This is a genomic window from Streptomyces sp. NPDC038135, assembly GCF_055601245.1.
Genome location: NZ_JBVJXS010000001.1, coordinates 691625 through 803347, shown reverse-complemented (window position 1 = coordinate 803347; position 111723 = coordinate 691625). Strand labels below are relative to the sequence as shown.

The window sequence follows — 111723 nt, the reverse complement described above, 5'->3', positions numbered from 1 at the left end:
CCGCTGCTCGGCGGCCTGCGCTCCTGCGCCCAGATGATCTCCTACGAGATCGCCATGGGCGCCGCGTTCGCCTCCGTGTTCCTCTACTCGGGATCGATGTCGACGTCGACCATCGTCGAGCAGCAGCACGACCGCTGGTACATCCTGCTGCTGCCGGTCTCCTTCATCCTCTACATCGTCACGATGGTCGGCGAGACGAACCGCGCCCCCTTCGACATGCCGGAGTCGGAGGGCGACCTGGTCGGCGGCTTCAACACCGAGTACTCGTCCATCAAGTTCGCGATGTTCATGCTCGCCGAGTACGTGAACATGGTGACGGTGTCGGCCGTCTCGACCACCCTGTTCCTCGGCGGCTGGCGCGCCCCCTGGCCGATCAGCGGCTTCTGGGAGGGCGCGAACCACGGCTGGTGGCCGCTGCTCTGGTTCGTCGTCAAGGTCCAGCTGCTGCTGTTCTTCTTCATCTGGCTGCGCGGCACCCTCCCCCGGGTCCGCTACGACCAGCTCATGAAGCTCGGCTGGAAGGTCCTCATCCCGGTCTCGGTGACCTGGCTGATGCTCGTCGCGACCGTGCGGGCGCTGCGCAACGAGAACTACGACTTCGCCGACATCGCCCTCTACGTCGGCGGCGGCGTCCTCGCCCTGCTGCTGCTCTCCTTCGTCGCGGACATGTTCCGCGAGAAGGCGAGGCCGGACGAGCAGGCCGCCGGCCCGCAGCCCGGATTCGACCCGATGGCGGGCGGATTCCCCGTGCCGCCACTGCCCGGTCAGGAACTGCCGCCGACGCCGAGGCGCCGCCCGCGCCGCGAGCGGGAGCTGATTGTCAGTGGCGGACCGGACACTGTCAGTGACGGATCTTCGGATGGAAAGGAGGCGTCCGATGGCTGAGGAGCCGACGGAGTCCGGGCAGATCAAGCCCGGCTTCCAGAACCCCGTGGCCGGCTTCGGCGTGACCTTCAAGGCCATGTTCAAGAAGCGGCTCACCGAGCAGTACCCCGAGCAGCAGAAGACCACGGCTCCGCGGTTCCACGGACGGCACCAGCTCAACCGCCATCCGGACGGCCTGGAGAAGTGCGTCGGCTGCGAGCTGTGCGCCTGGGCCTGTCCCGCCGACGCCATCTACGTGGAGGGCGCCGACAACACCGACGAGGAGCGCTACTCGCCGGGTGAGCGGTACGGCCGCGTCTACCAGATCAACTACGCCCGCTGCATCCTGTGCGGGCTGTGCATCGAGGCGTGCCCCACGCGCGCGCTGACGATGACCAACGAGTTCGAACTGGCCGACTCCAGCCGCGCCAACCTCATCTACACCAAGGAGCAGCTCCTCGCCGGGCTCGAGGACGGCATGGTCGACACGCCGCACGCGATCTTCCCGGGGACGGACGAACAGGACTACTACCGCGGCCTGGTGACAGAGGCCGCGCCGGGCACGGTGCGGCAGCCCGCCGTCTCCAAGGGCGAGGTGGTGCAGGAGGGCGACAGCACCTTCGGCGAGACCGAACCGGCGTCGGAGAAGGTGATCGGCCGATGAGCGCGCTGCAGCTTGCCGCCTACACCACCTCCACCGGTGAGGCCTTCCAGTTCTGGGTCCTCGGCACGTTCGCGGTGATCGGCGCCCTGTGCACCGTGCTCATGAGGAAGGCCGTGCACAGCGCCCTCTGCCTCGCCGGGACCATGATCATCCTGGCGGTGTTCTACCTCGCCAACGGCGCCTACTTCCTGGGCATCGTGCAGATCGTCGTCTACACCGGCGCGATCATGATGCTGTTCCTGTTCGTGGTGATGCTCGTCGGCGTGACGGCCGCGGACTCGCTGAAGGAGACCATCAAGGGCCAGCGCTGGCTGGCCCTTCTGTGCGGCGTCGGCTTCGGGATCCTGCTGTTCGCCGGCATCGGCAACGCCTCCCTGACGGTGTTCAACGGCACCGGCCGGGCGAACGCGAACGGCAACGTGGAGGGCCTCGCGGCCCTCATCTTCACCAAGTACGTCTTCGCCTTCGAGATCACCGGCGCACTGCTGATCACGGCCGCCGTCGGCGCGATGGTGCTCACCCACCGGGAGCGCACCGAGCGCGCCAGGACCCAGCGCGAGCTGGCCGAGCAGCGCGTCCGGGAAGGCCGGCACGTCCCGCCGCTGCCCGCCCCGGGTGTCTACGCCCGGCACAACGCCGTGGACATCGCGGGTCTGCTGCCCGACGGCACGCCCTCCGAGCTGACCGTCAGCAAGACGCTGCGCGAACGCGGCCAGATCCGGGACGTGTCGGCGGAGGCGCTCAACGACCTGCGCGCCCTGGAGCAGCGCGCCGCGGAGCGACTGGAGCGCACCGGGATCGAGCCGGCGACGTTCAAGCGGCCCGAGGAGGCGTCGAAGTGAACCCCGTCAACTACCTCTACCTCGCGGCGCTGCTGTTCACCATCGGCGCGACCGGGGTGCTGATCCGGCGCAACGCGATCGTCGTGTTCATGTGCGTCGAGCTGATGCTCAACGCCTGCAACCTCGCGTTCGTCGTCTTCTCCCGGATGCACGGCAACCTCGACGGCCAGATCATCGCCTTCTTCACGATGGTCGTCGCCGCCGCGGAGGTCGTGGTGGGCCTCGCGATCATCGTGTCGCTGTTCCGTACCCGCCACTCGGCCTCGGTCGACGACGCCAGCCTGATGAAGCTGTAAGGGGTCGGAAGAATCGTGGACAACCTGATCGCGCTGCTCATCGCGGCGCCCCTGCTCGGAGCGGCCGTGCTCCTGGTCGGCGGCCGGCGGCTGGACGCCGTGGGCCACTGGATCGGCACGCTCCTGTCGGCCACCTCCTTCGTGCTCGGCCTGGTCCTCTTCGCCGGCCTGCTCGGCAAGGGGGCCGAGAACCGCACCCTGACCCAGCACCTGTGGACGTGGATCTCGGTCGGCGACTTCCAGGCGGACGTCACCTTCCGCCTGGACCAGCTGTCGATGACGTTCGTGCTGCTGATCACGGGCGTCGGCTCGCTGATCCACCTCTACTCGGTCGGGTACATGGAGCACGACGAGCGGCGCCGCCGCTTCTTCGGCTACCTGAACCTGTTCCTCGCGGCGATGCTGCTGCTGGTCCTCGCCGACAACTACCTGCTGCTGTATGTCGGCTGGGAGGGCGTCGGCCTCGCCTCGTACCTGCTCATCGGCTTCTGGCAGCACAAGCCCAGCGCCGCGACGGCCGCGAAGAAGGCCTTCCTGGTCAACCGGGTCGGCGACATGGGCCTGTCGATCGCGATCATGCTGATGTTCACCACCTTCGGCAGCTTCGCCTTCGGCCCGGTCCTCAGCCACACCGGCGACACCTCCGAGGGCAGGCTCACCGCGATCGGCCTGATGCTGCTGCTCGCCGCGTGCGGCAAGTCGGCCCAGGTCCCGCTGCAGTCCTGGCTCGGGGACGCGATGGAGGGCCCGACCCCGGTCTCGGCCCTGATCCACGCCGCGACGATGGTGACGGCGGGCGTCTACCTGATCGTCCGGTCCGGCGCCATCTTCAACGCGGCGCCCGACGCCCAGCTCGCCGTCACCGTGGTCGGCGCCGTCACGCTCCTCTTCGGTGCGATCGTCGGTTGCGCCAAGGACGACATCAAGAAGGCGCTGGCCGGCTCGACCATGTCGCAGATCGGCTACATGGTGCTGGCGGCGGGCCTCGGCCCCATCGGCTACGTCTTCGCGATCATGCACCTGGTCACCCACGGCTTCTTCAAGGCCGGGCTGTTCCTGGGCGCCGGTTCGGTCATGCACGGCATGAACGACGAGGTCGACATGCGCAAGTACGGCGGCCTGCGCAAGTACATGCCGGTCACCTTCGTCACCTTCGGCCTCGGCTACCTGGCGATCATCGGCTTCCCGTTCCTGTCCGGCTTCTACTCCAAGGACGCGATCATCGAGGCGGCCTTCGCCAAGGGCGGCACCCAGGGCTGGATCCTCGGCGGCGTGGCCCTGCTCGGCGCGGCGATCACCGCCTTCTACATGACGCGCGTGATGCTGATGACGTTCTTCGGCGAGGAGCGGTGGCGGCACCAGCCCACCCGGTCCCCCGAGGCGCCCAGCGCGGAGCCCGCGGCCGAGCACCACGGCGAGCACGCCGAGCCGCACCCGCACGAGTCCCCGAAGATCATGACGATCCCCATGGTCGTGCTGGCCTTCGGCTCGGTCTTCGCCGGCTTCTTCTTCCACCTCGGCGACCGCTTCCTCAACTGGCTGGAGCCGGTCACCGGCCACAGCGAGGGCCACTCGCCGGTCAGTGCCGCGACGGTCACCGGTGCGACCCTGGTCTGCCTGGTCGTCGGCGTCGGCATCGCCTGGGCGCAGTACGGCCGCAAGCCCGTCCCGGCGGTCGCCCCGCGCGGCTCGCTGCTCACCCGGGCCGCCCGGCGCGACCTGCTGCAGGACGACTTCAACCACGTCGTCCTGGTGCGCGGCGGCGAACACCTCACGCGCTCCCTGGTGTACGTCGACCACACCCTGGTCGACGGCGTCGTCAACGGCACGGCGGCCGGCTTCGGCGGCCTGTCCGCACGGCTGCGCCGGGTCCAGAACGGCTTCGCCCGCTCCTACGCGGTCTCGATGTTCGGCGGCGCGGCACTCCTGGTCGCCGCGACCCTGCTGATGAGGGCGGTCTGATACCGATGTCCTTTCCCCTGCTGACAGCGACGGCGGCGCTCCCGGCCCTCGGGGCGGTCGCCACGGCCGCCGTGCCGGCCGCGAAGCGCACCGCCGCGAAATGGCTGGCGCTGGTCGTCTCGCTCGCCACACTCGCCCTGGCGATCACCGTCCTGGTCCGCTTCGACCCCGGCGGCGACCGCTACCAGCTCACCGAGTCCCACGCCTGGATCGCGGACTTCGGGGTCAGGTACGAGCTGGGCGTGGACGGCATCGCGGTGGCGCTGCTCGCCCTGACCGCCCTGCTGATCCCGTTCATCATCCTGGCCGGCTGGCACGACGCCGATCCGCTGGAGACCGGCAGCCGCCGCTGGCGGCCCACCCAGGGCTTCTTCGCGCTGATCCTCGCCGTCGAGGCGATGGTGGTCATCTCCTTCGAGGCCACCGACGTCTTCCTCTTCTACATCTTCTTCGAAGCCATGCTCATCCCGATGTACTTCCTCATCGGCGGCTTCGGGGACCGTGCCCACGAGCACGGTGAGGAGGCGGCCTCCACCCAGCGTTCGTACGCGGCCGTGAAGTTCCTGCTCTACAACCTGGTCGGCGGTCTGATCATGCTGGCCGCGGTGATCGGCCTCTACGTGGTCGCCGGGAACTTCAGCCTCCAGGAGATCGTGCAGGCCCGGGCCAACGGCTCGCTGCACATGGCGACCAGCACCGAACGCTGGCTGTTCCTCGGCTTCTTCTTCGCCTTCGCGGTGAAGGCGCCGCTGTGGCCGCTGCACACCTGGCTGCCCAACGCCATGCAGGAGTCCACCGCCCCCGTCGCCGTGCTCATCACCGCGGTCGTCGACAAGGTGGGCACCTTCGCGATGCTCCGCTTCTGCCTCCAGCTCTTCCCGGAGGCCAGCAAGTGGGCGACGCCCGTCATCCTCGTACTGGCGCTCATCAGCATCGTCTACGGCGCGCTGCTCGCCGTCGGCCAGCGGGACATCAAGCGCCTGGTGGCCTACGCGTCGATCTCGCACTTCGGCTTCATCGTGATGGGCATCTTCGCGATGACCAGCCAGGGCCAGTCCGGGGCCACGCTCTACATGGTCAACCACGGCATCTCCACGGCCGCGCTGATGCTGGTCGCCGGGTTCCTGATCTCCCGGCGCGGCTCCCGGCTCATCGCGGACTACGGGGGTGTGCAGAAGGTCGCCCCGGTGCTCGCCGGCACCTTCCTGATCGGCGGTCTCGCCACCCTCTCGCTGCCCGGCCTCGCGCCGTTCGTGAGCGAGTTCCTGGTCCTGGTCGGCACATTCACGCGCTATCCGGTGATCGGCGTCATCGCCACCTTCGGCATCGTCCTCGCCGCGCTCTACACCCTCGTCCTGTACCAGCGGACGATGACGGGCCCGGTGAAGCCCGCGGTGTCGGCCATGCCCGACCTGCGCGCACGTGAACTGCTGGTCGTCGCCCCGCTGATCGTGCTGCTGATCTTCCTCGGCGTCTACCCGAAGCCCGTCACGGACATCGTCAACCCGGCGGTCAAACAGACCATGTCGGACGTACACAAGACCGACCCCAAGCCCGAGGTGGAGGCGGCCAAGTGAGCGCAACAGCCGTCCACAGCCTGTGGACAACCGCGGCCGACCCGATCTCGAAGATCGACACGCCGAAGATCGAATACGCCCAGCTCTCGCCGACCCTGATCGTGGTCGGTGCGGCCCTGGTCGGGGTGCTCGTCGAGGCGTTCGTCCCGCGCAGGTCCCGTTACTACGCGCAGGTGTTCGTGTCCGTCGTGGCGCTGTGCGCCGCGTTCGCCGCGGTCGTCGCGCTCGCGTCGAACGGGTACGGCACCACGAAGGCGCACATCGCGGCGATGGGGGCGATCGCGGTCGACGGACCGGCCCTGTTCCTGCAGGGCACGATCCTGCTGGCCGGCCTGGTCGGCCTGTTCACCTTCGCCGAGCGGCGCCTGGACCCGGAGGCGCACGGCAACCGGGTGGACTCCTTCGCCGCGCAGGCCGCGTCCGTGCCCGGCAGCGACAGCGAGAAGGCCGCGGTCCGGGCCGGGTTCACCACCACCGAGGTCTTCCCGCTGCTGCTCTTCGCGATCGCGGGCATGCTGGTCTTCCCCTCGGCCAACGACCTGCTGACGCTGTTCGTGGCCCTGGAGGTCTTCTCCCTGCCGCTGTACCTGCTGTGCGCGCTGGCCCGCCGCAAGCGGCTGATGTCGCAGGAGGCCGCGGTCAAGTACTTCCTGCTCGGCGCGTTCGCCTCCGCGTTCACCCTGTTCGGCATCGCCCTGCTGTACGGCTACGCGGGCTCGGTGTCCTACGGGCGCATCACCCAGGTCGTCGACGGCACGGTCACCGACGTCGACCCGGCGCTGGCCGGCACCATGGGCAACGACGCGCTGCTGCTGATCGGCAGCGCCATGATCGTGATGGGTCTGCTGTTCAAGGTGGGCGCCGTCCCGTTCCACATGTGGACGCCCGACGTCTACCAGGGCGCACCCACCCCGGTGACCGGGTTCATGGCAGCGGCGACGAAGGTCGCGGCGTTCGGCGCGCTGCTGCGCCTGCTGTACGTCGTCCTGCCGGGCCTGCGCTGGGACTGGCGGCCGGTCATGTGGGCGGTGGCCGTCATCACCATGCTGGGCGGCGCGATCGTCGCGATCACGCAGACCGACATCAAGCGGCTGCTGGCGTACTCGTCCATCGCGCACGCCGGATTCATCCTCGCCGGTGTCATCGCGACCTCGAAGGACGGCGTGTCGTCCGTGCTGTTCTACCTGGCCGGGTACTCGTTCGTGACGATCGGCGCCTTCGCGGTGGTGACCCTGGTGCGCGACGCCGGGGGCGAGGCCACCCACCTGTCCAAGTGGGCCGGGCTCGGCCGCCGCTCCCCGCTGGTGGCCGCCGTGTTCGCGGTGTTCCTGCTGGCCTTCGCGGGCATCCCGCTGACCTCTGGTTTCGCCGGTAAGTTCGCCGTGTTCAAGGCGGCGGCGGACGGCGGCGCGGCCCCGCTGGTCGTGATCGGTGTGATCTCCTCGGCGATCGCCGCGTTCTTCTACATCCGGGTGATCGTGCTGATGTTCTTCAGCGAGCCCAGGCCCGAGGGACCGACCGTGGCCGTTCCGTCGCCGCTGACCATGACGGCGATCGGGGTGGGCGTGGCGGTCACGCTGGTGCTCGGTGTGGCGCCCCAGTACTTCCTGGACCTGGCGAACCAGGCGAGCGTGTTCGTGCGCTGACCCGGCCCGCGGCCGTCGTCCGGGGCCCGGTCCTCCCAAGGAGGGCCGGGCCCCGGTGTGTGCGGCGGCACAGCCGGACGGCGAGGCCGCCTGTGGAAAACTCCGGGGCTGTCGGTGCGGCCGCCTATCGTGGACGCAGTGGTCGAAGGACCGCGCACGGGGGACAGGACACGGACCAGGCGATGGGCGCGACGGGCGGGATCAGGGAGATGCCACACATGACCGAGGGGCCGGGCACGGCCGACAGCGAGGCGCTGGCCACACTGCACCGGGTCTTCGGGTACGAGGCCTTCCGGGGCGAGCAGGAAGCGGTCATCGAGCATGTGGTCGCGGGCGGCGACGCCGTCGTGCTCATGCCGACCGGCGGCGGCAAGTCGCTGTGCTACCAGATCCCGTCCCTGGTCAGACCGGGTACGGGCGTGGTCGTGTCGCCACTGATCGCGCTGATGCAGGACCAGGTGGACGCCCTGCGCGCGCTCGGCGTGCGCGCGGGCTTCATCAACTCCACCCAGGACTTCGACGAGCGGCGCGTGGTCGAGGCCGAGTTCCTCGCGGGCGAGCTGGACCTGCTGTACCTGGCCCCGGAGCGGCTGCGCGTGGCGGCCACGCTCGACCTGCTCTCCCGCGGCAAGATCTCGGTCTTCGCGATCGACGAGGCGCACTGCGTCTCGCAGTGGGGCCACGACTTCCGCCCCGACTACCTGTCCCTGTCCCTGCTCGGCGAGCGCTGGCCGGACGTCCCGCGGATCGCCCTCACCGCCACGGCCACCCACGCCACGCACCAGGAGATCACCCAGCGGCTGGGCATGCCGGAGGCCCGCCACTTCGTGGCCAGCTTCGACCGGCCCAACATCCAGTACCGGATCGTGTCCAAGGCCGACCCCAGGAAGCAGCTCCTCGCCTTCCTGCGGGAGGAGCACCCCGGCGACGCCGGCATCGTCTACTGCCTCTCCCGCAACTCGGTCGAGCGCACCGCCGAGTTCCTGAGCGCCAACGGCATCGAGGCGGTCCCGTACCACGCGGGCCTGGACGCGGGCACGCGCGCGGCCCACCAGTCCCGGTTCCTGCGTGAGGAGGGCCTGGTCGTGGTCGCCACCATCGCCTTCGGCATGGGCATCGACAAGCCGGACGTGCGCTTCGTCGCCCACCTCGACCTGCCCAAGTCCGTCGAGGGCTACTACCAGGAGACGGGGCGCGCGGGCCGTGACGGACTGCCCTCCACCGCCTGGATGGCCTACGGCCTCAACGACGTCATCCAGCAGCGCAAGCTGATCCAGTCCGGCGAGGGCGACGAGGCGTTCCGCCGCCGGGCCGCCGCCCACCTCGACGCGATGCTCGCCCTGTGCGAGACCGCCCAGTGCCGGCGCGGCCAGCTCCTGGCCTACTTCGGGCAGGAGCCCGCCGAAGCGGGATGCGGGAACTGCGACACCTGCCTCACCCCGCCGGAGACCTGGGACGGCACGGTGGCCGCGCAGAAGGTGCTCTCCACGGTGGTGCGGCTGCAGCGGGAGCGCGGGCAGAAGTTCGGCGCCGTGCAGATCGTGGACATCCTGCTCGGCAAGAGAACCGGCAAGGTCATCCAGTTCGACCACGACCAGCTCTCCGTCTTCGGCATCGGCGAGGACCTCGGCGACGGCGAATGGCGGGGCGTCATCCGGCAGCTCCTCGCCCAGGGACTGCTCGCGGTGGAAGGGGAGTACGGCACGCTCGTGCTCACCGAGGCGAGCGGGTCCGTGCTGCGCCGCGAGCGGGACGTGCCGCTGCGCAAGGAGCCGAAGAGGCCGGCCGCCTCGCGCGCGGGTTCCTCCCGGGGCGAGCGCAAGGCCAAGGCCGCCGCGGCCGAGCTGCCGGACGAACTCGTCCCCGCCTTCGAGGCCCTGCGGGCCTGGCGCGCCGAGCAGGCCCGGGAGCAGGGCGTCCCGGCGTACGTCATCTTCCACGACGCCACCCTGCGGGAGATCGTCACCAGCCGGCCCGGCTCGGTGCGGGAGCTGGGCACGGTGGGCGGCGTCGGCGAGAAGAAGCTGGCGACCTACGGCGAGGGCGTGCTGGAGGTGCTGAACTCCCTGGCCGGGTCCGGCCAGGGCGGCGCTCCGGCGGGCGGTGCCCCGGCGACGGGCGGCGCCCGGTCCGCCGCCGCTGAGCCTCCGGAGGAGGACGACTGGGCCGAGCACGCGCAGGAGCCGGAACCCGACGACTGGATGTGAGAGAGCGGCCGCCGGGACCGTCGGGACAGCGCCGTCAGGACAGCGCCGTCAGCCCCGGGGCGAAGGTGATCAGCAGGGGCAGCAGCGGCACCAGCGCGGCCACCGTGGTGGTCAGCGCCCGGTGCCGGCGCAGCAGCCGCGGCGGCGGCTCCAGCAGGCGGTCCACGCGCTCGCCGAGCAGCCGGTGGCTGGAGGCGCAGGACAGGACGCCGCGGTGCTGGTTCAGCTCGATCAGGGCGAGGGCGGTGGTGAGGTGGCCGCAGCGGCGGGAGGCGGTGTCGTCGGCGGCCAGCTCGACCAGGCGGTGCGTCTGGTCGCAGAAGTGGGCGAAGAGCGGGACGCCCGGGAAGCCCGTGGCCAGCGCGGTGGACAGGTGGAGCAGCCAGTCGTGGTGGGCGCGGGCGTGGCCGCGCTCATGGGTCAGGACCGCGTCGAGCTGCCGGCCGGTGAGACGGCGCAGCGCCCCGGTGGTGACGACGAGCTGCGGCGGGTGCCCGGGCATCCACCAGGCGTCCGGGTACTCGTCCTCCAGCACCAGCATCGGCCCGCGTGCCGCCGGCAGCCCCGCGGGCAGATCGGGCGCGCGTTCCCGCAGGTGCGCCCGGGCCTGGCCGCGGCGCCTGCGGACCTCGGCGAGTTCCCGGGCGAGCATCGCCGTCGTCCAGGCGGCCCCGCAGGCCAGCAGCAGGGTGAGGGCCGCGGCCCACACCGGTGCCGCGGACAGGTCGTACGCGGCCGTGACGGCGGGCGGCGCCGGGGCGAACACATGGTCGCGGACGGTGTGGAAGACGGCCGCCGCGCCCAGGACCAGCGCGGTCAGGCAGCACAGCAGGACGGTGGCGACCAGGCACTGCCACACCCACAGGGCGACCACGGGTTCCCGTTCGGTCCAGTCGGCCCGGGTCAGCGCGCGCGGTGCCGGTACGGCGGCCGTCAGGGCGACGACGCTCAGCAGGAGCAGGCAGACCGTCATGCCGGGGCTCCGGTTCGTGGTCGGAGAGATGCGGGTGTCGGGTGGTGCCGGGGACGTGCCGGAGGCGCGTCGGGTGATGCCGTGTCCCCGCCAGTATGACGGGGACACGGGGCCCGAGTCAGGTGTCCGGCGGGGATCGCGCCCGTCAGGGGGACCTCGCCCCGCCTTTCCGGACAGCCGGTCCCGCCGTCACCCGCCGGGCGGCGCCTCAGCCCGACACGATCCGCCCGCCGACCTCCCCCAGTCCGACCCGGCCGCCGTCCGGTCCCGGCGCCCAGGCAGACAGGGTCACCACGTCCCCGTCCTCCAGGAAGGCGCGCTTGCCGTCCGGGAGTTCGAGGGGGTCGCGGCCGTTCCAGGTCAGCTCGAGCAGCGAGCCGCGCTGGCTCTCCGCCTGGCCGCTCACCGTGCCCGAGCCGTACAGGTCGCCGGTGCGCAGCGAGGCGCCGTTCACCGTCATGTGGGCGAGCTGCTGGGCGGCGGTCCAGTACATGGTGGAGAACGGCGGCTCGGACACCGTGTGACCGTTGATCGCGACGGAGATCCGCAGGTCGTAGCCGCCGGGCTCGACGCCGGGAGCGGTGTCGTCCAGGTAGGGCAGCAGGGGGTGGGTGCGCTCGGGAGGCGTCACGCGGGCGTGCTCCAGCGCCTCCAGCGGAGTGATCCACGCCGACACCGAGGTGGCGAAGGACTTGCCGAGGAAGGGGCCGAGCGGGACGTACTCCCAGGCCTGGATGTCCCGCGCCGACCAGTCGTTGAGCAGGCACAGACCGAAGACGTGCTCCTGGAAGTCGCCGAGCGCGACGGGCGTGCCCAGCTCGGAGGGCACGCCGACCACGAAGCCGACCTCGGCCTCGATGTCCAGCCGTACCGAGGGCCCGAAGACCGGTGCCGGGTCGCCGGGGCCCTTGCGCTGTCCGGACGGCCGGACGACGTCCGTGCCGGAGACGACCACCGTGCCGGAGCGGCCGTGGTAACCGATCGGCAGGTGCTTCCAGTTGGGGGTCAGGGAGTCCTCCGCGTCCGGGCGGAAGATCTGGCCGACGTTCCGGGCGTGGTTCTCCGAGGCGTAGAAGTCGACGTAGTCCGCGACCTCGAAGGGCAGGTGGAGCGTCACCGACGACAGGGGGTGGAACAGCGGCTCGATCGTCGACCGGTGCGAGGGAACCGTCACCCACGCCGTCAGCGCGCGCCGCACGTCCGACCACGCTGTGCGGCCGGCCGCCAGCAGCGGGTTGAGGGTGGCCTGCGCGAGCAGGGACACGTACGGCGAACCGAGGGCGGCGGCCGCGGCGCCCGCGTCGAGGACGTGGTCACCGAGCCGGACGCCGACCCTGCGCTCCGTGCTGCCGGAGGGTGAGAACACACCGTAGGGAAGGTTGTGCGGGCCGAAGGGGTCGCCCTCGGGGACGTCGAAGGGGGGCATGGGGTGCTGCCTCACTCTCATCCGGGCCATGCATGGCGATGCGTTCCATGTGATCGCGCCACACGTTACGGCCGGGACAGGTGTCTTGGGCAGTGCCACAGGGGGTGTCCGCCCGGCACGGCCGGTATCGGTCCGGCCCGGTGAAGCACCTGGCTGCGGCCCACGGCCGACCCGGGAAACGCCTCCCGCGGGCCCCAAGTCCCGCGGGAACCTGGTGAGTCGGCGGGCCGTGCGGTCCGTATTCTCTGATCATGGCCGCACCTCCCGCATACGCCCTGATCGCCACCGACCTGGACGGCACGCTGCTGCGCGGTGACGACACCGTCTCCGAACGGTCGCTCGCCGCGCTGGAGCGGGTGGCGCGGGCCGGTGCCCGGCACCTGGTGGTGACGGGCCGGCCGGCCCCCCGGGTGCGGCCGCTCCTGGCCGCGCTCGGCTGCACGGGGCTCGCGGTGTGCGGGCAGGGGGCGCAGGTCTACGACGCCGGCACCGAACGCCTGCTGTGGTCGGTGCGGCTGGACCGGGAACTGGCCGAGACCGCGCTCGGCAAGATCGAGGCCGAGGTGGGGCAGGTCTTCGCGGCCGTCGACCAGGACGGCGTGGACGGCCTCACGCTGATCGAACCGGGTTACCTGATGCCCCACCCGACCCTGCCCGCGGTGCGGGTCGACCGGCGCGACGACCTGTGGCGCGAGCCCATCAGCAAGGTGCTGCTGCGCCATCACACGCTGTCGGACGACGAGTTGGCGGCGACCGCGCGGGCGGCGGTGGGGTCGCTGGCCACGGTCACCATGTCCGGGCCGGGCACGGTGGAGCTCCAGCCGTGCGGCGTCACCAAGGCGACCGGGCTCGCGCTGGCCGCCGGCCGTCTCGGGATCCCCGCCGAACGGGCCCTGGCCTTCGGCGACATGCCCAACGACATCCCCATGTTCGCCTGGGCGGGCCGCGGGGTCGCCATGGCGAACGCCCACCCCGAACTCAAGGCGGTCGCGGACGAGGTCACGGCGTCGAACGAGGACGACGGCGTCGCCGTCGTCCTCGAAGGACTGTTCCCGGCCGGCTGACCGGGACGCGGGCAGCGGCCCGCGGCGGGCGCCGGTCAGGTGGCGCCGCGCCGCGGTGCCGGTCAGTAGGCGCCGTTGACGTTGTCGATCGACCCGTAGCGGGCGGCCGCGTAGTTGCAGGCGGCGGTGATGTTCGCGACCGGGTCGTAGGGGTCGAACGCCGTTCCGGCCACGTGGTAGGTGTTGAAGGTCGGGTCGATCACCTGGAGCAGGCCCTTGGACGGGATGCCCTTGGCCGCGTTGGAGTCCCACAGGTTGATGGCGCGCGGGTTGCCCGAGGACTCGCGCATGATGTTGCGGTGGATGCCGTTGTAGGTGCCCGGGATGTGCTTCTCCGCCATGATCGCGAGGGACTCGCGGATCCAGCCGTCGAGGTTGTTCGGGTACCCGGCGAGGGTGGTGCCGGCCGAGCCGGCGGAGTCGGCCGCGAAGGCGCTGGTGGCGCCGACGACCGGAAGGGCGAGCACGGCGGCGCCGGTGCCGAGGACCGCGAGCTTGCGGGCGAGGCGGTTCGTGCGGACGCGGCGGGGCTGAGCGGCTGCAGGCATGGCCAAGTTCCTCTCCGTCGCCTGCGAGGTGAGCTGTCGGGTTCGGGCGGGGAGGTGCCCGGCCGTGCCGCCCGAGGCGGCACGGCTTCACCCCTTGCCGTTCCGGTGACGACACGTGTCGTCCGGTCCGGCGAACTTACCTGGGTCCCCCGCTCCTGCCGTACGAATGAGTTCGTCGATGGGTGGTGCCGGGCGGCGGCAGGATTCGGCGTTCCGCTCGACTGGCCGGGAACGTATGCGAGAGCACATGTCCGGAACAAGTGTCGGATTCACGTAAAGACCAAGTTGACCTTGTTCTGTTCCGTTTTGGGTACTTGATCCTTTGCGACTGCCAATGCTCAACTCGCTGATGTGGCGCGGAAAAACGGGTGGTGGCCGGGCGTGGCGGGCCGGCCGGGGCGCGTGACCCAATTCACGAAATAGCAAAGTATTCCAAATCAGACATGGGGGATTTGGGCTCGAGGGCAGGCGAGTGGGGAACGCTCCGCGGGATGCCTTGTGGCCGATTTCCTGCGCGTCACGAAAGGCGTATTAATGCGCCTAATGTCCGTATTATCGGGTGGTCGGCACTGCGCCGATCATGGTCCGATGCCGTCCGTGCCGGACCGGTGGCCGCCCTCGGTGATCGAAACAGGACCGGATACGCTGACTTGAGTGAGGGCAGCGACCTATCGACAAACCGCGTAATCGCCAGCAGACACCAGCAGACAGGAGACCCCTCGTGACCGTCGTCGGGCCGTTCGGGCTGAGCGTGCGGGACCAGGCTCTGGAAGCCGATGTCCAGGCCGGATTGACGGCTGTCGAGGAAGGCTTGCTCGAGGCCACCAAGAGCGAGGTCCCGTTCATCACGGAGGCCGCGCAGCACCTCGTCCGGGCCGGCGGGAAGCGGTTCCGGCCGCTCCTCGTGATGCTCGCGGCGCAGTTCGGGGACCCGTACGCCCCCGGTGTGGTGCCGTCGGCCGTGGTCGTGGAGCTGACCCACCTGGCCACGCTGTACCACGACGACGTCATGGACGAGGCGTCCGTGCGGCGCGGGGTGGACAGCGCCAACACGCGCTGGGGCAACTCCGTCGCCGTCCTGACCGGTGACTTCCTCTTCGCCCGCGCCTCCCAGATCCTCGCCGACCTCGGACCCGAGGCGGTCCGGGTCCAGGCCCTCGCGTTCGAGCGGCTGGTCACCGGGCAGATCCTGGAGACCGCGGGCCCCTCGGACGGCCGCGACCCGGTCGACCACTACCTGGACGTGCTGGGCGGCAAGACCGGCTCCCTGGTGGCGGTCTCCTGCCGGTTCGGCGCGATGATGTCCGGCGCCGACGAGACGGTCGTCGACGTGCTCACCCAGTACGGCGAGCGGCTCGGGGTCGCCTTCCAGCTCGCCGACGACGTCCTGGACATCGCCTCCGACTCGCACGAGTCCGGCAAGACCCCGGGGACCGACCTGCGCGAGGGCATCCCGACGCTGCCCGTGCTCCGGTTGCGCGAGCGCGCCGCCCGGCTGGGCCTGCCCGAGGACGTCGCGCTGTGCGAGCTGCTCGACTCCGACCTCGGGGACGACGCCCGGCTCGAGGAGGCGCTGACCGCGCTGCGCGCGCACCCCGCGCTGGAGCAGGCGCGCCGCGACACCGTGCGCTACGCCGAGGAGGCGCGCGCCGCGCTGGCCCCGCTGCCGGAGTGCGACTCCAAGGCGGCGCTGCTCGAACTGTGCGACGCGGTGGTGCACCGGGCCGGCTGAGGCCCCTGACGCCGGCCGAGGGCGGTATCTCCCGCGTGACCCCTACGGGTCGGGGGAGGCGCCGCCCTCCGGTGTCATACCCCAGGCGTACACGGAGTTGGTGCCATGGTCTGACGCTTCCTCACGGCCGATTTGGTCATATGGAAACCACGGAAATCACCACTCCTCACCGATTCGGGTGAGAATGGCGGCTCAGGTGGACCAGTGTGGGGCAGCCGCCGCCGACGACGGAGGTAAGGCACAGATGGCACCGTACGAATCCGACGACGCAACGGGCGCCGAGCGCGACGAGGACCTGCCCACCGGACGCCGCAAGGCCGCCCGGTACGTGGTCCCGGTCGCGGTGGTGGGGGTCGCGGCGGCCACGATCGGGCTGGTCCCGGCGCTCGCCGACTCCGGTGACCCCGACCTGCCGAAGATCACCGCACAGCAGCTCATCGACAAGATCGCCAAGTCGGACGTGCAGCAGCTCTCCGGCACGGTGAAGGTCAGCACCGACCTCGGCCTGCCTGACCTCGGCGGTCTGGAGAGCGGCCTGATGTCCGGGGCGGCGGGCGGCGGCGACGGCTCCTCCGCGGACCCGCAGTCCAAGCTGACCGAGCTGGTCTCCGGCACCCACACGCTGCGCGTGGCCGCCGACGGGCCGGACCGGCAGAAGCTGTCGCTGCTGGAGAGCGGCTCCGAGTACAGCGTCGTCCACGACGGCAAGGACGTCTGGGGCTACGACAGCAAGAGCAACGAGGTCTACCACTCGGCCGCCGCCGAGTCCGGTGGGCGGCACCGGGCCGAGCAGCCGCCGGCCACGCCGAAGAACTTCGCCGACGAGGCCCTGAAGGCGGTCGACGACACCACGTCCGTGACCGTCGACGGCACCGCGCAGGTCGCCGGACGCGACGCCTACAAGCTGCTGATCAAGCCCAGGCAGTCCGGCACCACGGTCGGCGCCGTCAGCATCGCCGTGGACGCGAAGACCGGCATGCCGCTGAAGTTCACGCTCACCCCGAGGAGCGGCGGCGCCGCCGTGCTCGACGCGGGCTTCACCCAGGTCTCCTTCGGCAAGCCGGCCGCCTCCACCTTCGACTTCACCCCGCCCAAGGGCGCGAAGGTCACCGAGGGGAAGGAAAGCGGCAAGGGCCGGGCGCCGGAGCACGCCCCCCAGGGCGGCGAGCACCTCGCCAAGGGCCTGAACGGCGCCACCGTGCTCGGCAAGGGCTGGACGTCGGTCGCCACCTTCGACACCGGCGGCAAGGGCGGCGCGCCGTCCGGCGACCAGGGCGGTGCGCTCGGCGGCTTCCTCGGCTCGCTCGGCGACCAGGTCTCCGGCGAGTTCGGCAAGGGCACGGTGTTCTCCACCCGCCTGGTCAACGCCCTGATCACCGACGACGGCAAGGTGTACGCCGGTGCGGTGACCAAGGACGCCCTGGTGAAGGCGGCGAACACGGGGAAGTGATCCTTCCCGGGGCACGTGCGGGCAGCGGACAGGGAGACCGAGGGGGAGCCGATGGACGAACCGTCCGCCGCGGGGCGTGACCGGGAGGACGCGCCGGAGCACGTCATCGCCACGCGCGGCCTCACCAAGCGCTACCGCGGCGGACAGCTCGCCGTCGACGGTCTCGACCTGACCGTCCCGGCGGGCAGCGTCTTCGGCTTCCTCGGCCCGAACGGCTCCGGCAAGACCACCACCATCCGCATGCTGATGGGCCTGATCGAGCCGACCTCGGGTACGGCCCGCGTCCTGGGCCGGCCCATGCCCCGGTCCGCCCGCGCCGTCCTGCCCCGGGTCGGCGCCCTGATCGAGGGCCCGGCCCTGTACGGCTTCCTCTCCGGCCGGGACAACCTGCTTCGCTACGACGCCGCCGACCCGACCGCCGATCCGCGCACCCGGCGCGCCCGCGTCGCGGCCGCCCTGGACCGGGTGGGCCTGACGGCCGCGGCGGGCAAGAAGGCGAGGGCGTACTCGCTCGGCATGAAGCAGCGCCTGGGCCTGGCCTCCGCCCTGCTCCAGCCGCGCGGACTGCTCGTGCTGGACGAGCCCACCAACGGGCTCGACCCGCAGGGCATGCGGGAGATCCGCGCCCTGGTGAAGGAACTGGCGTCCGACGGCACGACCGTGTTCCTGTCCTCCCACCTCCTCGACGAGATCGAGCAGGTGTGCACGCACGCGGCGGTGATGGCGCGGGGCCGGCTGATCACCCAGGGCGCCGTCGCCGACCTGGCCGCCGGGGCGCGCGGCCGGCTGGCGGTGAGCACCCCGGACCCGGCCGAGGCGGCCCGGGTGCTGAAGGAGCAGGGCGTCGCGGACGTCGTCGCCGACGGTGACCGGGTGACCGGGGAGCCGCCCGAGCGGGACCTCGCGGAGCTGAACGCGGCCCTGGTCGCCGCGGGCGTCCGGGTGCGGGGCTTCACCCTCGAACGGGCCTCCCTGGAGGACGCGTTCGTGGCACTGACCGGGGAGGGCTTCGATGTCGCGGGCTGAGGCGGTCGGGGCGCCGGCCGGGCGCCGGCCGGGCCCGCTGTGGACGTTCGGACTGCTGCGCAGCGAACTGGTCACCACCCTGCGCCGCTGGCGCACGCTCGCGCTGCTCGCGGTGCTGGCGGCGGTGCCGGTGCTGGTCGGGATCGCGGTGCGGATCGAGACGCGGGGCGGCCCGGGGGCGGACGGCGGCAGCGGCGGGCCGGCGTTCATGGCCCAGATCACCAACAACGGCCTGTTCCTGGTGTTCACGGCGCTGGCCGCGACCCTGCCCTTCTTCCTACCGATGGCGGTCGGCGTGGTCGCGGGCGACTCGATCGCCGGTGAGGCCGGCGCCGGCACCCTGCGCTATCTGCTGGTCGCCCCGGCCGGCCGCACCCGCCTGCTGCTCGTCAAGTACGCGACCGTCATGGCCTTCTGCCTGCTCGCCACCCTGGTCGTGGCCGTGTCCGCGCTGGCCGTCGGCGGGCTGCTGTTCCCGCTCGGCGACCTCACGACCATCTCCGGCACGAGCATCACCTTCACCGAGGGCCTCGGCCGGGCGCTGCTGATCGCGCTGGTCGTCGCCGCCTCACTGGTCGGCGTCGCGGCGCTCGGACTGTTCGTGTCCACCCTGACCAACAGCGGCATCGCGGCGATGGCGACCACCGTGGGCCTGCTCATCACCGTGCAGATCCTCGACCAGATACCCCAGTTGCACGCGCTGCGGCCGTACTTCTTCTCCCACTACTGGCTGTCCTTCGCCGACCTGATGCGCGACCCCGTGTACTGGGACGACCTGGTGCGGAACCTCGGGCTCCAGGCGCTGTACGCGGCCGTGTTCGGCTCGGCGGCCTGGGCGCGGTTCACGACGAAGGACATCAGCGTCTAGGCCGGCTCAGGCCTCCTGGTACGGGAAGCGGGCGAGCGGCGCCTCCCGCGCGAAGAACGACTTCGCGCGCGTGAGCGCGTCGGCGTCCCCCGCCATGTCCCCGGGCGCGCTGCCGCTGCCGAGCAGCACACCGCCGAAGCGCATCCCCAGGTAGGCGGCCGAGTTGCGGAGCGTGCCGACGAGCGGGTCGGCGACCGACGGCTCCCGGTCCGCCCGGGCCGAGACGCCCCACAGGGTGCGTCCGGCCATCGTCGCCTTGAAGTCGATGCCCGGAGTGCGCAGCCAGCCCGACCAGTGGTCCAGGTACCGCTTGGTCTGGCCGGAGACCGAGTACCAGTACAGCGGTGAGGCGATCACCAGGTCCGTGGCCGCGAGCGTGGCGTCCAGCAGCAGACCGGCCGGGCTGTCGGCGGGCGGCCGTACGTGGTCGGTGTCGTGCCGCAGGTCCGTGAAGTCGGGCAGCGGGTGGTCGATGAGGCGGATCCAGTGCTGCTCGACGTCGGCGGGGAGCTGTTCGGCGGCCGCGCGGGCCAGCAGCTCGGTGTTGCCGTCGGGCCGGGCACTGCCCAGGACGAAGAGGAAGCGGCGACTCATGGGTCCCCCGTAGTGGTTGATGTCGGACCGCGAATAAAGGCGTGTGCATTTTATGCACACGCAAGCACTCTCTTTCAAGAGCCTTGCCGCGACACCGGTCTCCGGCCTCCGGGCTGCGGCTGGTGCGAGGCTGTGACGTCGTGGTGACGCGGGCGGCCGGGCCGACCGGACACACTGGTCGGCAGGACGCGTACGGACCGGATCGGCGCCGGGGGAGTGAGGAAACCGATGTCTCGACTCAGCTTCGAGAAGAAGCGGGCACAGCAGCCCGTGGCACACCCGGCGGCGGTGGCCGTCCGGGTGTCGGGCACGGGCAGTGCCTCGGTGGGCGGGACGGCGGTCGTGGCGGGGCCGGGCGAGGAGATCCAGCAGGCCGTGCTGAACCACCTCCAGCGCCTCGCCATCAGCCTCGGCGCCCCGATACGCGCCACGATCCACGACGACCGCGCCGGCTGCGTGGTCCCCCTGGAGGTCTCGGCGGACGGCTCCAGCAGGGTGGCGGGAGACCCGGTACGGGTCGACCCGGGGGCGGGGTCCGACGGACCGGGGGCGGGGTCCGACGGACCGGGGGCGGGGTCCGACGGACCGGGTGCGGGGTCCGACGGACCGGGTGCGGTGGCGTCCGGTGCGGCGGTGGCGGGCCCCGTCGCGGTGGTCGCCGGTCCGGCGCCGGCGGGGCGGTTCGGGCCGCCGCCGGTCATGGACGCCGTGCCCGGTGCGAGGACCGCCGACGGCGTCCGGACGCAGGGTCCCGTACCCGCGTACGGACCCCGGATCATGCCCCCGGCGCCCGCACAGAGCCCCGAGCCCGTCGCCTCCGCACCCGCGCCGAGCCCCGAGCCGGTCGCCCCGGTGCTCGCATGGCGTCCTCAGGAATCCCCCGTCCGGGTGACCTCCGTGGCCCCCGCGCCCGCCCCCGACGCGCCCCTGCACGACCCCGAGCCCGCCCTGGCCGCGTCCGCGACCCCCACGCCCGCCCGCGGCTTCGACGCCGTGGCGGAAGAGGTGCTCGGGGACACCCCCGTGACGGAGACCGCGGAGGGCGCCGAACTGCTCACCGAGCCGATGGCGCGGATCAACGAGGCCGTCCGGGACGGCCGTATCGAGGCGGCGGCGCAGCTCGCCGACCGCACGGTCGCCGAGGCCTCCGCGGTACTGGGCCCCCGCCACCCCGAGGTGCTGCACCTGGGCGAACTGACCGCTTACATCGCCTACCTGGCGGGCGACCCGGTGCGCTCCTTCCACCTCTCCCTGGACCTCGCCCGGCTGCGCCGGCAGGCGTGCGACGCGGAGGCCGCCTACGGCAACGTGCGCAGCGCGGCCACCGCCTGGCGCGCGGTGCGCGACCCCGAGGAGGGGCTGCGGCTGGGCCGCGACCTCCTCGGCCTGTGGACGGACCTCACCACGGAGCCCGGACCCGCGGCCGGCGACCCGGAGCCGCTGGAGTCGGCGCGCTCGCGCATGGTCCGCCTGACCGCCCGCGCGGCCGGGGCGGCGCGCGCGTAGCCGGCCGGCGCCGCGGGGCCGGCGCCGGCTACGCGACGCAGAACTCGTTGTCCTCCGGGTCGGCCATCAGCGTCCACTCGCCTGCGGGATCCTTCACCTCGCGCAGCACGCGCGCGCCCAGGGTCTCCAGCCGGGCCACCTCCTCCGCGCGGCGCCCGTCACCGGGATGGACGTCGATGTGCAGGCGGTTCTTGACCGTCTTCGCCTCCGGGACGCGCTGGAAGAGCAGCCGCCGGCCCTGCCCGATGCCGGTGTCCGGGTCGTAGGGGTCCTCGGGGTGCCGTACGGCGATCAGGTCCCGGAAGGCGGGCCGGCCGTGGTACTCGACGGTGGCCTCGCCGGTCAGCGCGCCGTAGGACAGCAGCCGTTCGACGAGCGCGCTGTTGTCCTCGGCCTCGTAGTGCAGCGCGGCGGCCCAGAAGTCGGCCTGCGCGTGCGGGTCCGCCGCGTCGATGACGAGCTTCCAGTGCAGCGGGGGCGGTGCGGATGGGGATGCGGGCGTGTCTGTGGACATGCTCACCACTTATAGCGGCCCGCGGCGCCCCGCACCGGCGATCGGCGTCAGCCGACGCGGCGGACGTCCGCCTGAGCGGGCTCGGCTGCCTGAGCGGGCCCGGCTGCCTGAGCGGGCTCGGCTGCCTGAGGGGACTCGGCTGCCTCGACGAGCGGCGACACGGCGACCACCCGGGGCTTCCGCACGGCGTGCAGGGCGTCCCAGGTGAGCAGGCCCAGCGCCAGCCACACCAGCGCGAATCCGGCCCAGCGCTCCGGCGGCATCGCCTCGTGGAAGTAGAGGATGCCGAGCAGGAACTGGAAGACCGGGGCCAGGTACTGCAGCAGTCCCAGCGTGGACAGCGGCACCCGGATCGCCGCCGCGCCGAAGCAGACCAGCGGCAGCGCGGTCACGACACCGGTCGAGGCGAGCAGCAGGGAGTGTCCGGCGCCCTCACCGGCGAAGGTGGACCCGCCGTGCGCGCCGAGCCAGATCAGGTAGCCGACCGCGGGCACGAACTGGACCGTGGTCTCGGCGGCCAGCGACTCGACGCCGCCGAGGCCGACCTTCTTCTTCACCAGCCCGTAGGTGGCGAACGAGAACGCCAGGCAGAGGGAGATCCACGGCGGGCGGCCGTAGCCGACGGTCAGCACGACGACGGCGGCGAAGCCGACCCCGACCGCGGCCCACTGCGCGCGCCGCAGCCGCTCCTTGAGGAGCAGCACGCCCATCGCGATGGTCACCAGCGGGTTGATGAAGTAGCCGAGGGACGCCTCGACCACATGGCCGGAGTTCACGGCCCATATGTAGACGCCCCAGTTGACGGTGATGACGGCCGCCGCCACCACCACGAGCGCCAGCCGCCGCGGCTGGCGCAGCAGTTCGCCGGCCCAGGCCCAGCGCCGTACGAAGAGCAGGGCGGCACCGACGAAGACGAGGGACCACGCCATGCGGTGGGCCAGGATCTCCATGGCTCCGGCGGGCTTCAGCAGCGGCCAGAACAGCGGGACCAGGCCCCACATCCCGTACGCGGCGAAGCCGTTCACCAGGCCTGTCCGGTGCTCGCCTCTGGACGTCCCGGCCATGGGCCCCTCCTTCTCGCCTCAGCCATGTGTGCGAGGAAGAAGGTAGCGCCGACCGGGCCCGTCTGTCATGTCCGTATCGCCATACGGTCATGACAGGCGGGCCGTCGGTTCGCGCGGGGCTCTGTGCGGCCGGCTCAGCCCTTGAGCGCGGCGGCGACGGCGTCGGCCAGCGGGGTGGCCGGGCGGCCCGCCAGGCGGGAGAGGTCGCCGGTGGAGACGACCAGTTCGCCCTTCTCGATCGACGCGTCCACGCCGGCCAGCACCGCGGCCAGCGGCCCGGGCAGCCCGGCGCCGGTCAGGATGGACTCCAGCGTCTCGACCGGGACCGGGGTGTAGGCGATCTCCCGGCCGGTCTGCCGGCTCAGCTCGGCCGCGTACTCGGCGAAGCTCCACGCCTCGTCGCCGCCCAGCTCGTACGTCGAGTTCTCGTGGCCCTCGCCGGTCAGCACCGCGACCGCGGCGGCCGCGTAGTCGGCGCGGGAGGCCGAGGAGACCCGGCCGTCGCCGGCGGCCTGGACGACGGCGCCGTGCTCCAGCACCGGGGCCAGGTTCTCGGTGTAGTTCTCGTGGTACCAGCCGTTGCGCAGCAGGCTGTAGGGCAGGCCGGAGGCGAGCAGTGCCGCCTCGGTGGCGCGGTGGTCGTCGGCGAGCGCGGCCGTGAGGGTGCCCGGGGCGCTGGTGTACGCCAGCAGCGCGACGCCGGCGGCCTTGGCGGCGTCGATGACGACCTGGTGCTGCCCGGCCCGGCCCTTGTCGAACTCGTTGCCGGAGATCAGCAGGACCTTGTCGCCGGCCCGGAACAGGCCGTCGAAGGTCTCGGGTGCGTTGTAGTCGGCCACGGCGAGCCGGACTCCGCGGGCGGCGAGGCCGGCGGCCTTCGCCTCGTCGCGCACGACGGCGGTGATCTCCGCGGCGGGGACCTTGTCCAGCAGCTGCTCCACGACGTGGCGGCCGAGGTGTCCGGTGGCTCCGGTGACGACGATGCTCATGATGTGCGCTCTCCCTGTGGGTGCTTCCGTCGGTGACTCCGTGTCTCTGTCGCTAACCCTAGGGGTGGCGCTAACTCAGCGAAAGTACCCACTTTGAAGTAAGGTACTGGCATGGCAGTAAGTGACAAGGCGAGCGCAGCGGCAGCGGAGGCCCAGTGCCCGTACCGCCTCGTGCTGGAGCACCTCACCAGCCGCTGGGGCGTCCTCGTGCTGATCGAGCTGCTGGAGCGGCCGTACCGCTTCAGCGAGCTGCGCCGGGCCGTCGGCAAGTACAGCGGCCCGGGGGTCAGCGAGAAGATGCTGACCCAGACCCTGCAGACCCTGGAGCGCGACGGCCTGGTGCACCGGGACGCCAAACCGGTGATCCCGCCCCGCGTGGACTACTCGCTCACCGACCTCGGACAGGCGGCGGCGCGGCAGGTGCGGTCCCTCGCCGGGTGGACGCACGAGCACATGGACGAGGTGGAGCGGGCCCGGCTGGCATACGACGAGGCCCGGGAAGCCAGGTCCCGGGCCTCGTAGGGGTCTTTCCGCCGTCAGCCGACGACGGTCCAGGTGTCCCCGCCGGCCAGCAGGGCGGCCAGGTCGCCCTTGCCGTGCTGCTCGATCGCCGAGTCGAGCTGGTCGGCCATCTCGGTGTCGTAGACCGGCCGCTCGACCGAGCGGAACACGCCGATCGGGGTGTGGTGCAGGGTGTCCGGGTCGGCGAGCCGGGACAGGGCGAAGGCGGTGGTGGGGGACGCGGAGTGCGCGTCGTGCACCAGGACGTCCGCCTCGTTCTCCGAGGTCACCGTCACCACCTTCAGATCGCCGGTCTCCCGGTCGCGCACGACCCCGCGCGCCCCGTCGGCCCCGAAGCGGATCGGCTGCCCGTGCTCGAGGCGGATCAGCGCCTCCTCGGCCCGCTGCCGGTCCTTCAGGGCGTCGAAGGCGCCGTCGTTGAAGATGTTGCAGTTCTGGTAGATCTCGATCAGCGCCGTGCCCGGGTGGTCGGCGGCCGCGCGCAGCACCTCGGTGAGGTGCTTGCGGTCGGAGTCGATGGTCCGGGCGACGAAGGACGCCTCCGCGCCGATCGCCAGGGAGACCGGGTTGAACGGCGCGTCCAGCGAGCCCATCGGCGTCGACTTGGTGATCTTGCCGATCTCCGAGGTCGGGCTGTACTGCCCCTTGGTCAGGCCGTAGATCCGGTTGTTGAACAGCAGGATCTTCAGGTTGACGTTGCGGCGCAGGGCGTGGATGAGGTGGTTGCCGCCGATGGAGAGGGCGTCGCCGTCACCGGTGACCACCCACACGCTCAGGTCCCGGCGGGAGGCGGCGAGGCCGGTGGCGATCGCGGGGGCGCGGCCGTGGATGGAGTGCATCCCGTAGGTGTTCATGTAGTACGGGAAGCGGGAGGAGCATCCGATGCCGGAGACGAAGACGATGTTCTCCCTGGCCAGCCCCAGCTCGGGCATGAAGCCCTGGACCGCGGCCAGGATCGCGTAGTCACCGCAGCCCGGGCACCAGCGCACCTCCTGGTCGGACTTGAAGTCCTTCATCGACTGCTTCGCCTCGGCCTTGGGCACCAGCTGCAGCAGCCCGTTGGTGGCGTCAGTCATCGATGGCCTCCTTCAGCGCGGCGGCGAGCTGTTCCGCCTTGAACGGCATGCCGTTGACCTGGTTGTACGAACGGGCGTCGACCAGATACCTCGCCCGGATCAGCGTGGCGAGCTGACCGAGGTTCATCTCGGGGATCACCACCTTGTCGTACCGTTCGAGCACCTCGCCCAGGTTGCGCGGGAAGGGGTTGAGGTGGCGCAGGTGGACCTGCGCGACGGCCTCGCCCGCGGCGCGCAGTCTGCGCACCGCGGCCGTGATGGGCCCGTAGGTGGAACCCCAGCCGAGGACCAGGGTGCGCGCGCCGTCCGGGTCGTCGGCCTCGATGTCCGGGACGTCGATGCCGTCGATCTTGGCCTGGCGGGTGCGCACCATGAAGTCGTGGTTGGCCGGGTCGTAGGAGATGTTGCCCGTGCCGTCCTGCTTCTCGATGCCGCCGATGCGGTGCTCGAGACCCGGCGTGCCCGGGATCGCCCACGGCCGGGCGAGGGTCTGCGGGTCGCGCTTGTACGGCCAGAACACCTCGGTGCCGTCGTCCAAGGTGTGGTTCGGGCCGGTGGCGAACCGGACCCGCAGGTCGGGCAGCTCGTCCAGGTCCGGGATGCGCCAGGGCTCGGAGCCGTTGGCGAGGTAGCCGTCGGAGAGCAGGATGACCGGGGTGCGGTAGGTGAGCGCGATCCGGGCCGCCTCCAGAGCCGCGTCGAAGCAGTCCGCGGGGGTCTTCGGGGCGACCACCGGAACCGGGGCCTCGCCGTTGCGGCCGTACATCGCCTGCAGCAGGTCCGCCTGCTCGGTCTTGGTCGGCAGGCCCGTCGACGGGCCGCCGCGCTGGATGTCGATCACCAGCAGCGGCAGTTCCAGCGACACCGCGAGACCGATCGTCTCGCTCTTCAGGGCGACACCGGGACCGGACGTGGTCGTCACCGCCAGCGAGCCGCCGAAGGCCGCCCCCAGCGCCGCGCCGATGCCCGCGATCTCGTCCTCCGCCTGGAACGTCCGGACACCGAAGTTCTTGTGCCTGCTCAGCTCGTGCAGGATGTCCGAGGCCGGGGTGATCGGGTACGAGCCCAGGAACAGCGGCAGATCCGCCTGCTGGGAGGCGGCGACCAGGCCGTACGCCAGGGCCAGGTTCCCGGAGATGTTGCGGTAGGTGCCGACCGGGAAGGCCTTGGCGGCCGGCGCGACCTCGTAGGAGACCGCGAAGTCCTCGGTCGTCTCGCCGAAGTTCCAGCCCGCCCGGAAGGCGGCGATGTTCGCGGCCGCGATGTCCGGCTTCTTGGCGAACTTGCTGTTCAGGAACTTCTCGGTGCCCTCGGTCGGCCGGTGGTACATCCAGGACAGCAGGCCCAGGGCGAACATGTTCTTGCTGCGCTCGGCCTCCTTGCGGGAGAGGTCGAACTCCTTGAGCGCCTCGACCGTGAGGGTCGTCAGCGGCACGGGGTGCAGGTGGTAGCCGTCGAGCGAGCCGTCCTCCAGCGGGGAGGCGGCGTAGCCGACCTTCTGCAGGGCGCGCTTGGTGAACTCGTCCGTGTTGACGATGATCTCGGCGCCGCGCGGCAAATCGCCGATGTTGGCCTTCAGGGCCGCCGGGTTCATCGCGACCAGCACGTTCGGCGCGTCGCCCGGGGTGAGGATGTCGTGGTCGGCGAAGTGGAGCTGGAAGGAGGAGACACCGGGCAGGGTGCCCGCGGGGGCGCGGATCTCGGCGGGGAAGTTGGGGAGGGTGGAGAGGTCGTTGCCGAAGGACGCGGTCTCCGAGGTGAAGCGGTCGCCGGTGAGCTGCATGCCGTCACCCGAGTCCCCCGCGAACCGGATGATCACCCGGTCCAGGCGCCGCACGTCCTTCGCTCCGCCCGGTTTGCGCTGCTCTCCCACGACGGCCGCGTCGGCCTGCTCCGCTGGGCTGCTGACCTGGCTGGTCACTGAACTGGACCTCCTTCGAGGCGGCTGTCCGGGGATGGTCGTCCCACGGACCGTCCCAGAATCAACCCTACGTCGCTCGGGGTCGCCCTCCGGCGGCCATCCGCATGATGGACGGCGCTCCGGGACGGCCCGTCGCACTGGATTCTCATGGTTCCTCGCGCCGCCCAAGCTACGGTCCACCGGCTCGCCGTGCCTGTGCGCCTTTCAGGTTCCTTCCTCCGCCTTCCGCCACCCGGGTACCCGTCCCCACAGAAGCCGTACGGACTGACACCCTGCTGACGAGTGTCGGTCCATCACGAGTTCAGATAGGTCAGAACGGCCAGAACACGCCGGTGGTCGCCGTCGCTCGGGGACAGGCCGAGCTTCAGGAAGATGTTGCTGACGTGCTTCTCCACGGCGCCGTCGCTGACCACGAGCTGCCGGGCCACCGCCGAGTTCGTCCTGCCCTCCGCCATCAGCCCCAGCACCTCGCGCTCGCGCGGGGTGAGCCCCGCCAGCACGTCCTGCTTGCGGCTGCGCCCGAGCAGCTGCGCGACCACCTCGGGGTCCAGCGCGGTACCGCCCCCGGCGACCCGCACCACCGCGTCCACGAACTCCCGCACCTCGGCGACCCGGTCCTTGAGCAGATAGCCCACGCCCCGGCTGGACCCGGCGAGCAGTTCGGTGGCGTACCGCTCCTCCACGTACTGCGACAGCACCAGCACGCCGAGCCCCGGGTGCGTCCTGCGCAGCCGCACGGCCGCCCGCACCCCCTCGTCGGTGTGGGTCGGCGGCATCCGCACGTCGGCCACCACCACGTCGGGCAGCTCACCTTGGGCGTCCAGGTCGGCGATGGTCTTGAGCAGCGCCTCCGCGTCCCCGACGCCGGCCACGACGTCGTGCCCGCGGTCGGTCAGCAACCGGGTCAGGCCCTCTCTGAGCAGCACCGAGTCCTCGGCGATGACCACTCGCACCCTGTTCTCCACGATCTCCCGGCCCCCCACAGCCCGACCCTCCGACGGCGTCCCGCGCATCTCGTACGAAGGTCAAGCATTCCAGCATTCGGGGCGGCGCGCCCGGGACCGGGGGAAACAGTCCTGCGTACGCGCTCCTCGTCGCCCCGTCGCCCCGTCGCCTCGTCGCCCCGTCGCCCCGTCGCCCCGTCGCCCCGTCGCGCCCGGGCCGCGCGACCCGCGTGATCCGGCGCACCGGCGTCCCGTCCCAGCGGGCCCGGGCCGCGCGGGCGGCGCGTCTCAGCCGCGCCAGGGCAGCTCGGCGATCACCCGGGTGGGGCCGCCCGCCGGCGACTCCACGACCAGGACCCCGTCCACCGCGTCCAGGCGGCCGGCCAGCCCGGCCAGGCCCGAGCCCCCGGCGGCGTCGGCGCCGCCGACCCCGTCGTCCAGCACCTGGATGAGCAGCCGGTCCTCGGACCGCCAGACGTCGACCGAGGCGGACCGGGCACCGCTGTGCTTGCTGACGTTCTGCAGCAGCTCGGAGACGGTGAAGTAGGCGATGCCCTCGATGGCGGCGGCGGGCCGGGACGGCAGCTCGACCTCCACCCGCACCGGGACCGTGCAGCGCGAGGCGACGGCGGACAGGGCCGCGTCCAGGCCGCGGTCGGTCAGCACCGCGGGGTGGATGCCGCGCGCCAGGTCCCGCAGTTCCTGCAGGGCCGTCTTCACCTCACCGTGCGCGTCCGCCACCATCCGGGCCGCCTCCTGGGGGTCCTCCCGCAGCTTCTCCTTCGCCAGCCCCAGATCCATGGCGAGGCCGACCAGCCGGGCCTGCGCCCCGTCGTGCAGGTCCCGCTCGATGCGGCGCAGGTCGGCGGCCGCCGTGTCGACCACGACCCCGCGGTCCGACTCCAGCTCCACGACCCGCGCCGACAGCCGCGACGGCCCCAGCAGGCCGCGCACCAGCAGCCCGTCCACCGTCACGAGCCCGCGCACGATCCAGGGCGTGGCCAGGGTGAACACCAGACCCACCAGCGACGTCACGGTGATCTCGAACGGGTTGTCGAGGTAGACGCTGTGGTGCGCGTCGCCGTAGAGCTGCAGACCGCCCTGTCCCGCGTACATCGGGAGCACCCAGAACCACAGCGGATACGTCAGCAGCGCCCAGCCGACCGTCCAGAAGTTCACCCCCACGACGAACGAGAACACCGCCCACGGGAACTGCAGCAGCGCGTACAGCAGATGACGCCAGGACGCGCCGCTCCTCAGCACCGCGCCCATCCAGGCGAACACCCCCGGCTTGGCCGTCCGCAGCGGTTCCGGGTCGGCCACCTCCAGGTGCAGCAGGGCACGCGCGCGCGTGCGCTCCAGCACGCCGAAGCCGCGGCAGCCGGCGAGCGCCGCCGCCAGCACCGGGACCCCCAGGAAGGTGACGAGCAGACCCGCGCCGAGCGACACCATGGTGACCGCCCAGCAGAACAGCACGATCGCGATCGGCAGGCTCAGCAGCACATAGCCGAACTCGCGCAGGCTCCGTGCCTCGACGGGCGCCCGCAGGGCGGCGGGCAGCCGGTGGCGCCGCTCCCCGTCGTGGGCGGGGAAGCCGGATCCGGCGGGGTGCCCGTGTCCCCGCCCGTACCCCTGTCCGTACTCCGTGGCCATCGGTGTCGTCCGTTCTCCTCGTCGTGGCGGCGCTGCTGCGACCGTGTGACCAGCGTGGCGGGCCGCGGCCCCCGGAACCATGGAGGCCGTCGGCGTCTCGAACCGGGGGTTTTCCCCACCCCACCCGGACGGACCGGGACCCGGCGGGGGGAGCGGCGGCGGGATGGTGCGGGTGCGGGGCGCCGGCGGGGTGGCGCGCCCCGCCGGGCAGTGGTGCCGGCGAGGCGGGCTATTCCTTGCGGTCCCGCCACGGCAGCTCCGCCGTGACCACCGTCGGGCCGCCGACGGGTGAGTCCACCAGGAACAGGCCGTCCACCGCGCCCAGCCGCTCCGCCAGGCCCCGCATACCGCTGCCGCCCTCCAGCCGGGCGCCGCCGGCCCCGTCGTCGCGGACCTGGACGAGCAGCCGGTCCTCGGACCGCCAGACGTCGACCGAGGCGGAGCGCGCCCGGCTGTGCTTGCTGACGTTCTGCAGCAGCTCGGAGACGGTGAAGTAGGCGATGCCTTCGATGGCGGCGGCGGGCCGGGACGGCAGGTCCGCCGTCACCTTCACCGGCACCGTGCAGCGGGAGGCGACGGACGAAAGCGCCGCGTCCAGGCCGCGGTCGGTCAGCACCGCCGGATGGATGCCCCGGGCCAGGTCGCGCAGCTCCTGGAGCGCGAGCTTCACCTCGCCGTGCGCCTCGTCCACCATCGCGGCGGCCGAGTCGGGATCCTCCAGCAGCTTCTCCTTCGCCAGGCCCAGGCCCATGGCGAGGTTGACCAGCCGGGCCTGCGCCCCGTCGTGCAGGTCCCGCTCGATGCGGCGCAGGTCGGCGGCCGCCGTGTCGACCACGACCCCGCGGTCCGACTCCAGCTCGGCGATCCGCCGCTCCAGCTCGTCGGAGGGCGACAGCAGCCCCCGCACCATCGCCCGGTCCACATTGGTCAGCCCCCGCGCGATGAACGGCAGCACCGGCCACAGCACGAACAGCGACACCAGCACGGTGCAGAAGGTGAGGACGCCCCAGGGCAGCCGGATGAGGTCGTACAGCAGCGTCCGCCAGCCCACCGGGTCCTTCAGCGCCAGCCACAGCCGCTGGAACATCCCGCCGCCCCGGACGAGCGGCAGCGGTGACGGCTCGTCCACCCGCACCCCGAGCAGCGCCCGGGACCGGCTCCGCTCCAGCTTGCCGAGCTGCCGGGCGCCCAGCAGGCAGACGGCGAGCAGCGGCAGTCCGATCACCGTGAGGGTGAGGATCCCGCTGACGAGCACCACCGTGAACACGTAAGTGAAGCCGAACACCGCCACCGGCAGGTTCAGCAGGAGATGCGCGATCTCCTTCCAGGTGCGCCCGTCGAGGGCCAAACGGGCGGCCGGCGGGCGGTCGGACGCAGGACGGTCGGAGCCCTCGGTCCGGCCGGCGGTGGAGGCGGAAGCGGTCATGCGGGCCAGCCTGCCGTGCCCGGCGCCTCTTGTGCCATGCGGTCCACCGCCCCCGTTCCCTGGGGAAAACCCCACCCCCGGCCCCGCCCCCGGCGTCTCACGCCGTGACGGGCTGCTTACCGTGTCTTTATCAGGGCCTAGACTCCGGTGCGTACAGATCCTCGAATCAGGTCGCAGCACAGGGGTCCACTGCACCGGGTTCACCAAGGTCACGAGGTCAGGGAGCGAGGCGGACGGTGCGGGAGACGTTGGGGGACTCGACGGTCGCCGCGGCGGACGCCGCGGCCGGCTACTTCCGGTCCTACTCGGTCGTGGGACTGCTCGCGCTCATCGGCGTGCTCTTCGTCGCGGTCGCGTTCGGCGCCGGCCGGCTGCTGCGCCCGGTGGTGCCCACCCCGGAGAAACTGCTCACCTACGAGTGCGGCGTCGACCCCGTGGGCGAGGGCTGGGCCCACACCCAGGTCCGCTACTACGTCTACGCGTTCCTCTACGTGATCTTCGCGGTCGACTCGATCTTCCTGTTCCCGTGGGCGACGGTCTTCGCCGCGCCCGGCTACGGCGCGGCCACCCTGGTGGAGATGTTCGTCTTCCTCGGCTTCCTCGCCGTGGGCCTGCTGTACGCCTACAAGAAGGGGGTGCTGGCATGGACGTGAACCCGTCCGCCCCGTCCGCCCCGTCCGTCACGGAGAACCCGTCCGCGGCGGAGCCCGTCCTGCTTCCGGAGCCCAAGCGGCTCGGCGCCCTCGCCCGGCTCGCCCCCGAGCCGATGAAGGTGGTCCTGAACTGGGGCCGCCGCTATTCGCTGTGGGTGTTCAACTTCGGCCTCGCCTGCTGCGCGATCGAGTTCATCGCCGCGTCGATGGCCCGCCACGACTTCATCCGCCTCGGTGTCATCCCCTTCGCGCCGGGCCCCCGCCAGGCCGACCTGATGGTCGTCTCGGGGACGGTGACGGACAAGATGGCGCCGGCCGTGAAGCGTCTGTACGAGCAGATGCCGGAGCCGAAGTACGTCATCTCCTTCGGCGCCTGCTCCAACTGCGGCGGCCCCTACTGGGACTCGTACTCCGTCACCAAGGGCGTCGACCAGATCATCCCGGTCGACGTGTACGTCCCGGGCTGCCCGCCGCGTCCCGAGGCGCTGCTCCAGGGCATCCTCAAGCTCCAGGAGAAGATCGCCCGCGAGTCGCTCGAGCACCGGTACGGAACCGCCCGCCCGTCCGCGGCCGCGCTGAACAGCGACCTGGTGAAGCCCCCGGCGCCCGCCGTGGAAGGGGACGCGTGATGAGCACGTCCGGCTGGCTGCCCGCACCCGCCGGGGAACTCTTCGGCCCCGAGGCCACGGCCGAGGAGTCCTACGAGGTCCTGACGGTGGACGTGCCGCCGTCCTCCTGGCTCACCGCCCTGGAGACGGCCCGCACCACCCTGCGCTGCACCTACTTCGACTGGCTGAGCGCGGTCGACGAACCGGGGACGGGCTTCCGCGTCTCGGCGCACGTCGTGGCCCTCCACCCGGTCCGCCGCCTCCTGGTCCGCACCACCGTGCCGCACGAGGCGCCGGCGCTGCCGTCCGCCGTCGGCGTCTACGCGGGCGCGGCCTGGCACGAGCGCGAGACGCACGAGATGTTCGGGGTCGACTTCGAGGGCCACCCGGGCCTGGAGCACCTGCTCCTCCCGGAGACCTTCGAGGGTCACCCCCTGCGCAAGGACTTCGTCCTCGCCGCCCGTGTGGCCAAGGCCTGGCCGGGCGCCAAGGAGCCCGGGGAGTCCGACCACGGCGGCCCCAAGCGCCGCCAGATGCTGCCGCCGGGCGTCCCCGACCCGAACGAGTGGGGCCCGCTGAAGGGCCAGCTCCCTCCCGCCCCGGCGCGCCCGGCCCGCGGCGCGGGGCGCGCGACGGCCGACCGCCCGGCCCGCGCGGCCGGCGAGCGCCCGGTACGCCGCACCCGCACAGCCTCGGAGGGCTCCGCCAGCCAGACGGGGGCCACGGCTGAGGCCGAGGGGGCCGCTGGTGCTGGGGCTGCTGGGACTTCCGGTGTTACTGGTGCTTCCGGTGCTGCTGGAGTCGGCGGCGGTGCCGCAGGTACTGCCGGCGGCGGCGCCGGGGCGCGACCGCGCCGGACGAGGAGCGCGAGCGAAGGCTCGGTGAGCCAGTCGGCCGCGCCGGCCGACGACGCGGCGGCCCGCAAGCAGGCCGCGGCCGAGGGCGACACCGCGCAGCCGACCGCGGAGGGACCGGCCGCGGAGGCCTCGGTGGCGCACGAGCCCGGCCCGGCCCCGGCCCGCCCGCGCCGTGCGCGCACCGCCTCGGGAGGCTCGGCGTCGCAGCGAGCCCAGACCCCGGCCGAACCGGCGGAACCCGACGGCTCGGCCCGCCGGGACACGGCCCCGCGCAGCTCGGACGCCCCGTGGCACCACGCCCGCCCGGCCTTCGAGCACCCCGAGACCACCCAGCCATCGGCCCCGGCCCGGCAACCAGCGGAGGCCGAGGCCGAGCAGGGCCCGCAGGCAGCGCCCGCCCCGGAGGCGGAGCGGGCTTCGGGGGCTGAGCACACCCAGGAGACGCAGGCCTCGCCAAGCCAGGAGGCCGAGCGCGCCCCGGAGGCCGAACGAGCCCTGGAAAACGAGCCAAGCCAGGAGGCCGAACGCGCCCCGGAAACCGAGCGAGCCCCGGAAACCGAGCGCGCTACGGACGCTGAACGGGCCGCGCGGGCCGAACAGCCCCGGGAGACCGAGCCGCCCCGGCACCCCCAGGACGCTGCCGAGGCCCACCCGGCCCGGCGACGCCCCCAGGACGCTCACGAGCCCCGGAGTCCCGAAGAACCCCCCACCCCCGACGACCCCACAGGAGGCCCGCGGTGAACGACGCGTTGGATGTCGTCCTGCGACTCCTGGTCGTGTTCGTCGTCTTCCTCACCTTCCCGCTGATCGTGGGCCAGACCGAGCACAAGGTGATGGCCCACATGCAGGGCCGCCTCGGCCCGATGTACGCGGGCGGCTTCCACGGCTGGGCCCAGCTCATCGCCGACGGTGTGAAGTTCGCGCAGAAGGAGGACGTGGTCCCGGCCGGCGCCGACCGCCGCGTCTTCCAGCTCGCCCCGGCCGTGGCCCTGCTGCCGTACCTGCTCGTCCTGCTCGCCATCCCGATCGGGCCGAGCGAGGGGGCCGTCGGGCAGGTGCTGGACGCGGGGATCTTCTTCGTGCTCGCCGTGATGGGCGTCGGCGTCCTCGGCTCGCTGATGGCGGGCTGGGCCAGTGCCAACAAGTTCTCCCTGCTCGGCGGCCTGCGCACGGCTGCCCAGCTGCTCGCCTACGAGCTGCCCATGCTGCTCGCCGCGGCCTCCGTCGCCATGGCGGCCGGCACGGTGTCCCTCCCGGGCATCGTGCACGCCTTCCACTGGTGGTGGCTGCCCTGGCAGATCGTCGGCGCGATCGTGTTCTTCGTGGCCGGCCTCGCCGAACTGCAGCGCCCGCCCTTCGACATGCCCGTCGCCGACTCGGAGATCATCTTCGGGGCGTACACCGAGTACACCGGTCTGCGGTTCGCGCTGTTCCTGCTCGCCGAGTACGCCGGCATCGTCGTCCTGTGCGGTCTGACCACCGTCCTCTTCCTCGGCGGCTGGCACGGCCCGTGGGGCGCCGAGGGTCTGGGCTGGCTGTGGACCCTCCTGAAGACCGCGATCCTCGCCTTCGTCGTCATCTGGCTCCGCGTGACCTACCCCCGCCTGCGCGAGGACCAGCTCCAGAAGCTCTCCTGGACCCTCCTCGTCCCCCTCTCCCTCGCCCAGATCGCCCTCACCGGCGTCGTCAAGGTGGTGATCCAGTAGCCATGGCTCCGATTCCCGGCAGCGGCCTGGCCAAGGGCCTGGCCGTCACCCTGCGCACGATGACGCGGAAGACCGTCACCGAGCAGTACCCGGACGCCCTGCCCGAACTGCCGCCCCGCACCCGCGGTGTCATCGGCCTGTTCGAGGAGAACTGCACGGTCTGCATGCTGTGCGCCCGCGAGTGCCCGGACTGGTGCATCTACATCGACTCGCACAAGGAGACGGTCCCGCCGGCCGCCCCCGGCGGGCGCGAGCGCAGCCGCAACGTCCTCGACCGGTTCGCCATCGACTTCTCCCTGTGCATGTACTGCGGTATCTGCATCGAGGTCTGCCCCTTCGACGCCCTGTTCTGGTCGCCGGAGTTCGAGTACGCCGAGACCGACATCCGCGACCTCACCCACGAGCGCGACAAACTCCGCGAGTGGATGTGGACCGTCCCGGCCCCGCCCGCCCTCGACCCGGGCGCGGAGGAGCCGAAGGAGATCGCCGCCGCCCGCAAGACCGCCGAGAAGCTCGCCGCCCAGCAGGCCGCCGAGCAGGGGGAGGAGCGGTCATGAGCCTCGCCGCGGCCCAGCACGGCTTCCTGTCCCCGACCGGCGTGGAGATCGCCTTCCTCCTCGTCGGCCTGGTCACCCTCGGAGCCGCGCTCGTCACCGTCACCACCCGGCAGCTCGTGCACGCCGCCCTGTGGCTGGTGGTCGCGCTCGGCGGCCTGGCCGTCGAGTACCTCCTGCTCACCGCCGAGTTCATCGCCTGGGTGCAGGTCCTCATCTACGTCGGCTCCGTCGTCGTCCTCCTCCTGTTCGGTCTGATGCTCACCAGGGCGCCCATCGGCCGCTCACCGGACGCCGACTCCGGCAACCGCTGGGCCGCCCTCGCCGTGGCCGTCGCCGCCGCGGCGGCCCTGGTCTGGGTGGTCGTCGACGCGTTCCGCACCACGTGGATCGACCTGGACGGCCCGGCGGCCGGCACCACCCGCGTCACCGGCCAGAGCCTGTTCCAGAACTGGGTCCTGCCCTTCGAGGCGCTGTCCGTCCTGCTCCTCGCGGCCCTGGTCGGCGCGATCGTCCTGTCCCGCAAGGCGGCGGACCCGCCTCCCGGCGCCGCCCCCGCGGCCGGCGCCCCCGGCGCGAAGGAAGGCGCCCGCTGATGCACCTCGCCTATCCCGCCGTGCTCTCCGCCCTCCTGTTCTGCACCGGGCTGTACGGCGTCCTCGCCCGCCGCAACGCGATCCTCGTCCTGATGTCCGTCGAGCTGATGCTCAACGCCGTCAACCTCAACCTGGTCGCCTTCGACGTCTGGCTCAGCCGGGCCGCCGCGGAGACCCTGCACTCCGGCCAGGCGCTGACCCTGTTCACCATCGCCATCGCCGCCGCCGAGATCGGCATCGGACTGGCGATCGTGCTCGCCGTGTACCGCAACCGCGGCACCTCCGACATCGACAGGCTCCGCGACACCGCCGAGGGCCACGGCGACGACACCGACGGCCCCGGCACCGACGCCTCCGCGGCCGAGAAGGCTGAGGCCACCGCGTGACCACGACCACCCTCGCCGTCCTCGTCCCCCTCCTGCCGTTCCTGGGCGCCGCCGCCGGGCTGCTGCTCGGCCGCACCGCCCCCGGTCTGGTCCGCCCGCTCGCCGTGCTGCCCACGCTGGCCGCGCTCGTGCTGACCGCGCTGGTCGCCGTACGGCAGGGCGGCGGCCGGGCCGTCGAGGCCCACACCGAGCTGACGCCCACCGGCTCGGTCCCGATCGACCTCGCCCTGGACATCGACGGATTCGCCGCGCTGGTCGCCGTCCTGGTCGCCTTCGTCGCGGCCTGCGTGCAGATCTACTCGACCGGCTACCTGCGCGACGACCCGCGCTACCCGTCCTACGCCGCCCTCGTCTCCCTGTTCACCTCCGCGATGCTCCTGGTCGTCTACTCCGGCGACCTGATCGTGCTGCTGGTCGGCTGGGAAGTCATGGGCATCTGCTCCTACTTCCTGGTCGGCCACTACTGGGAGACCCCCGAGGCCCGCGCCGCCTCCCTGAAGGCCTTCCTGGTCACCAAGCTCGGCGACGTGCCCTTCCTCATCGGCCTGTTCGCGCTGGGCACCGACGCGGGGTCGTTCAACATCCCCCGCATCCTCGCCACCGTAGCCAACGGCGGCATCGGCCACCCGACGGTCGTCGCCCTGCTGCTGCTCGCGGGCGTGGCCGGCAAGTCGGCGCAGTTCCCGCTGCACACCTGGCTCCCCGACGCGATGGCGGGCCCCACGCCCGTCTCCGCGCTCATCCACGCCGCCACGATGGTGGCCGCCGGCGTCTACTTCGTCGCCCGCCTCCTCCCGCTCTTCGAGGCCTCACGGGCCGCGATGGTGGTCCTCGCCGTCATGGCCGCCGTCACCATGACCGGCTCCGGTCTCGCCGCCCTCGCCCAGGACGACATCAAACGCGTCCTGGCGTACTCGACGATCGGCCAGCTCGGCTACATGACCGGCGCCCTCGCCGTAGGCGACCGCGGCGCCGCCGTCTTCCACCTCCTGTCGCACGGCGCCTTCAAGGCGCTGCTGTTCCTCGCCGCCGGCGTGATCATCCACGCCGCCGGCACCAACTCGCTGGCCGCCATGTCCCGCATGGGCCACCTGCGCGAACGCGTCCCGGACGCCTACTGGACGATGACCGTGGCCCTGCTCGCGCTCGCCGCGATCCCGCCCTTCAGCGGCTTCTTCTCCAAGGAGTCCGTGCTCGGCGCCGCCGAGCACGTGGCCTCCGGCCACACGGCCCAGGCCCCCGGCGCCGCCGGCTGGCTCGTGCTCGTCGCCGGACTGGTCACCGCCGTGCTCACCGCCGCCTACGCCACCCGGCTGTGGCTGCTGGCCTTCCGCGGCCGGGGCGCCGAGGCCCCCGACCACGGCCGCCAGCCGCTGACCATGACCGTGGTGCTGTGGGTCCTCGCCGTGCCGTCCCTGGCCTTCGGCGGGTTCGCCTACCGCTCGCTGCCCGGCTGGCTCGACGGCCGCGACCTGACCCCCACCCTCCTCACCTCCATCCTCGGCACCGGCCTCGCCGTCGTCGGCGGACTGCTCACCTACGGCGCCTGGCAGCGCACCACCGCGCTCGCCGCCCGCGTCCCGCTGGGCGCCGTCGCCGCCCACCCCGAGGGCGACGCCGGACTGGTCGAGGCCGAGGCCATCGCCAGCCACGAGCCCGCCTACGGCGACATCGCCGAGGCGCCCGACCCGGCGGACCCCGGACGGCTGCTGCTCGGCCCGCTGCACCGGCACGCGGCTGCCGGCTTCCACGTCGACGCCGTGTACTCGGCGCTGTTCGTCCGCCCGGTCCAGGTCGGCGCGAGTCTCGTCCGGTTCCTCGACCGCGAGGTCGTCGACACCTACGTACGCGGCGCGGCCGCCCTGCCCCGGCTGCTCGGGGCCGCCGTACGGCGCGCGCAGACCGGCAATGTGCAGACCTATGTGAGCGCGCTGCTCGCCGGCACCGTCGTCCTGGCGGTCGCCGTCCTCCTCGTCGCCACGGGAGCGTGAGCAGGCGTGATCGATATCAACGAGTCCGTGATGCAGTTCCTTCTGGCGTTCGTCGTCGCCGGCCCGCTCCTCGGCGCCGCCACCGCCCTCCTCCCGGCCCCGCCCGGACTGAAGGGGAAGTCGCCCGAGCAGGCCGTGCTGCGGCACGGGGTCACCGTGACGGCCGTGATCCTCATCGCCGCCGTCGTCCTCGCGCTCGGCTTCGACCACGACCATCCGTCGAAGATGCAGGCCACGACCGACATCAGCTGGATCCCCGCACTCGACGTGCGGATCCACCTCGGCATCGACGGCATCTCCCTCCCCCTTCTGGTCCTGACCGCGCTGCTGGCCTTCCTCTGCGCGCTCTACTCCTACTTCAAGCCGCCGTCGGGCCCGTCCCCGAAGGCGTTCGTCGCGCTGCTGCTCCTGCTCGAGACCGGCACCCTCGCGACCTTCGCCGTCCTCGACCTGCTGCTGTTCTTCCTCGCGTTCGAGACGGTGCTCATCCCGATGTACTTCCTCATCGCCCGCTGGGGCGGCGAGGGCCGTACCCGGGCCGCGTGGAAGTTCATCCTGTTCACACTGCTCGGCTCCGTGGTCATGCTGCTCGGCCTGCTCCTGATCGGAGTCAAGGCGGGCACGTTCGACATGGTGGCACTCGCCACTGACAACGGCCGGTCGCTGACCACGTCCGTGCAGGTCATCGCCGTACTGGCGATCGGGCTCGGGCTCGCGGTCAAGACGCCGATGTGGCCGCTGCACAGCTGGCTGCCCGACGCCCACACCGCCGCCCCGACCGTCGGCTCCGTGCTGCTGGCCGGCGTGCTGCTGAAGATGGGCACGTACGGTTTCGTCCGCATCCTGCTGCCGGTCGCGCCGGACGGGTTCCGCACCTTCGCGCCGTACCTCGCCGCCTTCGCCGTGGTCGGGATCATCTACGGGTCCCTGGCCTGCCTGGCCCTGGCGAAACAGGGGGCGAAGGGCGACCTCAAGCGGCTCATCGCCTACTCCTCCGTCGGCCACATGGGCTTCGTCCTGCTCGGCATCGCCACCATGACCCCGACCGGCGTCAACGGCGCCCTGTTCGCCAACATCGCCCACGGCCTCATCACCGGCCTGCTGTTCTTCCTGGTCGGCGCGCTGAAGGACCGCACCGGCACCACCGACCTCGACACCCTGGCCGAGGACACGGGCGCGGCCCTCTACGCCAAGGCCCCCCGCCTCGGCGGGCTGCTCGCCTTCGGCGCCGTCGCCTCGCTCGGCCTGCCGGGCCTCGCCGGCTTCTGGGGCGAGATGCTGGCCCTGTTCGGCTCGTTCAGCCCCGCCGCCGGCCTCAGCCGCCCCGCGTTTCTCACCTTCATGGCGATCGGCGCGTTCGGCACCCTGCTGACGGCCGCCTACATGCTGATCGTGGTCCGCCGGGTCTGCATGGGCGCCGTGCCGCCGCAGACCCCGACGACCCTCGCCGACGTGCACGGCTACGAGTTCGCGGCCTGGACCCCGCTCGTCACCCTGACCGTCCTCGCCGGACTGTGGCCGCGGGCCCTGCTCGGCCTGACCGACCCGGCCGTGCAGCAGCTCCTCGCAGGAGGCACCCGATGAGCGCCCTGGCCCAGCCCCCGGTCCAGTCGCTGGTCCAGTCCGTCGACTGGCTCGCGATCGCGCCGCCCGTCATCACCGCGGTCGTGGCGCTCGCCGTCCTCGTCGCCGACCTCTTCCTGCCCGAGGCGCGCAAGCCGCTCCTCGGCTGGACCTCCGTGGCCGGCCTGGCGGTGGCCGCGCTGATGCTGCTGCCGCTCCTCGACGGCGACCGCAGCACCTTCTGCCTGCCCGCCCCCGCGCGCGCGTGCAGCTACACCGCCGACCACTTCACCCTCGTCATCCAGTTCCTCGTCCTCGGCGGCGCCCTGCTCGCGGCCCTGCTGTCGGTGACGAACCTCGGCGACGAGGGGCGGCGCGTCCCGGCGGGGGAGTTCTGGTTCCTGCTGCTGTCCTCCGCGGCCGGCGCCGCGCTGCTGCCCGCCTCCCGCGACCTGGCCACCCTCGTCGTCGCCCTGGAGGTCGCCTCCCTGCCGGCCTTCGCGCTCGTCGGCATCCGGCACGGCGACAAGCGGTCCTCCGAGGCGGCCCTGAAGTTCTTCCTGTCCTCGGTCACCGCCACCGCGGTGAGCCTGATGGGCATCAGCTTCGTCTACGCCTCCACCGGCACGCTCTACCTCACCCAGGTCGCCCAGCGCATCCAGCACGTCGACGGGCAGCTGCACACCCTGGCCCAGACCGGTGTCGTCCTCACCCTGGTCGGCTTCGCCTTCAAGACCGCCGCCGTCCCCTTCCACTTCTGGGTGCCCGACACCTACGTGGGCGCGCCGCTGCCCATCGCCGCCTACCTGTCGGTCGTCGGCAAGGCCGTCGGCTTCTCCGGGCTGATCCTCGTCACCGTCGTCGCCTTCCCGTCGTACGCGGACGCCTGGGGGCCTGCGCTCGCCGCCCTGGCCGCCCTCACCATGACCGTCGGCAACGTCGGCGCCCTGCGCCAGCGGGCCACGCGCGCGTACAGCGCCGTACGCCTGCTCGCCTGGTCCTCCGTCGGCCAGGCCGGCTACCTCCTCGTGCCGATCGCCGCCGCCGGCTACTCCAAGGACCCGCAGAAGGCCATCGGCTCCACCGTCGCCTACGCCCTCATGTACGCCGCCGTGAACCTCGGCGCCTTCGCGGTGGCCGCCCTGGTGGGACGCACGAAGCCGCTCAACCGGCTCAGCGACTACCGCGGCCTGTACGCCGCCAACCCGGTCGCCGCCCTGCTGCTGGCCTTCTTCCTGCTGTGCCTGGCCGGGCTGCCGCCGGGCGTCATCGGCCTGTTCGCCAAGGTCACCGTGTTCTCCGCGGCCGTCGACGCCGGCCTGGGCTGGCTCGCCGTCGTCATGGCCGTCAACGTGGTGATCGCCCTCTTCTACTACCTCCAGTGGACGGCCCTGCTGTTCCGCACCCCCGAGGGCGCCGCCGCCCGGCACCCGCTCCCGGCCCCCCTCACCGCCGCCCTCGCCCTCACCGGCGTCCTCGGCGTGGCGCTCTCCGGCGCGCCCCAGCTGGTCCTGCGCTTCGCCGCCACCGGCCTGTTCTGAGGACTCGCCACGCGCGCGCGGGGCACTCGTGGCCCCACGCGCGCAAGGCCGTCATCGCACGTCACCCGTACGGCCGACGCGCGCCGCCGCCCGCTCAAGGGAACTCGAGGCGGCCGCCTGGCGTTGACCAGAGCGGGAGGGTCCACTGGACCAAAGCGTTCCCCTGCAGCACGACTTGGAGGGCGTACCGTGCACCGCCGGCACAACGGGCTAAGGACCGCAGTACTCCTCGGGGGACTGTCCGCGCTCATCATCGTCATCGGCAGCTTCTTCGGCCGCACGGGACTGATCGTGGCCGTCCTGATCGCGCTCGGCACGAACGCGTACGCCTACTGGAACAGCGACAAGCTGGCGCTCCGCGCGATGCGGGCCCGCCCGGTCAGCGAGTTCGAGGCCCCCGCGCTGTACCGGATGGTCCGCGACCTGTCCACGCAGGCCCGGCAGCCCATGCCCCGCCTGTACATCTCACCGACGGAGGCGCCCAACGCCTTCGCGACCGGCCGCAACCCGCGCAACGCGGCCGTGTGCTGCACGGAGGGCATCCTGCGCCTGCTGGACGAGCGCGAACTGCGCGGTGTCATCGGCCACGAGCTGAGCCATGTCTACAACCGCGACATCCTCATCTCGTCGGTCGCCGGCGCCCTCGCCTCGGTGATCATGTTCCTGGTCAACTTCGCCTGGCTGATCCCCATCGGCCGCTCCGACGACGACGAGGGCCCCGGCCTGCTCGGCATGCTGCTGATCATGATTCTTGGCCCGCTCGCCGCCTCCCTCATCCAGTTGGCCATCAGCCGGTCCAGGGAGTACGAGGCGGACGCCTCGGGCGCCCAGCTCACCGGCGACCCGCTGGCCCTGGCCAGTGCCCTGCGCAAGCTGGAGCTCGGCACCCAGCAGCTCCCGCTGCCCCCGGAGCCCCGGATCGAGACCGCGAGCCACATGATGATCGCGAACCCCTTCCGGCCGGGCCAGGGGCTGGCCAGGATGTTCTCCACGCACCCGCCCATGGCGGACCGCATCTCCCGGCTCGAGAAGATGGCAGGGCGTCCACAGTGAAGATCATCCTCAACGTCATCTGGCTCATCCTGAGCGGCTTCTGGCTGTTCCTCGGATACCTGCTCGCGGGCGTACTGCTCTGCGTCACGATCATCGGCATCCCCTTCGGCATCGCCGCCTTCCGCATCGGCGTCTACGCGCTGTGGCCCTTCGGGTACACCACGGTCGAGCGGCGCGACGCGGGCGCCCCCTCCTGCGTCGGCAACGTCCTGTGGCTGCTGCTGGCCGGCTGGTGGCTGACGCTGGCCCACATCACGACCGGCATCGCCCTGTGCCTGACGATCATCGGCATCCCGTTCGGCGTCGCCAACTTCAAGCTGATCCCGGTGTCGCTGTTCCCGCTGGGCCGCGAGATCGTGCCCACGGACCAGCCGTTCGCGGCCCGCTGAGGCGCCCGGCGGCGGCCTGAGCACGCGTCAGGCGACGCGCGGCGCACCGGGGATCGCCCGCCGGGTCACGCCCCCTGCCGAGGCTCCGGACGGCCCGCGCGCGGACCCCGGCCCGCCCACCACCGCCGTACGCCGTACGCCACCACGCCCACGGCGAGCACGCCCGCGCCCACGGCCACCGAGACCGCGGGCAGGGCGAACGCCAGCGTGACGCAGCCCAGCAGCCCCACCGCCGGCGTCAGCCGCGCCCGCGGGGCCGGGCTCAGCGTCCAGGCCGAGGCGTTGGCCACGGCGTAATAGGCCAGGACGCCGAACGAGGAGAAGCCGATCGCCCCGCGCACGTCCACCGTGGCCGCCAGTACGGCGACCACCGCGCCCACGGCCAGTTCGGCCCGGTGCGGCACCTGGAACCGCGGATGCACGGCGGCCAGCCCACGGGGGAGATGACCGTCGCGGGCCATGGCGAGCGTCGTCCGGGACACCCCGAGGATCAGCGCGAGCAGCGACCCCAGCGCGGCCACGGCGGCCCCCACCCGGACCACCGGCACGAGTCCCGGCACCCCGGCCGCGCGCACCGCGTCGGCCAGCGGCGCCGTCGCGTGCCCCAGCCGGCCGGCGCCGAGCACGCCGAGCACGGCCACCGCGACCGCCGCGTACACCACCAGGGTGATGCCGAGAGCGATCGGGACGGCGCGCGGAATGGTGCGCGCCGGATCCCGCACCTCTTCGCCGAGCGTGGCGATCCGCGCGTACCCGGCGAACGCGAAGAACAGCAGGCCGGCCGCCTGGAGCACACCGCCGATGCCCGTCGCCGGCCCGGGGCCGAGCCGCGCGGCGTCCATGCGCCCGGAGGCGAGGCACGCGACCACCACCGCCGCCAGGACGGCCAGCACCACGGCCACGATCACCCGCGTCAGCCACGCCGACTTCTGGATGCCGCCGTAGTTCACGGCGGTCAGGGCCACCACGGCCGCCACCGCCACGACGTGCGCCTGCTCCGGCCACACGTAGGCCCCCACCGTGAGCGCCATGGCCGCGCAGGAGGCCGTCTTGCCGACCACGAACGCCCAGCCGGCCAGATACCCCCAGAACTCGCCCAGCCGCTCCCTGCCGTACACGTACGTCCCGCCCGACGCCGGGTAGCGGGCGGCCAGACGCGCGGAGGACGTGGCGTTGCAGTACGCCACGACGGCCGCGACGGCCAGCCCCACGAGCAGCCCCCGCCCTGCGGCACGGGCGGCCGGGCCCATGGCGGAGAACACGCCCGCGCCGAGCATCGCGCCGAGGCCGACGACCACCGCGTCCCGCACGCCCAGGGTGCGCCGCAACGCCGTTCCGGAAGCTGTCATGCGCCGCACCCTACTGATCGGCGCAACCGGCGGGTGGACTCGAGGCGTCCTCTCCCTCGACACAGCACGAACACCCGCGCGACCGACAGCCGATCCTCACCGGATTCTCAGGGGCCGGCCCGTGCGGACACAGCGCGGAAGGGCAGGTTCACGGCATGAGCATCATCGGTTGGATCATCCTGGGGCTTCTCGCCGGAGCCATTGCCAAGATCCTGCTGCCGGGCCGCGACCCGGGCGGCTTCATCGGCACGACCCTCATCGGCATAGCGGGCGCGTTCATCGGCGGCTACATCTCGTCCCGCTGGCTGGACCACCCGGTCAGCAAGCACTTCTACGACGGCGCTACCTGGGCCGCCGCGATCGGCGGCTCGCTGGTCCTGCTGATCGTCTACCGCATCCTGTTCGGCAACTCGCGCGACTGACGCGACGCGGGCGGTGAGGCGCGCCTCAGGAGCGAGCGAAGGGTGGGCACCGTCCGGGTGCCCACCCTTCCTGCTCTACGACCCGGCTATGGCCGGCCGGCGCCTGCCGCGGTGGCCGTCGCCGCCGGGCCGCGCCGCACTACCGGTAGTTGACGAACTGCAGCGCGAAGTCGAAGTCCTTGCCCTTCAGCAGGGCGATCACGGTCTGCAGGTCGTCACGGCTCTTGGAGCTGACCCGCAGCTCCTCGCCCTGGACCTGGGCCTTCACGCCCTTGGGGCCCTCGTCACGGATGATCTTGGCGACCTTCTTCGCGTTGTCCTGGGAGATGCCCTCCTCGATCGTCGCGAAGATCTTGTACTCCTTGCCGGAGAGCTGGGGCTCGCCCGCGTCCAGCGCCTTCAGCGAGATGCCGCGCTTGATCAGCTTGGACTGGAAGACGTCGAGGACGGCGTTCACCCGGTCCTCGGAGTTCGCCTCCATGAGGATCTTGTCGCCGGACCACGAGATCGAGGCACCCACGCCCTTGAAGTCGTAGCGCTGCGAGATCTCCTTGGCGGCCTGGTTGAGGGCGTTGTCGACCTCCTGCCGCTCGACCTTCGAGACGATGTCGAAACTGGAGTCGGCCATGTCCTGTGGCTCCTTGTATCGGGGTGCGTATCGGGTGCGTGGCGGCGGCCGCCGAACCCGGCGTGACGCCGGGCCGCATCCGCCCCAGCCTAGCCACCCCGCGAGCCGGGAGGTGGAGATCAATGGGGTGGCGAAGCACCCCCACGCATCGGGTATTGTTTACGTCGTTGCCACGGAGCACCGCCGAAAGACGGTCCGAAGGGCAGCAACCCCGGCGGTGTGCCCGAGCGGCCAAAGGGAGCAGACTGTAAATCTGCCGGCTCAGCCTTCCCAGGTTCGAATCCTGGCGCCGCCACGCTGAGGGAGACCCCCTCTCACCAGGTTAATCACCTGGTGAGAGGGGGTCTCTGCGTTGCCTGCACTCTTCCGGCGCCGTCCATGCCGTCCTCGACTTGGGCGTACTTCTCTATCAGCGGGGCGATGGCATCGCGCGTGGCGGATCAAGATCGCATGCGCGGGGCTCCGGTAACAGCCTCCCGATCGCCCACAGGAGAAGAACGGGCCGGTGCAACGCTACGCCGGCGGCACGCCGTGCTGGCCGCAGGTCTCCTACCCGCCGGTGGAAGGTCTTGGGTGGCTCCACGAGGGTGAACCCTTCCCGCCTCAGCCAAGCCACGGCATGCTCGGAATCCTGGCGATGAGGGATTGAGCGCTACGCCGAAGTCGCACTTGTGGGCAACACAGCTATCGCCTTCGAGTCGTACAGGTTGTTGCGGTTCGTCCGGGGGGCAGTCCTGACCAGGCGGCAGTCGAAAAGGCCGGCGGCCACGGCGGGCCCGGTGCGATGAGCAGCGTCAGCGCCCCGGGCCCTCCGCCTGGCACATCACCTCAGTCGCTGAAGTCCCCGCCCATCGAGGGCAGTTCCGTCAGCCCGGTGGCTGTCGGGACAGTGCCCGTGCCGCGGAGCAGGACGCTCAACTCCGCCGCCCCGATGCCCAGGTCCGCTTTGCCGTCGCCCGTCACGTCGCGCAGGCGGAGGGTGTAGCCGAAGCCAACGTTCGAGTCGGCCGCGCCCTGCACCGTCTGCGGGATCCAGGAGGACCGCGAACCGCTCAGGCCGCCGGATCCGCCCCGGAAGACGTGGACGCCGCCCTGGTCCTCCATACCGTTCACGTCCTCGTGCGGGACGCCGACCGCCAGGTCCGCGTAGCCGTCACCGTTGGTGTCGGCGGCCGAGACGTCGTAGCCGAAGTCGTCGTCGGTCTCGGGGGAGCCGGAGACGCCGGAGGTGGCCTGCGTGAACGTCGTCGAGCCGTTCGGGCCCGACGAGGTGCCGCGCCAGACGGTCACCGCGCCCTTGCCGTGGTCGCGGTCGGGCTGGGCGAGGGCGATGTCGCCGTAGCCGTCCTTGTCGAAGTCCCCGATGGCGGCGTTCGCGCCGAGGCCGCCGTTCCAGTCGCTGTCGAGGGTCTTGGACGTGCCGGAGGCCAGGCCGGTGGAGGTGCCCTTGAGGAACCAGGCGCGCAGCTGTACGGCGCTGTCGGATCCCTGCTCGCCGAGGACCACGAGGTCGGTCTTGCCGTCGCCGTTGACCTTTCCGGCGGCGAGGCCGTACGAGTTCCATATCGCGTCCGGTTTGTCGATCTCGGAGACGCTGCCGGTGGTGCCAGACTTGGTGAACGGGCCTCGGTACAGCCAGGCGTCCCCTCCGCCGAGGACCGTAAGGTCGGGCGAACCGTCGCCGTTGAAGTCGCCGGCGGCGAGGTCGCCGCCGAAGTGGGCCCCGGAGCCGCTCGCGCCGGACTTCGGGCTGATGGCCGTGCCACCGGACAGGCCCGAGGCGGAGCCCCACACCACGGTCACCGTGCCGCGGTACCGGGCGCTGCCCACGTGCTCCGTCGAGTTGCCGACGATCAGGTCCGCGTACCCGTCCTTGTTGAGGTCGGCACTGGTGAGGCTCTCGCCGAACATGTCGTCCTCCTCGCCCGCGCCCGGGATGCCGGAGGTGTCCTGGTCGATGACCTGGGTGTGCGAGGTGTCGAGGCCGCCTGCCTTGCCGTAGACGACGGTGACGGCGCCGCCGGGGTGGTTGATCCGTTCGTAACCGCCGTACGCCACGTCGCGGTATCCGTCGCCGTTGAAGTCGTCGTAGTGCTTGGCGACCGCCGGCGAGGCCGGCGTGCTCAAGGCGAGAGGGGTCAGGGCGGAGGCGAGGAGTGCGGCCTTCAGGACCGCGGGGGTGGGTCTGCGCATGGGGGCTCCTTGGGTCAGTCAGCCGGTCAGGTCGCGGCCGAGGCCGGGGTCGCCGGTGGTGGAGATGCCGAAGGCGCTCGGGCCGTACGTCGTCGCGCCGGAGGTCGTGATACCGGAGGCCGAGCCCTTCAGGACGGTGACGTTGCCGTTGAAGTCGTTCTCGCCGTCCGAGCCGGCCAGCAGGTCGGCCTTGCCGTCCTTGTTCAGGTCGGTGAGCAGCGTGCCGTCGCCGAAGAAGTCGTTGCGCTCGCCGCTGCCGGGGACGCCGGCAGCGTTCTGTGTGAGCGTGACGGCGTCGGACGTGAGGCCCCGGGCGGTGCCGTAGAGGATGCGGACGGCTCCGCTGACGACGTCATCGGTTGAGTCCTCGGGGTCGCCGAGTGCCAGGTCCTTGTAGCCGTCGCCGTTGATGTCGCCGGCGGACGGGATGCCCGGCCAAGGCAGGCCGGCACTGGAGGAGACGCCGGAGGACGAGACGTACGAGATACGGGCCCGGCCGGTGGCCGCCAGGTCGCCGCCGGTCGCGGTCTGCGTCCAGCCGGTGACGATGTCGCCGTAGCCGTCCTTGTTCAGGTCGGCGATGGCGAGCTTGGTGCCGTACGGCAGTTCGCTCTTCCTGGTCGGAGCCGAAGCCGTGCCGTAGTACAGGTGGTTGTGGTCGAGGTAGCGCTCCGAACCGATCTTGGTGTGGCCGCCGATGACTAGGTCGGCCTTGGCGTCGGTGTTCACCTTGCCGGCGGTGAGGCGCAGGACGCCCGCGCCGCCGGTCCACGACGTCGTGTACGTGATCTTCGCGCCGGTCGAACCGGACCTGCTGAAGGCGCCCTTGATGATCCACTGGGTGGTGCCGGTGGCGCCGACCGCGAGGTCGGGCCTTCCGTCGCCGGTGAAGTCGCCGATTGCCAGGGCCTGTCCCCAGTTGCCGTGCCGGGTCGGCGCCGGGTCCTTCACGGTGGTGGCCCCCTTCAGGCCGCTCGCCGAACCCCAGACGATCACCACCGCGCCGGCGCTCTCGTCGTCACCGACCGACTCGTACGGGGAACCGACCACCAGGTCGCTGTAGCCGTCCTTGTTCAAGTCGCCGACCGCTACCGCGGCGCCGAACCAGTCCTCTTCCTCGGCGGATCCGGGGACGTCGGAGCTGTTCTGGCTGACGGACGAGGTACGGCCGACGCCGCCCGGGCCGCCGTACACGATGCCGACGGCGCCCGCGTGCCACTTGCCGCCGACGGTGGCCTCGGGGGTCGGGGCGACGGCGTCCTTGTAGCCGTCGCCGTTGAAGTCGGCGCTGTACTGGCCGGTTACGGCCGCCGCCGGGGTGGCCGCAACTGAGAGCAGACCGCCCGTCAGCGCGGCCGCGGTGGCCGTCGCGAGGGCGAGTCGTAGGTGGTGCTTGTGCATGGGGGTATCGAGCTGGGGCATGCGGGTTCTCCTGGCTGCGGCATGCGGGATGCCGGAGTCAGGGCATCCACGGTCGATATGCGATCAAGAGACTCACGTCCAGGCCCGAGGGTTGTATGTGCCTTCGAATCATTTTCGAGGTTCACCAGATGGTGATGGCCGCGGTCTACCACCAGCGAGAGCGGGACCCGGCACGGCCGTCACGCCGAGGTCGCCGTCCCCTCGGGCTGAGGGGGATCCGGTGACCTCGGGGTGGGCCGGACGCAGCAGGCGGTCACCGACGCGGTAGCCGGGGCGCAGGATCTCGTACAGCGCAGGTCGGTCGCCTCCGGGCAGACGTGGTGACTCAGGGGTCAGCTCAGTTGATCTAGCGTGTCCCGCTCCCTGCACGTAGGGAGCACGCAGAGCCGGGGCGCGTCGGCAGCAGTGGGGTAGGCATGGGGCGAGATGTTGCCCCTTGAGCGCAAGTGCTGGTCGCGGCGCGCTGCTTCCGCGGCCTGTAAATCTGCCGGCTCAGCCTTCCCAGGTTCGAATCCTGGCGCCGCCACACGGGAACAAAGGCCCCGTGACCTGCGATTATCGCAGGTCACGGGGCCCTTGTCGTGCGTGGGTGTGTCCCGCGCCGCCCCTCCACACAGGGTCTCGAACATGCGGCCGTACCCGTGCAGAGAGGCGTCGCCCCCTCCCGCAGTGCGGGGTTTCCCACTGTGGTGATCAGCGCCAGTTGGTGTCGTGGGTGAGTCGGTTGTGGTGGGTGTCGTACTGGTCTACGGCGGTGATGGTGTGTCCGTTGGGGATGGGTGCGGCCCAGGCGCGGTAGGTGGTGCCGGGGAGGGTGACGGTGGTGGCTTTGACGTGGGTGCCGTCGGAGAGGGTGAGGGTGCCGTAGGCGACGTTTGTTTCGGGGTTGGAGACCATGAGGCGGCTGCCGCTGAGGCCCTTGTCGTGCAGGCCCCACAGGCCCATCTCGCCGGCTGCGCGGGGGTCGTGTGTGCCGTTGACGGGTTGGCAGTCGGCCCAGGGGCCGCCTTGATGGTCGATGCGGATGCCGCCGATGTACATGCGCTGGCACAGCAGCGACGTGCCCTGTGGTGCGGTTCCGTCGGGGAGTTTGGGCGGGGTGTAGCCCTCGGGCAGTGTCCGGTGGAACTCCAGCGCCACCGACCAGCGGTGCCCGTCTGTCGTTCCCTCGGCCACCCGGACGCTGACCGTGTCAGGAGTCGGGGTAACCGGTGTGCTTGCGATGGGCGAGGGCCGGCGCGCAGGCTCCACCGTGGCATCAGGCGGTGGCTTCAGGAACGCGACCGTCAGGCCGAGGCCGAGGACGCAGGCGGCGCTCGCCACGGCGGCTGCGGCACGGCGGCGTTTCCTGCGGGCGCGCGCGGTGGTCAGGATCCGGTGGACGGGGGCCTGGGAGACGGGGTATGTCTCGCGCGACCGGGCGAAGGCGGCGCGGGCCCAGTCTTCTTGGCCGTGGTCTGGAGTCATCGTGCCTCTGCGGGGCGGCTGTGCGGGTGGTTGCGGGCGAGGGCCGACCGGCTGCGCAGTTTGGCCAGGGCCCGGGACGCCTGGCTCTTCACGGTGCCGACCGAACAGCCGAGGACGTCCGCCACTTCCTCCACGGACAGGTCCTCGCAATAGCGCAGCACCACGACCGCCCGCTGCCGCTCGGGCAGGGCGGCGAGCTCGTGAGCCAGGGCGTCGTACACCTCCGCGCCTCCGACACCGGCCCCGTCGTCGTGGGCGGGGGCGGTGTCGGGCAGCGACGGGAGAAGGAGGTGGGTGATCCTGCGCCGGCGGTGCCGGCTGCGGTTGGTGTTGACCAGTGCGCGGCGAACGTAGTGTTCGGCGCGCTCCGGGTCCAGCCGCTGCCAGTGCGGGTACACCTTCGCCAGCGTCGTCTGCACCAGGTCTTCCGCCTCGTGGAAGTCGCCGGTGAGCAGGTACGCGGTGTGGGTCAGGGCCCGCCAACGAGCGGTGACGAACCGGCTGAACTCAGAATCCGGTCCGCCGTCCGCGGCCTTGCGGTCACTTGGCTGCACAGCAGGAGGTGCCCGTCCTTCGTCCGACTGGTCAGCGCCAGTTGGTGTCGTGGGTGAGTCGGTTGTGGTGGGTGTCGTACTGGTCTACGGCGGTGATGGTGTGTCCGTTGGGGATGGGTGCGGCCCAGGCGCGGTAGGTGGTGCCGGGGAGGGTGACGGTGGTGGCTTTGACGTGGGTGCCGTCGGAGAGGGTGAGGGTGCCGTAGGCGACGTTTGTTTCGGGGTTGGAGACCATGAGGCGGCTGCCGCTGAGGCCCTTGTCGTGCAGGCCCCACAGGCCCATCTCGCCGGCTGCGCGGGGGTCGTGTGTGCCGTTGACGGGTTGGCAGTCGGCCCAGGGGCCGCCTTGGTGGTCGATGCGGATGCCGCCGATGTACATGCGCTGGCACAGCAGCGACGTGCCCTGTGGTGCGGTTCCGTCGGGGAGTTTGGGCGGGGTGTAGCCCTTGGGGGATGTGCGGTGGAACTCCAGCGCCACCGACCAGCGGTGCCCGTCCACTCGCCCGTTGCCGATCAACTGCGTGACCGTCGTCGGCACCTTCCGGTGCGCGGAAGCAGAGTGCTTGGTGACGGCGGGGGCGGGCGCGGTCGCCGGGTGGACGGCCTGGCCCGGCGCCGCCTCGCTCGCGGATGCGGCGAACGAGACCCCTACGAGCGCGGCGACTGCGGCGGTCGCCACGGCTGCCTTCCTGGCGGAACTGAGAGCCACGGAGCGTTTCTCCTTCGGAGCTGCCGCCCGGCGCCACGCCGGACGGTCGTCGACGGCCGGCGCGCTGGGCCCGCGTACCGGCTGCCGCGACCACCAGGAGCGGTGGCCGCGGCGTGGACGTCCGCCCGTAGGTACTCCCAAACACTTACGGCGGGTTGCACGCCGCGCGACATCGCTTCGCGGCATCCGCGCTCGCCGCGCACCGGAGTTGCGCACGCGGGATGACGCCGCTCCTGGTCAGGGTCGACCCAACAGGGATTGACTGCCCGTCAATCTCGGGCGCACTGTCGAGAGTTCTGTATCAGCTGCTGAGATGAAGGTCTACGTCAGCCTTCTCTGTCGAGCCGCAGCGGATCGCATGTCACGGCGGCGTGGGAGCCTCAAGCCCTCGGTGTCGGGCGCAGGGCCAGCAGGGCGATGTCGTCGGAGGTGTCGGCGCCGAGTTTGATGATCAGTTCGTCGCAGAAGACGTCCAGCGGGTCTCGCGCGTACGTGGCGGTGAGCCGGCTCAGGCGCTTCATCCCCTCGTCGAGGGACTCGCCGCGGCGTTCGATGAGGCCGTCGGTGAAGAGCAGCAGGGTGGAGCGGGGTGGCAGCGGGTCGCGGGCGGAGGTCCGGGGGAGGCCCGGCTCCATGCCGATCAGCAGGCCCCGGCCCGTGTTCAGGTAGCGGGTGTCGCCGTCCTCGGTGGTGAGGAGCGGCGGGAGGTGCCCGGCCGACGAGTGGTGCAGGTGCCACGGGCCGCCCGCGGGGCCCTTGACCAGGCCGTAGGCGCAGGTGGCGGTGGCATGCGGGTTCAGGGTGTGGTTCGCGCGGTCCAGGCGGCGCAGGACGTCCCCCGGCGGTTCGTGGCCGTCCACGGCGAGGCCGCGCAGCATGTTGCGCAGGGCGCTCATGGCGACGGCCGCCCGCAGGTCGTGGCCGGACACGTCGCCGATGACCAGCACGGTGTCGCCGCTGGGCACGGTGAAGGCGTCGTACCAGTCCCCGCCGACCTCCGCCGTGGTGCTGGAGGGGACGTAGCGCGCGACCAGCTCCAGATGGCCGATCCGGGGCAGCTCGGGCAGCAGGGCGCGCTGGAGGTGCGCGGCGGTGGACTGGGTGTGCCGGTGAAGCCGGGCGCTGTCCACGCCCAGGGCGATGCTCCGCACCAGTTCCGCGATCGGGAGGATGTCCTCCCTGGTGAACGGCTGCCCGTCGTGGACGCGGACCATCGTCAGGGCGCCCAGCACCTCCCGGTGCGCGGACTGCAGCGGAGCCATGACGGCGCTGTTGCCGCCGAAGTGGTCAACCAGTTCCATCTGCCGGCGTCCAGGGCACTGTGCACCTCGTCGGGCCGCAGGACCTCGGTGACCAGCAGCGGGCCCGCGCCGCGCAGCACCCGGGGCAGCGGGCCCCGCGTGTTCCCGGACACCGGCGGAAGCCGGCCGAGGTGCGCCCCGGCGACCCGTACCTCGGGATCGCGGTGTACGACGCAGACCCGGTCCACGTGCCCGGTCTCGTCGACGAGGTCCACCGCGCACCAGTCGGCCAGCCACCGGGCGTCTGGATGTGCAGGCGGATGGGGATCAGCCGGCCCCGGCCCTGTGCAGCGCGGGAACCGGGATCGAGCGGCCCAGGATGCGCGACCGGCCGGTGAGCAGCAGCGAGGTGAAGGCCGCCGTGTGGCGTTTGCGCAGGTGCCCGGGCATCAGGTCGGTCAGCCGCCGGCCCATGAGGTCGTGTGCCTGCCAGCCCAGCATCCCCGCCGCTGAGGCGTTCACCGCGATGATCCGGTTGCCGTCGTCGGCCGCGATGGTGGGCACGCTGCTGGCCTCGACGTCGCTGGCGTCCCAGGGGGACAGCGCCGTGGGCGTGGCTCCCGGCGTGCCGGGGGCCAGCGTCCAGGCGGTCGGGTGCTCCCCGGAAAGCTGGGCGACGATCTGGTCCAGCAGCCAGTGCCGGAAGGCCCTGATCTGCGGCAGCGTCGGCAGGATGAGCATGCTGCCCTGCTGGGCCATCTCGTCGGCCGCCTCCAGCACGTCGTGCAGGGTCCGCGTGGCCGGAGCGGCGTCCACCGGGAACGCCACGAGCAGGGACAGCGTCGAGCTGTCAGGGGTCTCCTGTTCCACGGCGGCCGTCATGGACGCGGAGATGACGTTGCTGGTGTCCTGGGCGACGACGAGCTCCCGCGGCGCCACCCCGGCCCAGTCGGCCGTGGACGGGGAAAGGAGCAGTTCGCGCAGCAGTCCCTCCCACTGCTGTTGCGCGGCCCAGTACAGCGCGTACGGAACGTCGTTCAGCGCGACGGACAGGGTCCGGCCGGGTGGCGCCACGGTCTCCCACGCCGAGGCCGGCGGCGCGGGCGCCTCGGGCCACATCTCGAACCAGACCGTCTTGCGGTCCCCGCCGCTGTGCACGCCGTGACTGGTGGCCAGCTCCTCCACCAGGGTCAGGCCCCTCCCCGTGCAGGCGTAGGGGTGGCGGTCGTGGGGCACGAGCCCGCGGTCCGGCCGCCGGTCAGTGACCCGTACCTGGACCCGGCCCTCGGTCGTCCAGGCCCGCACCTCGATCTCGGTGCGCGCGTGGATCACGGCGTTGGTCACCAGCTCGCCGACCAGCAGCTCGGCGGTGTGCGCCGACTCGGGCGGTACACCGTCGAGCACCGACCGCACGAACCGCCGGGCCAGCGCGACGCTCTCCGGTTCCGGTGGCAGCCGCCGGGACGGCACTCCGGGCGGACTGGGGCTGCCCATACGGGCAGAGTGCCCAGATATGCCCGCTCGAACAGGGCCTAGGCAGCGACTGCGAGTGGCGAGTCCGCGATGCCTACCGGCGGTCACCGGTCCGGCGCGGCGAATGCGGGGCGGGGGCCGGCGTCGCCACGGTTCTGGGGCTCCGGCGTCGCCTCGGGTTCTGGGGCGCCGGTGGGACAGCGGGCACACTGGCCGCATGGCATCCCGTCGCAGAACCTGTCCCGTGTGCCGCCGTGAGATCGCCGTCGTCGCGGGCCGCTTCGCACGGCACGACCCGCCCGGAGCACGGGGGAACGGCGAACTGCTCTCCTGCTCCGGGTCGCGGCGGCCGGCCCAGCTCGGAGCCGCCCAGCCGGCGTTGGACGGGTACGCCGTGCCGGACTTCCCCGGGCAGCTGCCCCTCTTCTGATCTCTGACCGGTGAACGGCCGTTGTTCCGCGGCCGGTCGAACGGCCGGCCGGCGGTCTCAGTTCCCCGCGACCGACTTCACAGCCACCGACACCGGCGTCGAGCCGCCGATCAGCTCCAGCGTCAGACCGGCCGTCGCCGAGGTGTCCACCAGTTCCGCCAGGACGGCCGCCACGTCGTCCCGCGGGACCGTGCCGCGACCGGTGTGCGCCTCCAGCCGGACCAGGCCGGTGCCCGGTTCGTCGGTCAGCGCGCCGGGGCGCAGGATCGTCCAGTCGAGGGCCTCCTGCCGGGCGACGTACGCGTCGGCCTCGCCCTTGGCGCGCAGGTAGACGTCGAAGACGTCGTCGCCCTGGTGCGTGGGATCCGCGCCCATCGAGGAGACCACCACGAAACGGCGCACGCGCGCGCGTACGGCCGCGTCCGCGAACAGCACCGCCGCGCCCCTGTCCACCGTGTCCTTGCGGCCCGCGCCGCTGCCCGGGCCCGCGCCCGCCGCGAAGACCGCCGCGTCCGCGCCCTGAAGATGTGCCGCGACCTCCTCCACCGAGGCGGACTCCAGGTCGAGCAGGACCGGTTCGGCGCCCGCCGCCCGCAGGTCGTCGCCCTGCTCCGCCTTGCGGATGATGCCCGCGACCTCGTCCCCGCGCGCGGCGAGCATCCGCTCCAGCCGCAGCGCGATCTGTCCATGACCACCAGCGATGACAATGCGCATGATTCCGACCGTACGCCCGAAGGGGCCCGCGCGCCGCATCGGTTGGGGGAGCACCGGCCCCCGTCACTCCGGGCGCACTCCGGGCTTCCCGGCGACGGCTGTCCTTCCCGTGACCGGGGGCGTCCTCGCGCCCCCGGGCTCCCTCACGCCCGCCAGCCCTCTCATGACAGCCGGCCCCCTCCCAGGACAGGAGCCGCGCTCACGTCAGCGGGCCCCTCGCGACAGCGGGCCTTCCCAGGACGGGAGCCGCGCTCACGTCAGAGAGTCTCCTTGCGGCAGCGAGCCCTCCTAGGACCGGAGCCGCGCTCACGTCAGCGGCCCCCTCGCGACAGGACCCGCGTTCACGTCAGCGGCCCCCTCGCGACAGGACCCGCGCTCACGTCAGCGGGCCCACTCGCGAACCCGGCGCCCTCCCGACAGCCGGCGCCCTCCCGACAGCCGGCGCCCTCCCGACAGCCGGCACCCGCACAACAGCCGGCGCCCACCCGACAGCCGACGCCCCCGCACAACAACAACCGCCGCCCGCACGACATCCGACCCCCTCAGGACAGCTCCCCCCGTCCCTGCCGGGGCAGCCCCAGTTCGGCGGCCGCAGCCGAGTTGCAGTACTCGCGGACCGCGCTCGTGCGGGCCACCACCCGGCCGCGGTGCACCACGATCCGGCTGTAGGCGAGGGACAGGGCGCCGGACAGGTGATCGCCGCGCACGGCCAGCAGCTCGGCGGGGAAGCCGGCCTCGACGCGCACCGAGGGCAGGCCCAGCGCCTCCCGGGCCGCGGTGCTGACCGCCTCGTAGGCGTCCTCGGGGCGCAGGCCGTGCGCGGAGGCGAGGAGATAGGCGGCCTCCAGGGGGTCGCCGCGGCCGACGGGGTTGGCGACGTCCCGGAGGGCGCCGCTGCCGGCCGCCACCCGGACCCCGGCCGCGCGCAGCAGCCGTACCGGCGCCGCGCCCCGCCGGTCGGCCGTGCCGCAGCCGCCCTGGGGGAGGCACACCACCGTCACACCGGCCGCCGCGAGCTGCTCCGCGAGCCGGGAGGCCGCCTCGGCCGGCAGGCGCGCGAGACCGGCGCACGGGCCGACCGTCACGCCGGGGCGCAGACCGGCCGCCATGGCCGCGAGCCGGGAGAGCCGGGCCGGGTCGGTGGCGTCCGTGTGCAGGTCCACGGGGCAGCCGTGCTCGGAGGCCACCTCCAGGACGGCCTCCACATAACCCGTGGGGTCCGGGTCCGCGTCCGGGCAGCCGCCCACCACCGACGCGCCCATCTTCACCGCGTCCCGGAGCATCGCGAGCCCCTCGGCCCCCGCCACCCCGGTCAGCAGGCGCGGCATCGCCACCGTGGTCAGCTCCGCCAGGCCCCGCAGCGAACGCCGGGCCTGCAGTACGGCGCCGAGCGCGCCGAGGCCCTGGACGTCGCCGACGCGTACGTGCGCGCGTGCCGCCGTCGCGCCGTGGCCGAGCTGGAGCAGGGCCGCCTCGGTGGCCCGGCGCTGGACGTCCTCGGGGGCGTACGAGACCGGTCCCGGGTGCTCGGCGGACAGCGCGGTGTCGCCGTGGGCGTGCGGTTCGGCCGGGGCCGGCAGCAGCAGGTAGCCGCTGAGGTCGACGCGGGAGGTGCCCGGCCTCGGCGGACCCGGGGTCAGGCTGCCGGCCGTGCCGACGGCCTCGATGCGCCCGCCGCCCAGCCGTACGTCCACGGCCCGGCCGTCGGTGAGCCGCGCCCCGCACAGCAGCACCACGGCCTGATCGGGCTGCCCGGAGGACCCCGACTGGTTCGACGGCCATGGGGGCGGCTGCGGCTGGCTGTCGGGCATCGGACTCCTGGGTTCGGGCCGGGGGCTCGGGGCAGGGTCGCGTGAGCGGGGCCCGGACGCGCGCCGGACCCAAGATCACGCAGAGTGAGTCGAGCCTAGGGTGGCGAACCCTGTGTGGCGCGGAGGAGCGCAATAGTCGTACCGGCGTGGTCCGTCCATGACGAGGCGTCCGTCTCCCGCCGCGGCGGGCGGTCTCCGCACGCGCGCGCGCCTGGATCGACGGGGGGCCGCGCGGGTGGTCCGGAGTGCCCTGAACCGCCCGCGACGGGGGGCGCGGCGGGCGTCCGGATACGGATTTGGGCGAACGGCGGCGGACCGTGTAATGTCTTCATCGCTCGCCCCAATAGCTCAGTCGGCAGAGCGTCTCCATGGTAAGGAGAAGGTCAACGGTTCGATTCCGTTTTGGGGCTCTGGTGTGAGAGGTTCCCGTCGAAAGGCGGGGCCCGATCGCATCACAGCGGTGTAGCTCAGTCGGTAGAGCAAGCGGCTCATAATCGCTGTGTCACCGGTTCAAGTCCGGTCACCGCTACTGACAGTAGCCGATTGCGGGGTCGGTCCTTCGATCGGCTACTCTTGCTTGCGTTAAATCAGTCAATCCGTTCGTCTTAGGAGCACTCACGTGGCTGCCACCGACGTCCGCCCGAAGATCACGCTGGCCTGCGTGGAGTGCAAGGAGCGGAACTACATCACGAAGAAGAACCGGCGTAACAACCCGGATCGTCTTGAGATGAAGAAGCACTGCCCGCGTTGCAACGCGCACACCGCGCACCGCGAAACGCGATAAATCAGGCTCGTACGTGAGGCCGCCCCCGCAAGCTGGGGGGCGGCCTCACGTCGTTTCACCGGCTGCTGAGACCAGACACGCTGCTTGAGACCAGGAGGTTCCGGGCCAATGGCGCTCGACCAGTCCTTCGTGGGGCGGACCTACCCGCCCACCCGGCCGTACGAGGTGGGCCGGGAGAAGATCCGTGAGTTCGCCGAGGCGGTCGGGGAGACCAACCCGGCGTACACGGACCCGGACGCCGCCAAGGCGTTCGGTCACCCCGACGTGATCGCTCCGCCGACCTTCGTGTTCTCCATCACCTTCCGGGCCGCCGGGCAGGTCATCGAGGACCCGCAGCTCGGGCTCGACTACAGCCGGGTGGTGCACGGCGACCAGAAGTTCGCCTACGTCCGCCCGGTGCGGGCCGGCGACCGGCTCACGGTGACGTCCACCATCGAGGGAATCAAGTCGCTCGCGGGCAACGACATCCTGGACATCCGCGGCGAGGTGCACGACGAGTCCGGCGAGCACGTGGTGACCGCCTGGACCAAGCTCGTGGCCCGTGCGGCCGAGGAGGCGTGAGGCAACCGATGACGGCGAAGATCGCGTACGACGACGTCGAGGTCGGCACCGAACTGCCGGCCCAGACCTTCCCCGTGACCCGCGCCACCCTGGTGCGGTACGCGGGCGCCTCCGGGGACTTCAACCCGATCCACTGGAACGAGAAGTTCGCCAAGGAGGTGGGCCTGCCGGACGTCATCGCGCACGGCATGTTCACCATGGCCGAGGCGATCCGCGTGGTCACCGACTGGGTGGGCGACCCGGGCGCGGTCGTCGAGTACGGCGTCCGCTTCACCAAGCCGGTCGTCGTGCCGAACGACGACGAGGGCGCGGTGGTCGAGGTCGGCGCCAAGGTCGCGGCCAAGCTGGACGACCGGACGGTGCGCGTGGACCTGACGGCGACGAGCGGCGGCCAGAAGGTGCTGGGCATGTCCCGGGCGGTCGTACGGCTGGCCTGAGGGTTCCCGATGTTCGAGCGAGGGGCGTCCACCGAGGTGGGCGCCCCTTCGCCGTACCCGGGCCTGAAGCCCTTGACGAAGTTAGTTATTGAGCACTAACTTCTTTCCATGCCCAGGATGAGTGCGGAAGAGCGGCGTGAGAGCGTCATTCGCGCGGCGATCTCCGAGTTCGCGCGGAAGGGGTACTACGGGACCTCCACCGAGGCGATCGCCAAGCGGGTCGGAGTCTCGCAGCCGTACCTCTTCCGGCTCTTCGAGGGCAAGAAGGCGATCTTCGTGGCCGCCTCGCTGCGGTGCGTGGAGGACATCTGCCAGGTCTTCGCGCAGGCGGCCGAGGGGCTGGAGGGCGAGGAGGCCCTGCACGCCATGGCCGACGCGTACGTGCGCCTGATCACGGAGCAGCCCGAAAAGCTCCAGATGCAGATGCAGACGTACATCACGGTGGCCGCCGCGGAGGCGGAGGGCGAGCACGGGTTCGGCGAGGCCGTGCGTGCCGCGTGGATGCGGCTCTGGGACACCGTGCACCTGCCGCTCGGCGCGGACGACGGCGAGACCACGACCTTCATGGCGTACGGGATGCTCATCAACACCCTGGCCGCCATGGGGTTCCCGCCCGGGCACCGGGTCTGGCAGTCGGTGTACCCGTCGTCCCGGATCACCGGCCGGCTCCAGCACTAGCGGAACGGGGGCGGAAGTCCGCCCCCTTTTCTATGGCCGCAAAAGTTAGTCAGCAATTACTAATCACCGCTGGAACACCCTCTGGGGGAGAGATGTCACAGCAGACCGCACGTCGCGGGGGCGCCGCCTGGGCCCTCGTCATCACCAGCGTCGCCGGGTTCATGGCGGCCCTCGACAACCTCGTCGTCACCACCGCCCTGCCCTCGATCCGCGAGGACCTCGGCGGCGCGCTGGACGACCTCGAATGGACCGTCAGCGCCTACACGCTCACCTTCGCCGTCCTGCTGATGTCCGGCGCCGCGCTCGGCGACCGCTTCGGGCGCCGCCGGCTCTTCCTCGCCGGACTCGTCGTCTTCACCGGCGCCTCCGCCGCCGCGGCCATGGCCCCCGGCATCGGCTCCCTCATCGCCGCCCGCGCCGTCCAGGGCGTCGGCGCGGCCGTGCTGATGCCGCTCACGCTGACCTTGCTCACCGCCGCCGTGCCGGCCGCCCGGCGCGGGATGGCGTACGGCATCTGGGGCGCCGTCAACGGCCTCGCGGTCGCCTCGGGGCCGCTGATCGGGGGCAGCCTCACCGAACACATCTCCTGGCACTGGATCTTCTGGCTCAACGTCCCGCTCGGCATGGCCCTGCTGCCGCTCGCCCGGCTGCGCCTCGCCGAGTCCTACGGCACCGGCGCCCGCCTCGACCTGCCCGGCACCCTGCTCGCCAGCGGCGGCCTCTTCGGCATCGTGTACGGACTGGTCCGTGGGCCCGCCGACGGCTGGACCGGCCCCCTGGTGCTGACCGCGCTGTTCGCCGGGGGTGCGCTGCTGGTGGGCTTCGTCCTCTACAGCACCCGCGCCGCCGCCCCGATGCTGCCGATGCGGCTGTTCCGCTCCCGCGCGTTCTCCGGGATCAACGCGGCCAGCCTGCTGATGTTCGTCGGCATGTTCGGCTCGATCTTCCTGCTCAGCCAGTACATGCAGGGCGTGCTCGGCTACTCGCCCACCGAGGCGGGACTGCGCATGCTGCCGTGGACCGGTATGCCGATGCTGGTGGCGCCCGTGGCGGGTATCCTCTCCGACCGGGTCGGCGGCCGTCCGGTCGTCGCCACCGGCCTGTTCCTGCAGGCGGTGGGCCTCGGCTACATGGCCTCCGTGGTCTCCGCCGACGTCTCCTACGCGGCCCAGCTCCCAGCTCTGGTGATCAGCGGCATCGGCATGGCCCTGTACTTCGCCCCGGCCGCCAACCTGGTGATGTCCAGCGTCCGCCCGCAGGAGCAGGGCATCGCCTCCGGCGCGAACAACGCGCTGCGCGAGGTGGGCGGCGCGCTCGGCATCGCCGTCATGTCGTCGATCTTCGCCGCCCAGGGCGGCTACGCGAGCGCCCAGAACTTCGTGGACGGTCTGCGGCCCGCCCTCGTCACCGGCTCGGCGGTGGTCGCCGTCGCCGGCCTGGCCGCCCTGCTCGTCCCGGGCCGACGGCACACCCCGAGCCCCGAGCCGGCCACCGGGCAGGAGGCCGCCCCGGCCGCCGAGGCACTCTCCGCCTGACACCCGCCGCACCGGCACGCGCGCGTGGACCCTACGAGGCCACGCGCGCGTGCGCCGTCAGTCGGCTGTCAGGGTGCGGTCAGTGGTGGCTGGCAGGGTGGTGCTTGTGAACGGCGCGGGGGACCGGGTCGGGAGCTGGGAGAGGTGCCCGGAGTGGTTTATCGGGGACCGAGAGCATGTCTTGAGGTCGGGCCTCACGGGGTCCGCGCAGGTTCGAATCCTGCCCTCTCCGCTCGCAGGGAGCGCCGGCGCCGCAGGGCCGCCGGCGCCGTCTCGTAGTCTTGGGCCCGTGCAGGAACTCCACGACGCCCCCCTCGCCCCGCTGACCACCTTCCGGCTGGGCGGCCCCGCGGCCCGGCTGGTCACCGCCACCACCGACGCGGAGGTGATCGACGCCGTCCGCCGGGCCGACGACGCCGGCACCCCGCTGCTGATCATCGGCGGCGGGTCGAACCTGGTCATCGGCGACAAGGGCTTCGACGGCACCGCCCTGCGCATCGCCACCCGCGGCGTCGAACTGCGCGGCACCACGCTGGAGCTGGCGGCCGGCGAGGTCTGGACGGACGCCGTCGCCCGCAGCGTCGAGGCCGGGCTCGCCGGGATCGAGTGCCTGGCCGGGATCCCCGGCTCCGCGGGCGCCACCCCCATCCAGAACGTCGGCGCCTACGGCCAGGAGGTCTCCTCGACGGTCACCGAGGTGATCGCCTACGACCGCCGGGCCGGCGAGACGGTCACGCTGACGAACGAGGAGTGCGCCTTCTCGTACCGGCACAGCCGCTTCAAGGCCGACCCCGAGCGCTACGTCGTGCTGCGGGTCCGCTTCGGTCTCGAGGACGCGGGCGGCCTGTCGGCGCCGGTCAAGTACGCCGAGGCGGCCCGCGCGCTCGGCGTCGGGCCGGGCGACAGGGTGCCGCTGGCCGCGGCCCGCGAGACCGTGCTGAAGCTGCGCGCCGGGAAGGGCATGGTGCTCGACCCCGAGGACCACGACACCTGGTCCGCCGGGTCCTTCTTCACCAACCCGATCCTCACCGAGGAGCAGTTCGCCGCCTTCCACGCGCGCGTGCGCGACCGGCTGGGCGAGGACGCCGAGCCGCCCGCGTACCCGGCGGGGGAGGGCCGCACCAAGACCTCGGCCGCCTGGCTGATCGACAAGGCCGGCTTCACCAAGGGCTACGGCACCGGACCCGCCCGCATCTCCACCAAGCACACGCTCGCGCTCACCAACCGGGGCGGCGCCACCACCGAGGACCTGCTCGCCCTGGCCCGCGAGGTCGTCGCCGGAGTCCGCGAGGCCTTCGGGGTCACCCTGGTCAACGAACCCGTGACCGTCGGCGTGAGCCTGTGACGGCATGAGACTGACGCTGCGCGAGTTCCGGCCCAGGACGGGCCCGCACGAGCGCCGCGTCCTCCAGCCCTGACCGCCCCCGCGGCACACGCCGTACGCCGCTTTCAGACGGCCGGGCGAGTCAGCCAGTCGTCCACGCCGGACAGCAGCCGGGCCCTGACGTCGTCCGGGGCGGCCGAACCGCGGATGGACTGGCGGGCCAACTCGGCGAGTTCGGCGTCGGTGAAGTCGTGGTGCTCGCGGGCGATGCCGTACTGGGCCGCGAGGCGGGAACCGAAGAGCAGCGGGTCGTCGGCGCCCAGGGCCAGCGGGACACCGGCCTCGAACAGGGTCCGCAGGGGCACGTCCTCGGGCTTCTCGTAGACGCCGAGCGCGACGTTCGAGGCCGGGCACACCTCGCAGGTGACGCCCCGGTCCGCCAGCCGCTTCAGCAGCCGCGGGTCCTCCGCGGCGCGCACGCCGTGCCCGATCCGCGAGGCGTGCAGATCGTCCAGGCAGTCGCGCACCGACGCCGGGCCGGTCAGCTCGCCGCCGTGCGGGGCCGCCAGCAGCCCGCCCTCGCGCGCGATGTGGAAGGCACGGTCGAAGTCCCGTGCCATCCCGCGCCGCTCGTCGTTCGACAGCCCGAAGCCGACCACGCCCCGGCCGGCGTACCGCACCGCGAGCCGGGCCAGGGTGCGCGCGTCGAGGGGGTGCTTCATGCGGTTCGCCGCCACCAGCACCCGCATGCCGAGCCCGGTCTCCCGGGACGTCGTCTCGACCGCGTCCAGGATGATCTCCAGGGCCGGGATCAGACCGCCCAGCCGGGGCGCGTACGACGTGGGGTCCACCTGGATCTCCAGCCAGCCCGAACCGTCCCGCACGTCCTCCTCGGCGGCCTCCCGGACCAGCCGCTGGATGTCCTCCGGCTCTCTCAGGCAGGAGCGCGCCGCGTCGTACAGCCGCTGGAAGCGGAACCATCCCCGCTCGTCCGTCGCCCGAAGCCGCGGCGGTTCCCCGCTGGTCAGGGCGTCCGTCAGGGCCTCGGGCAGGCGTACGCCGTACTTGTCGGCCAGTTCCAGGACGGTCGTCGGACGCATCGAACCGGTGAAGTGCAGGTGCAGATGGGCCTTCGGCAGTTCGGAGAGATCACGTACATGCTCCATTCCCAGATCCTGCCGCACGTCACCGCCGTCCCGGTAGCCGTTTCCCCCTACGTGCTCTTGCTCGCACACAGAAGCGGGCCGCCTCCCCGCAGGGAGACGGCCCGCTTCTGTGTGCGTGAACGCGGCGGGACTAGTCCCGCGCCTCCGCCAGCAGCTTCTGGATCCGGCTCACGCCCTCGACGAGGTCCTCGTCGCCGAGCGCGTACGACAGCCGCAGGTAGCCGGGCGTGCCGAAGGCCTCGCCCGGGACGACCGCGACCTCGGCCTCCTCCAGGATGAGCGCGGCCAGCTCGACGGTGTTCTGCGGGCGCTTGCCGCGGATCTCCTTGCCGAGCAGCGCCTTGACCGACGGGTAGGCGTAGAAGGCGCCCTCGGGCTCCGGGCAGAGCACGCCGTCGATTTCGTTGAGCATCCGCACGATGGTCCTGCGGCGGCGGTCGAACGCCTCGCGCATCTTCGCCACGGCCTCCAGGTCGCCGGAGACGGCGGCCAGGGCGGCCACCTGGGCCACGTTGGAGACGTTGGACGTGGCGTGCGACTGCAGGTTCGTCGCGGCCTTGACCACGTCCTTCGGGCCGATGACCCAGCCCACCCGCCAGCCGGTCATGGCGTACGTCTTGGCGACACCGTTGACCACGACGCACTTGTCGCGCAGCTCGGGCAGCAGCGCCGGCAGGGACACGGCGGACGCGTCGCCGTAGACCAGGTGCTCGTAGATCTCGTCGGTCAGCACCCACAGGCCGTGCTCGACGGCCCAGCGGCCGATCGCCTCGGTCTCGGCCTCGGAGTACACCGCGCCGGTCGGGTTGGACGGGGAGACGAACAGGACGACCTTGGTCTTGTCCGTGCGCGCCGCCTCCAGCTGCTCCACGGTGACGCGGTAGCCGGTGGTCTCGTCGGCGACGACGTCGACCGGGACGCCGCCGGCCAGGCGGATCGACTCCGGGTACGTCGTCCAGTACGGCGCCGGGACGATGACCTCGTCACCCGGGTCGAGGATCGCGGCGAACGCCTCGTAGATGGCCTGCTTGCCGCCGTTGGTGACCAGGATCTGCGAGACGTCGGGCTCCCAGCCGGAGTCGCGCAGCGTCTTCGCGGCGATCGCGGCCTTCAGCTCGGGCAGGCCGCCGGCCGGCGTGTACCGGTGGTACTTCGGGTTCTTGCAGGCCTCGACGGCCGCCTCGACGATGTAGTCCGGGGTCGGGAAGTCGGGCTCACCGGCGCCGAAGCCGATCACCGGACGCCCGGCGGCCTTCAGGGCCTTGGCCTTGGCGTCCACGGCGAGGGTGGCGGACTCGGAGATCGCGCCGACTCGGGCGGAGACCCGGCGCTCGGTGGGAGGGGTTGCAGCGCTCATGCGCCCATCGTTTCAGACCGGAAATGGCCCCGGCACGCGGGTTTCACAGACTGAACAGCAACGGGTCGAGGCGTGAACACGGGTCCGAATCCGGCCTCCGGCCTGGACGATCTTCATTCCGACGGCCCCGGACCGGGTCTTTCTGTTCGACGCCGGGCCCCGGACCACGTACACTCTTCCCTCGTTGGCCTTCAGCGGCCGTCGCTCAGCCGGTGCACACCGAGCACCCGGCCGAATGCGGTACGTTGGGGGACACACAAAGGGTCGTAGCTCAATTGGTAGAGCACTGGTCTCCAAAACCAGCGGTTGGGGGTTCAAGTCCCTCCGGCCCTGCTACACACACCGCCAGGATGTGTGCGCATGTACGTACAGCAATGCACCGCCGTGCGGCTCAGAAACCGGGCGCGGCACGGCCACGACCCCGGGATCAGGTGAGGACGCATGACGGACGCCGTGGGCTCCATCGACACGCCTGATGCTCAGGACGAGGTGCCCGAGTCCAAGAAGAAGGGCCGCAAGGGCGGCAAGCGTGCCAAGAAGGGCCCGCTGAAGCGCCTCGCCATCTTCTACCGCCAGATCATCGCGGAACTCCGCAAGGTCGTCTGGCCGACTCGTAACCAGCTGACGTCGTACACCACCGTGGTGATCTTCTTCGTCGCCATCATGATCGCCCTGGTGACCGTGATTGACTATGGGCTCAACCACGCGGCCAAGTACGTCTTCGGCTGAGCCGAAAGCGAAGGGCGCCGTGGTACCGGCGCCCGTTTTCGCATGTTCCACCCCTATGTATCCAGGAAGAAGCAGCCATCGTGTCTGACCCGAACCTGAACGACGCCATCGAGCCGGACGAGACGGTGGACGACGAGCTCGACATCGTCGAGGGCGCGGACGAGCGGGACGAGTTCGAGGCTGCCGAGGCCGAACTGGGGGAGCCGGCCGAGGAGGCCGCTCTGCACGTCGAGGACGAGGACGGCGCGGACGTCACGGACGCCGCCGAGCCCGAGGCCGCCGAGGCCGAGGCCGAGGAGGAGCCGGCCGAGCCCGTCGACCCGGTCCAGGCCCTGCGCGAGGAGCTTCGCACCCTGCCCGGCGAGTGGTACGTGATCCACACCTACGCCGGCTACGAGAACCGCGTGAAGACCAACCTGGAGCAGCGCGCCGTCTCGCTGAACGTCGAGGACTACATCTTCCAGGCCGAGGTGCCGCAGGAAGAGGTCGTCCAGATCAAGAACGGCGACCGCAAGACGATCAAGCAGAACAAGCTGCCGGGCTACGTCCTGGTCCGCATGGACCTGACGAACGAGTCCTGGGGCGTCGTCCGCAACACCCCCGGCGTCACCGGCTTCGTCGGCAACGCCTACGACCCCTACCCGCTGACGCTGGACGAGATCGTCAAGATGCTCGCCCCGGAGGCCGAGGAGAAGGCCGCCCGCGAGGCCGCCGAGGCCGAGGGCAAGCCCGCTCCGCAGCGCAAGGTCGAGGTCCAGGTGCTGGACTTCGAGGTCGGCGACTCGGTCACCGTCACCGACGGCCCGTTCGCCACGCTGCAGGCGACCATCAACGAGATCAACCCCGACTCGAAGAAGGTCAAGGGCCTGGTGGAGATCTTCGGCCGCGAGACGCCGGTCGAGCTCTCCTTCGACCAGATCCAGAAGAACTAGTTCCTTCTGGACGAACTGCTTCCGTGCAGGTCAGGCAGGCGCTCGGCGTCCGCCTGACCTGCACGGTTTTTGGCCGCGCATCTATACCCGTTATCGTTGTGCGGTATGCCTGCGTCCGGGTGGTCCCCGGAGGCGGGCAGGACCCGAATCGAAAGGACCCGGAGAGCTATGCCTCCCAAGAAGAAGAAGGTCACGGGGCTCATCAAGCTCCAGATCAACGCCGGTGCGGCGAACCCGGCCCCGCCGGTCGGCCCGGCGCTGGGTCAGCACGGCGTCAACATCATGGAGTTCTGCAAGGCCTACAACGCCGCGACCGAGTCGCAGCGTGGCTGGGTGATCCCGGTGGAGATCACGGTCTACGAGGACCGCTCCTTCACCTTCGTCACCAAGACGCCGCCGGCCGCGAAGATGATCCTCAAGGCCGCGGGCGTGGAGAAGGGCTCCGGCGAGCCGCACAAGACCAAGGTCGCCAAGATCACCGAGGCGCAGGTCCGCGAGATCGCCACGACCAAGATGCCCGACCTCAACGCCAACGACCTGGACGCCGCGTCGAAGATCATCGCCGGCACCGCCCGCTCCATGGGCATCACGGTCGAGGGCTGAACCCCACCTTCGTAGCACCATGCGGCCGTGACGGCCGCACGTGGCAGGGCCTGCTCGGCCCGTACCACGACTCCGAACAGAACCCACAGGAGCAGTTGTGAGCAAGCGCAGCAAGGCTCTCCGCGCTGCGGACGCCAAGGTCGACCGGGAGAAGCTGTACGCCCCGCTCGAGGCCGTCCGTCTCGCCAAGGAGACCTCCACGACCAAGTTCGACGGCACCGTCGAGGTCGCCTTCCGCCTGGGTGTCGACCCGCGCAAGGCCGACCAGATGGTCCGTGGCACCGTGAACCTTCCGCACGGCACCGGTAAGACCGCCCGGGTCCTGGTCTTCGCGACCGGTGACCGTGCCGAGGCCGCGCGTGCCGCGGGCGCCGACATCGTCGGCGCCGACGAGCTGATCGACGAGGTGGCGAAGGGCCGTCTGGACTTCGACGCCGTCGTCGCCACCCCGGACCTCATGGGCAAGGTCGGCCGCCTCGGCCGCGTCCTCGGCCCGCGTGGTCTGATGCCGAACCCGAAGACCGGCACCGTCACCCCCGACACGGCCAAGGCCGTGACGGAGATCAAGGGCGGCAAGATCGAGTTCCGCGTCGACAAGCACTCGAACCTGCACTTCATCATCGGCAAGACGTCCTTCGACGACGCCAAGCTGGTGGAGAACTACGGCGCGGCCCTGGAGGAGATCCTCCGTCTGAAGCCGTCCGCCGCCAAGGGTCGCTACATCAAGAAGGCCGCCATCAGCACCACGATGGGCCCCGGCATTCCGGTCGACTCGAACCGCACCCGCAACCTCCTCGTCGAGGAGGACCCGGCCGCCGTCTGAGCCCCGCGCTCTCCCGGCAGCCGCGTCACGGACGCGTAAGCAAAGGGCGGACCCCGCAACCTCCGAGGTGCGGGGTCCGTCCTTTCTTTGTGCGGACTGTCGTACGACCGTCAGCGGCCTGGGCTACGGTGCAGGCACCGGACTCGCATGGGGGTAGGACGAATGAAGAGCACGACCGCACGCCGGGTGGGCCTCTCCGTCGCGGTGGTCACCGCGCTGACCGGTCTGGCGGCCTGCGGCACCGAGAGCTCCGGGAACGGCGACAAGGCGGTCGGCAGAAGCCTCACCCACGCCAACCCCCTCGCGGCCCTGCGCTCCGCCGAGAAGTCCACCGACAAGGCGGAGTCCGCCAAGGTCCGTTCCACCACCAGCATCGGCGACACCATGTCGATGACCGCGAACGGCGCCCTGACGTGGGGCGACGGCATGAAGGGCAACCTCACCATCACCTACACCGGCGGCAAGCTGGCGGAGGCGATGCGCAAGGCCGGCACGTCCTCGATGGAGGCCCGCTACCTCCCGGACGCCTACTACGCCAGGATGAGCGAGCAGTACGCCCGGCAGTCCGGCGGCAAGCACTGGATCCGGTACGCCTACGCCGACCTCGCCAAGCTCGGCGGCGGCTCCGGGGCGTACATGAAGGACCAGATGCAGAACACCACGCCGAACCAGTCGGTGAAGCTGCTGCTGGCCTCCGGCGACGTGAAGAAGGTCGGTGAGGAGCAGGTCTCCGGCGTCAGCGCCACGCACTACTCCGGCACGGTCGACGTCGCCGACCTCGCCGGCAAGAACAGCGACCTCGACGCCGGTCAGCTCGCCGACCTGAAGAAGCAGCTCAGCCAGGCCGGCGTCAGCACGGAGACCGTCGACATCTGGGTCGACGGCCATGACCTGCTGGTCAAGAAGGTGGAGAAGGCGCAGATGACCGCCGGCACCATGACCAGCACGGCCTACTACAGCGACTACGGCGTGCGGGTCACCGCGGAGGCGCCCCCGGCCGCCGACACCCAGGACTTCAAGGACCTGATGAAGGCCGGCGGCACCGCGTCGGGCAGCGGCGTCAGCGCCTCCTGACCGGCCGCCGCACCTGGACCGGGGCGGGCGCGGGGCCCGATTTGCTCTGCGGCGCCCCGGTCCCGTACTCTCCTACCGAAGCCAAAGACCGCTGGTCGTTGCCGCACGTTCGAATGAAGGTGCGGTGGCCGAAGGATCCGCTGCAAAGTGGACGACCCGCGCAGGTGTCAGTGGAAGCACTCCCGGATGGTACGCGCCCAGCGTGTGCCGACGGTCGAGTCCGCCCCGAGCGCCTGCGCCGGGGCGTTTCGTTTTCCCCAGTCCTCCTTCGGGTCCGCGCGGTCAGAATCACCCGGAAGGAGGCCGAGGCTCTATGGCGAGGCCCGACAAGGCTGCCGCGGTTGCCGAGCTGACGGACAAGTTCCGCAGCTCCAACGCCGCTGTGCTGACCGAGTACCGCGGTCTCACCGTGGCGCAGCTCAAGACGCTGCGCCGGTCGCTCGGTGAGAACGCCCAGTACGCCGTGGTGAAGAACACGCTGACCAAGATTGCGGCCAACGAGGCCGGGATCACGCTGGACGACCAGCTCTTCGCTGGTCCGACGGCCGTCGCCTTCGTCACCGGTGACCCGGTGGAGTCGGCGAAGGGTCTCCGTGACTTCGCCAAGGACAACCCGAATCTCGTCATCAAGGGCGGTGTCCTTGACGGCAAGGCGATGTCCGCCGACGAGATCAAGAAGCTTGCGGACCTCGAGTCCCGCGAGGTTCTGCTCGCCAAGCTGGCGGGCGCCTTCAAGGGCAAGCAGACGCAGACTGCGCAGCTCTTCCAGGCGCTTCCCTCGAAGCTCGTCCGCACCGTGGACGCGCTTCGTGCCAAGCAGGACGAGCAGGGCGGTGCCGAGTAATTCGGCTCGCTTTCTGATCCGGGCCGCCTGACGCGGCCAGGGTCACAGCGGGCCAACGTACGCCCGCCACTCATGTACATCCGGCACCCGCCGAATTAGTGGAAGGATCGCCCATCATGGCGAAGCTGTCTCAGGAAGACCTGCTCGCGCAGTTCGAGGAGATGACCCTCATCGAGCTCTCCGAGTTCGTGAAGGCGTTCGAGGAGAAGTTCGACGTCACCGCCGCCGCGGCCGTCGCCGTCGCGGGCCCGGCCCAGGGTGGCCCGGCTGCCCCGGCCGAGGAGGAGAAGGACGAGTTCGACGTCATCCTCACCGGCGCCGGCGAGAAGAAGATCCAGGTCATCAAGGTCGTGCGTGAGCTGACCTCCCTGGGCCTGAAGGAGGCCAAGGACCTCGTCGACGGCACCCCGAAGCCGGTCCTCGAGAAGGTCAACAAGGAGGCCGCGGACAAGGCTGCCGAGTCCCTCAAGGCCGCCGGCGCCTCCGTCGAGGTCAAGTAACACCTTCCGGGTTCCCGTAACCCGGCTGCGCGCAGACTGCGGCCCTCAGGGGCTGTAACGCGGACGCACCGAAGAGCGATCATCCATCCGGGTGGTCGCTCTTCGGCGTCTTCGGAGGGTGACCCGGGTCGCCTTGAACTCGCCCCGGCGGGGGGTATGGTGATCTTCGTCCTGTCTCCGGACGGCCCCGTTTGGGCTGGGGGGCCTTGACGAACCGCACGCAGCGCGCAATTCTCAGGACGCGTCGTCACAAGGATCCGAATCCGAGGCATGGATCGACGGCGAAGAGGGCAGTATCAACGTGCGTTGAGGGCAGGCATGCCGAGGGCGTTGTTGACGAAGGCAGTGAGCACGACGAGGGTCTCGAGAAACCCGGGCTGGACATCAGTGTGCCAAGTGGCTACACTGACCCTTTGCGCTGCCTGTTAGCTTCCCCTGCCCGTCACCAGGGGTCTGCCCTCACTCGAGCACCGATGACCGAAGCTCCCCTGACCTGGGGTTTCCGTCTCTGTGTCTGGGAGAGGGGCCGGTACGCGCGTAGTGAGTCCGAGCCCTCGGAAGGACCCCCTCTTGGCCGCCTCGCGCAACGCCTCGACCGCGAATACGAACAACGGCGCAAGCACCGCCCCGCTGCGCATCTCCTTTGCAAAGATCAAGGAGCCTCTCGAGGTTCCGAACCTGCTCGCGCTGCAGACCGAGAGCTTCGACTGGCTGCTCGGCAACACCGCTTGGCAGAGTCGGGTCGAGGAGGCTCTTGAGAACGGTCAGGACGTCCCCACCAAGTCCGGTCTGGAGGAGATCTTCGAGGAGATCTCCCCGATCGAGGACTTCTCCGGGTCGATGTCCCTGACGTTCCGGGACCACCGCTTCGAGCCGCCGAAGAACTCCATCGACGAGTGCAAGGAGCGCGACTTCACGTACGCCGCCCCGCTCTTCGTCACCGCCGAGTTCACCAACAACGAGACCGGTGAGATCAAGTCCCAGACGGTCTTCATGGGCGACTTCCCGCTCATGACGAACAAGGGCACTTTCGTCATCAACGGCACCGAGCGTGTCGTGGTGTCGCAGCTGGTCCGTTCCCCCGGTGTCTACTTCGACTCCTCCATCGACAAGACGTCCGACAAGGACATCTTCTCCGCCAAGATCATCCCGTCCCGGGGTGCCTGGCTGGAGATGGAGATCGACAAGCGCGACATGGTCGGTGTCCGCATCGACCGCAAGCGCAAGCAGTCGGTCACCGTACTGCTGAAGGCGCTCGGCTGGACCACCGAGCAGATCCTCGAGGAGTTCGGCGAGTACGAGTCGATGCGCGCCACCCTGGAGAAGGACCACACCCAGGGCCAGGACGACGCGCTGCTGGACATCTACCGCAAGCTGCGTCCGGGCGAGCCCCCCACGCGTGAGGCCGCGCAGACGCTGCTCGAGAACCTCTACTTCAACCCCAAGCGCTACGACCTCGCCAAGGTCGGCCGCTACAAGGTCAACAAGAAGCTGGGTGCGGACGCCCCGCTCGACGCGGGTGTCCTGACCGTCGAGGACGTCATCTCGACGATCAAGTACCTGGTGAAGCTGCACGCCGGCGAGACCGAGACCTCGGGTGACAACGGTGGCACGATCGTCGTCGAGACCGACGACATCGACCACTTCGGCAACCGTCGTCTGCGCAGCGTCGGCGAGCTGATCCAGAACCAGGTCCGTACGGGTCTCGCCCGTATGGAGCGCGTCGTGCGCGAGCGCATGACGACCCAGGACGTCGAGGCGATCACGCCGCAGACCCTGATCAACATCCGGCCGGTCGTCGCCTCCATCAAGGAGTTCTTCGGCACCAGCCAGCTGTCGCAGTTCATGGACCAGAACAACCCGCTGTCGGGTCTCACCCACAAGCGCCGTCTGTCGGCTCTTGGCCCGGGTGGTCTCTCCCGTGAGCGGGCCGGCTTCGAGGTCCGTGACGTGCACCCGTCGCACTACGGCCGCATGTGCCCGATCGAGACGCCCGAAGGCCCGAACATCGGTCTGATCGGCTCGCTCGCCTCCTACGGCCGGGTCAACGCGTTCGGCTTCGTCGAGACGCCGTACCGCAAGGTCGTCGACGGTCAGGTCACCGACGAGGTGGACTACCTGACGGCCGACGAGGAGGACCGGTTCGTCATCGCGCAGGCCAACGCCACGCTCTCGGACGACATGCGGTTCGCCGAGAACCGCGTGCTGGTCCGCCGCCGTGGCGGCGAGGTCGACTACGTCGCCGGTGACGACGTGGACTACATGGACGTCTCGCCGCGCCAGATGGTGTCGGTCGCGACCGCCATGATCCCGTTCCTCGAGCACGACGACGCCAACCGTGCCCTCATGGGCGCGAACATGATGCGTCAGGCCGTGCCGCTGATTAAGTCCGAGTCCCCGCTCGTCGGCACCGGCATGGAGTACCGCTCCGCGGTCGACGCCGGCGACGTGGTCAAGGCCGAGAAGGACGGTGTGGTCCAGGAGGTCTCCGCGGACTACATCACCACCGCCAACGACGACGGCACGTACATCACGTACCGCCTGGCCAAGTTCTCCCGGTCCAACCAGGGCACCTCGGTCAACCAGAAGGTCATCGTCAACGAGGGCGACCGGATCATCACGGGCCAGGTGCTCGCCGACGGTCCCGCCACCCAGAACGGCGAGATGGCCCTCGGCAAGAACCTGCTCGTGGCGTTCATGCCGTGGGAGGGTCACAACTACGAGGACGCGATCATCCTGTCGCAGCGCCTCGTGCAGGACGACGTCCTCTCCTCGATCCACATCGAGGAGCACGAGGTCGACGCCCGTGACACCAAGCTCGGCCCCGAGGAGATCACCCGGGACATCCCGAACGTCTCCGAGGAGGTCCTCGCCGACCTCGACGAGCGCGGCATCATCCGCATCGGCGCCGAGGTCATCGCCGGCGACATCCTCGTCGGCAAGGTCACGCCCAAGGGCGAGACCGAGCTGACCCCCGAGGAGCGCCTGCTGCGCGCGATCTTCGGCGAGAAGGCCCGTGAGGTCCGTGACACCTCGCTGAAGGTGCCGCACGGCGAGACCGGCAAGGTCATCGGCGTGCGCGTCTTCGACCGCGAGGAGGGCGACGAGCTTCCCCCCGGTGTGAACCAGCTGGTGCGCGTCTACGTCGCGCAGAAGCGCAAGATCACCGACGGTGACAAGCTCGCCGGCCGCCACGGCAACAAGGGTGTCATCTCCAAGATCCTGCCGATCGAGGACATGCCGTTCCTGGAGGACGGCACCCCGGTCGACATCATCCTCAACCCGCTGGGTGTCCCGTCCCGAATGAACCCGGGACAGGTCCTGGAGATCCACCTCGGCTGGCTCGCCAGCCGCGGCTGGGACGTCTCCGGCCTCGCGGAGGAGTGGGCCCAGCGCCTCCAGGCGATCGGCGCCGACTCCGTCGCCCCGGGCACCAACGTCGCCACCCCGGTGTTCGACGGTGCGCGGGAGGACGAGCTGGCGGGTCTGCTGCAGCACACCATCCCGAACCGGGACGGCGAGCGCATGGTGCTCCCGACCGGCAAGGCGCGGCTGTTCGACGGCCGCAGCGGTGAGCCGTTCCCGGACCCGATCTCGGTCGGCTACATGTACATCCTGAAGCTGCACCACCTGGTCGACGACAAGCTGCACGCCCGTTCGACCGGTCCGTACTCGATGATCACCCAGCAGCCGCTGGGTGGTAAGGCCCAGTTCGGTGGCCAGCGGTTCGGTGAGATGGAGGTGTGGGCCCTCGAGGCCTACGGCGCCGCGTACGCCCTCCAGGAGCTGCTGACCATCAAGTCCGACGACGTCACCGGCCGCGTGAAGGTCTACGAGGCCATCGTCAAGGGCGAGAACATTCCCGAGCCCGGCATCCCCGAGTCCTTCAAGGTGCTCATCAAGGAGATGCAGTCGCTCTGCCTGAACGTGGAGGTGCTGTCCAGCGACGGTATGTCCATCGAGATGCGCGACACCGACGAGGATGTCTTCCGCGCTGCGGAGGAGCTCGGCATCGACCTGTCCCGGCGCGAGCCGAGCAGCGTCGAAGAGGTCTGACGGGAGTCCGGTAGGGGCCTCGCCACCGTGTGAGGCCCCCGCCGACCCCCAGGCCCCCGTTTCAGACCACAGACTTACGACCCTGAGAGGGATTGACGCATAGTGCTCGACGTCAACTTCTTCGACGAGCTCCGGATCGGCCTGGCCACCGCTGACGACATCCGTCAGTGGAGCCACGGCGAGGTCAAGAAGCCCGAGACCATCAACTACCGCACCCTCAAGCCGGAAAAGGACGGGCTCTTCTGCGAGAAGATCTTCGGTCCGACCCGGGACTGGGAGTGCTACTGCGGCAAGTACAAGCGCGTCCGCTTCAAGGGCATCATCTGCGAGCGCTGTGGCGTCGAGGTCACGCGCGCCAAGGTGCGCCGTGAGCGGATGGGCCACATCGAGCTGGCCGCGCCCGTCACGCACATCTGGTACTTCAAGGGTGTCCCCTCGCGCCTCGGCTACCTGCTGGACCTGGCGCCGAAGGACCTCGAGAAGGTCATCTACTTCGCGGCGTACATGATCACGTACGTCGACGAGGAGCGCCGCACCCGCGACCTGCCCTCCCTCGAGGCGCACGTCTCGGTCGAGCGCCAGCAGATCGAGAACCGCCGCGACGCCGACCTCGAGGCCCGCGCCAAGAAGCTCGAGACCGACCTGGCCGAGCTCGAGGCCGAGGGCGCCAAGGCCGACGTGCGCCGCAAGGTGCGCGAGGGCGCCGAGCGCGAGATGAAGCAGCTGCGCGACCGCGCGCAGCGCGAGATCGACCGCCTCGACGAGGTGTGGACCCGGTTCAAGAACCTCAAGGTCCAGGACCTCGAGGGCGACGAGCTGCTCTACCGCGAGCTGCGCGACCGGTTCGGCACCTACTTCGACGGCTCGATGGGCGCCGCCGCGCTGCAGAAGCGCCTGGAGTCCTTCGACCTCGACGAGGAGGCCGAGAAGCTCCGCGAGATCATCCGCACCGGCAAGGGCCAGAAGAAGACCCGTGCGCTCAAGCGCCTGAAGGTCGTCTCCGCGTTCCTGCAGACCAGCAACAGCCCCAAGGGCATGGTGCTCGACTGCGTGCCGGTCATCCCGCCGGACCTGCGTCCGATGGTGCAGCTCGACGGTGGCCGCTTCGCGACCTCCGACCTGAACGACCTGTACCGCCGTGTCATCAACCGCAACAACCGCCTGAAGCGGCTTCTCGACCTCGGCGCGCCCGAGATCATCGTGAACAACGAGAAGCGCATGCTCCAGGAGGCCGTGGACGCCCTCTTCGACAACGGTCGTCGCGGTCGCCCGGTCACCGGTCCCGGTAACCGCCCGCTGAAGTCCCTGAGCGACATGCTCAAGGGCAAGCAGGGTCGTTTCCGTCAGAACCTGCTCGGCAAGCGAGTCGACTACTCGGCGCGTTCCGTCATCGTCGTCGGCCCGCAGCTCAAGCTGCACCAGTGCGGTCTGCCCAAGGCGATGGCGCTGGAGCTGTTCAAGCCGTTCGTGATGAAGCGCCTGGTCGACCTGAACCACGCGCAGAACATCAAGAGCGCCAAGCGCATGGTGGAGCGCGGCCGCACGGTCGTGTACGACGTCCTCGAAGAGGTCATCGCCGAGCACCCGGTTCTGCTGAACCGTGCTCCCACCCTGCACCGCCTCGGCATCCAGGCCTTCGAGCCGCAGCTGGTCGAGGGCAAGGCCATCCAGATCCACCCGCTCGTCTGCACCGCGTTCAACGCGGACTTCGACGGTGACCAGATGGCCGTGCACCTGCCGCTGTCCGCGGAGGCGCAGGCCGAGGCCCGCATCCTGATGCTGTCCTCGAACAACATCCTCAAGCCGGCCGACGGCCGTCCGGTGACGATGCCGACCCAGGACATGGTCCTCGGTCTGTTCTTCCTCACCACCGACGGCGAGCTGCGTGACACCAAGGGCGAGGGCCGCGCGTTCGGCTCCACGGCCGAGGCGATCATGGCCTTCGACGCCGGTGAGCTCGCGCTGCAGTCGCCGATCGACATCCGCTTCCCGGTGGGCACCATCCCGCCGCGCGGCTGGACCCCGCCGGCGCGCGAGGAGGGCGAGCCCGAGTGGCAGCAGGGTGACTCGTTCCGCCTGCGCACCACCCTGGGCCGCGCGCTCTTCAACGAGCTGCTGCCCGAGGACTACCCGTTCGTCGACTACTCGGTGGGCAAGAAGCAGCTCTCCGAGATCGTCAACGACCTGGCCGAGCGCTACCCCAAGGTCATCGTGGCGGCGACGCTCGACAACCTGAAGGCGGCCGGCTTCTTCTGGGCGACCCGTTCCGGTGTCACCGTGGCCATCTCCGACGTCGTCGTTCCCGAGGCGAAGAAGGAGATCGTCCGCGGCTACGAGGCGCAGGACGAGAAGGTCCAGAAGCAGTACGAGCGCGGTCTGATCACCAAGGAAGAGCGCACTCAGGAGCTCATCGCGATCTGGACCAAGGCGACCAACGAGGTCGCCGAGGCGATGAACGAGAACTTCCCCAAGACCAACCCCATCTTCATGATGGTCGACTCGGGTGCCCGAGGAAACATGATGCAGATGCGGCAGATCGCCGGTATGCGCGGTCTGGTGTCGAACGCGAAGAACGAGACCATCCCGCGTCCGATCAAGGCGTCCTTCCGTGAGGGCCTGTCCGTGCTGGAGTACTTCATCTCCACGCACGGTGCCCGTAAGGGTCTGGCCGACACCGCCCTGCGTACCGCCGACTCGGGTTACCTGACCCGTCGTCTGGTGGACGTCTCGCAGGACGTCATCATCCGCGAGGAGGACTGCGGCACCGAGCGCGGTCTGAAGCTGCGGATCGCCAACCGCGGCGCCGACGGTGTGCTGCGCAAGGCGGACGACGTCGAGACCAGCGTCTACGCCCGCATGCTCGCCGAGGACGTCGTCATCGACGGCAAGGTGATCGCGCCGGCCAACGTGGACCTCGGCGACGTGCTCATCGACCAGCTGGTGCACCACGGCATCGAGGAGGTCAAGACCCGCTCGATCCTGACCTGCGAGTCGCACGTCGGCACCTGCGCCATGTGCTACGGCCGTTCGCTGGCCACCGGCAAGCTGGTCGACATCGGTGAGGCGGTCGGCATCATCGCCGCCCAGTCCATCGGTGAGCCCGGTACCCAGCTGACGATGCGTACCTTCCACACCGGTGGTGTGGCCGGTGACGACATCACCCAGGGTCTGCCCCGTGTCGTCGAGCTCTTCGAGGCCCGTACCCCGAAGGGTGTCGCCCCGATCTCCGAGGCCAACGGCCGCGTGCGGATCGAGGAGACCGAGAAGACCAAGAAGATCGTCGTCACCCCGGACGACGGCAGCGACGAGACGGCGTTCCCGATCTCGAAGCGCGCCAAGGTCCTGGTGAAGGAGGGCGACCACGTCGAGGTGGGCCAGCAGCTCACCGTGGGTGCCACCAACCCGCACGACGTGCTGCGCATCCTGGGCCAGCGTGCCGTCCAGGTCCACCTGGTCGGCGAGGTCCAGAAGGTCTACAACTCGCAGGGTGTGTCGATCCACGACAAGCACATCGAGATCATCATCCGGCAGATGCTGCGCCGTGTGACGATCATCGAGTCGGGCGACGCCGAGCTGCTGCCCGGCGAGCTGGTCGAGCGCTCGAAGTTCGAGACCGAGAACCGTCGTGTGGTCCAGGAGGGCGGTCACCCGGCCTCCGGTCGTCCGCAGCTGATGGGTATCACCAAGGCCTCGCTGGCGACGGAGTCCTGGCTGTCGGCCGCCTCCTTCCAGGAGACGACCCGAGTCCTGACGGACGCGGCGATCAACGCCAAGTCCGACAGCCTCATCGGCCTCAAGGAGAACGTCATCATCGGTAAGCTCATCCCGGCCGGTACGGGTCTGTCCCGCTACCGCAACATCCGGGTGGAGCCCACCGAGGAGGCCAAGGCCGCGATGTACTCGGCCGTCGGCTACGACGACATCGACTACTCGCCGTTCGGCACCGGCTCCGGCCAGGCCGTCCCGCTGGAGGACTACGACTACGGTCCGTACAACCAGTGAGTGGTTGAGTTGAACTGAAGGGCGGTCACCCCGGTGGGGTGACCGCCCTTCGGCGTTCTTGCGGCCGCCTGCCGTCCGCGGGGTGCCCGGCTCGGCTACGGGATGCCCAGCTCGAAGATCACGTAGTGCGCGTACCAGCCCGATGCCACCGCCGTCGTCGTGAAGAACACGGCCAGGCCGGGCCACTTCAGGCGGCTCAGCGCCGCCGCCGGCGCCAGCAGCAGCGGGAAGGAGGGCAGCAGGTAGCGGGAGGTGTTGCCGAACATCTGCTGGGTGCCCAGGACGGTGACGATGCCCGCCAGGGTGTAGGCGACCAGCACCAGCGGCGGCCTCCGGCGCAGCATCAGCGTGATCAGGAAGGGCAGCGCGATGACGAGCTGGACGCCGAGCAGATCGGGCGTGGAGAAGGCGAACAGGTAGTCGCTGTGCCCCACGGCCACGTTGCCGAGGACGTCCGCCGTGTACGCCCCCCAGTCGAAGTAGTGCGCCCAGCCCTCGCGCTGGAGCGTGAAGTACGCGGTGAGGTCGCCCATGCTCCACCCGACCCAGGCGACGTAGGTGAGCAGGCCGAGCGGCGCCGCGATCATCGCGAAGACCGGCCCGCCGACCCCGTGCTCACGCCGGCCGTCCCGCCGCAGGACGGTGACCAGGGCGGCCAGTCCCACCGCGCCGATGAGGGCCGCCGAGGTGGGCCGGTTGAGGCCCGCCAGGAAGGCCAGGAGGCCCGCGGCGACCCAGCGGCCCCGCATCACGCTGTAGCAGGTCCAGGCGGCGATGGCGACGAACAGGGACTCCGAGTACACGGCCCACTCGACGCCCGCGCCGGGCACCACGGCCCACAGCCCGGCGGCGATGGTGCCGGCCCGCGCGCCGGCCAGCGCCGCGACCACCGCGTAGATGCCCGCCGCCGCCACCAGGGAGGCCAGGACCGACACGAGGATGCCGGAGCCGTACAGGCCGAGCCCGGTGGTCTCGGAGACGCTGCGGATCAGCCCGGGGTAGAGCGGGAAGAACGCGACCGAGTTCTGCTGGACCGTGAAGAGGCCGCCCCCGGGCAGCGGCTGCAGCGGCTTCGGGTCGTACCCGTGCCCCGCGACCTGCAGATACCACCAGCCGTCCCAGGTGGACAGCACGTCCCACCAGTGGGCGCCGCCGCCGAACCGCGGGTCCTTCCTGCGGTAGTCGCCCGCATGCTCCAGCAGGCAGGCGAATATGGTGAGCCCCACGAGCTTCGTGACGCAGTACAGGACGAGTGGAGCCACGTACGGCCGCGCACCCGGCGGCAGCGTGAGCCGGCGGCTCGGGCGCGGAGTGCCGGACTGCTCCCCGGGCAGGACGGTGTCCGCCTCGATGTCACCGGAAGCCGTGCTCATCCCTGCGGTCTCCCCCCTCGGCCGACCGCCGGGGCCGGAGGATTCCGCAGCCCGGGGGGTCGTGAAGTGTCAGTCACGAGATCACACAAGGATCACTTGTGTGTGGCCAAAGCGTCGCATGTGCGGGGCGAAGGGGGGAGAAGCGGGTGACCGGTGGAACGGAGCCGGCGATCGAGCTGTCCGTCGTCGTACCGATGTTCAACGAGGTCGAGGCGCTGCCCGCCCTGGTCAGCCGGCTGCGCCCGGTCCTTGAGGGCCTCGGCGTGCCGTACGAGCTGGTCGCCGTCGACGACGGCAGCACCGACGGCACCGGCGAGCTGCTCGCGGCCTTCCGGCTCGGCTGGCCGGAACTGCGGGTGATCGGCCTGCGCCGCAACTCGGGCCACCAGGCGGCCCTGACCGCGGGCCTCGACCGGGCGGCCGGCGCGTACGTGGTCAGCATCGACGCGGACCTGCAGGACCCGCCCGAGAAGATCCCCGACATGCTGGCCCTGGCCCGCGCCGAGGGGCTGGACATCGTCTACGGCATCCGCGCCGACCGGGCCAGCGACACCGGCTTCAAGCGGTGGACCGCCGGGCTGTACTACCGGCTGGTGCGCCGTCTGGCGGGGCCTTCCGTGCCCGCGCAGGCCGGCGACTTCCGGCTGCTGAGCCGGGCCGCCGTGGAGGCGCTGAAGGCGCTGCCCGACCAGCAGCGGGTCTACCGGCTGCTGGTGCCCTGGCTGGGCTTCCCCAGCGGCCGGGTGACCTACGAGCGCGCCCCGCGCACGGCAGGCCGCAGCAAGTACCCGCTGGGCCGGATGATCCGGCTGGCCGTCGACAGCGTCACCGGGTTCTCGGCGGCCCCGCTGCGGCTGGCCACCTGGCTCGGCGGCTTCGCCTTCCTGGTCTGCCTCGGGCTGATGGTGTACACGCTCTCCGCCCACGTCCTGGACCACACGGTCCCGGGCTGGACCTCGCTGTTCACCGGGGTGCTCTTCATCGGCGCGGTGCAGCTCATCTGCGTGGGGCTGCTCGGGGAGTACGTGGCCCGCATATACACGGCCATACAGAACCGGCCGACGTACTTCGTGGGCCACGACACGGCGGAGCAGGCGGGGGAGACGACGACGCGCCGCTGACCCGCGGCAGCCCGCCGGGCCCGGCCCCGCGGCCTTTGTTTTGACCGAAGTGGGTGCGGTAGGTACGCTCAGACCTTGTGCCTGGGGTGTGCCCTGGCTTTCGTGCGTGCCTTCAACCGCACGCAGAGCCGACACCGGCCACCGTAATCCGTGCCTTTCCCGTCTCGCGGCGGAAGCGCGGCGGATTCGACACACCCGACCGCGTGGGTCGGAGATGTTCCAGGTTAGCTGTACTCATCGGCACACAGAAACCGGAGAAGTAGTGCCTACGATCCAGCAGCTGGTCCGCAAGGGCCGGCAGGACAAGGTCGAGAAGAACAAGACGCCCGCACTCGAGGGTTCCCCTCAGCGTCGTGGCGTCTGCACGCGTGTGTTCACGACCACCCCGAAGAAGCCGAACTCGGCCCTGCGTAAGGTCGCGCGTGTGCGTCTGACCAGCGGCATCGAGGTCACCGCTTACATTCCGGGTGAGGGACACAACCTGCAGGAGCACTCCATCGTGCTCGTGCGCGGCGGCCGTGTGAAGGACCTGCCGGGTGTTCGCTACAAGATCATCCGCGGTTCGCTCGACACCCAGGGTGTCAAGAACCGCAAGCAGGCTCGCAGCCGTTACGGCGCCAAGAAGGAGAAGTAAGAATGCCTCGTAAGGGCCCCGCCCCGAAGCGCCCGGTCATCATCGACCCGGTCTACGGTTCTCCTCTGGTGACCTCCCTGATCAACAAGGTGCTGCTGAACGGCAAGCGCTCCACCGCCGAGCGCATCGTCTACGGTGCCATGGAGGGTCTGCGTGAGAAGACGGGCAACGACCCGATCATCACGCTGAAGCGCGCGCTGGAGAACATCAAGCCGACCCTCGAGGTCAAGTCCCGCCGTGTCGGTGGCGCCACCTACCAGGTGCCGATCGAGGTCAAGCCCGGTCGCGCCAACACGCTGGCGCTCCGCTGGCTGGTCGGTTACTCCCGCGCCCGTCGCGAGAAGACCATGACCGAGCGCCTGCTCAACGAGCTTCTCGACGCCTCCAACGGCCTGGGTGCCGCTGTGAAGAAGCGCGAGGACACGCACAAGATGGCCGAGTCCAACAAGGCCTTCGCGCACTACCGCTGGTAGTCGCTACCCACATCGAGACCGAGAGAAGACTGAAGCCTTATGGCTACCACTTCACTTGACCTGGCCAAGGTCCGCAACATCGGGATCATGGCCCACATCGACGCGGGCAAGACGACCACCACCGAGCGGATCCTGTTCTACACCGGTGTGTCCTACAAGATCGGTGAGGTCCACGACGGCGCTGCCACCATGGACTGGATGGAGCAGGAGCAGGAGCGTGGCATCACGATCACCTCTGCTGCCACCACCTGTCACTGGCCGCTCGAGGACGTCGATCACACCATCAACATCATCGACACCCCGGGTCACGTCGACTTCACCGTCGAGGTGGAGCGCTCCCTGCGCGTGCTCGACGGTGCCGTGACGGTGTTCGACGGTGTCGCCGGTGTCGAGCCGCAGTCCGAGACGGTGTGGCGTCAGGCGGACCGCTACGGCGTCCCGCGCATCTGCTTCGTCAACAAGCTCGACCGGACCGGTGCCGAGTTCCACCGCTGCGTCGACATGATCACTGACCGCCTGGGCGCTCAGCCGATCGTGATGCAGCTGCCGATCGGTGCCGAGGCCGACTTCAAGGGCGTCATCGACCTCGTGACGATGAAGGCCCTGGTCTGGTCCGCCGAGGCCACCAAGGGCGAGATGTACGACACCGTCGACATCCCGGACACGCACGCCGAGGCTGCCGAGGAGTACCGCGGCAAGCTGCTCGAGGCCGTGGCCGAGAACGACGAAGAGATCATGGAGCTGTACCTGGAGGGCCAGGAGCCTTCCGTGGAGCAGCTGTACGCCGCGATCCGTCGTATCACCATCGCGTCCGGCAAGGGCACCGGCACCACCGTGACCCCGGTGTTCTGCGGTACCGCCTTCAAGAACAAGGGCGTCCAGCCCCTGCTCGACGCGGTCGTCCGCTACCTGCCGTCGCCGGTCGACATCGAGGCCATCGAGGGCCACGACGTCAAGGACCCCGAGGTCGTCGTCAAGCGCAAGCCGTCCGACGACGAGCCGCTGTCCGCGCTGGCGTTCAAGATCATGAGCGACCCGCACCTCGGCAAGCTCACCTTCGTCCGGGTCTACTCGGGCCGCCTGGAGTCCGGCACCTCGGTGCTGAACTCCGTCAAGGGCAAGAAGGAGCGCATTGGCAAGATCTACCGCATGCACGCCAACAAGCGTGAGGAGATCGAGTCGGTGGGCGCCGGCGACATCGTCGCCGTCATGGGCCTGAAGCAGACCACCACCGGTGAGACGCTGTCCGACGACAAGAACCCGGTCATCCTGGAGTCCATGGACTTCCCGGCGCCGGTCATCCAGGTCGCCATCGAGCCCAAGTCGAAGGGCGACCAGGAGAAGCTGGGCGTCGCGATCCAGCGCCTGGCCGAGGAGGACCCGTCCTTCCAGGTCCACTCGGACGAGGAGACCGGCCAGACCATCATCGGTGGCATGGGCGAGCTGCACCTCGAGGTGCTGGTCGACCGTATGCGCCGTGAGTTCAAGGTCGAGGCCAACGTCGGCAAGCCGCAGGTGGCCTACCGCGAGACGATCCGCAAGGCCGTCGAGCGCGTCGACTACACCCACAAGAAGCAGACCGGTGGTACCGGTCAGTTCGCGAAGGTGCAGATCGGCATCGAGCCGCTCGAGGGTGGCGACACCTCGTACGAGTTCGTGAACAAGGTGACCGGTGGTCGTATCCCGAAGGAGTACATCCCTTCGGTCGACGCCGGTGCGCAGGAGGCCATGCAGTTCGGCATCCTCGCCGGTTACGAGATGACCGGCGTGCGCGTCATCCTCCACGACGGCGCCTACCACGAGGTCGACTCCTCCGAGCTCGCCTTCAAGATCGCCGGCTCGCAGGCCTTCAAGGAGGCCGCGCGCAAGGCCAGCCCCGTGCTGCTCGAGCCGATGATGGCCGTCGAGGTCACCACGCCCGAGGACTACATGGGTGAGGTCATCGGCGACATCAACTCCCGCCGTGGTCAGATCCAGGCCATGGAGGAGCGGGCCGGTGCCCGCGTCGTGAAGGGCCTCGTGCCCCTTTCGGAGATGTTCGGCTACGTCGGCGACCTCCGCAGCAAGACGTCGGGTCGCGCGAGCTACTCGATGCAGTTCGACTCCTACGCCGAGGTTCCGCGGAACGTCGCCGAGGAGATCATCGCGAAGGCCAAGGGCGAGTAACGCACCGCGTTCCCACGCTTTAGGCTTGACTCCGGAGCCTCAAGGGGCAAACAACCGCAAACGCGGATGCTTGCCCCGGGTTCCGGGACTTAACAGCAAAGATCACCTGGCGCCGACGAACCAAGGCGTACAGAACCACTCCACAGGAGGACCCCAGTGGCGAAGGCGAAGTTCGAGCGGACTAAGCCGCACGTCAACATCGGCACCATCGGTCACATCGACCACGGTAAGACGACCCTCACGGCCGCCATTACCAAGGTGCTGCACGACGCGTACCCGGAGCTGAACGAGGCCACCCCGTTCGACAACATCGACAAGGCGCCCGAGGAGCGCCAGCGCGGTATCACCATCTCCATCGCGCACGTCGAGTACCAGACCGAGGCGCGTCACTACGCCCACGTCGACTGCCCGGGTCACGCGGACTACATCAAGAACATGATCACCGGTGCCGCGCAGATGGACGGCGCGATCCTCGTGGTCGCCGCCACCGACGGCCCGATGCCGCAGACCAAGGAGCACGTGCTCCTGGCCCGCCAGGTCGGCGTTCCGTACATCGTCGTCGCCCTGAACAAGGCCGACATGGTGGACGACGAGGAGATCATGGAGCTCGTCGAGCTCGAGGTTCGTGAGCTCCTCTCCGAGTACGAGTTCCCGGGCGACGACCTGCCGGTCGTGCGTGTCTCGGCGCTGAAGGCCCTCGAGGGCGACGCGCAGTGGACGCAGTCCGTCCTGGACCTCATGAACGCCGTCGACACCGCGATTCCGGAGCCGGAGCGCGACGTCGACAAGCCGTTCCTGATGCCGATCGAGGACGTCTTCACGATCACCGGTCGCGGTACGGTCGTCACCGGCCGTATCGAGCGTGGTGTCCTCAAGGTCAACGAGACCGTGGACATCATCGGTATCAAGCAGGAGAAGACCACCACCACGGTCACCGGCATCGAGATGTTCCGCAAGCTGCTCGACGAGGGCCAGGCCGGTGAGAACGTCGGTCTGCTGCTCCGCGGCATCAAGCGCGAGGACGTCGAGCGCGGCCAGGTCATCATCAAGCCGGGCTCGGTCACCCCGCACACCGAGTTCGAGGCGCAGGCCTACATCCTGTCCAAGGACGAGGGTGGCCGCCACACGCCGTTCTTCAACAACTACCGTCCGCAGTTCTACTTCCGTACGACGGACGTGACCGGCGTCGTGACCCTCCCCGAGGGCACCGAGATGGTCATGCCGGGTGACAACACCGAGATGAAGGTGGAGCTCATCCAGCCCGTCGCCATGGAAGAGGGCCTGAAGTTCGCCATCCGTGAGGGTGGCCGGACCGTGGGCGCCGGCCAGGTCACCAAGATCAACAAGTGATCTTGAACTGACCCGGCCCGGTCTCTGACCTGGTAGCTGTCGGAGAGGCCCGTACGACTTCGGTCGTACGGGCCTCTTCGCTGTCCCGAGCCGTGTTCGCCCGGGGTTGTACGGCGGGGCGCTGCGAACCCCTACCGGTTGGATCACGGCTTCCGTACGACTCCGTCCACGCCTTGTGAACGCCCGGACGGCCGCCTAGGCCGTGTCCGCAAAGTCGCGTCTGCGTCACGACGCCCGGCACGCACTCTCGCCGCACCGGCCGAAAGCCCGAGTACACCCAGTACGAGGGCATCCGGCCGGCACGCCGAGAGCACGCACCGGACGCCGCGACGCCCGCCCTGCGGGCGAACGACGCGACTTTGCGGACACGACCTAGGAATGATCACAAGCGCCTGTCGTCGACGGAAGTGAGCCTGTGAGCACCGCCCCGCCCCCCGAACGGCCCGACGAGGACTCGGACGAGCGGTCGTCCCCGTCCGACGAGCAGTGGGAGGCGTTCCTGCGGGAGTCGGCCGAGGGCGGCGGCGCCGGCGCGCCGAAGGAGCCGTCGGCTCGGGCCCGGATGGTCACCCGGCGGCTGCGCGAGCAGGCCGAGGCCGAGGAACGGGCGTGGGGCCGCACCGGCCGCAAGCGGCTGCCGCGGCCCCACGCGGCGGCACGGCCCGCCGCCCCGCCCGGCTGGCGCACCGGTCCCTGCCGCACCTGAGCGGTGCCGGGTCGGTTCCCGTTCCCCGGCCGGCGCCGTCCGGCCGGTCGTCGCAGAGAGAGGTCCCGTGCTCGACAGGCTGCGCGGCGTCGCGTTGGAGAAGGCGCAGGTGGTGGTCCCCTGGCTGGCCGTGGCCGCCGTAGTGATCGCCATGGGCTATCAGCAGGGGCTGTTCACGCTGGTCGGGCGACTCGCCCCGGGGCCGGCGAAGGCCGTGGCCCTGCCCGGGGGCGGTGTCTCCGACGGCGACCGGTGCGGAGCCAGGGGGTACCACCGCTTCCCGTTGCCCGCGGACGCGCTCGCCCCACCGCCCAGGGACGAGCCGCCGGCCGGCCCCAGGCTCGTCCTCGGCGCCTACGGGTACGGACACGGGCCCCGCACGCCCGCCCGCTTCACCATCGTTCTCCTCCTCACCTCCGGCGGGAAGCGCCCGCTGGAGCTGTCCCGGACCCTCGGCACGGACGGCGTGGCGGTGGAGATCGAGGGCCCGGACGGACTGGTCGGCGGTGCGCACGGCCTGCCGGTCAGATGGCTCGAGCCCACCGGGACGGGGCCCGGCCACAGCGTGCGCGTCGACGGCCGCAACGGCGCCAGCGCCGAGGTCGAGCTGCCGGTGCGGGCCCTGTGCCCCGGCCAGGAGGGCGCCGAGGTCATGAAGGGGCTGCAGGCGCCGATCGACTCCCACAACACCATCACCGGCCAGCCGCCCTGCACCCTGACGGTCTCCTTCTCCGACCCCGGCGTCGGCAAGCTGCGCGCGTCGCTGGGCTCACCGGCCCGCGGTGACGTGCTCAGCGCCGGCAACCTCGTCCCGCTGGACCAGGAGACCGGACGCCCCTGAACCGCGGCGAGCCCCCGCCGGGATGCCCGGCGACACCCCCCGGACGACGTCAACGCGGTGCATGTGAAAACCCCCGTGACGAAGATCGGCGTCCGCCGGTTGATGGAGCGGTGGTGGACGTCGAGACGGCGAGGGGTGAGCGGTGGACGGTCCGGCAGGAGGCCACGGCGGCAACGGTCACGGTCCTGGCGCGGGGAGGCTGGCGTCCAGTCCCGCCGAGAAGCGGGCGGCGGCCAGGGCGCTGAACGACCACATCGAGCCGGACACCCGCACGGCCGGCGGATGGGCGGACGACGAGACCGGAGCGGCGGTGAAGGCCTTCGGCGCCCGCGACGGACACGGCTGGCTGACCTCCGCCGCGCTGCGCAGGGCCCACGCGGCCTGGGGCGACCAGGTGCGGAACCTGATGGACCGGCTCGGTGCCGAGAAGGACGCGCTGCGCAGTGCCAACGTGGTCCTGACCGGCTCTGACGTGGCGGCCGGCTCTGCCCTGCGGCGCACGTCCGCGCTCGACCTGTACTGACGGGAACGGCCGGGCATGCCGACGTACCACGAGATCATGAGCACCGACCTCGCCGCGCTCACCGGCGCCGCCGAGCGCTGGGAGGGCATGGCGGGGAAGTTCGCCGAGCAGGAGAGGGCGTACCACCGGGACGTCCACCGCATCACGACGGCCCCCGCCTGGAGCGGGATGAGCGCGGAGGCGGCCCACGGCAGCTTCGGCGTTACGCTCAAGGAGCTGCGGTACGCCCAGACGGAGGCGAAGGCCGTCGCCTCCCTGCTGCGGGACGCCCACACCCAGTTCACGGAGCTGAAGGGCAGGCTCACGGCGGCGCACGAGGAGGCCCGCGCGGCCGGTATGCGGATCTCGGACCGGGGCAGGGTCAGCGCCGACCCCGCCCACGCCAAGGAGCCGGACGAGGCGACCGTACGGTCCTGGCAGGCCCGCATCGACGCGGCGGTGCGCGCCGTGACGGACGCGGACACCGGTGTGGAGACCGCCCTGGCGGCCGTGGTCGTCGACTCGGACCCGCCGGCCGGCGGCCGCGGCTTCAACGGCCGCGCTCTGGGCGACATCGAGAAGTACGAGGCGCTGGCCGCGGAGGACGCGCTCGGCAGACTGGGCCGCGGCGAACACCTCTCCCAGCGCGAACTGACCGAGCTCCAGCGGGCGTTCCGCGACAACTCGGGCGACGAGGCGTTCTCCCGGACCCTGCTGGACGACCTGGGCCCGGCGGGCACGATCACGCTGACGAACGAGCTCAACGACCTGATCCACGTCCGCGGCGGGCCGGGGTCGGGCACGTACGCGACCATCGAGTCGGGTCTCGCGAACACCCTGGCGACGGCGACCAGGGACACGAACTCGCCCTGGTACAAGCACTGGCGGTCCTCCATGAGGCACGCCGGCGTCGAGCACTACGCCACGGACGCGCAGGGCGAGCGCATGGACAAGGCGGTCGGCTACCAGTCCCTCGTCACCCTGATGGGGAAGGGCCACGGCTACGCGCCGAAAATGCTCGAGAACCTGACCGACGACATGATCGCGGCGGAGCGCCGGGACCCGGGCATCTGGCGGCTGAAGCACGACTACAGCGGCAGGCACGGCGGCTGGTTCGCCAACGACCCGGTGGACGGCGCGCTGGGCATCATGAGCCGCGACCCGCACACGGCCGCGGACTACCTGGGCTCGGACGCCCGGATGAAGTACCTGGTCAAGGACCGGGACTGGGACGTGGTCCTGCACGAGCGCGGGGGAGACAAGAACGGCGGCTACGCGGCCGGGCTCGACGCGGACGACCGCGCGGGCTTCGGCAGGGCCCTCCAGGCGGCGGCCACGGGGATCGACCCGTCCGACCCGCACGGCCACTATGTGCCGCACACCAGGCAGAACGACGCGGTCTTCCGGTCGGCGATCGGCCGGCTGTCCGACAGCGGCGACGAGTTCCCTCCGTCCCTGCGCCGGCCGATGGCGTCGATCCTGGTCAACCACGGCGACACGGTGCACGCGTCGATGAGCGAGATCGACATCTCCAGGTCCCCGTTGCCCCAGGACCAGCTCTTCGAGGTCGCCAAGCAGGTGTCGAAGGACAAGGACGCCTACGGCACGCTGAACGGCGGCCTGAACCAGGCGATGGTCTCCGGCATCCACGCCGATCACTCCAGATCCACGGAACCACTGCTCCGCGCGGGCCGCACCGTCGGTTTCCTGGAGGAGGCCCGGATCCAGGCCCAGGGCGACCCCAAAACAGCCTCCTTCGAAGCGAAGCCGGTCTTCGACAAGGCGATCAGCTACATCCCGGTCGGCAGCAGCGATGTCCAGCAGGGGTTTGATTACGTCACGGGTAAGTGGTTGGCGGATGAGCAGAAGCGGTTGGATGATCAGCAGACGGAGCAGAATTCTGAGGCCTACGAGGCAAGGAACGGGCAGCTGATGGCTCTTGCGGACGAATGGCATCGGTCCAAGGCGGAGCGGGGACATGCCGGATTCGCGACTCAGGCCATGGTCACTGAGGCATCCGAGAGCGGTGCAGCTCACGCACTGGGGGTCTCCGGGGGACAGACCAAATGACCAGGCGCCTACGAGCCGCTCTCAACGTCCCTGTTGCCCTTCTGATGATGGCTTTCGCCTCATCCTGCACTGGCTCCGCCGAGGCGGTGCCAACGGTGATTTGCGGGACGCGCGTCGACCCGGGTCTCACGCGTCGACTTGTGGAGCCAGGCGATTACCGTGAGCAGAACAGGGTGAGCCGTTCGGAGGCCACCTCAGCCCCCTGCACGCTTATGTCCGGGGACGATCCAGCCATCAAGCTCCACTTCTGGTGGGTGGACGGTCAGGTCGACCTGAAATACATGACGGAGCGGACTGGGGGAGTGTCACGTGTTGCCAACGCGAGAAAGATCGACTTCGCCTACGACACTCTCGTCGGAAATGACGGTGCAGTCGCTGCGACCCAGTGCACCAGCAAGGCCGGCGATCATTTCGCGCTGACCGTCCAGTTCCCCGGAATCAACTTGACCGACCAATCCCACCGCACCGACATCGAGAAGTTCATGCGTGCCTACTTTCCCGCCACGGTGAAGACGCTCGGCTGTGCGTGAGTGCGTGGGTTTGTCGCGAGCACGGTGTCTCGCATGGTGGACGTCTCGCTCACCTGCTGGCCTCGGTGTTTACAGCGGAGTAACACTGGAAGGCCTTGCGCGCGCTTCACTCGTCGCCCAGCCAGGAAGAGAGGCCCTGTGACCAACCGACCCGAGACCAGGATTTCGTCGACGCTGCTGTCCCCGTCGTCCTCCCTCGACGTCCTGCGGAGCGACATCGAGCACCGCAATCCGGCCCAGCCGGAGTTCCACCAGGCCGTGCGCGAGGTGCTGGAGACGCTCGCACCGGTGTTCGCGGCCCGGCCGGAGTACGCGGAGCCGGGCCTGCTGGAGCGGCTGTGCGAGCCGGAGCGGCAGATCATCTTCCGGGTGCCGTGGCAGGACGACCGGGGCCGGGTGCAGGTCAACCGCGGGTTCAGGGTCGAGTTCAACAGCGCGCTGGGGCCGTACAAGGGAGGCCTGCGCTTCCACCCCTCGGTGAACCTGGGAATCGTCAAGTTCCTCGGTTTCGAGCAGGTCTTCAAGAACGCCCTGACGGGTCTCGGCATCGGCGGCGGCAAGGGCGGCAGCGACTTCGACCCGCACGGCCGCAGCGACGCGGAGGTCATGCGGTTCTGCCAGTCGTTCATGACGGAGCTTCAGCGGCACATCGGCGAGCACACCGACGTGCCGGCCGGTGACATCGGGGTCGGCGGCCGCGAGATCGGCTACCTGTTCGGGCAGTACCGGCGGATCACCAACCGCTGGGAGGCCGGCGTGCTGACCGGCAAGGGCCCCGGCTGGGGCGGCTCGGCGATCCGGCCGGAGGCGACCGGGTACGGGAACGTGCTGTTCGCCGAGGCGATGCTGGGCGTGCGGGGCGAGGGCATGGAGGGCCAGACGGCGGTCGTGTCGGGGTCCGGGAACGTCGCCATCTACACCGTCGAGAAGCTGCTCGCCCTCGGAGCCAACCCGCTGACCTGCTCGGACTCCAGCGGGTACGTGGTCGACGAGAAGGGGATCGACGTCGGTCTGCTGAAGCAGGTCAAGGAGGTCGAGCGGGGGCGGATCAGCGACTACGCCGACCGCCGGGGCGCCTCCGCGCGGTTCGTGCGCGGCGGGCGGGTCTGGGAGGTCCCGGCCGACATCGCCCTGCCTTCGGCCACGCAGAACGAGCTCGACGCGCAGGACGCGGAGGTCCTGGTGCGCAACGGGGTGAAGGCCGTCTCCGAGGGCGCCAACATGCCGACGACGCCGGAGGCGGTGCGCCTCTTCCAGGAGGCCGGGGTCGCGTTCGGGCCCGGCAAGGCGGCGAACGCCGGCGGTGTCGCGGTGAGCGCGCTGGAGATGGCGCAGAACGCCGCGCGTACGGCCTGGTCGCCGGCCCGGGTCGAGGAGGAGCTGGCCCGGATCATGACCGACATCCACGCCACCTGCCACGAGACCGCCGACCGTTACGGCGCTCCGGGCGACTACGTCACCGGCGCGAACATCGCGGGATTCGAGCGCGTGGCCGACGCCATGCTCGCCCAGGGCGTCGTCTGACCGCGGCTGAGCGGGCCGACTGGTTTGACCTGCGTCACGTCAGGGGTAATCTCTTCGGCCCGATTGGCCAGGCCCCCGCCCCATATGGCAGACTGTCCGAGTTGCTCGGTCGAGTGTTGATGCTGCGCGCCTCCCGCCGGGAGGACCGGAAGCGAGTCCCACAGTACTCGTCGCCCTAACTGCCCACGGGCAGCACTGGGGCGGACGTACGGGAATCTTCCGGGAAGTGTGGGCGCGGCACCGGCCAGGCGCCCGGTGGGCCTCTGGTCCCCGGTCCGCGGTTCCGGAAGGGCCGTCGCATTCCCCGCAGGGATGTTCGAACAAGGGACATCTGTGTCAGCGGGGGCGCGACACACCCGACCGCGTGGGTCGGAGGAACGGAAGGCAGCAGAAGGAATCCGCCGGGTTCCAGAGCGTTGAAGAGACAGGACTACTGAGTAGCCATGGCGGGACAGAAGATCCGCATCCGGCTCAAGGCCTACGACCACGAGGTCATCGACTCCTCGGCGAAGAAGATCGTCGAGACGGTGACCCGCACTGGTGCGTCGGTCGCGGGCCCGGTGCCGCTGCCCACTGAGAAGAACGTGTACTGCGTCATCAAGTCGCCGCACAAGTACAAGGACTCGCGCGAGCACTTCGAGATGCGCACGCACAAGCGCCTGATCGACATTCTCGACCCCACCCCCAAGACCGTTGACTCTCTGATGCGACTCGACCTCCCGGCCGGTGTCGACATCGAGATCAAGCTCTGAGGGTCGGTGAGCTGAGAATGGCTAAGCAGATCAAGGGCATCCTGGGCGAGAAGCTCGGCATGACGCAGGTGTGGGACGAGAACAACCGTGTTGTTCCGGTCACCGTCGTCAAGGCCGGCCCCAACGTCGTCACCCAGGTCCGTACGAACGATGTCGACGGCTACGAGTCCGTCCAGATCGCTTTCGGCGAGATCGACCCGCGCAAGGTGAACAAGCCCCTCAAGGGCCACTTCGCCAAGGCCGACGTCACCCCCCGCCGCCACCTCGTCGAGATCCGCACCGCGGACGCCTCCGAGTACACGCTGGGCCAGGAGATCTCCGCAGAGGTCTTCGAGGCGGGCGTCAAGGTGGACGTGACCGGCAAGAGCAAGGGCAAGGGCTTCGCCGGTGTCATGAAGCGTCACAACTTCAAGGGCCTCGGCGCCGGACACGGCACCCAGCGCAAGCACCGCTCGCCCGGTTCCATCGGTGGCTGCGCCACCCCGGGCCGCGTGTTCAAGGGCCTCCGCATGGCGGGTCGCATGGGCAACGAGCGGGTCACCACCCAGAACCTGACCGTCCACGCCGTTGACGCGGAGAAGGGTCTGCTGCTCATCAAGGGCGCGGTTCCCGGTCCGAACGGCGGCCTCGTCCTGGTCCGCACCGCGGCCAAGGGGGCCTGAGGTAACCGATGAGCACTGTTGACATCCTTTCGCCGGCGGGCGACAAGGCCGGTTCCGTCGAGCTCCCCGCGGAGATCTTCGACGCCAAGGTCAGCGTTCCGCTGATCCACCAGGTCGTCGTCGCACAGCTGGCCGCTGCCCGTCAGGGCACGCACAAGACGAAGACCCGTGGCGAGGTCCGTGGTGGCGGCAAGAAGCCGTACCGCCAGAAGGGCACCGGTCGCGCCCGTCAGGGTTCGACCCGCGCCCCGCAGTTCGCCGGCGGTGGCGTCGTCCACGGCCCGCAGCCGCGTGACTACTCGCAGCGCACCCCGAAGAAGATGAAGGCCGCCGCCCTGCGCGGTGCCCTCACCGACCGGGCGCGTCACAACCGCATCCACGTCGTCTCCGGCGTGGTCGAGGGCGCGAACCCCAGCACCAAGGCCGCCAAGAGCCTGTTCGGCAAGATCAGCGAGCGCAAGAACCTGCTCCTGGTCGTCGACCGCTCCGACGAGGCCGCGTGGCTGTCCGCCCGCAACCTGCCCCAGGTCCACATCCTGGAGCCGGGCCAGCTGAACACGTACGACGTTCTCGTCTCGGACGACGTGGTCTTCACCCAGGCCGCGTTCGAGTCCTTCGTGTCTGGCCCCAAGGCCGCTGACACCGAAGGGAGCGAGGCCTGATGGCTACGCGTCACCCGAGCATCGCCTCGAAGGCCGCCAAGGCCGCCAAGGCCGCGCGCGTCGCCAAGGCGAAGCGCCACGCCACCGAGGGCAAGAACACTGTCGAGACCCCGCTGAGCAAGTCGTACACGGACCCCCGTGACGTCCTGCTGAAGCCGGTCGTCTCGGAGAAGAGCTACGCGCTCATCGACGACAACAAGTACACGTTCATCGTCGACCCGAACGCCAACAAGACCCAGATCAAGCAGGCCGTCCAGGCGGTCTTCGACGTCAAGGTCACCGGGGTCAACACGATCAACCGCCAGGGCAAGCGCAAGCGGACCCGCACCGGCTTCGGCCAGCGCGCGGCGACCAAGCGCGCGATCGTGACCCTCGCCGAGGGCGACCGTATCGACATCTTCGGCGGTCCGACCGCGTAAGCGGGTCGGATCGTCCGATATCGGACGAGGACTGAGAAATGGGAATCCGCAAGTACAAGCCGACTACGCCGGGCCGTCGTGGCGCCAGCGTCGCCGACTTCGTCGAGGTCACGCGGTCCACGCCGGAGAAGTCGCTGGTCCGCCCCCTGCACAGCAAGGGCGGCCGTAACAACGCCGGTCGTGTGACCGTTCGCCACCAGGGTGGCGGACACAAGCGCGCCTACCGCGTGATCGACTTCCGTCGTCACGACAAGGACGGCGTGCCGGCGAAGGTCGCGCACATCGAGTACGACCCCAACCGCACCGCGCGCATCGCGCTGCTGCACTACGCCGACGGCGAGAAGCGCTACATCCTCGCCCCGCGCAACCTGCAGCAGGGTGACCGCGTCGAGAACGGTCCCGGGGCCGACATCAAGCCGGGCAACAACCTGGCCCTCCGCAACATCCCGGTCGGTACCACGATCCACGCGATCGAGCTCCGTCCCGGTGGCGGTGCCAAGTTCGCCCGCTCCGCCGGTGCCTCCGTGCAGCTGCTCGCGAAGGAGGGCTCGATGGCCCACCTCCGCATGCCGTCCGGTGAGATCCGCCTGGTCGACGTCCGCTGCCGCGCCACCATCGGTGAGGTCGGCAACGCCGAGCAGAGCAACATCAACTGGGGCAAGGCCGGCCGCAAGCGGTGGCTGGGCGTTCGCCCGACCGTCCGTGGTGTCGTCATGAACCCGGTCGACCACCCGCACGGTGGTGGTGAGGGCCGGACCTCCGGTGGTCGCCACCCCGTGTCCCCGTGGGGCAAGAAGGAAGGCCGTACTCGTTCGCCCAAGAAGGCGTCGAACAAGTACATCGTCCGCCGCCGCAAGACGAACAAGAAGCGCTAAGGACGGGTTGAGATGCCTCGTAGCCTGAAGAAGGGGCCCTTCGTCGACGACCACCTGATCAAGAAGGTGGACGCCCAGAACGAAGCCGGCACCAAGAACGTCATCAAGACCTGGTCCCGTCGCTCCATGATCGTCCCGGCCATGCTCGGCCACACGCTCGCGGTGCACAACGGCAAGACCCACATCCCGGTGTTCGTCACCGAGTCGATGGTCGGTCACAAGCTCGGCGAGTTCTCGCCGACCCGCACCTTCCGGGGCCACGTCAAGGACGACCGGAAGTCGAAGCGCCGCTAGTAGCGGATCGCATTCAGACACGTAAGTAACTGAGAGGGACAACCATGGAAGCCAGGGCCCAGGCGCGGTACATCCGCGTTACGCCCATGAAGGCCCGCCGCGTGGTGGACCTTATCCGTGGCATGGATGCCACGGAGGCTCAGGCTGTTCTGCGATTCGCTCCGCAGGCAGCCTCCGTGCCGGTCGGCAAGGTGCTCGACAGCGCCATCGCCAACGCCGCGCACAACTACGACCACACCGACGCCGACAGCCTCTTCATCTCCGAGGCGTACGTCGACGAGGGCCCGACCCTGAAGCGGTTCCGGCCGCGCGCCCAGGGCCGTGCCTACCGGATCCGCAAGCGGACCAGCCACATCACCGTGGTCGTCAGCAGCAAGGAAGGAACCCGGTAATGGGCCAGAAGGTTAACCCGCATGGGTTCCGGCTCGGTGTCACGACCGACTTCAAGTCGCGTTGGTACGCCGACAAGCTGTACAAGGACTACGTCAAGGAAGACGTCGCCATCCGTCGGATGATGACGTCCGGCATGGAGCGCGCCGGCATCTCCAAGGTGGAGATCGAGCGCACCCGTGACCGCGTGCGTGTGGACATCCACACCGCCCGTCCGGGCATCGTCATCGGCCGCCGTGGCGCCGAGGCCGACCGCATCCGCGGCGACCTCGAGAAGCTCACGGGCAAGCAGGTCCAGCTGAACATCCTCGAGGTCAAGAACCCCGAGACCGACGCTCAGCTGGTTGCGCAGGCCGTCGCCGAGCAGCTCTCCTCCCGCGTCTCCTTCCGCCGCGCCATGCGTAAGAGCATGCAGTCGGCGATGAAGGCCGGCGCCAAGGGCATCAAGATCCAGTGCGGCGGCCGCCTCGGCGGCGCCGAGATGTCCCGCTCGGAGTTCTACCGCGAGGGCCGCGTGCCCCTGCACACGCTCCGTGCGAACGTGGACTACGGCTTCTTCGAGGCCAAGACGACCTTCGGCCGCATCGGCGTGAAGGTCTGGATCTACAAGGGCGACGTCAAGAACATCGCCGAGGTCCGCGCCGAGAACGCTGCGGCCCGTGCGGGTAACCGCCCGGCCCGTGGCGGTGCCGACCGCCCGGCCCGTGGTGGCCGTGGTGGCGAGCGGCGCGGTCGCAAGCCGCAGCAGGCTGCCGGCGCCGAGGCCCCCAAGGCCGAGGCTCCCGCCGCCGCTCCGGCTGAGAGCACCGGAACGGAGGCCTGACCGAAATGCTGATCCCCCGTAGGGTCAAGCACCGCAAGCAGCACCACCCGAAGCGCAGCGGCGCTGCCAAGGGCGGCACGCAGGTTGCGTTCGGCGAGTACGGCATCCAGGCGCTCACCCCGGCGTACGTGACGAACCGCCAGATCGAGGCCGCTCGTATCGCCATGACGCGTCACATCAAGCGTGGTGGCAAGGTCTGGATCAACATCTACCCGGACCGTCCCCTCACCAAGAAGCCTGCCGAGACCCGCATGGGTTCCGGTAAGGGTTCGCCGGAGTGGTGGATCGCCAACGTCAAGCCCGGACGCGTGATGTTCGAGCTGTCGTATCCCAACGAGAAGATCGCCCGTGAGGCGCTCCTTCGCGCGGCCCACAAGCTGCCGATGAAGTGCCGGATCGTCAAGCGCGAGGCAGGTGAAGCGTGATGTCGGCCGGTACCAAGGCGTCCGAGCTGCGCGAGCTGGGCAACGAGGAGCTTCTGGGCAAGCTCCGCGAGGCCAAGGAAGAGCTGTTCAACCTCCGCTTCCAGGCGGCGACCGGTCAGCTCGAGAACCACGGTCGGCTGAAGGCCGTCCGTAAGGACATCGCGCGGATCTACACCCTGATGCGTGAGCGCGAGCTGGGCATCGAGACGGTGGAGAGCGCCTGATGAGTGAGAGCAACGTGACTGAGCAGACTGCAGAGGCCCGCGGCTTCCGCAAGACCCGTGAGGGTCTCGTCGTCAGCGACAAGATGGACAAGACCGTCGTCGTCGCTGTCGAGGACCGCGTCAAGCACGCGCTGTACGGCAAGGTCATCCGCCGTACCAACAAGCTCAAGGCGCACGACGAGCAGAACGCCGCGGGTGTCGGCGACCGCGTCCTCCTCATGGAGACCCGGCCGCTGTCCGCGACGAAGCGCTGGCGCGTCGTCGAGATCCTCGAGAAGGCCAAGTAGGCAATTCCCGCAAGGGAATCCCACATGTACGTTCCTGCGGGGCATCCCTCGCAGGACAGTTCCGCCAGGCTCCGGGAGCCGCTCCGCTGAGCGGCTCCCGGGGAACCGGCAGACAAACAGGAGATAGACGTGATCCAGCAGGAGTCGCGACTGCGCGTCGCCGACAACACTGGTGCGAAGGAAATCCTTTGCATCCGTGTGCTCGGTGGCTCCGGTCGCCGCTACGCGGGCATCGGTGACGTCATCGTCGCCACCGTCAAGGACGCGATCCCCGGCGGCAACGTGAAGAAGGGTGACGTCGTCAAGGCGGTCATCGTTCGCACCGTCAAGGAGCGCCGTCGTCCGGACGGCTCGTACATCCGCTTCGACGAGAACGCCGCCGTCATTCTGAAGAACGACGGCGACCCTCGTGGCACCCGTATCTTCGGCCCGGTCGGCCGTGAGCTGCGCGAGAAGAAGTTCATGAAGATCATCTCGCTCGCGCCGGAGGTGCTGTAAGCATGAAGATCAAGAAGGGCGACCTGGTCCAGGTCATCACCGGTAAGGACAAGGGCAAGCAGGGCAAGGTCATTGCCGCTTACCCGCGCGACGAGCGTGTCCTGGTCGAGGGTGTCAACCGGGTCAAGAAGCACACCAAGGCCGGTCCGACCGCTGGCGGTTCGCAGGCCGGCGGCATCGTCACCACCGAGGCGCCGATCCACGTCTCCAACGTCCAGCTGGTCGTTGAGAAGGACGGTCAGAAGGTCGTCACGCGTGTCGGTTACCGCTTCGACGATGAGGGCAACAAGATCCGCGTTGCCAAGCGGACGGGTGAGGACATCTGATGGCTACCACCACCACTCCGCGCCTGAAGCAGAAGTACCGCGAGGAGATCGCGGGCAAGCTGCGTGACGAGTTCAAGTACGAGAACGTCATGCAGATCCCCGGCCTCGTCAAGATCGTGGTCAACATGGGTGTGGGCGACGCCGCCCGCGACTCCAAGCTGATCGAGGGCGCCATCCGCGACCTCACCACGATCACCGGCCAGAAGCCGCAGGTCACCAAGGCTCGCAAGTCCATCGCGCAGTTCAAGCTGCGTGAGGGTCAGCCGATCGGTGCCCACGTCACGCTTCGTGGCGACCGCATGTGGGAGTTCCTGGACCGCACCCTGTCGCTCGCGCTGCCGCGCATCCGCGACTTCCGTGGTCTGTCCCCCAAGCAGTTCGACGGCCGCGGCAACTACACCTTCGGTCTCACGGAGCAGGTCATGTTCCACGAGATCGACCAGGACAAGATCGACCGTACCCGGGGCATGGACATCACCGTGGTGACCACGGCGACCAACGACGCTGAGGGCCGCGCGCTCCTTCGTCACCTCGGCTTCCCGTTCAAGGAGGCGTGAGCGAGATGGCGAAGAAGGCTCTGATTGCCAAGGCTGCTCGCAAGCCCAAGTTCGGTGTGCGTGGCTACACGCGCTGCCAGCGCTGCGGCCGCCCGCACTCCGTGTACCGCAAGTTCGGCCTGTGCCGCGTGTGCCTTCGTGAGATGGCTCACCGTGGCGAGCTGCCGGGCGTGACCAAGAGCTCCTGGTAATCCCGCTTTTAGGGATTCCTGAAGCTCTCGGTAAGCATCTGGGTCGGCAGGGGCCCTTCTCCACATGCCGTAGGCTTGTGGGGTTGGGCGTCTGCCGCGCCCGTACGACTTACTACGCCGTAGGTCCACCGCGCCGCACCCGTCCCGTCTCGGATCGGGGAGAGGGATGGCGCACCAGGAAACCCCGGCGAGAGAGGCCGAAGGCCAATTCATGACCATGACTGATCCGATCGCAGACATGCTTACGCGTCTGCGGAACGCGAACTCGGCATACCACGACTCCGTGACGATGCCGGCATCGAAGATCAAGTCTCACATCGCGGAGATCCTCCAGCAGGAGGGCTTCATCACGGGCTGGAAGGTCGAGGACGCCGAGGTTGGCAAGAACCTCGTTCTCGAGCTGAAGTTCGGCCCGAACCGTGAGCGCTCCATCGCGGGCATCAAGCGGATCTCCAAGCCCGGTCTCCGGGTTTACGCGAAGTCCACCAACCTGCCGAAGGTGCTCGGCGGCCTGGGCGTGGCGATCATCTCCACGTCGCACGGTCTCCTCACCGACAAGCAGGCCGGCAAGAAGGGCGTGGGTGGGGAAGTCCTCGCCTACGTCTGGTAGCGGAAGGGAACGGAGGAAACAGCTATGTCGCGTATTGGCAAGCTCCCCATCACGGTTCCCGCCGGCGTGGACGTCACCATCGACGGCCGTACGGTCTCGGTCAAGGGCCCCAAGGGCACGCTGACCCACACCGTCGTCGCGCCGATCGACATCGTCAAGGGTGAGGACGGCGTGCTCAACGTCACCCGTCCGAACGACGAGCGTCAGAACAAGGCCCTGCACGGCCTGTCCCGCACGCTGGTGGCGAACATGATCACCGGCGTGACCCAGGGTTACGTGAAGAAGCTCGAAATCAGCGGTGTCGGTTACCGCGTCGCGGCCAAGGGCTCGAACCTCGAGTTCGCGCTCGGCTACAGCCACCCGATCGTCGTCGAGGCGCCCGAGGGCATCACCTTCAAGGTGGAGACCCCGACCCGCTTCCAGGTCGAGGGCATCGACAAGCAGAAGGTCGGCGAGGTTGCGGCCAACATCCGCAAGCTGCGCAAGCCTGACCCGTACAAGGCCAAGGGCGTCAAGTACGAGGGCGAAGTCATCCGCCGCAAGGTCGGAAAGGCGGGTAAGTAAGCCATGGCATACGGACAGAAGATCCTCAAGGGCGACGCCTACAAGCGCGCCGCGATCAAGCGTCGCCACATCCGGATTCGCAAGAACCTCTCCGGTACGGCGGAGCGTCCGCGTCTGGTCGTGACCCGCTCCAACCGCCACATCGTGGCGCAGGTGATCGACGACCTCAAGGGCCACACCCTGGCGTCCGCGTCCACCCTGGACGCGTCCGTCCGCGGCGGCGAGGGCGACAAGTCCTCGCAGGCCAAGCAGGTCGGCGCCCTGGTCGCCGAGCGTGCCAAGGCTGCCGGTGTCGAGGCTGTCGTGTTCGACCGTGGTGGCAACCAGTACGCCGGGCGCATCGCCGCCCTGGCGGACGCCGCCCGCGAAGCCGGGCTCAAGTTCTGAGCCTGCCGTAGCTAGCGGAAACGAAGAGAGGTAATTCCAATGGCTGGACCCCAGCGCCGCGGTGGCGGTGCCGGTGGCGGCGAGCGGCGGGACCGGAAGGGCCGTGACGGCGGCGCTGCTGCCGCCGAGAAGACCGCGTACGTTGAGCGCGTTGTCGCGATCAACCGCGTCGCCAAGGTTGTGAAGGGTGGTCGTCGCTTCAGCTTCACCGCGCTGGTCGTGGTGGGCGACGGTGACGGCACCGTGGGTGTCGGATACGGCAAGGCCAAGGAGGTGCCGGCCGCCATCGCCAAGGGTGTTGAGGAGGCCAAGAAGCACTTCTTCAAGGTCCCCCGCATCCAGGGCACCATCCCGCACCCGATTCAGGGTGAGAAGGCTGCCGGCGTCGTGCTGCTCAAGCCCGCGTCCCCCGGTACCGGTGTTATCGCCGGTGGCCCGGTGCGCGCCGTGCTCGAGTGCGCCGGTATCCACGACATCCTGTCGAAGTCGCTCGGCTCCGACAACGCGATCAACATCGTGCACGCCACCGTGGCGGCCCTCAAGGGCCTGCAGCGTCCCGAGGAGGTCGCGGCCCGCCGCGGTCTGCCGCTCGAGGACGTCGCCCCCGCGGCCCTGCTGCGTGCGCGTGCCGGGGCGGGTGCGTGATGGCTCAGCTCAAGATCACGCAGGTCAAGTCCTACATCGGCAGCAAGCAGAACCACCGTGACACCCTGCGCTCCCTTGGTCTCAAGGGCATCAACACGCAGGTCGTCAAGGAGGACCGCCCCGAGTTCCGCGGCATGGTGCACACCGTCCGCCACCTCGTGACGGTCGAGGAGGTCGACTGATCATGGCGGAGCAGAACCCGCTCAAGATCCACAACCTCCGTCCCGCCCCGGGCGCCAAGACCGCCAAGACCCGTGTGGGTCGTGGTGAGGCGTCGAAGGGTAAGACGGCCGGTCGTGGTACCAAGGGCACGAAGGCCCGTTACCAGGTTCCGGAGCGCTTCGAGGGTGGCCAGATGCCGCTCCACATGCGCCTCCCGAAGCTGAAGGGCTTCAAGAACCCGTTCAAGACCGAGTACCAGGTCGTGAACCTCGACAAGCTGGCCGCGCTCTACCCCGAGGGTGGCGAGGTCACGGTCGAGGGTCTGGTGGCCAAGGGTGCCGTTCGCAAGAACAGCCTCGTCAAGGTCCTGGGCCAGGGCGAGGTCTCCGTGGCGCTGCAGGTGACGGTCGACGCCGTCTCCGGCTCCGCCAAGGAGAAGATCACCGCCGCCGGCGGTACGGTCACCGAGCTGGTCTGAGCCCCTCAGGCTCCTCGATGACGTGAACGACCCGACCGGGGATACTCCACAAAAGGGGTATCCCCGGTTGGTCGTTCCAAGGGCAGTGGTCTCGCCGGTAAGGTGGCCTGCACTGTCCACTTTCACTGGGTGCCTCCCATGGGGCACCCTGAGCGGCAGTTGACCGTTATTCATTCGTCGAACCTCAAGACCGTCACCCTTGACGCAGTTGCGCGGGGGTCGCAGGAGGCACCGTGCTCACCGCGTTCGCCCGGGCGTTCAGGACGCCCGACCTGCGCAAGAAGCTGCTCTTCACGCTGGCAATCATCGTGGTCTACCGGGTCGGTACCCACATCCCGATCCCCGGCGTCAACTACAAGGCCGTCCAGACGTGTGTGAAAGAGGCGTCCGGCAACCAGGGCCCCCTCGGTCTGGTGAACATGTTCAGCGGCGGCGCGCTGCTGCAGATCACCGTGTTCGCGCTGGGCATCATGCCGTACATCACGGCGAGCATCATCCTTCAGCTGCTGACCGTGGTCATCCCGCGGCTGGAAGCCCTCAAGAAGGAGGGCCAGGCCGGCACCACGAAGATCACCCAGTACACCCGTTATCTGACGGTGGCGCTGGCGATCCTGCAGGGCACCGGTCTCGTCGCCACCGCGCGCAGCGGCGCTCTGTTCGGCAGCTGCTCCGTGTCCAGCCAGATCGTCCCCGACCAGGCCATCTTCACCACCATCACGATGGTCATCTGCATGACCGCCGGCACGGCCGTCGTCATGTGGCTCGGTGAGCTGATCACCGACCGCGGCATCGGCAACGGCATGTCGATCCTGATGTTCATCTCGATCGCCGCGACGTTCCCGTCCGCGCTGTGGGCCATCAAGAAGCAGGGCACGCTGGCCGGCGGCTGGATCGAGTTCAGCACCGTCATCCTGGTGGGCCTGGTCATGGTCGGGCTGGTGGTCTTCGTCGAGCAGGCCCAGCGCCGCATCCCGGTGCAGTACGCGAAGCGCATGATCGGGCGCCGTTCCTACGGCGGTACGTCCACGTACATCCCGCTCAAGGTGAACCAGGCGGGTGTGATTCCCGTCATCTTCGCCTCGTCGCTGCTCTACATTCCGGCGCTGCTCGCTCAGTTCGCCGGGGGCAAGTCGGGCTGGAAGACCTGGGTGGAGCAGAACCTGACCAAGGGCGACCACCCGATTTACATCGCTACGTACTTCTTGCTCATCGTTTTCTTCGCGTTCTTCTACGTGGCGATCTCCTTCAACCCCGAGGAAGTCGCCGACAACATGAAGAAGTATGGTGGCTTCATCCCGGGCATCCGGGCTGGCCGACCGACCGCTGAGTACCTCAGCTACGTGCTCAACCGGATCACCTGGCCGGGTTCGCTGTACTTGGGTCTGATCGCTCTCGTGCCGACGATGGCGTTGGTTGGTTTCAAGGCAAACCAAAACTTCCCGTTCGGTGGTACCAGCATCCTGATCATCGTGGGTGTGGGCCTCGAGACGGTGAAGCAGATCGAGAGCCAGCTCCAGCAGCGCAATTACGAAGGGTTCCTCCGCTGATGCGTATCGTCCTCGTCGGGCCGCCGGGTGCCGGTAAGGGAACGCAAGCCGTCCGACTCGCCGAGAAGCTGGGCGTCCCGCACATCTCGACGGGCGACCTGTTCCGCGCCAACATCAGCCAGCAGACCGAGCTGGGCAAGCTCGCGAAGTCCTACATGGACGCCGGGAACCTCGTACCCGACGAGGTCACCATCGCGATGGCGAAGGACCGCATGGAGCAGCCCGACGCGGAGAACGGCTTCCTGCTGGACGGCTTCCCGCGGAACGTCTCGCAGGCAAAGGCGCTGGACGAGCTCCTGACCTCCGAGGGCATCACGCTGGACGCGGTACTCGATCTGGAGGCCCCCGAGGAGGAGGTCGTCAAGCGGATCGCCGGCCGGCGCGTCTGCCGCAACGACTCCTCCCACGTCTTCCACGTCACGTACAAGAAGCCGAAGAAGGAGGGCGTCTGCGACGTCTGCGGCGGCGAGCTGTACCAGCGAGACGACGACTCCGAGGCGACCGTGCGTAAGCGCCTGGAGGTCTACCACACGCAGACCGAGCCGATCATCGACTACTACAAGGCGCAGGGGCTGGTGGTCACCATCTCCGCGCTCGGCAAGGTGGAAGAGGTCACGGCTCACGCCCTGGAAGCCCTTCAGCGCGACTAGGACCAGCCAGAGGTTCGCGAAGGTCTTGGCAGCCTGGCCCCGCCGCTCACGCGGCGGGGCCAGGCTGCTTTTCGCTGCCCTCGTTCCGGGGCGCCGGGCCATCGCCGATGACTATGGCTCATGTCACATCGAGTGCAGGCGGTCTCACGCACAGTCCTTGGCGGTCGCAAGTATGTTCGCTTCTGTCTCAATTGACATATCGGCGATCCCCTTTACCCGGCCGGAATCTTTTCTTCCGGTGACTTTGCGTAATGGATTGTCATCCTCAAAGGGGCCTCAATTCCGTTGACCGGGTGATCACCCCCGTTTACGCTCGGTTCACAGCCGAACAGACCACTTAGGTACTCCTTTACGACCGGGACTGCCTCCGTTGCCGAACTCTGGTCGAATCGGTGATTTCCAAGGTCGGCCACGAGGTCCGCGGTCAAGTCTTTTTTCTGTGGGGGTACAGACGTGAAGCCCGGACAATTAGTCCGTGAGGATCTCAGAGGGGGAGCGGGGGGACTGCGCCACGGTGAGATCGGGCCGACGTCCGGTGCGCGACGCCGGAAGGCCCGTCGTTTCGTGATGGCCGGCATCGCTGCGGCGCTGGTCGGTGCCGGCATTGTGGTGGCACTCGCCGCAGGCGACGGAGATGCCGGGGAGAAGGCCGTGAGCCGCCCCGCGGGCATCGCGGCACATCCGGATCAGTCGCCGCCGAAGGAATTGATAGCCGCAGGGAAAGTCGCCGTCTCGGCGTACTATGCGGTGAAGGCCGAGAAGCACGCGAACGGTGACGGGGAGCTCACCTACAAGTGGAGCCTCCTGAACTCGACCACCGGCCGATACGTGGGAACCGACTGGGCCTGGGTCGACGTCGCTCCGGGGATGAAGACCGCCGCGGTCCTGGAGCGCGGTCTGCCGGCCGACCGCGTCGGGCTGGTGGACCTGGCCACGGGCAAGGTGAAACGGTGGATCAAGACGGACCGGGGCGTCGGCGGTGTCCAGTTCTCGCCGGACGGCACGCATCTGGTGGCAACCACCTACCGTCTCGACCCGGACAAGCTCTTCAAGGACGCGTCCTACCGCCTGAACGGCAAGATGGTGCCGGGGCCCAAGCCCAGCCGTACGGGGTTCTACGTCATCGACGTCGCCTCCGGGCAGGCGGATTTCACCGCGCGTCCGCCCAGGAAGGACGACCACGGGTTCGTCGTCGGCGGTGGGCGCCAGGACCTCGCCTGGAGCCGTGACGGGAAGCTGCTGTGGGAACCCTGGGAGACCAAGGTGGGCAGGGTCTTCTACCGCCCGGACGGTGCAGAGGCGCCGGTCCCGGAGCTGGAGAAGAAGCTGGGCTCCCCGGGAGCGGCCGTATCCCCCGACGGGAAATTGAAGACCGGCCAGTTCGTGGGTGAGGGCGGCCGTATCGTCTCCGAGGTCCTGGATGCGAAGACCGGAAAGCGCGCCGCACTCGTGCCCGGTCAGCAGTTGCTCGCCTGGGCCGACGACCACTGGCTCGTCGCCTTCAGCTGCGATCCAGAGCAATGCGAACCCAATAAGGGTGAGTTCCGGAACAGGCTCATTCTTGCCAGCCTGGACGGCAAGGATGTCATCCCCCTTTCCGGCTTCCGGGGATCTCGCCTCCGCGATCCCAACCGGTGGAATCCGATCCTCAGCAATCGCTGACGCTTTTCCCCTGCGGTAAATTGCCGTGGACATGCCAAATCTGGATCGGTAGGGTAATTTCAGTTCTCTGCGGAATCGCTTCGAGCGGTACTTCGCAGATTCTAATGGGTCGATGTGAGGCCCACGAGTAAGAGGGGTGGAATTCGAATGATGAAGAGCATTGTCAAGGGCGGGGTAATGGCCGCCACGGCAGCGGCCGTGATGATTGGTTTCACGGCCGGCCCGGCCGCTGCGGCGACCGGTAGCCAGAAGGTCTCCCTCCCGAACGACCGCGGCTACATGCTGTACATGGACGACGGTGACGAGTTCACCGTCTGTGACACCAGGGCCGACGGCTACGGCGTCACCGGCAAGCTGCGGACGCTCAACAGCTCGGGCACCGGGATCGTCACCGTCTTCACCCTCGACGACGGTGGTGACGCCAACTGTGACCACAGGACGTACGACATCGTCGGCCGCGTGGCCTACGACATGATCGTGAACTGGCACGGCAACAACGACTGGTACGGCTCCCAGTACTTCTCGGAGTCCTGATCCCGGCGACACATCGAAGCCCCGGTCGGTGCAGGCGGTCACTCGACGCGCCCGCACCGAGCGGGGCTTTGCCGCGCCCGGCGTGACGCTCCCCGTTCGAGGCACGCCGGTACGTGCGCGTATCCTGGAGCGCCGTAACACCAGTGGCAGGAGGCGCAATCCATCATGGTGGAGATCAAGACCCCCGCGCAGATCGCGAAGATGCGCGAGGCGGGACTTGTCGTCGCTGCCGTGCACCAGGCCACCCGTGAGGCGGCGGTCCCCGGCGCTACCACGAAGGACCTGGACGAGGTGGCACGCAAGGTGCTCGCCGAGCACAACGCCAAGCCGAACTTCCTCGGCTACGGCGGCTTCCCGGCGACGATCTGCACCTCGGTGAACGAGGTCGTCGTCCACGGCATCCCGTCCGACGACGTCGTCCTGAAGGACGGCGACGTCATCTCCATCGACTGCGGCGCGATCGTCGACGGCTGGCACGGTGACGCCGCCTACACGGCCTTCGTGGGCTCCGGCCACGCCCCGGAGCTGGTCGAGCTCTCCCGGGTGACGGAGGAGTCGATGTGGGCCGGCATCGCGGCCATGAAGCAGGGCAACCGGCTGGTCGACGTCTCCCGTGCCATCGAGACCTACATCCGCCGCCAGCCGAAGCCCGGCGGCGGTAAGTACGGGATCATCGAGGACTACGGCGGCCACGGCATCGGCACCGAGATGCACATGGACCCGCACCTGCTGAACTACGTCGACCGCCGTCGCGGCAAGGGCCCCAAGCTGGTCCCCGGCTTCTGCCTCGCGATCGAGCCCATGGTCTCCCTCGGTACCCCCCGCACCGAGGTCCTGTCCGACGACTGGACCGTGATCACCACGGACGGCACCTGGTCCTCCCACTGGGAGCACTCGGTCGCCCTGACCGAGCAGGGCCCGCTGGTCCTGACCGCCCCCGACGGCGGCAAGGCCAAGCTGGCCGAGTACGGCATCACGGCCGCGCCCGACCCGCTGGCCTGACCGCGGTCCCGGGTCGCGCCCGCCGGTTTCCCCGGTCCCGTGGCGTAGGGATCACCGGCACGGGGCAGACTTTCCCGATTCGTGTTTCCGGGTGCGCTGACGTAGACTGACTCGTCGGCTCTCGTGCACCCGCATGTCCGCATGCGCTCGCCACTCGCCCCGCGGGGTGAAGGAGAGAGTCGATCAAGGTAGTCGATTCGAAGGGCGAAGCGTGGCCAAGAAGCAAGGTGCCATCGAGATCGAGGGCACTGTCGTCGAGTCTCTGCCGAACGCCATGTTCAAGGTCGAGCTCCAGAACGGCCACCAGGTCCTGGCACACATCAGCGGCAAGATGCGTATGCACTACATCCGCATCCTCCCTGACGACCGGGTCGTGGTGGAGCTGTCTCCGTACGACCTGACGCGTGGCCGGATCGTCTACCGGTACAAGTAGATCTTGCCCGCGCTTCGGGCCTCCCGGAGCGATGGCACTGACCCGGAGAACCTCACCAATGAAGGTCAAGCCGAGCGTCAAGAAGATCTGCGACAAGTGCAGGGTGATCCGCCGTCACGGTCGGGTCATGGTCATCTGCGAGAACCCGCGCCACAAGCAGCGCCAGGGCTGACGCACGACCGATCCCTCTGCACCCATCGCAGAGATTCGCGCGACGCAAGCTGAATTGTTCATACGCAGAACCCGAGTCCCTTGTGGGCTCGACACCCCCGGTTCGGAGGCCGGGGACCCGGTCCGTACCTGGTACGGCGGACGGGGAGCCGGTTCTGTGGAAGACCTCCGAAGATTCACCAGGAGCCATTGAATGGCACGCGTTTCCGGTGTTGACATCCCGCGCGAAAAGCGCGTGGAGGTCGCCCTCACCTACGTGTTCGGCATCGGCCGGACCCTCTCCCAGCAGACGCTGGCCGAGACCGGTATCGACCCGAACACTCGCGTCCGTGACCTGACCGAAGAGCAGCTGGTCGCGATCCGCGAGTACGTCGACAACAACATCAAGACCGAGGGTGACCTCCGTCGCGAGATCCAGGCCGACATCCGCCGCAAGGTCGAGATCGGCTGCTACCAGGGTCTCCGTCACCGTCGCGGTCTGCCCGTCCGCGGTCAGCGCACCAGCACGAACGCTCGTACCCGCAAGGGCCCGCGTCGCGCCATCGCCGGCAAGAAGAAGCCGGGCAAGAAGTAGTCCTCAGCGGACAACGCTTCATCAGCGGTCTTCGCTGTAGGACCGACCACCTCCCCGTAGGAGTTTGTAGATGCCCCCCAAGGGTCGTCAGGGCGCTGCCAAGAAGGTGCGCCGCAAGGAAAAGAAGAACGTCGCTCACGGCCACGCGCACATCAAGAGCACGTTCAACAACACGATCGTCTCGATCACGGACCCGTCCGGCAACGTGATCTCCTGGGCCTCCGCCGGCCACGTCGGCTTCAAGGGCTCCCGGAAGTCCACGCCGTTCGCCGCGCAGATGGCCGCCGAGTCGGCTGCCCGCCGCGCCCAGGAGCACGGCATGCGCAAGGTCGACGTGTTCGTCAAGGGCCCGGGCTCCGGTCGTGAGACCGCGATCCGCTCCCTGCAGGCCACGGGCCTCGAGGTCGGCTCCATCCAGGACGTCACCCCGACCCCGCACAACGGCTGCCGCCCGCCGAAGCGCCGCCGCGTCTGAGGCCAGGCTGCTTTCAGGGTCCGGGCGGTACTGCTCCGTAAGGGGCGTACCGCCCGTACCCTTGCAGTACCCGCGCTTCTCACGGGCGCGGTCTCCGTCGGGCGTCAAATAGCGGGCGTCCACGAATGAAGGATCTGATCCACACATGCTGATCGCTCAGCGCCCCTCGTTGACCGAAGAGGTCGTCGACGAGTTCCGCTCCCGGTTCGTGATCGAGCCGCTGGAGCCGGGCTTCGGCTACACCCTCGGCAACTCGCTCCGCCGCACCCTCCTGTCGTCGATCCCCGGTGCCGCTGTCACCAGCATCCGCATCGACGGCGTCCTGCACGAGTTCACGACCGTGCCGGGCGTCAAGGAGGACGTCACCGACCTGATCCTCAACATCAAGCAGCTGGTCGTCTCCTCGGAGCACGACGAGCCGGTCGTGATGTACCTGCGCAAGCAGGGCCCGGGTCTGGTCACCGCCGCCGACATCGCGCCCCCGGCCGGTGTCGAGGTGCACAACCCCGACCTGGTCCTCGCCACGCTCAACGGCAAGGGCAAGCTGGAGATGGAGCTGACCGTCGAGCGCGGTCGCGGCTACGTCTCCGCGGTGCAGAACAAGCAGGTGGGCCAGGAGATCGGCCGTATCCCGGTCGACTCCATCTACTCGCCGGTGCTGAAGGTCACGTACAAGGTCGAGGCGACCCGCGTCGAGCAGCGCACCGACTTCGACAAGCTGATCGTCGACGTCGAGACCAAGCAGGCGATGCGTCCCCGTGACGCCATGGCCTCCGCGGGCAAGACCCTGGTCGAGCTGTTCGGTCTCGCCCGTGAGCTGAACATCGACGCCGAGGGCATCGACATGGGCCCGTCCCCGACGGACGCCGCCCTGGCCGCCGACCTGGCGCTGCCGATCGAGGAGCTCGAGCTCACCGTTCGGTCGTACAACTGCCTCAAGCGCGAGGGCATCCACTCCGTGGGTGAGCTCGTCGCCCGCTCCGAGGCCGACCTGCTGGACATCCGCAACTTCGGTGCGAAGTCCATCGACGAGGTCAAGGCGAAGCTGGCCGGCATGGGCCTGGCCCTGAAGGACAGCCCGCCCGGATTCGACCCGACCGCCGCCGCGGACGCCTTCGGCGCCGACGACGACGCGGACGCCGGTTTCGTCGAGACCGAGCAGTACTGAGCGCTCCGCGAGGAGCCCGGTCCTGCGACCGCGGGCCGGCCGTGGCCGGTCGCGCGGTTCCCCGCGCCCCTCGGGGCGCGGGGTCTCCGACAGACAACCGTCTGCTCGGATACTGACCTCGGTACCTGATACGGCCGGGGCAGACACACAGGAGAAGAACCATGCCGAAGCCCACCAAGGGTGCCCGTCTGGGCGGCAGCGCCGCGCACGAGAAGCTGCTCCTCGCGAACCTCGCGAAGGCGCTCTTCGAGCACGGCCGCATCACCACCACCGAGGCGAAGGCCCGCCGCCTGCGCCCGTACGCCGAGCGTCTGGTCACCAAGGCGAAGAAGGGCGACCTTCACAACCGCCGTCAGGTGCTCCAGGTGATCACGGACAAGAGCATCGTCCACACGCTCTTCACCGAGATCGGCCCGCGCTACGAGAACCGCCCGGGTGGCTACACCCGCATCACCAAGATCGGTAACCGCCGTGGCGACAACGCGCCCATGGCCGTCATCGAGCTGGTCGAGGCGCTGACGGTGCAGCAGAAGGCCGTGGGTGAGGCCGAGGCCGCCACCAAGCGCGCGGTCAAGGAGTCGGACGAGGCCAAGGCCCAGGAGACCACCGAGGCCCCGGCCGAGGCTCCGGCCGAGGAGTCGAAGGACGCCTGAGGCTCTGCCTGACGCGGTAAGCGGGTCCGCCCTCCGGGGCGGGCCCGCTTTCACGTTTCCCGACCAGAGCACAGCCTTGAGAGGATCCCTGTGTGAGTGACGAAGTACAGCCCGGACACGTACGCATCCGCCTCGACCTCTCCTACGACGGCGCCGGCTTCCACGGCTGGGCCAAGCAGGCCGGCGGCAGGCGGACCGTGCAGGGGGAGATCGAGGACGCCCTGCGGACCGTGACGCGGTCGAAGGAGACGTACGAACTGACGG

115 protein-coding genes, 4 tRNA genes, 1 pseudogene and 1 riboswitch (2 of these 121 only partly in view) are annotated in these 111723 nt (G+C 70.1%); of the genes and pseudogenes, 93 read left to right on the top strand and 27 right to left on the bottom strand.

The window, feature by feature from the left end; translation table 11 throughout:
- The 8 genes from nuoH to recQ form a co-directional block, all read left to right on the top strand.
- Positions 1-885, top strand: the 3' portion of a protein-coding gene (gene nuoH, locus ACZ7JA_RS03775; RefSeq protein ID WP_351667703.1) for an NADH-quinone oxidoreductase subunit NuoH. It extends 480 nt beyond the left edge of the window; only the last 885 of its 1365 coding nucleotides appear in the window; the start codon falls outside the window, past its left edge; the stop codon is at positions 883-885.
- Positions 878-1528: an NADH-quinone oxidoreductase subunit NuoI gene (nuoI, locus tag ACZ7JA_RS03770; RefSeq protein WP_351667705.1), complete on the top strand. Its 651-nt coding sequence runs from the start codon at positions 878-880 to the stop codon at positions 1526-1528. The genes nuoH and nuoI overlap by 8 nt, the downstream gene beginning before the upstream one ends.
- Entirely contained in the window at positions 1525-2370 is an 846-nt protein-coding gene (locus tag ACZ7JA_RS03765) for an NADH-quinone oxidoreductase subunit J (RefSeq protein WP_351667707.1), read from the top strand. The genes nuoI and ACZ7JA_RS03765 overlap by 4 nt, the downstream gene beginning before the upstream one ends.
- On the top strand, positions 2367-2666 hold the full coding sequence (gene nuoK, locus ACZ7JA_RS03760) for an NADH-quinone oxidoreductase subunit NuoK (protein ID WP_121787439.1): 300 nt from the start codon (positions 2367-2369) through the stop codon (positions 2664-2666). Before ACZ7JA_RS03765 ends, nuoK (ACZ7JA_RS03760) begins: the two co-directional genes overlap by 4 nt.
- A gap of 15 nt (positions 2667-2681) precedes the next feature.
- A complete protein-coding gene (gene nuoL, locus ACZ7JA_RS03755) occupies positions 2682-4628 on the top strand; it encodes an NADH-quinone oxidoreductase subunit L (RefSeq protein WP_389305318.1) in 1947 nt (648 codons plus the stop codon).
- A gap of 5 nt (positions 4629-4633) precedes the next feature.
- Positions 4634-6205, top strand: coding sequence for an NADH-quinone oxidoreductase subunit M (locus tag ACZ7JA_RS03750; RefSeq protein ID WP_351667712.1), 1572 nt, complete (start codon positions 4634-4636; stop codon positions 6203-6205).
- Entirely contained in the window at positions 6202-7851 is a 1650-nt protein-coding gene (gene nuoN / locus ACZ7JA_RS03745; RefSeq protein ID WP_470807031.1) for an NADH-quinone oxidoreductase subunit NuoN, read from the top strand. The genes ACZ7JA_RS03750 and nuoN overlap by 4 nt, the downstream gene beginning before the upstream one ends.
- 182 nt (positions 7852-8033) lie before the next feature.
- Positions 8034-10058 (top strand): DNA helicase RecQ, encoded by a 2025-nt coding sequence (gene recQ, locus ACZ7JA_RS03740; RefSeq protein WP_470807029.1) that lies wholly within the window; start codon positions 8034-8036, stop codon positions 10056-10058.
- Between the two features lie 34 nt (positions 10059-10092).
- Here the strand turns inward: recQ and ACZ7JA_RS03735 are convergent, their stop codons facing one another.
- Together ACZ7JA_RS03735 and fahA are read right to left on the bottom strand one after the other, a co-directional pair.
- The gene (locus ACZ7JA_RS03735) at positions 10093-11031 is read right to left on the bottom strand and encodes a M56 family metallopeptidase (protein WP_468889925.1); all 939 of its coding nucleotides are present in this window, start codon (positions 11029-11031) and stop codon (positions 10093-10095) included.
- Positions 11032-11239: 208 nt separating this feature from the next.
- The gene (gene fahA, locus ACZ7JA_RS03730; protein WP_351667720.1) at positions 11240-12457 is read right to left on the bottom strand and encodes a fumarylacetoacetase; all 1218 of its coding nucleotides are present in this window, start codon (positions 12455-12457) and stop codon (positions 11240-11242) included.
- 251 nt (positions 12458-12708) lie between these two features.
- Between fahA and ACZ7JA_RS03725 the strand changes: the two genes are divergently transcribed.
- Positions 12709-13521: an HAD family hydrolase gene (locus ACZ7JA_RS03725; protein ID WP_470807028.1), complete on the top strand. Its 813-nt coding sequence runs from the start codon at positions 12709-12711 to the stop codon at positions 13519-13521.
- Between the two features lie 62 nt (positions 13522-13583).
- Here the strand turns inward: ACZ7JA_RS03725 and ACZ7JA_RS03720 are convergent, their stop codons facing one another.
- Positions 13584-14069 carry a transglycosylase SLT domain-containing protein gene (locus ACZ7JA_RS03720; RefSeq protein ID WP_351667724.1) on the bottom strand — a complete coding sequence of 162 codons (486 nt, stop codon included), beginning with the start codon at positions 14067-14069 and terminating at the stop codon, positions 13584-13586.
- A gap of 3 nt (positions 14070-14072) precedes the next feature.
- A riboswitch (cyclic di-AMP (ydaO/yuaA leader) is annotated at positions 14073-14257 on the bottom strand.
- A 533-nt stretch (positions 14258-14790) separates the two neighbouring features.
- On the opposite strand from ACZ7JA_RS03720, the gene ACZ7JA_RS03715 reads away from it, so the two are divergent.
- The 4 genes from ACZ7JA_RS03715 to ACZ7JA_RS03700 all read left to right on the top strand — a co-directional run bounded on the left by ACZ7JA_RS03715 (position 14791) and on the right by ACZ7JA_RS03700 (position 19145).
- On the top strand, positions 14791-15801 hold the full coding sequence (locus ACZ7JA_RS03715; protein ID WP_393441512.1) for a polyprenyl synthetase family protein: 1011 nt from the start codon (positions 14791-14793) through the stop codon (positions 15799-15801).
- Positions 15802-16045: 244 nt separating this feature from the next.
- Complete coding sequence (locus tag ACZ7JA_RS03710; protein ID WP_389305325.1) at positions 16046-17251, top strand: LolA family protein; 1206 nt, start codon at positions 16046-16048, stop codon at positions 17249-17251.
- A gap of 51 nt (positions 17252-17302) precedes the next feature.
- Positions 17303-18277: an ABC transporter ATP-binding protein gene (locus tag ACZ7JA_RS03705; protein ID WP_351667729.1), complete on the top strand. Its 975-nt coding sequence runs from the start codon at positions 17303-17305 to the stop codon at positions 18275-18277.
- Positions 18264-19145, top strand: coding sequence for an ABC transporter permease (locus ACZ7JA_RS03700; RefSeq protein WP_470807026.1), 882 nt, complete (start codon positions 18264-18266; stop codon positions 19143-19145). The genes ACZ7JA_RS03705 and ACZ7JA_RS03700 overlap by 14 nt, the downstream gene beginning before the upstream one ends.
- 6 nt (positions 19146-19151) lie before the next feature.
- On the opposite strand, the gene ACZ7JA_RS03695 is transcribed toward ACZ7JA_RS03700, so the two are convergent.
- A complete protein-coding gene (locus ACZ7JA_RS03695) occupies positions 19152-19739 on the bottom strand; it encodes a flavodoxin family protein (RefSeq protein ID WP_470807024.1) in 588 nt (195 codons plus the stop codon).
- 228 nt (positions 19740-19967) lie between these two features.
- On the opposite strand from ACZ7JA_RS03695, the gene ACZ7JA_RS03690 reads away from it, so the two are divergent.
- Positions 19968-21245, top strand: coding sequence for a tetratricopeptide repeat protein (locus ACZ7JA_RS03690; RefSeq protein ID WP_470807023.1), 1278 nt, complete (start codon positions 19968-19970; stop codon positions 21243-21245).
- 28 nt (positions 21246-21273) lie between these two features.
- Here the strand turns inward: ACZ7JA_RS03690 and ACZ7JA_RS03685 are convergent, their stop codons facing one another.
- The 3 genes from ACZ7JA_RS03685 to ACZ7JA_RS03675 all read right to left on the bottom strand — a co-directional run bounded on the left by ACZ7JA_RS03685 (position 21274) and on the right by ACZ7JA_RS03675 (position 23812).
- The gene (locus ACZ7JA_RS03685; protein ID WP_450748887.1) at positions 21274-21759 is read right to left on the bottom strand and encodes a VOC family protein; all 486 of its coding nucleotides are present in this window, start codon (positions 21757-21759) and stop codon (positions 21274-21276) included.
- 47 nt (positions 21760-21806) lie between these two features.
- Positions 21807-22823, bottom strand: a complete 1017-nt coding sequence (rarD, locus tag ACZ7JA_RS03680) for an EamA family transporter RarD (protein ID WP_470807022.1) — start codon at positions 22821-22823, stop codon at positions 21807-21809.
- Between the two features lie 134 nt (positions 22824-22957).
- On the bottom strand, positions 22958-23812 hold the full coding sequence (locus tag ACZ7JA_RS03675; protein ID WP_389305338.1) for an SDR family oxidoreductase: 855 nt from the start codon (positions 23810-23812) through the stop codon (positions 22958-22960).
- Positions 23813-23923: 111 nt separating this feature from the next.
- Here ACZ7JA_RS03675 and ACZ7JA_RS03670 point away from each other — a divergent pair, with 111 nt between their 5' ends.
- Positions 23924-24334: a winged helix-turn-helix transcriptional regulator gene (locus ACZ7JA_RS03670; protein WP_351667742.1), complete on the top strand. Its 411-nt coding sequence runs from the start codon at positions 23924-23926 to the stop codon at positions 24332-24334.
- 14 nt (positions 24335-24348) lie between these two features.
- Here the strand turns inward: ACZ7JA_RS03670 and ACZ7JA_RS03665 are convergent, their stop codons facing one another.
- From ACZ7JA_RS03665 to ACZ7JA_RS03645, 5 genes are all read right to left on the bottom strand, one after another.
- A complete protein-coding gene (locus ACZ7JA_RS03665) occupies positions 24349-25410 on the bottom strand; it encodes a 2-oxoacid:ferredoxin oxidoreductase subunit beta (protein ID WP_389305341.1) in 1062 nt (353 codons plus the stop codon).
- Positions 25403-27331: a 2-oxoacid:acceptor oxidoreductase subunit alpha gene (locus ACZ7JA_RS03660; RefSeq protein WP_351667745.1), complete on the bottom strand. Its 1929-nt coding sequence runs from the start codon at positions 27329-27331 to the stop codon at positions 25403-25405. Before ACZ7JA_RS03660 ends, ACZ7JA_RS03665 begins: the two co-directional genes overlap by 8 nt.
- A 293-nt stretch (positions 27332-27624) precedes the next feature.
- Entirely contained in the window at positions 27625-28284 is a 660-nt protein-coding gene (locus ACZ7JA_RS03655) for a response regulator transcription factor (RefSeq protein ID WP_351667852.1), read from the bottom strand.
- 279 nt (positions 28285-28563) lie between these two features.
- Positions 28564-29928 (bottom strand): sensor histidine kinase, encoded by a 1365-nt coding sequence (locus ACZ7JA_RS03650; protein WP_351667747.1) that lies wholly within the window; start codon positions 29926-29928, stop codon positions 28564-28566.
- 229 nt (positions 29929-30157) lie between these two features.
- A complete protein-coding gene (locus ACZ7JA_RS03645) occupies positions 30158-31354 on the bottom strand; it encodes a sensor histidine kinase (protein WP_389305343.1) in 1197 nt (398 codons plus the stop codon).
- A gap of 236 nt (positions 31355-31590) precedes the next feature.
- Between ACZ7JA_RS03645 and ACZ7JA_RS03640 the strand changes: the two genes are divergently transcribed.
- The 12 genes from ACZ7JA_RS03640 (at position 31591) to ACZ7JA_RS03585 (ending at position 43251) form a co-directional block, all read left to right on the top strand.
- Entirely contained in the window at positions 31591-32007 is a 417-nt protein-coding gene (locus ACZ7JA_RS03640) for an NADH-quinone oxidoreductase subunit A (protein ID WP_351667751.1), read from the top strand.
- Positions 31998-32636, top strand: a complete 639-nt coding sequence (locus tag ACZ7JA_RS03635) for an NADH-quinone oxidoreductase subunit B (RefSeq protein WP_389445830.1) — start codon at positions 31998-32000, stop codon at positions 32634-32636. The genes ACZ7JA_RS03640 and ACZ7JA_RS03635 overlap by 10 nt, the downstream gene beginning before the upstream one ends.
- Positions 32636-34213, top strand: coding sequence for an NADH-quinone oxidoreductase subunit C (locus ACZ7JA_RS03630; RefSeq protein WP_470807018.1), 1578 nt, complete (start codon positions 32636-32638; stop codon positions 34211-34213). The genes ACZ7JA_RS03635 and ACZ7JA_RS03630 overlap by 1 nt, the downstream gene beginning before the upstream one ends.
- Positions 34210-35178: a complex I subunit 1/NuoH family protein gene (locus ACZ7JA_RS03625; protein ID WP_351667757.1), complete on the top strand. Its 969-nt coding sequence runs from the start codon at positions 34210-34212 to the stop codon at positions 35176-35178. The genes ACZ7JA_RS03630 and ACZ7JA_RS03625 overlap by 4 nt, the downstream gene beginning before the upstream one ends.
- A 2-nt stretch (positions 35179-35180) precedes the next feature.
- Complete coding sequence (locus tag ACZ7JA_RS03620; RefSeq protein WP_351667759.1) at positions 35181-35735, top strand: NuoI/complex I 23 kDa subunit family protein; 555 nt, start codon at positions 35181-35183, stop codon at positions 35733-35735.
- A complete protein-coding gene (locus ACZ7JA_RS03615) occupies positions 35732-36328 on the top strand; it encodes an NADH-quinone oxidoreductase subunit J family protein (protein WP_389445837.1) in 597 nt (198 codons plus the stop codon). Before ACZ7JA_RS03620 ends, ACZ7JA_RS03615 begins: the two co-directional genes overlap by 4 nt.
- Positions 36328-36714 carry an NADH-quinone oxidoreductase subunit NuoK gene (gene nuoK, locus ACZ7JA_RS03610; RefSeq protein WP_351667763.1) on the top strand — a complete coding sequence of 129 codons (387 nt, stop codon included), beginning with the start codon at positions 36328-36330 and terminating at the stop codon, positions 36712-36714. The genes ACZ7JA_RS03615 and nuoK (ACZ7JA_RS03610) overlap by 1 nt, the downstream gene beginning before the upstream one ends.
- On the top strand, positions 36711-38705 hold the full coding sequence (locus ACZ7JA_RS03605; protein ID WP_470807016.1) for an NADH-quinone oxidoreductase subunit 5 family protein: 1995 nt from the start codon (positions 36711-36713) through the stop codon (positions 38703-38705). The genes nuoK (ACZ7JA_RS03610) and ACZ7JA_RS03605 overlap by 4 nt, the downstream gene beginning before the upstream one ends.
- 6 nt (positions 38706-38711) lie before the next feature.
- Positions 38712-40289 (top strand): NADH-quinone oxidoreductase subunit M, encoded by a 1578-nt coding sequence (locus tag ACZ7JA_RS03600; RefSeq protein ID WP_389305358.1) that lies wholly within the window; start codon positions 38712-38714, stop codon positions 40287-40289.
- Positions 40286-41809 carry an NADH-quinone oxidoreductase subunit N gene (locus ACZ7JA_RS03595; RefSeq protein WP_351667769.1) on the top strand — a complete coding sequence of 508 codons (1524 nt, stop codon included), beginning with the start codon at positions 40286-40288 and terminating at the stop codon, positions 41807-41809. Before ACZ7JA_RS03600 ends, ACZ7JA_RS03595 begins: the two co-directional genes overlap by 4 nt.
- Before the next feature lie 189 nt (positions 41810-41998).
- The gene (htpX, locus tag ACZ7JA_RS03590) at positions 41999-42862 is read left to right on the top strand and encodes a zinc metalloprotease HtpX (RefSeq protein ID WP_365129521.1); all 864 of its coding nucleotides are present in this window, start codon (positions 41999-42001) and stop codon (positions 42860-42862) included.
- Positions 42859-43251 (top strand): YccF domain-containing protein, encoded by a 393-nt coding sequence (locus tag ACZ7JA_RS03585; RefSeq protein ID WP_351667773.1) that lies wholly within the window; start codon positions 42859-42861, stop codon positions 43249-43251. Before htpX ends, ACZ7JA_RS03585 begins: the two co-directional genes overlap by 4 nt.
- Before the next feature lie 65 nt (positions 43252-43316).
- Here ACZ7JA_RS03585 and ACZ7JA_RS03580 read toward each other — a convergent pair whose 3' ends face one another.
- Positions 43317-44600: an APC family permease gene (locus ACZ7JA_RS03580; protein WP_470807014.1), complete on the bottom strand. Its 1284-nt coding sequence runs from the start codon at positions 44598-44600 to the stop codon at positions 43317-43319.
- A gap of 155 nt (positions 44601-44755) precedes the next feature.
- On the opposite strand from ACZ7JA_RS03580, the gene ACZ7JA_RS03575 reads away from it, so the two are divergent.
- Positions 44756-45022: a GlsB/YeaQ/YmgE family stress response membrane protein gene (locus ACZ7JA_RS03575; protein WP_351667777.1), complete on the top strand. Its 267-nt coding sequence runs from the start codon at positions 44756-44758 to the stop codon at positions 45020-45022.
- Positions 45023-45161: 139 nt separating this feature from the next.
- On the opposite strand, the gene ACZ7JA_RS03570 is transcribed toward ACZ7JA_RS03575, so the two are convergent.
- The gene (locus tag ACZ7JA_RS03570) at positions 45162-45650 is read right to left on the bottom strand and encodes a YajQ family cyclic di-GMP-binding protein (protein ID WP_351667779.1); all 489 of its coding nucleotides are present in this window, start codon (positions 45648-45650) and stop codon (positions 45162-45164) included.
- Between the two features lie 213 nt (positions 45651-45863).
- On the opposite strand from ACZ7JA_RS03570, the gene ACZ7JA_RS03565 reads away from it, so the two are divergent.
- Positions 45864-45945: transfer RNA gene (locus ACZ7JA_RS03565), tRNA-Tyr, on the top strand.
- A gap of 114 nt (positions 45946-46059) precedes the next feature.
- Here the strand turns inward: ACZ7JA_RS03565 and ACZ7JA_RS03560 are convergent.
- The 8 genes from ACZ7JA_RS03560 to ACZ7JA_RS03525 form a co-directional block, all read right to left on the bottom strand.
- Positions 46060-46233, bottom strand: coding sequence for a phosphorothioated DNA-binding restriction endonuclease family protein (locus ACZ7JA_RS03560; protein ID WP_470807012.1), 174 nt, complete (start codon positions 46231-46233; stop codon positions 46060-46062).
- A gap of 245 nt (positions 46234-46478) precedes the next feature.
- The gene (locus ACZ7JA_RS03555; protein ID WP_470807010.1) at positions 46479-47843 is read right to left on the bottom strand and encodes an FG-GAP and VCBS repeat-containing protein; all 1365 of its coding nucleotides are present in this window, start codon (positions 47841-47843) and stop codon (positions 46479-46481) included.
- An 18-nt stretch (positions 47844-47861) separates the two neighbouring features.
- Positions 47862-49265, bottom strand: coding sequence for an FG-GAP-like repeat-containing protein (locus ACZ7JA_RS03550; RefSeq protein WP_470807008.1), 1404 nt, complete (start codon positions 49263-49265; stop codon positions 47862-47864).
- 693 nt (positions 49266-49958) lie between these two features.
- Positions 49959-50732, bottom strand: coding sequence for a hypothetical protein (locus tag ACZ7JA_RS03545; RefSeq protein WP_470807007.1), 774 nt, complete (start codon positions 50730-50732; stop codon positions 49959-49961).
- A complete protein-coding gene (locus ACZ7JA_RS03540; protein ID WP_404024520.1) occupies positions 50729-51286 on the bottom strand; it encodes a SigE family RNA polymerase sigma factor in 558 nt (185 codons plus the stop codon). Before ACZ7JA_RS03540 ends, ACZ7JA_RS03545 begins: the two co-directional genes overlap by 4 nt.
- 31 nt (positions 51287-51317) lie before the next feature.
- Positions 51318-51995 carry a hypothetical protein gene (locus ACZ7JA_RS03535; protein ID WP_470807006.1) on the bottom strand — a complete coding sequence of 226 codons (678 nt, stop codon included), beginning with the start codon at positions 51993-51995 and terminating at the stop codon, positions 51318-51320.
- 380 nt (positions 51996-52375) lie between these two features.
- Positions 52376-53296 (bottom strand): PP2C family protein-serine/threonine phosphatase, encoded by a 921-nt coding sequence (locus tag ACZ7JA_RS03530; RefSeq protein ID WP_470807005.1) that lies wholly within the window; start codon positions 53294-53296, stop codon positions 52376-52378.
- Positions 53297-53563: 267 nt separating this feature from the next.
- On the bottom strand, positions 53564-54730 hold the full coding sequence (locus ACZ7JA_RS03525; RefSeq protein WP_470807004.1) for an ATP-binding protein: 1167 nt from the start codon (positions 54728-54730) through the stop codon (positions 53564-53566).
- 196 nt (positions 54731-54926) lie between these two features.
- On the opposite strand from ACZ7JA_RS03525, the gene ACZ7JA_RS03520 reads away from it, so the two are divergent.
- Positions 54927-55139, top strand: coding sequence for a hypothetical protein (locus tag ACZ7JA_RS03520; protein WP_351667828.1), 213 nt, complete (start codon positions 54927-54929; stop codon positions 55137-55139).
- 57 nt (positions 55140-55196) lie between these two features.
- Here the strand turns inward: ACZ7JA_RS03520 and ACZ7JA_RS03515 are convergent, their stop codons facing one another.
- Positions 55197-55853, bottom strand: a complete 657-nt coding sequence (locus ACZ7JA_RS03515) for an NAD(P)H-binding protein (protein WP_351667830.1) — start codon at positions 55851-55853, stop codon at positions 55197-55199.
- Positions 55854-56395: 542 nt separating this feature from the next.
- Entirely contained in the window at positions 56396-57664 is a 1269-nt protein-coding gene (locus ACZ7JA_RS03510; protein ID WP_351667832.1) for an amidohydrolase family protein, read from the bottom strand.
- 337 nt (positions 57665-58001) lie between these two features.
- Here ACZ7JA_RS03510 and ACZ7JA_RS03505 point away from each other — a divergent pair.
- From ACZ7JA_RS03505 to ACZ7JA_RS03465, 9 genes and pseudogenes are all read left to right on the top strand, one after another.
- A tRNA-Thr gene (locus ACZ7JA_RS03505) sits at positions 58002-58074 on the top strand.
- A gap of 46 nt (positions 58075-58120) precedes the next feature.
- A tRNA-Met gene (locus tag ACZ7JA_RS03500) sits at positions 58121-58193 on the top strand.
- A 90-nt stretch (positions 58194-58283) separates the two neighbouring features.
- Positions 58284-58448, top strand: a complete 165-nt coding sequence (gene rpmG / locus ACZ7JA_RS03495; protein WP_003948671.1) for a 50S ribosomal protein L33 — start codon at positions 58284-58286, stop codon at positions 58446-58448.
- Positions 58449-58556: 108 nt separating this feature from the next.
- Positions 58557-59009 carry a MaoC family dehydratase N-terminal domain-containing protein gene (locus ACZ7JA_RS03490; protein WP_351667834.1) on the top strand — a complete coding sequence of 151 codons (453 nt, stop codon included), beginning with the start codon at positions 58557-58559 and terminating at the stop codon, positions 59007-59009.
- 8 nt (positions 59010-59017) lie between these two features.
- The gene (locus tag ACZ7JA_RS03485) at positions 59018-59446 is read left to right on the top strand and encodes a MaoC family dehydratase (RefSeq protein ID WP_351667836.1); all 429 of its coding nucleotides are present in this window, start codon (positions 59018-59020) and stop codon (positions 59444-59446) included.
- Positions 59447-59554: 108 nt separating this feature from the next.
- The gene (locus ACZ7JA_RS03480) at positions 59555-60124 is read left to right on the top strand and encodes a TetR/AcrR family transcriptional regulator (RefSeq protein WP_351667838.1); all 570 of its coding nucleotides are present in this window, start codon (positions 59555-59557) and stop codon (positions 60122-60124) included.
- A gap of 92 nt (positions 60125-60216) precedes the next feature.
- Positions 60217-61659: a DHA2 family efflux MFS transporter permease subunit gene (locus ACZ7JA_RS03475; RefSeq protein ID WP_450748864.1), complete on the top strand. Its 1443-nt coding sequence runs from the start codon at positions 60217-60219 to the stop codon at positions 61657-61659.
- Between the two features lie 138 nt (positions 61660-61797).
- Positions 61798-61891: pseudogene (locus ACZ7JA_RS03470) on the top strand.
- 57 nt (positions 61892-61948) lie between these two features.
- Positions 61949-63004 carry a UDP-N-acetylmuramate dehydrogenase gene (locus ACZ7JA_RS03465; protein ID WP_450744742.1) on the top strand — a complete coding sequence of 352 codons (1056 nt, stop codon included), beginning with the start codon at positions 61949-61951 and terminating at the stop codon, positions 63002-63004.
- Positions 63005-63108: 104 nt separating this feature from the next.
- On the opposite strand, the gene ACZ7JA_RS03460 is transcribed toward ACZ7JA_RS03465, so the two are convergent.
- Both ACZ7JA_RS03460 and ACZ7JA_RS03455 read right to left on the bottom strand, forming a co-directional pair.
- Positions 63109-64149: an adenosine deaminase gene (locus tag ACZ7JA_RS03460; protein WP_351667844.1), complete on the bottom strand. Its 1041-nt coding sequence runs from the start codon at positions 64147-64149 to the stop codon at positions 63109-63111.
- A 130-nt stretch (positions 64150-64279) separates the two neighbouring features.
- Complete coding sequence (locus tag ACZ7JA_RS03455) at positions 64280-65506, bottom strand: pyridoxal phosphate-dependent aminotransferase (protein WP_351672646.1); 1227 nt, start codon at positions 65504-65506, stop codon at positions 64280-64282.
- A 260-nt stretch (positions 65507-65766) separates the two neighbouring features.
- Between ACZ7JA_RS03455 and ACZ7JA_RS03450 the strand changes: the two genes are divergently transcribed.
- From ACZ7JA_RS03450 to ACZ7JA_RS03405, 10 genes are all read left to right on the top strand, one after another.
- Positions 65767-65839: transfer RNA gene (locus tag ACZ7JA_RS03450), tRNA-Trp, on the top strand.
- A 108-nt stretch (positions 65840-65947) separates the two neighbouring features.
- The gene (gene secE, locus ACZ7JA_RS03445; protein WP_351672648.1) at positions 65948-66235 is read left to right on the top strand and encodes a preprotein translocase subunit SecE; all 288 of its coding nucleotides are present in this window, start codon (positions 65948-65950) and stop codon (positions 66233-66235) included.
- Positions 66236-66315: 80 nt separating this feature from the next.
- Positions 66316-67167, top strand: a complete 852-nt coding sequence (gene nusG / locus ACZ7JA_RS03440) for a transcription termination/antitermination protein NusG (RefSeq protein ID WP_470807001.1) — start codon at positions 66316-66318, stop codon at positions 67165-67167.
- A 168-nt stretch (positions 67168-67335) separates the two neighbouring features.
- The gene (rplK, locus tag ACZ7JA_RS03435) at positions 67336-67770 is read left to right on the top strand and encodes a 50S ribosomal protein L11 (protein WP_018543896.1); all 435 of its coding nucleotides are present in this window, start codon (positions 67336-67338) and stop codon (positions 67768-67770) included.
- A 97-nt stretch (positions 67771-67867) separates the two neighbouring features.
- On the top strand, positions 67868-68593 hold the full coding sequence (gene rplA / locus ACZ7JA_RS03430) for a 50S ribosomal protein L1 (RefSeq protein WP_351672652.1): 726 nt from the start codon (positions 67868-67870) through the stop codon (positions 68591-68593).
- 162 nt (positions 68594-68755) lie between these two features.
- On the top strand, positions 68756-69667 hold the full coding sequence (locus tag ACZ7JA_RS03425) for an SCO4651 family lipoprotein (RefSeq protein WP_351672654.1): 912 nt from the start codon (positions 68756-68758) through the stop codon (positions 69665-69667).
- Between the two features lie 313 nt (positions 69668-69980).
- Positions 69981-70511 (top strand): 50S ribosomal protein L10, encoded by a 531-nt coding sequence (rplJ, locus tag ACZ7JA_RS03420; protein WP_030823469.1) that lies wholly within the window; start codon positions 69981-69983, stop codon positions 70509-70511.
- 116 nt (positions 70512-70627) lie between these two features.
- Positions 70628-71011 (top strand): 50S ribosomal protein L7/L12, encoded by a 384-nt coding sequence (gene rplL / locus ACZ7JA_RS03415; RefSeq protein WP_351672656.1) that lies wholly within the window; start codon positions 70628-70630, stop codon positions 71009-71011.
- 570 nt (positions 71012-71581) lie between these two features.
- Positions 71582-75067: a DNA-directed RNA polymerase subunit beta gene (gene rpoB / locus ACZ7JA_RS03410; RefSeq protein WP_351672658.1), complete on the top strand. Its 3486-nt coding sequence runs from the start codon at positions 71582-71584 to the stop codon at positions 75065-75067.
- 102 nt (positions 75068-75169) lie between these two features.
- Positions 75170-79069 carry a DNA-directed RNA polymerase subunit beta' gene (locus tag ACZ7JA_RS03405; RefSeq protein WP_351672660.1) on the top strand — a complete coding sequence of 1300 codons (3900 nt, stop codon included), beginning with the start codon at positions 75170-75172 and terminating at the stop codon, positions 79067-79069.
- Between the two features lie 95 nt (positions 79070-79164).
- Here ACZ7JA_RS03405 and ACZ7JA_RS03400 read toward each other — a convergent pair whose 3' ends face one another.
- Entirely contained in the window at positions 79165-80442 is a 1278-nt protein-coding gene (locus ACZ7JA_RS03400; protein WP_470806999.1) for a hypothetical protein, read from the bottom strand.
- A gap of 194 nt (positions 80443-80636) precedes the next feature.
- Between ACZ7JA_RS03400 and ACZ7JA_RS03395 the strand changes: the two genes are divergently transcribed.
- The 44 genes from ACZ7JA_RS03395 to truA all read left to right on the top strand — a co-directional run.
- Entirely contained in the window at positions 80637-81563 is a 927-nt protein-coding gene (locus ACZ7JA_RS03395; protein WP_389305413.1) for a glycosyltransferase family 2 protein, read from the top strand.
- 262 nt (positions 81564-81825) lie between these two features.
- The gene (gene rpsL, locus ACZ7JA_RS03390; protein ID WP_003948652.1) at positions 81826-82197 is read left to right on the top strand and encodes a 30S ribosomal protein S12; all 372 of its coding nucleotides are present in this window, start codon (positions 81826-81828) and stop codon (positions 82195-82197) included.
- A 2-nt stretch (positions 82198-82199) separates the two neighbouring features.
- Positions 82200-82670 (top strand): 30S ribosomal protein S7, encoded by a 471-nt coding sequence (gene rpsG, locus ACZ7JA_RS03385; protein ID WP_003992340.1) that lies wholly within the window; start codon positions 82200-82202, stop codon positions 82668-82670.
- Between the two features lie 39 nt (positions 82671-82709).
- Positions 82710-84836 carry an elongation factor G gene (gene fusA / locus ACZ7JA_RS03380; protein ID WP_351672666.1) on the top strand — a complete coding sequence of 709 codons (2127 nt, stop codon included), beginning with the start codon at positions 82710-82712 and terminating at the stop codon, positions 84834-84836.
- A 156-nt stretch (positions 84837-84992) separates the two neighbouring features.
- The gene (gene tuf / locus ACZ7JA_RS03375; RefSeq protein ID WP_143627906.1) at positions 84993-86186 is read left to right on the top strand and encodes an elongation factor Tu; all 1194 of its coding nucleotides are present in this window, start codon (positions 84993-84995) and stop codon (positions 86184-86186) included.
- 415 nt (positions 86187-86601) lie between these two features.
- On the top strand, positions 86602-86892 hold the full coding sequence (locus ACZ7JA_RS03370; protein WP_470806998.1) for a hypothetical protein: 291 nt from the start codon (positions 86602-86604) through the stop codon (positions 86890-86892).
- A 67-nt stretch (positions 86893-86959) separates the two neighbouring features.
- Positions 86960-87733, top strand: a complete 774-nt coding sequence (locus tag ACZ7JA_RS03365) for a hypothetical protein (protein WP_470806996.1) — start codon at positions 86960-86962, stop codon at positions 87731-87733.
- Positions 87734-87875: 142 nt separating this feature from the next.
- On the top strand, positions 87876-88256 hold the full coding sequence (locus ACZ7JA_RS03360; RefSeq protein ID WP_351672670.1) for a hypothetical protein: 381 nt from the start codon (positions 87876-87878) through the stop codon (positions 88254-88256).
- Between the two features lie 36 nt (positions 88257-88292).
- The gene (locus ACZ7JA_RS03355) at positions 88293-90305 is read left to right on the top strand and encodes a hypothetical protein (protein ID WP_470806995.1); all 2013 of its coding nucleotides are present in this window, start codon (positions 88293-88295) and stop codon (positions 90303-90305) included.
- 173 nt (positions 90306-90478) lie between these two features.
- Entirely contained in the window at positions 90479-90835 is a 357-nt protein-coding gene (locus tag ACZ7JA_RS03350; protein ID WP_389445882.1) for a hypothetical protein, read from the top strand.
- A 174-nt stretch (positions 90836-91009) separates the two neighbouring features.
- A complete protein-coding gene (gdhA, locus tag ACZ7JA_RS03345) occupies positions 91010-92359 on the top strand; it encodes an NADP-specific glutamate dehydrogenase (protein ID WP_401137654.1) in 1350 nt (449 codons plus the stop codon).
- A gap of 443 nt (positions 92360-92802) precedes the next feature.
- Complete coding sequence (rpsJ, locus tag ACZ7JA_RS03340) at positions 92803-93111, top strand: 30S ribosomal protein S10 (RefSeq protein WP_003948644.1); 309 nt, start codon at positions 92803-92805, stop codon at positions 93109-93111.
- A gap of 17 nt (positions 93112-93128) precedes the next feature.
- Positions 93129-93773, top strand: a complete 645-nt coding sequence (gene rplC, locus ACZ7JA_RS03335) for a 50S ribosomal protein L3 (protein WP_005481233.1) — start codon at positions 93129-93131, stop codon at positions 93771-93773.
- 8 nt (positions 93774-93781) lie between these two features.
- Entirely contained in the window at positions 93782-94435 is a 654-nt protein-coding gene (rplD, locus tag ACZ7JA_RS03330; RefSeq protein WP_143627894.1) for a 50S ribosomal protein L4, read from the top strand.
- Positions 94435-94854, top strand: coding sequence for a 50S ribosomal protein L23 (gene rplW / locus ACZ7JA_RS03325; protein ID WP_351672676.1), 420 nt, complete (start codon positions 94435-94437; stop codon positions 94852-94854). Before rplD ends, rplW begins: the two co-directional genes overlap by 1 nt.
- Before the next feature lie 38 nt (positions 94855-94892).
- Entirely contained in the window at positions 94893-95729 is an 837-nt protein-coding gene (gene rplB, locus ACZ7JA_RS03320; protein ID WP_031167077.1) for a 50S ribosomal protein L2, read from the top strand.
- Between the two features lie 12 nt (positions 95730-95741).
- Positions 95742-96023 carry a 30S ribosomal protein S19 gene (gene rpsS / locus ACZ7JA_RS03315; protein WP_003992359.1) on the top strand — a complete coding sequence of 94 codons (282 nt, stop codon included), beginning with the start codon at positions 95742-95744 and terminating at the stop codon, positions 96021-96023.
- A gap of 44 nt (positions 96024-96067) precedes the next feature.
- Positions 96068-96415, top strand: a complete 348-nt coding sequence (rplV, locus tag ACZ7JA_RS03310; protein WP_003974262.1) for a 50S ribosomal protein L22 — start codon at positions 96068-96070, stop codon at positions 96413-96415.
- On the top strand, positions 96415-97236 hold the full coding sequence (gene rpsC, locus ACZ7JA_RS03305; RefSeq protein WP_014674374.1) for a 30S ribosomal protein S3: 822 nt from the start codon (positions 96415-96417) through the stop codon (positions 97234-97236). Before rplV ends, rpsC begins: the two co-directional genes overlap by 1 nt.
- A 5-nt stretch (positions 97237-97241) precedes the next feature.
- Complete coding sequence (gene rplP / locus ACZ7JA_RS03300) at positions 97242-97661, top strand: 50S ribosomal protein L16 (RefSeq protein ID WP_143627890.1); 420 nt, start codon at positions 97242-97244, stop codon at positions 97659-97661.
- On the top strand, positions 97661-97885 hold the full coding sequence (rpmC, locus tag ACZ7JA_RS03295) for a 50S ribosomal protein L29 (protein ID WP_030174543.1): 225 nt from the start codon (positions 97661-97663) through the stop codon (positions 97883-97885). The genes rplP and rpmC overlap by 1 nt, the downstream gene beginning before the upstream one ends.
- Complete coding sequence (rpsQ, locus tag ACZ7JA_RS03290) at positions 97885-98172, top strand: 30S ribosomal protein S17 (RefSeq protein WP_003992363.1); 288 nt, start codon at positions 97885-97887, stop codon at positions 98170-98172. Before rpmC ends, rpsQ begins: the two co-directional genes overlap by 1 nt.
- Positions 98173-98301: 129 nt before the next feature.
- Positions 98302-98670 (top strand): 50S ribosomal protein L14, encoded by a 369-nt coding sequence (rplN, locus tag ACZ7JA_RS03285; RefSeq protein ID WP_003998823.1) that lies wholly within the window; start codon positions 98302-98304, stop codon positions 98668-98670.
- Positions 98671-98672: 2 nt separating this feature from the next.
- Positions 98673-98996 (top strand): 50S ribosomal protein L24, encoded by a 324-nt coding sequence (rplX, locus tag ACZ7JA_RS03280; protein WP_351672679.1) that lies wholly within the window; start codon positions 98673-98675, stop codon positions 98994-98996.
- On the top strand, positions 98996-99553 hold the full coding sequence (rplE, locus tag ACZ7JA_RS03275; protein ID WP_067119440.1) for a 50S ribosomal protein L5: 558 nt from the start codon (positions 98996-98998) through the stop codon (positions 99551-99553). Before rplX ends, rplE begins: the two co-directional genes overlap by 1 nt.
- 5 nt (positions 99554-99558) lie before the next feature.
- A complete protein-coding gene (locus tag ACZ7JA_RS03270; RefSeq protein ID WP_003948630.1) occupies positions 99559-99744 on the top strand; it encodes a type Z 30S ribosomal protein S14 in 186 nt (61 codons plus the stop codon).
- Between the two features lie 211 nt (positions 99745-99955).
- Entirely contained in the window at positions 99956-100354 is a 399-nt protein-coding gene (gene rpsH / locus ACZ7JA_RS03265; RefSeq protein WP_007384075.1) for a 30S ribosomal protein S8, read from the top strand.
- A 24-nt stretch (positions 100355-100378) separates the two neighbouring features.
- On the top strand, positions 100379-100918 hold the full coding sequence (gene rplF / locus ACZ7JA_RS03260) for a 50S ribosomal protein L6 (protein WP_250402395.1): 540 nt from the start codon (positions 100379-100381) through the stop codon (positions 100916-100918).
- Between the two features lie 3 nt (positions 100919-100921).
- Positions 100922-101305 (top strand): 50S ribosomal protein L18, encoded by a 384-nt coding sequence (gene rplR / locus ACZ7JA_RS03255; protein ID WP_073901437.1) that lies wholly within the window; start codon positions 100922-100924, stop codon positions 101303-101305.
- Between the two features lie 39 nt (positions 101306-101344).
- On the top strand, positions 101345-101950 hold the full coding sequence (gene rpsE, locus ACZ7JA_RS03250) for a 30S ribosomal protein S5 (RefSeq protein ID WP_007494753.1): 606 nt from the start codon (positions 101345-101347) through the stop codon (positions 101948-101950).
- On the top strand, positions 101950-102132 hold the full coding sequence (gene rpmD, locus ACZ7JA_RS03245; RefSeq protein WP_003974250.1) for a 50S ribosomal protein L30: 183 nt from the start codon (positions 101950-101952) through the stop codon (positions 102130-102132). Before rpsE ends, rpmD begins: the two co-directional genes overlap by 1 nt.
- Positions 102133-102134: 2 nt before the next feature.
- A complete protein-coding gene (gene rplO, locus ACZ7JA_RS03240) occupies positions 102135-102590 on the top strand; it encodes a 50S ribosomal protein L15 (RefSeq protein WP_030745257.1) in 456 nt (151 codons plus the stop codon).
- A 233-nt stretch (positions 102591-102823) separates the two neighbouring features.
- On the top strand, positions 102824-104137 hold the full coding sequence (secY, locus tag ACZ7JA_RS03235) for a preprotein translocase subunit SecY (RefSeq protein WP_351672681.1): 1314 nt from the start codon (positions 102824-102826) through the stop codon (positions 104135-104137).
- Positions 104137-104787, top strand: a complete 651-nt coding sequence (locus ACZ7JA_RS03230) for an adenylate kinase (protein WP_351672682.1) — start codon at positions 104137-104139, stop codon at positions 104785-104787. The genes secY and ACZ7JA_RS03230 overlap by 1 nt, the downstream gene beginning before the upstream one ends.
- 567 nt (positions 104788-105354) lie before the next feature.
- A complete protein-coding gene (locus ACZ7JA_RS03225) occupies positions 105355-106449 on the top strand; it encodes a WD40 repeat domain-containing protein (protein ID WP_470806993.1) in 1095 nt (364 codons plus the stop codon).
- 147 nt (positions 106450-106596) lie between these two features.
- The gene (locus ACZ7JA_RS03220) at positions 106597-106983 is read left to right on the top strand and encodes a hypothetical protein (RefSeq protein ID WP_403674403.1); all 387 of its coding nucleotides are present in this window, start codon (positions 106597-106599) and stop codon (positions 106981-106983) included.
- A 165-nt stretch (positions 106984-107148) separates the two neighbouring features.
- Positions 107149-107985, top strand: coding sequence for a type I methionyl aminopeptidase (map, locus tag ACZ7JA_RS03215; protein ID WP_351672688.1), 837 nt, complete (start codon positions 107149-107151; stop codon positions 107983-107985).
- 211 nt (positions 107986-108196) lie between these two features.
- Positions 108197-108418 (top strand): translation initiation factor IF-1, encoded by a 222-nt coding sequence (gene infA / locus ACZ7JA_RS03210; protein ID WP_003948620.1) that lies wholly within the window; start codon positions 108197-108199, stop codon positions 108416-108418.
- A gap of 58 nt (positions 108419-108476) precedes the next feature.
- Positions 108477-108590 carry a 50S ribosomal protein L36 gene (gene rpmJ / locus ACZ7JA_RS03205; RefSeq protein WP_003998809.1) on the top strand — a complete coding sequence of 38 codons (114 nt, stop codon included), beginning with the start codon at positions 108477-108479 and terminating at the stop codon, positions 108588-108590.
- Between the two features lie 192 nt (positions 108591-108782).
- Positions 108783-109163, top strand: coding sequence for a 30S ribosomal protein S13 (gene rpsM, locus ACZ7JA_RS03200; RefSeq protein WP_031167100.1), 381 nt, complete (start codon positions 108783-108785; stop codon positions 109161-109163).
- Between the two features lie 70 nt (positions 109164-109233).
- Complete coding sequence (gene rpsK, locus ACZ7JA_RS03195) at positions 109234-109638, top strand: 30S ribosomal protein S11 (protein ID WP_003956432.1); 405 nt, start codon at positions 109234-109236, stop codon at positions 109636-109638.
- Positions 109639-109783: 145 nt separating this feature from the next.
- Positions 109784-110806, top strand: coding sequence for a DNA-directed RNA polymerase subunit alpha (locus ACZ7JA_RS03190; RefSeq protein ID WP_003966937.1), 1023 nt, complete (start codon positions 109784-109786; stop codon positions 110804-110806).
- Between the two features lie 161 nt (positions 110807-110967).
- Positions 110968-111459: a 50S ribosomal protein L17 gene (gene rplQ / locus ACZ7JA_RS03185; protein WP_351672000.1), complete on the top strand. Its 492-nt coding sequence runs from the start codon at positions 110968-110970 to the stop codon at positions 111457-111459.
- Positions 111460-111551: 92 nt separating this feature from the next.
- Positions 111552-111723, top strand: partial view of a tRNA pseudouridine(38-40) synthase TruA gene (gene truA, locus ACZ7JA_RS03180; RefSeq protein ID WP_389303651.1) — the 5' end (the start) only. 683 nt of this gene lie beyond the right edge of the window; 172 of the gene's 855 nt are visible here — the first part of the coding sequence; the start codon lies at positions 111552-111554; its stop codon lies beyond the right edge, outside the window.

Bases quoted from the DNA above. Each gene is read 5' to 3' on its own strand.
- ACZ7JA_RS03620 (WP_351667759.1), top strand. From the start codon at position 35,181: ATGGCTCCGATTCCCGGCAGCGGCCTGGCCAAGGGCCTGGCCGTCACC.
- rplX (WP_351672679.1), top strand. From the start codon at position 98,673: ATGAAGATCAAGAAGGGCGACCTGGTCCAGGTCATCACCGGTAAGGAC.
- ACZ7JA_RS03670 (WP_351667742.1), top strand. From the start codon at position 23,924: ATGGCAGTAAGTGACAAGGCGAGCGCAGCGGCAGCGGAGGCCCAGTGC.
- ACZ7JA_RS03545 (WP_470807007.1), bottom strand. From the start codon at position 50,732: ATGACTCCAGACCACGGCCAAGAAGACTGGGCCCGCGCCGCCTTCGCC.
- ACZ7JA_RS03475 (WP_450748864.1), top strand. From the start codon at position 60,217: ATGTCACAGCAGACCGCACGTCGCGGGGGCGCCGCCTGGGCCCTCGTC.
- ACZ7JA_RS03425 (WP_351672654.1), top strand. From the start codon at position 68,756: ATGAAGAGCACGACCGCACGCCGGGTGGGCCTCTCCGTCGCGGTGGTC.
- rplR (WP_073901437.1), top strand. From the start codon at position 100,922: ATGGCATACGGACAGAAGATCCTCAAGGGCGACGCCTACAAGCGCGCC.
- rpsM (WP_031167100.1), top strand. From the start codon at position 108,783: ATGGCACGCGTTTCCGGTGTTGACATCCCGCGCGAAAAGCGCGTGGAG.
- ACZ7JA_RS03530 (WP_470807005.1), bottom strand. From the start codon at position 53,296: ATGGAACTGGTTGACCACTTCGGCGGCAACAGCGCCGTCATGGCTCCG.
- rpsG (WP_003992340.1), top strand. From the start codon at position 82,200: ATGCCTCGTAAGGGCCCCGCCCCGAAGCGCCCGGTCATCATCGACCCG.
- ACZ7JA_RS03220 (WP_403674403.1), top strand. From the start codon at position 106,597: ATGATGAAGAGCATTGTCAAGGGCGGGGTAATGGCCGCCACGGCAGCG.
- rplB (WP_031167077.1), top strand. From the start codon at position 94,893: ATGGGAATCCGCAAGTACAAGCCGACTACGCCGGGCCGTCGTGGCGCC.
- ACZ7JA_RS03750 (WP_351667712.1), top strand. From the start codon at position 4,634: ATGTCCTTTCCCCTGCTGACAGCGACGGCGGCGCTCCCGGCCCTCGGG.
- rplF (WP_250402395.1), top strand. From the start codon at position 100,379: ATGTCGCGTATTGGCAAGCTCCCCATCACGGTTCCCGCCGGCGTGGAC.
- ACZ7JA_RS03580 (WP_470807014.1), bottom strand. From the start codon at position 44,600: ATGACAGCTTCCGGAACGGCGTTGCGGCGCACCCTGGGCGTGCGGGAC.
- fahA (WP_351667720.1), bottom strand. From the start codon at position 12,457: ATGCCCCCCTTCGACGTCCCCGAGGGCGACCCCTTCGGCCCGCACAAC.
- ACZ7JA_RS03400 (WP_470806999.1), bottom strand. From the start codon at position 80,442: ATGAGCACGGCTTCCGGTGACATCGAGGCGGACACCGTCCTGCCCGGG.
- ACZ7JA_RS03480 (WP_351667838.1), top strand. From the start codon at position 59,555: ATGCCCAGGATGAGTGCGGAAGAGCGGCGTGAGAGCGTCATTCGCGCG.
- rpsQ (WP_003992363.1), top strand. From the start codon at position 97,885: ATGAGTGAGAGCAACGTGACTGAGCAGACTGCAGAGGCCCGCGGCTTC.
- rplW (WP_351672676.1), top strand. From the start codon at position 94,435: ATGGCTACGCGTCACCCGAGCATCGCCTCGAAGGCCGCCAAGGCCGCC.
- rpmD (WP_003974250.1), top strand. From the start codon at position 101,950: ATGGCTCAGCTCAAGATCACGCAGGTCAAGTCCTACATCGGCAGCAAG.
- ACZ7JA_RS03510 (WP_351667832.1), bottom strand. From the start codon at position 57,664: ATGCCCGACAGCCAGCCGCAGCCGCCCCCATGGCCGTCGAACCAGTCG.
- rarD (WP_470807022.1), bottom strand. From the start codon at position 22,823: ATGGCCGGGACGTCCAGAGGCGAGCACCGGACAGGCCTGGTGAACGGC.
- ACZ7JA_RS03555 (WP_470807010.1), bottom strand. From the start codon at position 47,843: ATGCGCAGACCCACCCCCGCGGTCCTGAAGGCCGCACTCCTCGCCTCC.
- ACZ7JA_RS03595 (WP_351667769.1), top strand. From the start codon at position 40,286: ATGAGCGCCCTGGCCCAGCCCCCGGTCCAGTCGCTGGTCCAGTCCGTC.
- ACZ7JA_RS03720 (WP_351667724.1), bottom strand. From the start codon at position 14,069: ATGCCTGCAGCCGCTCAGCCCCGCCGCGTCCGCACGAACCGCCTCGCC.
- ACZ7JA_RS03575 (WP_351667777.1), top strand. From the start codon at position 44,756: ATGAGCATCATCGGTTGGATCATCCTGGGGCTTCTCGCCGGAGCCATT.
- ACZ7JA_RS03645 (WP_389305343.1), bottom strand. From the start codon at position 31,354: ATGACCGCTTCCGCCTCCACCGCCGGCCGGACCGAGGGCTCCGACCGT.
- rpsC (WP_014674374.1), top strand. From the start codon at position 96,415: ATGGGCCAGAAGGTTAACCCGCATGGGTTCCGGCTCGGTGTCACGACC.
- ACZ7JA_RS03705 (WP_351667729.1), top strand. From the start codon at position 17,303: ATGGACGAACCGTCCGCCGCGGGGCGTGACCGGGAGGACGCGCCGGAG.
- ACZ7JA_RS03455 (WP_351672646.1), bottom strand. From the start codon at position 65,506: ATGAGCGCTGCAACCCCTCCCACCGAGCGCCGGGTCTCCGCCCGAGTC.
- ACZ7JA_RS03225 (WP_470806993.1), top strand. From the start codon at position 105,355: ATGGCCGGCATCGCTGCGGCGCTGGTCGGTGCCGGCATTGTGGTGGCA.
- ACZ7JA_RS03735 (WP_468889925.1), bottom strand. From the start codon at position 11,031: ATGACGGTCTGCCTGCTCCTGCTGAGCGTCGTCGCCCTGACGGCCGCC.
- ACZ7JA_RS03690 (WP_470807023.1), top strand. From the start codon at position 19,968: ATGTCTCGACTCAGCTTCGAGAAGAAGCGGGCACAGCAGCCCGTGGCA.
- ACZ7JA_RS03710 (WP_389305325.1), top strand. From the start codon at position 16,046: ATGGCACCGTACGAATCCGACGACGCAACGGGCGCCGAGCGCGACGAG.
- rpsK (WP_003956432.1), top strand. From the start codon at position 109,234: ATGCCCCCCAAGGGTCGTCAGGGCGCTGCCAAGAAGGTGCGCCGCAAG.
- rplP (WP_143627890.1), top strand. From the start codon at position 97,242: ATGCTGATCCCCCGTAGGGTCAAGCACCGCAAGCAGCACCACCCGAAG.
- rplD (WP_143627894.1), top strand. From the start codon at position 93,782: ATGAGCACTGTTGACATCCTTTCGCCGGCGGGCGACAAGGCCGGTTCC.
- rplK (WP_018543896.1), top strand. From the start codon at position 67,336: ATGCCTCCCAAGAAGAAGAAGGTCACGGGGCTCATCAAGCTCCAGATC.
- ACZ7JA_RS03230 (WP_351672682.1), top strand. From the start codon at position 104,137: ATGCGTATCGTCCTCGTCGGGCCGCCGGGTGCCGGTAAGGGAACGCAA.
- rplJ (WP_030823469.1), top strand. From the start codon at position 69,981: ATGGCGAGGCCCGACAAGGCTGCCGCGGTTGCCGAGCTGACGGACAAG.
- secE (WP_351672648.1), top strand. From the start codon at position 65,948: ATGACGGACGCCGTGGGCTCCATCGACACGCCTGATGCTCAGGACGAG.
- ACZ7JA_RS03460 (WP_351667844.1), bottom strand. From the start codon at position 64,149: ATGGAGCATGTACGTGATCTCTCCGAACTGCCGAAGGCCCATCTGCAC.
- ACZ7JA_RS03485 (WP_351667836.1), top strand. From the start codon at position 59,018: ATGACGGCGAAGATCGCGTACGACGACGTCGAGGTCGGCACCGAACTG.
- ACZ7JA_RS03190 (WP_003966937.1), top strand. From the start codon at position 109,784: ATGCTGATCGCTCAGCGCCCCTCGTTGACCGAAGAGGTCGTCGACGAG.
- ACZ7JA_RS03700 (WP_470807026.1), top strand. From the start codon at position 18,264: ATGTCGCGGGCTGAGGCGGTCGGGGCGCCGGCCGGGCGCCGGCCGGGC.
- ACZ7JA_RS03490 (WP_351667834.1), top strand. From the start codon at position 58,557: ATGGCGCTCGACCAGTCCTTCGTGGGGCGGACCTACCCGCCCACCCGG.
- ACZ7JA_RS03635 (WP_389445830.1), top strand. From the start codon at position 31,998: ATGGACGTGAACCCGTCCGCCCCGTCCGCCCCGTCCGTCACGGAGAAC.
- rpmC (WP_030174543.1), top strand. From the start codon at position 97,661: ATGTCGGCCGGTACCAAGGCGTCCGAGCTGCGCGAGCTGGGCAACGAG.
- fusA (WP_351672666.1), top strand. From the start codon at position 82,710: ATGGCTACCACTTCACTTGACCTGGCCAAGGTCCGCAACATCGGGATC.
- ACZ7JA_RS03515 (WP_351667830.1), bottom strand. From the start codon at position 55,853: ATGCGCATTGTCATCGCTGGTGGTCATGGACAGATCGCGCTGCGGCTG.
- ACZ7JA_RS03725 (WP_470807028.1), top strand. From the start codon at position 12,709: ATGGCCGCACCTCCCGCATACGCCCTGATCGCCACCGACCTGGACGGC.
- rplO (WP_030745257.1), top strand. From the start codon at position 102,135: ATGGCGGAGCAGAACCCGCTCAAGATCCACAACCTCCGTCCCGCCCCG.
- rpsH (WP_007384075.1), top strand. From the start codon at position 99,956: ATGACCATGACTGATCCGATCGCAGACATGCTTACGCGTCTGCGGAAC.
- rpsS (WP_003992359.1), top strand. From the start codon at position 95,742: ATGCCTCGTAGCCTGAAGAAGGGGCCCTTCGTCGACGACCACCTGATC.
- ACZ7JA_RS03525 (WP_470807004.1), bottom strand. From the start codon at position 54,730: ATGGGCAGCCCCAGTCCGCCCGGAGTGCCGTCCCGGCGGCTGCCACCG.
- ACZ7JA_RS03765 (WP_351667707.1), top strand. From the start codon at position 1,525: ATGAGCGCGCTGCAGCTTGCCGCCTACACCACCTCCACCGGTGAGGCC.
- rplC (WP_005481233.1), top strand. From the start codon at position 93,129: ATGGCTAAGCAGATCAAGGGCATCCTGGGCGAGAAGCTCGGCATGACG.
- nuoI (WP_351667705.1), top strand. From the start codon at position 878: ATGGCTGAGGAGCCGACGGAGTCCGGGCAGATCAAGCCCGGCTTCCAG.
- ACZ7JA_RS03570 (WP_351667779.1), bottom strand. From the start codon at position 45,650: ATGGCCGACTCCAGTTTCGACATCGTCTCGAAGGTCGAGCGGCAGGAG.
- ACZ7JA_RS03270 (WP_003948630.1), top strand. From the start codon at position 99,559: ATGGCGAAGAAGGCTCTGATTGCCAAGGCTGCTCGCAAGCCCAAGTTC.
- rplQ (WP_351672000.1), top strand. From the start codon at position 110,968: ATGCCGAAGCCCACCAAGGGTGCCCGTCTGGGCGGCAGCGCCGCGCAC.
- map (WP_351672688.1), top strand. From the start codon at position 107,149: ATGGTGGAGATCAAGACCCCCGCGCAGATCGCGAAGATGCGCGAGGCG.
- rpmJ (WP_003998809.1), top strand. From the start codon at position 108,477: ATGAAGGTCAAGCCGAGCGTCAAGAAGATCTGCGACAAGTGCAGGGTG.
- ACZ7JA_RS03520 (WP_351667828.1), top strand. From the start codon at position 54,927: ATGGCATCCCGTCGCAGAACCTGTCCCGTGTGCCGCCGTGAGATCGCC.
- ACZ7JA_RS03650 (WP_351667747.1), bottom strand. From the start codon at position 29,928: ATGGCCACGGAGTACGGACAGGGGTACGGGCGGGGACACGGGCACCCC.
- ACZ7JA_RS03665 (WP_389305341.1), bottom strand. From the start codon at position 25,410: ATGACTGACGCCACCAACGGGCTGCTGCAGCTGGTGCCCAAGGCCGAG.
- nuoK (WP_351667763.1), top strand. From the start codon at position 36,328: ATGCACCTCGCCTATCCCGCCGTGCTCTCCGCCCTCCTGTTCTGCACC.
- recQ (WP_470807029.1), top strand. From the start codon at position 8,034: ATGGGCGCGACGGGCGGGATCAGGGAGATGCCACACATGACCGAGGGG.
- rplE (WP_067119440.1), top strand. From the start codon at position 98,996: ATGGCTACCACCACCACTCCGCGCCTGAAGCAGAAGTACCGCGAGGAG.
- rplL (WP_351672656.1), top strand. From the start codon at position 70,628: ATGGCGAAGCTGTCTCAGGAAGACCTGCTCGCGCAGTTCGAGGAGATG.
- ACZ7JA_RS03615 (WP_389445837.1), top strand. From the start codon at position 35,732: ATGAGCCTCGCCGCGGCCCAGCACGGCTTCCTGTCCCCGACCGGCGTG.
- ACZ7JA_RS03675 (WP_389305338.1), bottom strand. From the start codon at position 23,812: ATGAGCATCGTCGTCACCGGAGCCACCGGACACCTCGGCCGCCACGTC.
- ACZ7JA_RS03395 (WP_389305413.1), top strand. From the start codon at position 80,637: ATGTTCAACGAGGTCGAGGCGCTGCCCGCCCTGGTCAGCCGGCTGCGC.
- rplV (WP_003974262.1), top strand. From the start codon at position 96,068: ATGGAAGCCAGGGCCCAGGCGCGGTACATCCGCGTTACGCCCATGAAG.
- ACZ7JA_RS03550 (WP_470807008.1), bottom strand. From the start codon at position 49,265: ATGCCCCAGCTCGATACCCCCATGCACAAGCACCACCTACGACTCGCC.
- ACZ7JA_RS03685 (WP_450748887.1), bottom strand. From the start codon at position 21,759: ATGTCCACAGACACGCCCGCATCCCCATCCGCACCGCCCCCGCTGCAC.
- rpsE (WP_007494753.1), top strand. From the start codon at position 101,345: ATGGCTGGACCCCAGCGCCGCGGTGGCGGTGCCGGTGGCGGCGAGCGG.
- rpsJ (WP_003948644.1), top strand. From the start codon at position 92,803: ATGGCGGGACAGAAGATCCGCATCCGGCTCAAGGCCTACGACCACGAG.
- ACZ7JA_RS03695 (WP_470807024.1), bottom strand. From the start codon at position 19,739: ATGAGTCGCCGCTTCCTCTTCGTCCTGGGCAGTGCCCGGCCCGACGGC.
- ACZ7JA_RS03355 (WP_470806995.1), top strand. From the start codon at position 88,293: ATGAGCACCGACCTCGCCGCGCTCACCGGCGCCGCCGAGCGCTGGGAG.
- ACZ7JA_RS03630 (WP_470807018.1), top strand. From the start codon at position 32,636: ATGAGCACGTCCGGCTGGCTGCCCGCACCCGCCGGGGAACTCTTCGGC.